The organism is Eubacterium sp. SB2, assembly GCF_001244405.1.
GTDB classification, from domain to species: domain Bacteria; phylum Bacillota; class Clostridia; order Lachnospirales; family Lachnospiraceae; genus Faecalicatena; species Faecalicatena contortus_B.
The window spans coordinates 402,237-495,161 of sequence record NZ_LN865153.1; the positions used below are offsets into that span (position 1 = coordinate 402,237).

General features: G+C 45.7%; 97 protein-coding genes (1 of these 97 cut by a window edge). 16 read left to right on the top strand and 81 right to left on the bottom strand.

The window, feature by feature from the left end:
• The 17 genes from BN1938_RS14230 to BN1938_RS14305 all read right to left on the bottom strand — a co-directional run.
• Positions 1-107: the beginning of a DUF551 domain-containing protein gene (locus BN1938_RS14230; RefSeq protein WP_050641239.1), read on the bottom strand. 295 nt of this gene lie to the left of the window's left edge; the window shows 107 of its 402 coding nt (coding positions 1-107); its start codon is at positions 105-107; its stop codon lies off the left edge, out of view.
• 26 nt (positions 108-133) lie between these two features.
• The gene (locus BN1938_RS14235; protein ID WP_050638854.1) at positions 134-910 is read right to left on the bottom strand and encodes a phosphoadenosine phosphosulfate reductase domain-containing protein; all 777 of its coding nucleotides are present in this window, start codon (positions 908-910) and stop codon (positions 134-136) included.
• A 75-nt stretch (positions 911-985) separates the two neighbouring features.
• Complete coding sequence (locus BN1938_RS14240) at positions 986-1,198, bottom strand: hypothetical protein (RefSeq protein WP_240285518.1); 213 nt, start codon at positions 1,196-1,198, stop codon at positions 986-988.
• A gap of 43 nt (positions 1,199-1,241) precedes the next feature.
• Positions 1,242-1,529 carry a hypothetical protein gene (locus tag BN1938_RS14245; RefSeq protein WP_050641240.1) on the bottom strand — a complete coding sequence of 96 codons (288 nt, stop codon included), beginning with the start codon at positions 1,527-1,529 and terminating at the stop codon, positions 1,242-1,244.
• A 23-nt stretch (positions 1,530-1,552) separates the two neighbouring features.
• Positions 1,553-1,873 carry a hypothetical protein gene (locus BN1938_RS14250; protein WP_050641241.1) on the bottom strand — a complete coding sequence of 107 codons (321 nt, stop codon included), beginning with the start codon at positions 1,871-1,873 and terminating at the stop codon, positions 1,553-1,555.
• 101 nt (positions 1,874-1,974) lie between these two features.
• Positions 1,975-2,685, bottom strand: a complete 711-nt coding sequence (locus BN1938_RS14255) for a Rha family transcriptional regulator (protein WP_050641242.1) — start codon at positions 2,683-2,685, stop codon at positions 1,975-1,977.
• The gene (locus BN1938_RS14260) at positions 2,678-3,541 is read right to left on the bottom strand and encodes a DUF4373 domain-containing protein (protein WP_050641243.1); all 864 of its coding nucleotides are present in this window, start codon (positions 3,539-3,541) and stop codon (positions 2,678-2,680) included. Before BN1938_RS14260 ends, BN1938_RS14255 begins: the two co-directional genes overlap by 8 nt.
• Before the next feature lie 7 nt (positions 3,542-3,548).
• A complete protein-coding gene (locus BN1938_RS14265; protein WP_050641244.1) occupies positions 3,549-3,887 on the bottom strand; it encodes a putative PDDEXK endonuclease in 339 nt (112 codons plus the stop codon).
• Positions 3,888-3,987: 100 nt separating this feature from the next.
• Positions 3,988-4,731, bottom strand: a complete 744-nt coding sequence (locus BN1938_RS14270) for a hypothetical protein (RefSeq protein ID WP_050641245.1) — start codon at positions 4,729-4,731, stop codon at positions 3,988-3,990.
• Between the two features lie 12 nt (positions 4,732-4,743).
• On the bottom strand, positions 4,744-5,193 hold the full coding sequence (locus BN1938_RS14275; RefSeq protein ID WP_050641246.1) for a hypothetical protein: 450 nt from the start codon (positions 5,191-5,193) through the stop codon (positions 4,744-4,746).
• A gap of 33 nt (positions 5,194-5,226) precedes the next feature.
• The gene (locus BN1938_RS14280) at positions 5,227-6,165 is read right to left on the bottom strand and encodes a recombinase RecT (protein WP_050641247.1); all 939 of its coding nucleotides are present in this window, start codon (positions 6,163-6,165) and stop codon (positions 5,227-5,229) included.
• A 4-nt stretch (positions 6,166-6,169) separates the two neighbouring features.
• Positions 6,170-7,045 carry a DUF1351 domain-containing protein gene (locus BN1938_RS14285; protein WP_050641248.1) on the bottom strand — a complete coding sequence of 292 codons (876 nt, stop codon included), beginning with the start codon at positions 7,043-7,045 and terminating at the stop codon, positions 6,170-6,172.
• 9 nt (positions 7,046-7,054) lie between these two features.
• A complete protein-coding gene (locus tag BN1938_RS14290) occupies positions 7,055-7,720 on the bottom strand; it encodes a YqaJ viral recombinase family protein (RefSeq protein WP_255350419.1) in 666 nt (221 codons plus the stop codon).
• Entirely contained in the window at positions 7,704-7,847 is a 144-nt protein-coding gene (locus BN1938_RS23455) for a hypothetical protein (RefSeq protein WP_156320707.1), read from the bottom strand. Before BN1938_RS23455 ends, BN1938_RS14290 begins: the two co-directional genes overlap by 17 nt.
• A complete protein-coding gene (locus BN1938_RS23460) occupies positions 7,847-8,011 on the bottom strand; it encodes a hypothetical protein (RefSeq protein ID WP_156320708.1) in 165 nt (54 codons plus the stop codon). The genes BN1938_RS23455 and BN1938_RS23460 overlap by 1 nt, the downstream gene beginning before the upstream one ends.
• A 391-nt stretch (positions 8,012-8,402) precedes the next feature.
• Positions 8,403-8,624, bottom strand: a complete 222-nt coding sequence (locus BN1938_RS14300) for a hypothetical protein (protein WP_050641251.1) — start codon at positions 8,622-8,624, stop codon at positions 8,403-8,405.
• A 92-nt stretch (positions 8,625-8,716) separates the two neighbouring features.
• Positions 8,717-8,881 (bottom strand): helix-turn-helix domain-containing protein, encoded by a 165-nt coding sequence (locus BN1938_RS14305; RefSeq protein WP_242843910.1) that lies wholly within the window; start codon positions 8,879-8,881, stop codon positions 8,717-8,719.
• 227 nt (positions 8,882-9,108) lie between these two features.
• Here BN1938_RS14305 and BN1938_RS14310 point away from each other — a divergent pair, with 227 nt between their 5' ends.
• The 4 genes from BN1938_RS14310 (at position 9,109) to BN1938_RS14325 (ending at position 12,894) form a co-directional block, all read left to right on the top strand.
• On the top strand, positions 9,109-9,534 hold the full coding sequence (locus BN1938_RS14310; protein ID WP_050641253.1) for a helix-turn-helix domain-containing protein: 426 nt from the start codon (positions 9,109-9,111) through the stop codon (positions 9,532-9,534).
• 10 nt (positions 9,535-9,544) lie between these two features.
• On the top strand, positions 9,545-9,976 hold the full coding sequence (locus BN1938_RS14315; protein WP_050641254.1) for an ImmA/IrrE family metallo-endopeptidase: 432 nt from the start codon (positions 9,545-9,547) through the stop codon (positions 9,974-9,976).
• Positions 9,977-10,048: 72 nt separating this feature from the next.
• Positions 10,049-11,590, top strand: coding sequence for a GIY-YIG nuclease family protein (locus BN1938_RS23715; protein ID WP_050641255.1), 1,542 nt, complete (start codon positions 10,049-10,051; stop codon positions 11,588-11,590).
• 158 nt (positions 11,591-11,748) lie between these two features.
• Positions 11,749-12,894, top strand: coding sequence for a tyrosine-type recombinase/integrase (locus BN1938_RS14325; RefSeq protein WP_050641256.1), 1,146 nt, complete (start codon positions 11,749-11,751; stop codon positions 12,892-12,894).
• Positions 12,895-13,313: 419 nt separating this feature from the next.
• Here BN1938_RS14325 and BN1938_RS14330 read toward each other — a convergent pair whose 3' ends face one another.
• Positions 13,314-14,048, bottom strand: a complete 735-nt coding sequence (locus tag BN1938_RS14330; RefSeq protein ID WP_050641257.1) for a phosphatase — start codon at positions 14,046-14,048, stop codon at positions 13,314-13,316.
• Positions 14,049-14,160: 112 nt separating this feature from the next.
• Between BN1938_RS14330 and BN1938_RS14335 the strand changes: the two genes are divergently transcribed.
• Complete coding sequence (locus tag BN1938_RS14335) at positions 14,161-14,385, top strand: hypothetical protein (RefSeq protein WP_025655400.1); 225 nt, start codon at positions 14,161-14,163, stop codon at positions 14,383-14,385.
• A 188-nt stretch (positions 14,386-14,573) separates the two neighbouring features.
• Positions 14,574-16,202, top strand: a complete 1,629-nt coding sequence (locus tag BN1938_RS14340) for a tripartite tricarboxylate transporter TctB family protein (protein WP_050641258.1) — start codon at positions 14,574-14,576, stop codon at positions 16,200-16,202.
• Between the two features lie 173 nt (positions 16,203-16,375).
• Here BN1938_RS14340 and BN1938_RS14345 read toward each other — a convergent pair whose 3' ends face one another.
• Positions 16,376-17,389, bottom strand: a complete 1,014-nt coding sequence (locus tag BN1938_RS14345) for a DUF7309 domain-containing protein (protein WP_050641259.1) — start codon at positions 17,387-17,389, stop codon at positions 16,376-16,378.
• A 189-nt stretch (positions 17,390-17,578) separates the two neighbouring features.
• Between BN1938_RS14345 and BN1938_RS14350 the strand changes: the two genes are divergently transcribed.
• Together BN1938_RS14350 and BN1938_RS14355 are read left to right on the top strand one after the other, a co-directional pair.
• Complete coding sequence (locus BN1938_RS14350; RefSeq protein ID WP_050641260.1) at positions 17,579-18,631, top strand: ABC transporter substrate-binding protein; 1,053 nt, start codon at positions 17,579-17,581, stop codon at positions 18,629-18,631.
• A 226-nt stretch (positions 18,632-18,857) separates the two neighbouring features.
• The gene (locus BN1938_RS14355) at positions 18,858-19,070 is read left to right on the top strand and encodes a helix-turn-helix domain-containing protein (protein ID WP_050641261.1); all 213 of its coding nucleotides are present in this window, start codon (positions 18,858-18,860) and stop codon (positions 19,068-19,070) included.
• A gap of 6 nt (positions 19,071-19,076) precedes the next feature.
• On the opposite strand, the gene BN1938_RS14360 is transcribed toward BN1938_RS14355, so the two are convergent.
• The 9 genes from BN1938_RS14360 to BN1938_RS14400 form a co-directional block, all read right to left on the bottom strand.
• Positions 19,077-19,850 carry a DUF5677 domain-containing protein gene (locus BN1938_RS14360; RefSeq protein WP_050641262.1) on the bottom strand — a complete coding sequence of 258 codons (774 nt, stop codon included), beginning with the start codon at positions 19,848-19,850 and terminating at the stop codon, positions 19,077-19,079.
• Positions 19,851-20,009: 159 nt separating this feature from the next.
• Complete coding sequence (locus BN1938_RS14365; RefSeq protein ID WP_050641263.1) at positions 20,010-20,414, bottom strand: NifB/NifX family molybdenum-iron cluster-binding protein; 405 nt, start codon at positions 20,412-20,414, stop codon at positions 20,010-20,012.
• Positions 20,415-20,505: 91 nt separating this feature from the next.
• Positions 20,506-20,859 (bottom strand): DUF134 domain-containing protein, encoded by a 354-nt coding sequence (locus tag BN1938_RS14370; protein WP_050641264.1) that lies wholly within the window; start codon positions 20,857-20,859, stop codon positions 20,506-20,508.
• A 52-nt stretch (positions 20,860-20,911) separates the two neighbouring features.
• Positions 20,912-22,468 (bottom strand): response regulator transcription factor, encoded by a 1,557-nt coding sequence (locus BN1938_RS14375; RefSeq protein ID WP_187376317.1) that lies wholly within the window; start codon positions 22,466-22,468, stop codon positions 20,912-20,914.
• 10 nt (positions 22,469-22,478) lie between these two features.
• On the bottom strand, positions 22,479-24,275 hold the full coding sequence (locus BN1938_RS14380) for a sensor histidine kinase (RefSeq protein WP_050641266.1): 1,797 nt from the start codon (positions 24,273-24,275) through the stop codon (positions 22,479-22,481).
• A 213-nt stretch (positions 24,276-24,488) separates the two neighbouring features.
• Complete coding sequence (locus BN1938_RS14385) at positions 24,489-25,574, bottom strand: substrate-binding domain-containing protein (RefSeq protein ID WP_050641267.1); 1,086 nt, start codon at positions 25,572-25,574, stop codon at positions 24,489-24,491.
• Positions 25,575-25,602: 28 nt separating this feature from the next.
• Positions 25,603-26,592, bottom strand: a complete 990-nt coding sequence (locus BN1938_RS14390) for an ABC transporter permease (RefSeq protein ID WP_050641268.1) — start codon at positions 26,590-26,592, stop codon at positions 25,603-25,605.
• Positions 26,570-28,105 (bottom strand): sugar ABC transporter ATP-binding protein, encoded by a 1,536-nt coding sequence (locus BN1938_RS14395; RefSeq protein ID WP_242843864.1) that lies wholly within the window; start codon positions 28,103-28,105, stop codon positions 26,570-26,572. The genes BN1938_RS14390 and BN1938_RS14395 overlap by 23 nt, the downstream gene beginning before the upstream one ends.
• 15 nt (positions 28,106-28,120) lie before the next feature.
• Positions 28,121-29,149, bottom strand: coding sequence for a uroporphyrinogen decarboxylase family protein (locus BN1938_RS14400; protein ID WP_050641269.1), 1,029 nt, complete (start codon positions 29,147-29,149; stop codon positions 28,121-28,123).
• Between the two features lie 251 nt (positions 29,150-29,400).
• Here BN1938_RS14400 and BN1938_RS14405 point away from each other — a divergent pair, with 251 nt between their 5' ends.
• From BN1938_RS14405 to BN1938_RS14420, 4 genes are all read left to right on the top strand, one after another.
• Positions 29,401-30,075, top strand: a complete 675-nt coding sequence (locus tag BN1938_RS14405; RefSeq protein ID WP_050641270.1) for a response regulator transcription factor — start codon at positions 29,401-29,403, stop codon at positions 30,073-30,075.
• A gap of 77 nt (positions 30,076-30,152) precedes the next feature.
• Positions 30,153-31,070: an ABC transporter ATP-binding protein gene (locus BN1938_RS14410; protein WP_050641271.1), complete on the top strand. Its 918-nt coding sequence runs from the start codon at positions 30,153-30,155 to the stop codon at positions 31,068-31,070.
• The gene (locus BN1938_RS14415) at positions 31,063-31,869 is read left to right on the top strand and encodes an ABC-2 transporter permease (protein WP_050641272.1); all 807 of its coding nucleotides are present in this window, start codon (positions 31,063-31,065) and stop codon (positions 31,867-31,869) included. The genes BN1938_RS14410 and BN1938_RS14415 overlap by 8 nt, the downstream gene beginning before the upstream one ends.
• Positions 31,870-31,927: 58 nt before the next feature.
• Positions 31,928-32,833 carry a sensor histidine kinase gene (locus tag BN1938_RS14420; protein ID WP_050641273.1) on the top strand — a complete coding sequence of 302 codons (906 nt, stop codon included), beginning with the start codon at positions 31,928-31,930 and terminating at the stop codon, positions 32,831-32,833.
• On the opposite strand, the gene BN1938_RS14425 is transcribed toward BN1938_RS14420, so the two are convergent.
• From BN1938_RS14425 to BN1938_RS23465, 17 genes are all read right to left on the bottom strand, one after another.
• Positions 32,817-34,166 carry an MATE family efflux transporter gene (locus tag BN1938_RS14425; protein ID WP_050641274.1) on the bottom strand — a complete coding sequence of 450 codons (1,350 nt, stop codon included), beginning with the start codon at positions 34,164-34,166 and terminating at the stop codon, positions 32,817-32,819. The two genes, BN1938_RS14420 and BN1938_RS14425, sit on opposite strands and share 17 nt — an antisense overlap.
• 362 nt (positions 34,167-34,528) lie before the next feature.
• Positions 34,529-35,530: a phosphatidylserine decarboxylase gene (locus BN1938_RS14430; RefSeq protein WP_082203018.1), complete on the bottom strand. Its 1,002-nt coding sequence runs from the start codon at positions 35,528-35,530 to the stop codon at positions 34,529-34,531.
• Between the two features lie 109 nt (positions 35,531-35,639).
• Positions 35,640-36,308 carry a CDP-alcohol phosphatidyltransferase family protein gene (locus BN1938_RS14435; RefSeq protein ID WP_050641275.1) on the bottom strand — a complete coding sequence of 223 codons (669 nt, stop codon included), beginning with the start codon at positions 36,306-36,308 and terminating at the stop codon, positions 35,640-35,642.
• Positions 36,309-36,329: 21 nt separating this feature from the next.
• Positions 36,330-37,364 carry a lysylphosphatidylglycerol synthase transmembrane domain-containing protein gene (locus tag BN1938_RS14440; protein ID WP_050641276.1) on the bottom strand — a complete coding sequence of 345 codons (1,035 nt, stop codon included), beginning with the start codon at positions 37,362-37,364 and terminating at the stop codon, positions 36,330-36,332.
• Complete coding sequence (locus tag BN1938_RS14445) at positions 37,354-38,076, bottom strand: phosphatase PAP2 family protein (RefSeq protein ID WP_050641277.1); 723 nt, start codon at positions 38,074-38,076, stop codon at positions 37,354-37,356. Before BN1938_RS14445 ends, BN1938_RS14440 begins: the two co-directional genes overlap by 11 nt.
• Before the next feature lie 303 nt (positions 38,077-38,379).
• The gene (locus tag BN1938_RS14450; RefSeq protein WP_025655387.1) at positions 38,380-38,643 is read right to left on the bottom strand and encodes a hypothetical protein; all 264 of its coding nucleotides are present in this window, start codon (positions 38,641-38,643) and stop codon (positions 38,380-38,382) included.
• A 22-nt stretch (positions 38,644-38,665) separates the two neighbouring features.
• Complete coding sequence (locus BN1938_RS14455) at positions 38,666-39,049, bottom strand: SHOCT-like domain-containing protein (RefSeq protein WP_050641278.1); 384 nt, start codon at positions 39,047-39,049, stop codon at positions 38,666-38,668.
• An 83-nt stretch (positions 39,050-39,132) separates the two neighbouring features.
• On the bottom strand, positions 39,133-39,498 hold the full coding sequence (locus BN1938_RS14460; protein ID WP_050641279.1) for a DUF2089 domain-containing protein: 366 nt from the start codon (positions 39,496-39,498) through the stop codon (positions 39,133-39,135).
• 334 nt (positions 39,499-39,832) lie between these two features.
• Positions 39,833-41,446: a BCCT family transporter gene (locus tag BN1938_RS14465; protein ID WP_050641280.1), complete on the bottom strand. Its 1,614-nt coding sequence runs from the start codon at positions 41,444-41,446 to the stop codon at positions 39,833-39,835.
• A 17-nt stretch (positions 41,447-41,463) separates the two neighbouring features.
• Positions 41,464-42,909 carry a trimethylamine methyltransferase family protein gene (locus tag BN1938_RS14470; RefSeq protein ID WP_050641281.1) on the bottom strand — a complete coding sequence of 482 codons (1,446 nt, stop codon included), beginning with the start codon at positions 42,907-42,909 and terminating at the stop codon, positions 41,464-41,466.
• A gap of 74 nt (positions 42,910-42,983) precedes the next feature.
• Positions 42,984-43,361: a RidA family protein gene (locus BN1938_RS14475; RefSeq protein WP_050641282.1), complete on the bottom strand. Its 378-nt coding sequence runs from the start codon at positions 43,359-43,361 to the stop codon at positions 42,984-42,986.
• A gap of 4 nt (positions 43,362-43,365) precedes the next feature.
• Positions 43,366-44,208 carry a YitT family protein gene (locus tag BN1938_RS14480; RefSeq protein WP_050641283.1) on the bottom strand — a complete coding sequence of 281 codons (843 nt, stop codon included), beginning with the start codon at positions 44,206-44,208 and terminating at the stop codon, positions 43,366-43,368.
• Between the two features lie 6 nt (positions 44,209-44,214).
• A complete protein-coding gene (locus BN1938_RS14485; RefSeq protein ID WP_050641284.1) occupies positions 44,215-46,305 on the bottom strand; it encodes an acetate--CoA ligase family protein in 2,091 nt (696 codons plus the stop codon).
• Positions 46,306-46,318: 13 nt separating this feature from the next.
• Positions 46,319-46,864: a 2-oxoacid:acceptor oxidoreductase family protein gene (locus tag BN1938_RS14490; RefSeq protein WP_242843865.1), complete on the bottom strand. Its 546-nt coding sequence runs from the start codon at positions 46,862-46,864 to the stop codon at positions 46,319-46,321.
• On the bottom strand, positions 46,848-47,597 hold the full coding sequence (locus BN1938_RS14495; protein ID WP_050641286.1) for a thiamine pyrophosphate-dependent enzyme: 750 nt from the start codon (positions 47,595-47,597) through the stop codon (positions 46,848-46,850). Before BN1938_RS14495 ends, BN1938_RS14490 begins: the two co-directional genes overlap by 17 nt.
• On the bottom strand, positions 47,598-48,683 hold the full coding sequence (gene vorB / locus BN1938_RS14500; protein ID WP_050641287.1) for a 3-methyl-2-oxobutanoate dehydrogenase subunit VorB: 1,086 nt from the start codon (positions 48,681-48,683) through the stop codon (positions 47,598-47,600).
• A gap of 15 nt (positions 48,684-48,698) precedes the next feature.
• Complete coding sequence (locus tag BN1938_RS23465) at positions 48,699-48,896, bottom strand: 4Fe-4S binding protein (protein ID WP_050641288.1); 198 nt, start codon at positions 48,894-48,896, stop codon at positions 48,699-48,701.
• A 311-nt stretch (positions 48,897-49,207) separates the two neighbouring features.
• Here BN1938_RS23465 and BN1938_RS14510 point away from each other — a divergent pair, with 311 nt between their 5' ends.
• Complete coding sequence (locus BN1938_RS14510; protein ID WP_082203019.1) at positions 49,208-49,981, top strand: IclR family transcriptional regulator; 774 nt, start codon at positions 49,208-49,210, stop codon at positions 49,979-49,981.
• Positions 49,982-50,208: 227 nt separating this feature from the next.
• Here the strand turns inward: BN1938_RS14510 and BN1938_RS14515 are convergent, their stop codons facing one another.
• The 14 genes from BN1938_RS14515 to BN1938_RS14580 form a co-directional block, all read right to left on the bottom strand.
• Entirely contained in the window at positions 50,209-51,414 is a 1,206-nt protein-coding gene (locus BN1938_RS14515; protein ID WP_050641290.1) for a GGDEF domain-containing protein, read from the bottom strand.
• Between the two features lies 1 nt (position 51,415).
• Positions 51,416-52,630: a GGDEF domain-containing protein gene (locus BN1938_RS14520; RefSeq protein ID WP_050641291.1), complete on the bottom strand. Its 1,215-nt coding sequence runs from the start codon at positions 52,628-52,630 to the stop codon at positions 51,416-51,418.
• A 194-nt stretch (positions 52,631-52,824) separates the two neighbouring features.
• Positions 52,825-53,112, bottom strand: a complete 288-nt coding sequence (locus BN1938_RS14525; RefSeq protein ID WP_050641292.1) for a DUF2325 domain-containing protein — start codon at positions 53,110-53,112, stop codon at positions 52,825-52,827.
• A gap of 216 nt (positions 53,113-53,328) precedes the next feature.
• The gene (gene cydC / locus BN1938_RS14530; protein ID WP_050641293.1) at positions 53,329-54,990 is read right to left on the bottom strand and encodes a thiol reductant ABC exporter subunit CydC; all 1,662 of its coding nucleotides are present in this window, start codon (positions 54,988-54,990) and stop codon (positions 53,329-53,331) included.
• Positions 54,990-56,723, bottom strand: a complete 1,734-nt coding sequence (locus BN1938_RS14535) for an ABC transporter ATP-binding protein/permease (protein ID WP_050641294.1) — start codon at positions 56,721-56,723, stop codon at positions 54,990-54,992. Before BN1938_RS14535 ends, cydC begins: the two co-directional genes overlap by 1 nt.
• Positions 56,713-56,916: a cytochrome b/b6 domain-containing protein gene (locus tag BN1938_RS14540; protein WP_050641295.1), complete on the bottom strand. Its 204-nt coding sequence runs from the start codon at positions 56,914-56,916 to the stop codon at positions 56,713-56,715. The genes BN1938_RS14535 and BN1938_RS14540 overlap by 11 nt, the downstream gene beginning before the upstream one ends.
• A complete protein-coding gene (locus tag BN1938_RS14545; protein WP_050641296.1) occupies positions 56,913-57,263 on the bottom strand; it encodes a nitrous oxide-stimulated promoter family protein in 351 nt (116 codons plus the stop codon). The genes BN1938_RS14540 and BN1938_RS14545 overlap by 4 nt, the downstream gene beginning before the upstream one ends.
• Positions 57,256-57,657 (bottom strand): YbaN family protein, encoded by a 402-nt coding sequence (locus tag BN1938_RS14550; RefSeq protein ID WP_050641297.1) that lies wholly within the window; start codon positions 57,655-57,657, stop codon positions 57,256-57,258. Before BN1938_RS14550 ends, BN1938_RS14545 begins: the two co-directional genes overlap by 8 nt.
• A gap of 150 nt (positions 57,658-57,807) precedes the next feature.
• A complete protein-coding gene (locus BN1938_RS14555; RefSeq protein ID WP_082203020.1) occupies positions 57,808-58,041 on the bottom strand; it encodes a transcriptional repressor in 234 nt (77 codons plus the stop codon).
• The gene (locus BN1938_RS14560) at positions 58,031-58,171 is read right to left on the bottom strand and encodes a FeoB-associated Cys-rich membrane protein (RefSeq protein WP_035312429.1); all 141 of its coding nucleotides are present in this window, start codon (positions 58,169-58,171) and stop codon (positions 58,031-58,033) included. Before BN1938_RS14560 ends, BN1938_RS14555 begins: the two co-directional genes overlap by 11 nt.
• Positions 58,172-58,227: 56 nt before the next feature.
• Positions 58,228-60,411 carry a ferrous iron transport protein B gene (gene feoB, locus BN1938_RS14565; RefSeq protein WP_050641299.1) on the bottom strand — a complete coding sequence of 728 codons (2,184 nt, stop codon included), beginning with the start codon at positions 60,409-60,411 and terminating at the stop codon, positions 58,228-58,230.
• Between the two features lie 131 nt (positions 60,412-60,542).
• Complete coding sequence (locus BN1938_RS14570) at positions 60,543-60,764, bottom strand: FeoA family protein (RefSeq protein WP_050641300.1); 222 nt, start codon at positions 60,762-60,764, stop codon at positions 60,543-60,545.
• 20 nt (positions 60,765-60,784) lie between these two features.
• Positions 60,785-60,997 carry a FeoA family protein gene (locus BN1938_RS14575; RefSeq protein WP_153917169.1) on the bottom strand — a complete coding sequence of 71 codons (213 nt, stop codon included), beginning with the start codon at positions 60,995-60,997 and terminating at the stop codon, positions 60,785-60,787.
• Between the two features lie 596 nt (positions 60,998-61,593).
• Entirely contained in the window at positions 61,594-62,481 is an 888-nt protein-coding gene (locus tag BN1938_RS14580) for an RpnC/YadD family protein (protein ID WP_050641301.1), read from the bottom strand.
• Positions 62,482-62,901: 420 nt separating this feature from the next.
• Here BN1938_RS14580 and BN1938_RS14585 point away from each other — a divergent pair, with 420 nt between their 5' ends.
• Positions 62,902-63,261, top strand: a complete 360-nt coding sequence (locus tag BN1938_RS14585) for a metal-dependent transcriptional regulator (RefSeq protein ID WP_050642706.1) — start codon at positions 62,902-62,904, stop codon at positions 63,259-63,261.
• 221 nt (positions 63,262-63,482) lie between these two features.
• Here BN1938_RS14585 and BN1938_RS14590 read toward each other — a convergent pair whose 3' ends face one another.
• The 9 genes from BN1938_RS14590 to BN1938_RS14630 form a co-directional block, all read right to left on the bottom strand.
• Positions 63,483-64,166, bottom strand: a complete 684-nt coding sequence (locus BN1938_RS14590; RefSeq protein ID WP_242843866.1) for an ROK family protein — start codon at positions 64,164-64,166, stop codon at positions 63,483-63,485.
• Positions 64,167-64,227: 61 nt separating this feature from the next.
• Positions 64,228-65,745: an FGGY-family carbohydrate kinase gene (locus tag BN1938_RS14595; protein ID WP_050641302.1), complete on the bottom strand. Its 1,518-nt coding sequence runs from the start codon at positions 65,743-65,745 to the stop codon at positions 64,228-64,230.
• Positions 65,746-65,778: 33 nt separating this feature from the next.
• Positions 65,779-67,098, bottom strand: coding sequence for an NAD(P)H-dependent oxidoreductase (locus tag BN1938_RS14600; protein ID WP_050641303.1), 1,320 nt, complete (start codon positions 67,096-67,098; stop codon positions 65,779-65,781).
• 13 nt (positions 67,099-67,111) lie between these two features.
• Positions 67,112-68,227 carry an alcohol dehydrogenase catalytic domain-containing protein gene (locus BN1938_RS14605; protein WP_050641304.1) on the bottom strand — a complete coding sequence of 372 codons (1,116 nt, stop codon included), beginning with the start codon at positions 68,225-68,227 and terminating at the stop codon, positions 67,112-67,114.
• Positions 68,224-68,841: a KpsF/GutQ family sugar-phosphate isomerase gene (locus tag BN1938_RS14610; RefSeq protein WP_050641305.1), complete on the bottom strand. Its 618-nt coding sequence runs from the start codon at positions 68,839-68,841 to the stop codon at positions 68,224-68,226. Before BN1938_RS14610 ends, BN1938_RS14605 begins: the two co-directional genes overlap by 4 nt.
• A complete protein-coding gene (locus tag BN1938_RS14615; protein ID WP_050641306.1) occupies positions 68,811-69,884 on the bottom strand; it encodes an ABC transporter permease in 1,074 nt (357 codons plus the stop codon). Before BN1938_RS14615 ends, BN1938_RS14610 begins: the two co-directional genes overlap by 31 nt.
• Positions 69,885-69,898: 14 nt before the next feature.
• Positions 69,899-71,401 carry a sugar ABC transporter ATP-binding protein gene (locus tag BN1938_RS14620; protein ID WP_050641307.1) on the bottom strand — a complete coding sequence of 501 codons (1,503 nt, stop codon included), beginning with the start codon at positions 71,399-71,401 and terminating at the stop codon, positions 69,899-69,901.
• An 83-nt stretch (positions 71,402-71,484) separates the two neighbouring features.
• The gene (locus BN1938_RS14625; protein WP_050641308.1) at positions 71,485-72,519 is read right to left on the bottom strand and encodes a sugar ABC transporter substrate-binding protein; all 1,035 of its coding nucleotides are present in this window, start codon (positions 72,517-72,519) and stop codon (positions 71,485-71,487) included.
• A gap of 39 nt (positions 72,520-72,558) precedes the next feature.
• On the bottom strand, positions 72,559-73,242 hold the full coding sequence (locus BN1938_RS14630; protein WP_050641309.1) for a cyclase family protein: 684 nt from the start codon (positions 73,240-73,242) through the stop codon (positions 72,559-72,561).
• A gap of 339 nt (positions 73,243-73,581) precedes the next feature.
• Here BN1938_RS14630 and BN1938_RS14635 point away from each other — a divergent pair, with 339 nt between their 5' ends.
• Positions 73,582-74,466 carry a MurR/RpiR family transcriptional regulator gene (locus BN1938_RS14635; RefSeq protein WP_050641310.1) on the top strand — a complete coding sequence of 295 codons (885 nt, stop codon included), beginning with the start codon at positions 73,582-73,584 and terminating at the stop codon, positions 74,464-74,466.
• A gap of 174 nt (positions 74,467-74,640) precedes the next feature.
• On the opposite strand, the gene BN1938_RS14640 is transcribed toward BN1938_RS14635, so the two are convergent.
• From BN1938_RS14640 to BN1938_RS14675, 8 genes are all read right to left on the bottom strand, one after another.
• Positions 74,641-77,907 carry an nSTAND3 domain-containing NTPase gene (locus BN1938_RS14640; protein ID WP_050641311.1) on the bottom strand — a complete coding sequence of 1,089 codons (3,267 nt, stop codon included), beginning with the start codon at positions 77,905-77,907 and terminating at the stop codon, positions 74,641-74,643.
• A 109-nt stretch (positions 77,908-78,016) separates the two neighbouring features.
• The gene (locus tag BN1938_RS14645) at positions 78,017-78,910 is read right to left on the bottom strand and encodes a hypothetical protein (protein ID WP_050641312.1); all 894 of its coding nucleotides are present in this window, start codon (positions 78,908-78,910) and stop codon (positions 78,017-78,019) included.
• 149 nt (positions 78,911-79,059) lie between these two features.
• Positions 79,060-79,938, bottom strand: coding sequence for a DMT family transporter (locus BN1938_RS14650; protein WP_050641313.1), 879 nt, complete (start codon positions 79,936-79,938; stop codon positions 79,060-79,062).
• A 278-nt stretch (positions 79,939-80,216) separates the two neighbouring features.
• Positions 80,217-81,086: a LysR family transcriptional regulator gene (locus tag BN1938_RS14655; RefSeq protein ID WP_050641314.1), complete on the bottom strand. Its 870-nt coding sequence runs from the start codon at positions 81,084-81,086 to the stop codon at positions 80,217-80,219.
• Between the two features lie 59 nt (positions 81,087-81,145).
• Positions 81,146-81,703: a C-GCAxxG-C-C family protein gene (locus tag BN1938_RS14660; RefSeq protein ID WP_082203022.1), complete on the bottom strand. Its 558-nt coding sequence runs from the start codon at positions 81,701-81,703 to the stop codon at positions 81,146-81,148.
• Between the two features lie 96 nt (positions 81,704-81,799).
• Positions 81,800-82,342 carry a C-GCAxxG-C-C family protein gene (locus BN1938_RS14665; protein ID WP_207642677.1) on the bottom strand — a complete coding sequence of 181 codons (543 nt, stop codon included), beginning with the start codon at positions 82,340-82,342 and terminating at the stop codon, positions 81,800-81,802.
• A gap of 135 nt (positions 82,343-82,477) precedes the next feature.
• Positions 82,478-83,467, bottom strand: coding sequence for an alpha/beta hydrolase (locus tag BN1938_RS14670; protein ID WP_050641317.1), 990 nt, complete (start codon positions 83,465-83,467; stop codon positions 82,478-82,480).
• Positions 83,468-83,637: 170 nt separating this feature from the next.
• A complete protein-coding gene (locus tag BN1938_RS14675) occupies positions 83,638-86,649 on the bottom strand; it encodes an EAL domain-containing protein (RefSeq protein WP_050641318.1) in 3,012 nt (1,003 codons plus the stop codon).
• Between the two features lie 237 nt (positions 86,650-86,886).
• On the opposite strand from BN1938_RS14675, the gene BN1938_RS14680 reads away from it, so the two are divergent.
• Positions 86,887-87,195 (top strand): hypothetical protein, encoded by a 309-nt coding sequence (locus BN1938_RS14680; RefSeq protein WP_050641319.1) that lies wholly within the window; start codon positions 86,887-86,889, stop codon positions 87,193-87,195.
• 48 nt (positions 87,196-87,243) lie between these two features.
• Here BN1938_RS14680 and BN1938_RS14685 read toward each other — a convergent pair whose 3' ends face one another.
• From BN1938_RS14685 to modA, 5 genes are all read right to left on the bottom strand, one after another.
• Positions 87,244-87,924, bottom strand: coding sequence for a YczE/YyaS/YitT family protein (locus tag BN1938_RS14685; RefSeq protein WP_173020127.1), 681 nt, complete (start codon positions 87,922-87,924; stop codon positions 87,244-87,246).
• Positions 87,925-89,067: 1,143 nt separating this feature from the next.
• Positions 89,068-89,778, bottom strand: a complete 711-nt coding sequence (locus BN1938_RS14690; protein WP_050641320.1) for a DUF975 family protein — start codon at positions 89,776-89,778, stop codon at positions 89,068-89,070.
• Positions 89,779-90,333: 555 nt separating this feature from the next.
• Entirely contained in the window at positions 90,334-90,684 is a 351-nt protein-coding gene (locus BN1938_RS14700) for a winged helix-turn-helix domain-containing protein (protein ID WP_050641322.1), read from the bottom strand.
• A 51-nt stretch (positions 90,685-90,735) separates the two neighbouring features.
• Positions 90,736-91,410, bottom strand: coding sequence for a molybdate ABC transporter permease subunit (modB, locus tag BN1938_RS14705; RefSeq protein ID WP_050641323.1), 675 nt, complete (start codon positions 91,408-91,410; stop codon positions 90,736-90,738).
• A 29-nt stretch (positions 91,411-91,439) separates the two neighbouring features.
• Positions 91,440-92,294: a molybdate ABC transporter substrate-binding protein gene (modA, locus tag BN1938_RS14710; protein ID WP_050641324.1), complete on the bottom strand. Its 855-nt coding sequence runs from the start codon at positions 92,292-92,294 to the stop codon at positions 91,440-91,442.
• Positions 92,295-92,925: the final 631 nt, after the last annotated feature.

Here is a 92,925-nt window from a genome sequence, read left to right on the forward strand (position 1 = left end):
TACGCCAAGCTCTTGCTATTATGACTAAAATATGTCAGCCCTTTATGATACTTATTACAGTTATGCCTACGAGTGAGGTATTCACAACCTTCATCACAATATCCCATTTAATTCTCCTTTACTAAATGCCAGTTTAGCTTTCTTCTACATCGTCTATATCCCGGCACTGCTCCCATAGCTCAACCAGCCCTCTGTTCTTCTTCCATGTGTGCGCCAGCTTTATTTCCGCCTGTATGAATGGCCTTATCTGGTCTGGATACCGTTTCATATTCTCAATGGCATGCTGGTCATTCATGAACATGCAAGCCATACAACTACAGCGCCCCAGATATTCATAACAAAAATGCGGTTCCAGCCCTAATTCTTTTCCCTGCTCAAACATTTTACCTTTCTCGAAATCGAGGCAAGGTCGGTACCAGTGACAGGTAAAATCTGCAACCCTTTTTGTTTTGAGAGTTGTACTATGATATTCTATTTCTGGCAGCTTCGCCCGGCCCCTGCTCTCGTCCCGGCGTTCTCCGCTGATAAACAGACACTTGGTGCCCAACATATCCCTGTGCGTCCGTATCCAATGGTCGGTTACACCTGTTTTTAGATACGCCGTGCACCAGCGGTTTTTCATGTCGGGCCATTTTAGCCGTTCCTCCAACAGAAGATTCAAAAACCCCTTTTGGTGCTGTAGTAATACCGGCTTAACTCCGATAAATGCAGCTGTCCGATAAAACATTTTGATATTTTCTGGATACTCAAATCCAGTATCGCAATACAGGAGAAATATCTTCTCTTTTGGAAATTCCTGTAAGGCCCAGTACAGTGCCCCTGTACTGTCTATTCCATTGCTGTAGCTTACGATCACACTTGTATAATCCGTCTGTACCCCTTCCGGTACAATTATGTTTGTTTTTGCCATTTTTAAAAAGGTTCCGTGTACACTCTCCCGGCCGGGGAACGGCTCCTTTCTGTTATTCACTAAATGTTAAAATTGTTAATTGGATACTATCGGCAAAAATTGAAACGTCCATGCCTCATCCATAATGGATACCAGATTCCCATCTTCATTGATTGCCAACACATCAATTGTTTTTGGTTTAATAATGGTATCCCTATCTTCCCAGTCCATTCCTTCCGGCATCCTTATTTCTGCTATAGCTACCGCATTGAGCACCTTGCCTCCATGTATCACCTTAAATCTACTCAAATCAGTCCACATAATATATTCCTTTCTAGATTTTGCCTAAATGTTAAATTAAATGTGATACTCCACAGTCTCTACCTTCGTTACCGAAATACGATTCTCCTTCAGGAAGAATCATATATCCGGTATCATAATTCAGTAATGGGTTTGGACGTGGCTTATTGATTCTGTGCAATCCGCTTATATCACTTGCAAATCCTCCACACTTGCACTGAATGACAAATGGTGACGGCTTCTCACCATCTTCAATTCCTTTTTCACACCACATCCTGAACTCTTTTCCGCATTCTTTGCATCTGTATACCATGTAGGCATGTACTAATACTTTACTCATTCTTTTCACCTCTAAATGTTAATTTACTTGATTGTATTCTTCAGAATATTAATCCCTGTTTCCTCTTCCAATGCCTCATTCAGTAGTTTAAAATAGTCCGTATCGTCCGGGATATATTTTATCTGGTCTGCCACGAATCCCATGTATTTTAGGAGACGCTTCTTTCCGTATCCACAATGACGATGTAAATAATCAATACTGATCAGTAAGAAACAATCAAAAGCTTTCACCCTGGCTTCGTCAATCTGCTTTTTCTGCGCTTCCTGTATCTGTGGATCTCTCAGGGCTTGGTTTAACAGATTATGTACTTTATTTTCTCGGTGTGCTTTACTTACCCAGTTCAATTTATTCCCTCCTTCCGATGCAATAACCAGAGGAGAATCCCGCCAGAAAACTAATTATGGCTATTGCCAAAACAGCAACTACTATCTCCATATATATTCTCCTAAGAAGAAAACGGCAGGAACTGGTCTATTTCCATCCGCAGGTTCATGTCTGGCTGCCATCCGCGCAGATACTCCATAGCCTCTCCAAACCTGGCTGCAGGCGTATCCTTATAGGATGAGATTCCAAAATAACTCTTATAGTCCCGCCAGATGCTCCGGAATACCTTCTCCTTCAGTGCCTTGTCTCCATATTCTTGTGATTCCATCCCTTTAAGCACCCGGATAGCTGTTGTGTGGTGCTGATCGTTCAGTTTCTTCTGCTGACCGTAATCGACAGTCATGGTATTTTCCAGATTGTCGATCCGGCTCTCATGATCGTCCATGTGGTTCATGACAAGCTGAATCTTCTTGTCGTGTGCGAATATGGCCTGCAACTCCGGTGACAGGTCTGACAGGTCAAATCCCTGCTTTATGGTATCTTCCATGGCATGGAACCGCTCTATGTATTTTGCAGTGAATTCCGTCCCCTTTACCCCGGTCAGCTTATGGGCTATCAGTTCGCATCCCTTTTTAGTAACCAAATAACATGGCATTGTTTTACACTGGCTGTTTATATATGTGCTTTCTGTAAAGAATTCGGACTGTCCAATCTTGGCTTGTCCTAATTGGGAAATATACTCACGTATATCTCTCAACAACTTGTTATGCTCTTTTCCTACCATCTCAGCCACTTCCCGGCTGTCTATATGTTTTTCTTCTATATTATTCAATACTCGCTTCTCCTTCCTGACTTTCAAGGAGCTGCTGCTCCAATGAATCCATGTCATACTTTCGGCGTTCAAAATTGTTCAGGTCTTTCTTCTGTTTCGATGCTTTCCTATTATTGATGGGATAAAAACCTTTCCAGCTGGAATTGAATGCTTTTTTAGCAATCGCTATTCTCTCGGAGTCTTTATCTGATACCTCTAACAATTCAGTTCTAAGGCCTTCTATCTGTTCATCAGACAATTTAGCATCACGGCTTTTTCGCATTGCAATGAATAATCGGAAATAATGGTCCAATTCAGGGTTTTCAAAATATCCGCCTTCTATGTTTTTGTTTTCTATACTTTTATTTTCTTTTCTTTCCTTTTGTTGTTTATCTGACTCATTTATCGGTATTTCTGTTGCAGAAATAGTTTTTTCTGATGCAGAAATACCTTTTTTGGGTGCATTTAATAAAGGCTGACCGTCTTCATCAATCAACCAATATTTGTCTTTCTGAACTTTGTTCCTCGCAGTCACTTCGGAGTAGCGATTCTGGATTCCAACAGAGGTGATAACATTCTGTGACAAGAGGTCTTTATTGAAAAGTCCTATGTCTGCACAGTACTGAATCACTTGTAGCACAAAGTCTTTGTTCTTCACCCACCTATTCCCGATAATCCGAATGATCTTCGCCGCCAGCTTATCTAAAGGAATTTCCAGGTAATACCCCTTGTCCCTATACACTTCGCAAAGGATAATGTCGTAAATGGTCTGCCCTAACGGTCCATACTCATTCAGCAGTTCCATTACCTTAAAATCGTCATAATAATCAACATCTTTTCGAAAGAAGCTCAACCCTTGTTTTGGGTGTCTTCCCATTTCGCCATCACCTGCCTTTTCCAGGCAGTAATTCTGTGGATGCCTTATACATCTTCATCCACTCTTCCATGGTCATTGTAACAAGCCATGGTTTATTATTTTTGCGATGGAAAACTGCAGGTGCCTCTCCATCTTTACCGTCATTTTGTGACTGCTTCATTGCATCATAGATATTCAGCTTTTCCACCCGTTTACACTCTATATGTATCCCGGGAAGACCAACGACATCAGCGTCGCCATTGCTACCACAGAACTGCTGTCCACGCCGACTCTTTTCGTATCCATATTCTCTCAGGATCTTAGCAAGTTCACGTTCTCCTGCGGCGCCTTTATTCCTGCTGTTCAAGTGCCTGCTCCTTCCTCCCCTGTCAGTATTGATCTGGCAGGGGGAATCTCCCGTTTGCAAGTTACTTTCGTGACGTTTATCAATAATTAAGGAAGTGTCATTATGCAATGATTGTGATATGGTGCATTTCAGGTTCACCATGAAGCTGATCCTCCAAATACTTTTTAATATTTGCCATTGCTTCATTTCTCCACAATCCGCCTTCCGCTTCAACAATTTTAAATACCGGTTCTCCGCCATTGTCCTTAATCCTGAATACAAACTGGCTTTCAGGCTGAACTACTTCCAAAAATGTTCGATATGGAACTAATGTAACCGGATTCGGTACCAGTACATCCGCTTTTGATGCAATCCCCTGTTTAATGGTTGTCTTCTGTGTAACTCCGTCATCTCCGTAGTTTGCTGTTGTTTTAGCTTCTACATTCCCAGAAACCATCTGGATAGCAAGCAGATCCTCATTTACCGCAAAATCAGCCTGCAGCTCTATGAGAAAGCGCTCCTGATCGTACCATTCATCAAACCTGAATCTCGGAACAATTGCCGATGATTCGAAGAGATATTCACGGGTTCTTTCTTTCGTCAGCCCAGAAAACAATTGTACACGGGTGGGACTCTTAACCTGAATGATCATGCTGTCCCTCAGTTCCTTCCCGCTGTTCTTTATGTAATCCACCAGGGCTGTTAATGTGGTAGCTTCAATCTCGGAGGCCATAGGTTCCTGACCGTATTCCACCAGCTTTTTATTACAATAGGTCTTTCCTGCAATTTCTGTCACCTTAACATCCATGCTTTCTTCTTTTAATCCGGTTACATACTCAAACGCTTCTCTTAATCCTTCAAACATTATTTTATCCTCCTATGCTTCTTTTGCTGATCTCAAATTAACTACTTTGCTTGGCTGCAGCTGTACAGGTCTCTCAAATATTTCTCCGGTTGATGGATCAACTACCTTGTCCATAACTTCCACTGTTTCAACTTCCGCCTCTTCAATTTCTTCCATAGACATTTGTCCTGGGATCTGATTACCAATCTCCTGTGCCTCCACTTCTCCTGTCTTTAAATTTTTACCCATGCTTATCGCTGTCACCGCCCCAAGCGCTGGTGCAAGAGTTGTTTTTGTCACAACACCTGTAGCCACAAAGTTTCTTTGCTCATTTGGCTTTAGTTCAATAGATACCGTAATTTTTCTCTTTGCAGTAGCATCCGTATTTGGATCCTGAATATTATTTGTTACTTCCTCCAGCGCCCGATTAACTTGAGTTGTAAATGCACCACTTGCAAATGTTTCAAGATTGATGTGTTTCATAGTTTCTCCTTTCTTACTTTTGATTTTTTATGATTAATTGAAGAATTCTTCTTCAATGCTCATCTGCTCACTGTTTATTGATATATTTTTCTGTGATATTTCTGCCTCACCCTCATTCAGTTCCTGATCATATACAACATTTTCATCCGTTGGATGCTCATTCTCCACATATTCCGGAATCCCATCCTCATGAATTACAGCCATGTCCTTGTCAATGGCGGTTTGCAGCTCGATGGACATAATCCCCCATTTAGATATCAACTGGCGAAGCATAGTCTTTAGCGCCATCCCGTCAAAGTCTTTAAACCAGAATGACGAATACTTCCACAACTCATTATCAGGAATCTTTCCCTGTTCCAAAAGCTCCAGAGACTTACCTCCACCATTTCTGTTAAAAGCAAAGGAATACTTCTCTGCATGGGCCAACATTTTCTTTTTTGACCAGTACATCGCCTTACGGAATCCGTTTTCATACTCAAACATGGCATAATAACCAGAAGTCGGTGTTTCTTCACGGACCATATCATCCTCAATCAGATTCACTTCAATCTCTTCATTTAACTGATCGTAATGTACAAGTTCACCTTCCTTAATCGGTATAACATTCAGCTTCTTATAATAGCCGCTTCGAATAGCAAGCTGAATATACCCCTTATATCCAAGCTGAAACTGCGCTTCCTTACAGCCTTTCTTTTTATTATCGAATGGGACCATATAAAATTGTCCCAGCTGAGGAGATGGGGAAAGGTTTAATGCCTCACCCAAGAGGGCCGCTGACAAGATACTGGAGTTTGTGCACTCCTGCAGAGCTGGTGTTGTCTGTACTGCAGAGACAATGCTTGAAATGAAGCGTGTGCCATTCTTACCGCCTACAACGCTATTAATCTGTTTCTTTACTGCGTCTTGGGTAAGATATGCTGTAAGCCCTACACTCTGCCCTTTGGATACACTCAACGAATTCTTCACTGCCATGTTATTATTCCACCTTTCCAAACTTAATCTTATTATTTACAAGGTATTGACGCAGAGACAACAGCTGATCCTTTGTACACCACACCCGAAAATCCATCTGTATTAAAGACTCCCTTTGTTCTGCTGGATCCGTTTGAATTTTTGCTTCTTCATGAACCGGCGGTTGTACTGTCTGTAGTTCCTGTATTTCAGCATTCTTCTTTTCTTCTGCTTTTGCGGCCTCTTCTTCCACCACTTTCTTCTGCTGTTCTTCCTCATAAGCATTTTTTCGCTTCTGAATTTCTGCCAGCCTCTGCCCTTCCTTTATAGCCTTTGCGATGTCCAATGTTTTCACATAGACTTCTCTTGCCTCAAAACTGAACTCAGGCAGGTTGTTAATGGTAGCTATTTCGTTTCCAATCCGATACATGGTGCTTTTCATGGACTCTTCTATTTTGGATAAAGAGACGCTTGCATTAAGCCATTTATCATCAAAAATCTTGTCCAAGGTCACGAACTTCTGAAACCCTATTGTCTTAAAAAGTTCTTCTATATCTCGCCGTTTCTGAATCCGTTTTTGCTCCTCTACTTCTTTAATTTGACTGTCGATTAGACCTATAGGTTCATCTATGAGGGCAATAAGTTCCTTCACTTGCTTTTCGAATTTATCGTAAGGCTCCATACATAACTTTTTAATTCTCTTTCTCTCATCATCAAAAGCCGCCTTCAACTTATTGAGCTTTGCCCGGTCTGACTTGGCATCTTTGATTGTATCTTCTGTAAAGACCAGTGTTTTATATTCCTGCATCTTCTCTGCAATATCCTTTTTTAGCTCTTCGTTATTCCATTGGATCTCTTTGATGAATCCGTTTTCCTGTGGGCTCATAATCTTTAATTCCATATGTACCTCCTACACAACTGGTAGTATAAGCGGCGGCTTCCTTCCGATTTCCGCATATCCCCAGAATTTAATCTCTTCTTTTAACAAATACTCTAAATCCTCTTTGACGTCTTCCCTTTCGATAAAGTAATGTCTTGCCTGCGTCCTGACATCCATTCCCCAGTAGCTGTTCAGATGGGCCCTGAGTACGACAAACTGATACCCAGTCACCAGAAGATAATGTAACACCTGTATATAGTAGTTATCTGGGATCCGGTCCTTCCATTTCTCCCGCTGCATACTCTGCAGGATGTTCGTGGTCTTAATCTCCAGAATCCCCCGTCTGCCATCTGGGTCTGTAAGTTCCCCGTCAAGAGATGCCTGCATAAACGGATATTCTAGGCTCTGTAGGATCCGGTATTCATGGTGTGCCACTTCATATTGTGGGTAATCCAGCTTGAACAGCTCACGGATTGGTGCCTCGGCTTGCTTTCCATAGATCACACAGGACTTATCCGAGATATCTTCCGGAATACACCGTCCCGTCTTTTCTTCAAAAAGCTGGATATTTGTCTTATATGGGTTCATTCCTACGATAGCACTGGCATCACTGCCACCAATACCATTCATACGCCCGTTTAACCAGGCATTCTCATCAGGAAAGTCATAAATTTTAAAATTATCCAGCTGAATCACCTCCCATATGTGCTTGTGCTTCCTCCTTCTTCATTTCGCGGATTTCTTCCAGATCCTGCCGGACCAGCCGCTCCTGATCCGCCCACTCCATGTAATTGCCGTCGTCCCAGTCTGGCTCCTTCCACACTACTTGTCCTCCTTCTTAACGTACAGGTCATAGCCTTTGCATCCTGACAGCCGCAGTTCCAAACTTTCCGCGATGCTCCCGGCAGTAGCCATGTCTTCCGCTTCGATTTCGCACTCGAACTGCCCGCCGCCGGAGAAATAAAATACAAGATTAAATTTTCTCATTTGACGTATCCTTTCTTTTGGTTTACAATAAAATTGATTATTTGCGTGAGTGCTTACGCCACTGCAATGGCTTATGTAAGCGCTCTTTTTTATGCCATGGCTATGTACGCTAATACCATGGCTCCCCATACTACTACCAGCCCCACCAGCACTCTCACCAGCTGCCGGTCCGTCATCGGGCGGTCACGCGGTCTGTGTCTCATCATTTATCCATCCCTCCCAATATCGAAGATCAAATATCTGCTGCAGTTGATCTTCAGTGTAAGTTGATGCGTACTCAGTGCCCGCGTTGGCCGTGACGCATATAATCAGGCGCCTCGTTACTGTGTCATCGTCAGCACCTTCCCGGCGCCATTCTTTGACTTGTCCTCTCAGGTATTGATATTTGAGCTTAAACTGCTTCCTTGTCATGGGCTTGTCCCTCCTCTATTCCGAGATGCTTATACAGTTTCCGCCGGTAAATGATAAAGCTGTCGTTCTCATTCCCGGTTTTTTCTTTCGGGATCACTTCACCGAATGTCCATATCTTTTTGCGGATGCGCTCTCTAACCGCTTGCTGGCCGCACCCCAGCAGCCGGGCGGCCTCCGGAACGCGCATTGTTTCTTTTTGCATTCATCTCACACCTCCTTCTATCTGTCTGGCAATGATTTTCACAATAGATTAGTCCGTTTTATAGGACACATCCTGTGTTACACTGTATTTGACTACTTGGTTGTCCTATGGATTTCTTCAAAGTTTTTTATGTCTTCTTCAGAAACTCTATAGTCGCGGCCAATTTTGATAGCAGAAAGTTTCCCTTTACGAATCCAATCCCATACAGTAATGATTTTTACGCCATACCTCTCTGCAACATCAGCGCAAGTGTACATTTTAGACAAAATTATCCCTCCTTTTTCTTATATTTTTATACTTGTGTTTACCTCGGTTTAGTGATATATTATGTTTATCAGACGAACTATATCATTTAACCGAATTATTTCTTGATTGAGAGCTATTGACTCGTTTAACCAAGCTATATGCATACTATAGCACGTTATACCGAGTCAGTCAATAGTTTTTATCTCGTTTTGCAGAAATAATTTTAGAAGGGAGTATTATGTACGAAATATTTGAAAAATTGCTTAACGACATGGGAATAACTGCATACAGATTTTGTAAAGACACTGGGGTAAGTTCTTCTACTATCAGTACTTGGAAAAAGAAAAATTCTATTTGTGGAACAGAGCTTGCAGGTATTATAGCTAACTATTTTGATGTAACCATTGATTACATTTTGACAGGCCAAAAGAAACCTGAAAAGAATAGTGATAACTTAACATCAAAAGATGAACGTGACATTGCAAAAACCGTTTCCGAACTAATGAGTAAGTTAAACTCGCAGGATGGTGCGCCTTTATTTTTTGATGGTGAAGAGATTACACCTGAAACTAAGATACTTTTTGAACAACAGTTAAAATCATTAGTCACCACAGTTAAGGAAATCAATAAGGTAAAATACCATCCTGGAAAAAATAAAAAGTAGGTGATAGGCATTGCGCCAAGATATAAAGGATATAGTAAATCAAATAGTTAAAAAATATAAAACTCATGATCCTTACGAACTTTGTGACTATATGAATGTATTATTGCAGATTGGGGATCTAGGGGAAGCATTGGGCTGTTATTTATTAATTAAAAGACAAAAATGCATATTGCTGAATGAAAAAATACTTAGAACGCCACTAGAAAAAGTGGTGCTTTCACATGAATTGGGACATTCTAAAATGCATTGGAAAAACGACTGCTATTTTTATGGAAGTACGCTTTTTTCAAAAAGTAAAGAAGAAAATGAAGCCAATTCTTTTGCTGCAGAATTGCTTGTACCTGATGATTTAATATACGAACATCCGGGCATGACCAAAAATCAAATAGCAAGAATTCTGGGATATGATGAAAGGATTATGGAATTCAAAAAATTAAATTGATGTTACGCGCACAAGCGCTGACATAAGAGAAAATGTGGTGTTTTCTCGGTGCAGTGTACGAGGGAGAAAAAAATGGGATTTACGGATATCTTTAAAATCAAGGAGTTCAAAGCTGAGATTGAACAATTGCGTCAGGAAAATCAAAGTCTGCTTTCCAAGAACGAAACGGCGCATAAACAACTGTCAGATTTAGGTGCATTGGATTACTACGAAATCAAAGAAAAAACAATGCGACTTGAAAATGATTTCATCGAAAAGGAAAAGCAACTAAAAAGTGATTATAGTTCAAAAACTCAGCGTGCCGAAGATGAGTTCAAGAAAACTATTTCTGATTTCGAACGAATGACATCTGATAGAAGTGCTAAATGCCAGCAAATTTTGGAACAGCTTAATGAGCTTCGATTACAAGAGGCAAAAATAAATAAATCTGTCAAAACCCAAACAAATAAATTAAACCGCTCAAAGGAACTTGTAAAAGCAATTAATTATACTTTTGATAAATATCTCAACTACGAACCATCGCAAAGCATTCTTCGTTTTCCGGACGACAAGCTGCAGGAGCTTGAAGAAATCAGTCCCTCTGTAATTCTCAAATTACATTGCATGGATGTTAAAGATCTGCGAAAGGCATATAGGGATAATGATAAGCAGATAGATACTATTTTAAAAAAATACTCAGCAAGATATACTACTAAAGCAAATCAAGCTATTTACAAGCTAATGGTTATAGCATTAAGGGCTGAACTGCAAAATGTTCTATATAATTTAAAATATGAGAAACTTGACAAGTCTGTAGAAGACATTAAGTCTGTAACGCGTAAATATCTCAAAATTGCTGGTGAGGGAAATCAGAGCATAGCGGGAACACTTGCAAAATTTATAGGCGAAATAGAATATCTCTTTATCAATGCCGTTAAAATCGAATACAATTATTATGTAAAAAAGGAACAAGCGCGTCAGGAGCAATTGGCAATTCGAGAACAAATGCGGCAAGAAGCCGAAGAACGGAAAGCGCTTGAAGCTGAACGAAAAAAAGTCGAACAAGAGGAATCTAAATATACTGCTGAAATTGAAAAACTAAAAGAACAATTGACAGTAGTAAAGGATAATGAACTTGAAATGCTGAATGCTCGAATACTTGAACTGCAAGCCCAATTAGCCGATGTCGTAATTAAAAAAGAGGAAATCTCCAATCTGGCAAATGGGAAAGCAGGTAATGTATATGTGATCAGCAATCTTGGCTCATTCGGAAACAATGTATTCAAAATAGGAATGACTCGTCGGCTTAATCCGCAAGATCGTGTAAACGAATTAGGCGATGCTTCTGTTCCTTTTAAATTTGATGTACACAGTTTTATCTTTTCCGAAGATGCGGTTAGCCTTGAAAACAAATTACATAGTATATTAAATGATAAACGTGTCAACAAAGTAAATATGAGAAAAGAATTTTTCCACACTTCCGTAGATGAATTAGAAGAACTTGTAACTCAGATCGAGCCTACTGCTGAATTTAATAAAACTATGTTAGCAGAAGAATTTAGGCAGTCACAATCTTCTGAATCGCTATATACCTCAGACTACACGCTTGATGACGAAGAAGACGAAGAAGAATAAAACTGAAAACCGCCCCTGCTACCAACAGGAACGGCTTAATAGATGCTATACAGGTCAGAGACCGATATAACTATCCGACACATAGATTATATCACAAAATCTCTGCACCTGCATAGGGTGTATTTTTTATACCCATTTTACAGAGAGGAGATGGTATTGTGGCGAAGAAGAAAAGGAAAAAGCATCAGAAGCTGCCGAACGGATACGGCAGCATAAAGTATCTTGGGGACGGCAGACGGAACCCTTACGCTGTACACCCGCCCACAAAACAGTTTGACTTGGACGGAATACCGCAGACGCCCAAGGCCCTGTGTTATGTCGACGACTGGTACAAGGCCTTTACGGTATTGACATGGTATAGAAATGGAGAATACTACCCGGGCCGGGAAGCTGAGTTATCGTCAGATCAGAAGGAGCTGGAGAAGCAGGTTGCTGAAATCCTCTCTCAGTATTCCCAAAAGTCCAAGGCCAACAAAGGCACGAAAACGTTCAAGGAAGTATTCGAGGAATATTACAAAGATAAGTTTAAACAGAATTATGGTCACAAAGGGAGAAAAATAAGTATGGAAAACAGTATGAGCGCTGCCTATAAAAATTCTGCTGCGCTTTACGATAAGCCGTTTATAGAGATTACACAAAAGGATATGCAAAAAGTAATTGATAAATGTGAGTTAAAACACTCATCGCTGGAGCTCATCCAGACTCTCTTTAGACAAATGTACCAGTATGCCGAGGCCAATAACCTGTGCGATAAAAACTATGCTCAGTTTGTCCGAATCGATCAAGAGGATGACGATGAGCACGGAGTACCTTTTACTAACGTCGAGTTAAAGAAATTATGGGATAACAAAGATAATGAAGTCGTAGAAATGATACTGATTATGTGCTATTCTGGCTTCAGAATTGCGGCATATAAGAAGATGAAGGTTGACCTTAAAGGAAGGTATTTTCAGGGCGGAGTAAAAAACAAATATAGCCGGGAAAGAATTGTGCCTATACACAGCGGTATATACGGCCTCGTAAAGCGACGTATAAAGAGAGATGGTACATTGATGACCGAAAGTCCAGATAGCTTTAGAAGCTCTATGTATGCGGCGCTGGAAGCTATAGGAATTGAGAAACACACGCCACACGACTGCCGCCATACATTCTCAAAGCTCTGTGAGGATTTTCATGTTGCGGAAAATGACCGAAAACGCATGCTGGGACATAGTTTTGGCAAGGATATCACAAATAAGGTCTATGGGCATCGATCATTGGAGGATCTGCGCGAAGAGATCGAAAAAATTAAAATATGTTACTAACCTGTTACTAACCGATCCGTTTTTATCAATTTTTATTAGTACTTATTTATACTCATTAGAACCGTCAAAAGTGCCGTAAAATAAGGGTTTCACGGCACTTTTTCTTTTGTTTTCTAGGCTATGATAAAATAGCCACAAGTTTAATACAGTTTTAAGATTACACTCGGTAAAAGTTAAGACAGGTCTGTGCATTTACTGCGCAGACCGTACGAAAACATAGTGGTTGCAGGCATACAGGTCTTTGCTCCGCTTCGGTCCGTGCTAAACGTGCGCCACCGGCGCACAGCGCCCTTCGCCGCAGGCGAATTTAAATGGGCTGTATGCGTAACAGTTCAGGCATGCCTGAACTGTTACTATGCGCGGCCCCAGGGCCGTGAATAGTAACTTACGCTCTGGTCTGACTGAACTGTCACAACCGTTTAAAGGCTTCCCTGAGAGCTATAACGGTTTAAGTAAGGCTTCAGCTTTTCAAAATCCGTGGTTACAATCAAATCTTCCGGGAAGTCACAGTATTTCAGGATGTCCAGTATATTTCGAAAATTTCCGGCATCCACATCTACATGTGCATCGCTTCCTGTTGTGACAGGAACATCGTACTGTTTACAAAGTTCCAGCAGCGTAAGCGTATTTTCCCGGGTTCCCTGGCGGAAACTCTGGGGGCGCAGAGATGCGTTGTTCAGCTCCAGCAGCGTCTTAGTCTCACCGGCCGCCTTCACCAGGGCCTCATAATCTACGGGAAAACGCCCGTCATCCGGGTGCCCGATAATATTGATATAGGGTTTCTTCATCACTTCAATGTACGCCCTTGTATTTTCTTCTATACTGCGGCCCTTCCCATAGCAGGGCGGATGGATACTTGCTATTACAATATCCAGGTCCCGGCAGATGCTTTCCGGCAGATCCACGGTTCCATCAGGATCCATGATATTCAGCTCAGCTCCAAAGAGCATCTGCATCCCATTCATTTTCCTCGGGACAACATCCAGATTCTGAAAATAAATGAAATTGCAGGTGCCCGGCATCTCGGGTGCATGTTCTGTTATTGCCAGCGCCTGAAGGCCCTTAGCAGCTCCTGCCGCCGCCATTTCCCGGATCGTGCTGTATGCATGGCCGCTGGCCAGCGTATGTGCGTGCGTATCTGCTACAAATTTCATATTCGTCCCCCTTTTCTTTTCACATTAATTTTTCCATACGTTTCTAAGTATACCATATTTCTTCCAGAATACAATTTTTACTTTCGTACATACTATCAATGAGGTGAATTTCATGTTAAATAATAAAGAAAATGAAAAAATCATTGATGATTATGATTATCTGTCAAATGCGGCATCAACTATGGATTGTACGGGCCTGATCCCCTCTCTCCCGATGTCTGACGCAGAACTGGAAGCCTATAATGATCTGTACCAGTATCAGCCCCCTGTTATCAAGGCCAAGTCATCCACACATGCCAATGCTTCAGAACAACCGCCTCACGATAACAATTACTAAATAGTATTTCCCGAAAAAACACCGCCATTCATACAATGGTGGTGTTTTCGTTACAGCCCAAATCATGTGTCCTGTAACGTGTTTTCGACATAAAACAGCAAGATATAGCATTTTTCCTTGTTCTTCCCCTGACAAAATGCTATAATAAAACCATTGTTAATCTACCTATGAAAGAGAGGAATGCATAAATGAGATGTCCGAAATGTGGTAAAGACGTTGAACTTCAGAACAAGCAAGTAGGCGTTGATGAGAATGGTAAACCTATCTTTAACGAATACGCAATCTGCAGAGACTGCAGAAAGCAATGGAATCTGGACAAACAAAGAGAAAAAAAAGCGGTGAATACCAGCGCTTCTGATCATACAAAAAATGCAACTGTTCCATCTGAATCCGGGAAAGCTTCTGTGAAAAAAGCAGCGCCCCAGGCAGCCGATAATAAAGTTCCGCAAAAGGCAAGACCGGCCAATGCACAGACAGCCGACGCTAAACCGTCCCAGGCCAAAAAGGCAGCGGTTCCGAATTCAAACCCGGCTGCACCGAAAAAAGACGGCACTCTTCAGGGTACAGCCGCAGCACCTTCAAAAAGGGCATCTTCTGACGGCGGACCGGTTTCCCAGACAAAGAGGCCTGCTTCTCCGGACGGGAAGACAACTGCTCCGGCCAGAAAACCCGCCTCTCCCGACGGGAAACCAGTCTCACCGGCAAAAAGGCCTGTTTCGCCCGACGGGAAACCTGCCGCTCCGACAAAAAGGCCCGCTTCTTCTGACGGAGCCACTGCTGCTCCTGCGAAAAAACCTGTTTCGCCTGACGGAAAACCTTCTGCCTCAGCGAAAAAACCTGCTTCTCCCGATGGGAAGCCTGTGCCTACATCAAAGAGGCCCGCAGCTCCTGATGACAAACCCGCTCCAGGGGGAAAGAAACCTGCTGCTGCGGACGGCAGACCAGCTGCTCCGGCAAAAAGACCTGTTTCGCCCGACGGCAGACCCGCTGCTCCGGCAAAGAGACCAGCTGCTCCCGACGGCAGACCCGGCGGCGCCGCAAAGAGACCTGCTGCTTCCGACGGCTCTCCCGCTGCTCCCGTGAGAAAGCAGTCCCCTGCTGGAGCCAGACCAGCGCAGAGAAGGCCTGCAGCTGCAGGCAGCACTGCTTCGTCCGGAAACAGCTCTCAGAAATACGGCAATATTCCTCCTGAAAAAATAAGAGCGAAAAAAGAACAGACAGTAAAACAGAGTTATGAAGATATGCTTTCCACAGATCCAAATCGGAAACCGGTGAAGAAAAAGAGGCCGGATTCTGATTTAGAGAGGCAGCCTGCTAAGAGACCCGCTGCAGCTTCTGCTGCCCGAACAGCGGTTTCGCAGCCGGAAAGAACCCCTGTGAATCAGGAAGAGCCTAAGCCCAAATTCAGAACACTGCGCATCATCTTTGGAATTATATCCATTGTGGCATTTGGATTTTTCGCATATAAAGGCTTCATGGCAGGATTGAATAATATATCGGCGGGCAGTAATGCTACCACCGGAACCATATATATTGTGCTTGCACTTTGCATGCTTGTATCCGGACTGCTTCTTCTGATTATGCAGAAAAAGCGCACGATATTCGCATTTGTGCTTCCTTTGATCTTCTATATCGGAAGCGCCGTTTTTGCCTTCCTGATGCGCGGAAACGATAAATGGCTTCTGTATGGCGCCATTGCCGGCGCTGTGCTGGCAGTTATCTTCCTTGTACTGACGATTACTTCCAGAAGAGGCGATGAAGAAGATTATGAGGATGAATACGATGATCCCTTTGAGGAGGATCACGATAATTATTAAAAAATCCTAGAAATGCTCCCATCCGGGCTGACAGACGGTATTCAACCGCACTCTGTTCTGTCCGGATGGGAGCATTTTATTTTAAGACCGCATAGCTTCTTTGCCTGCCGTTAATCTTGATTTTAGTGATTCCTATCTCTGCCTATGAAGATGGGAGAACCTTACTTATTTTCTTAAAGATGATCCTTCAGATCCTGGATGGCTTCGTCGATCTCAGCCATATCTCCGTTCGTCAGTTCGATACTGCATCTTTGGCAGATATCTGCAAGCGCAGAGTAGATTAAAGGATTTCTCGCCTTTATTGTCTTTATCCTGCCGTATTGCTGCGTGAAATCAATGAAGAAACTCAGGATAAAATCTATTTCCTCATCTTCCGGATCCAGCAGTTCCACGTTCAGGATCATTCCGCTTTCGCCGTCTACTACGAGAAACAGCAGCGGGTTAATCGGCCGGTCATATTCATTTTCTATGGTGCTGTTGTTCAGATAGAGAAAATCCATCTGTAACTCACCTTCCACGGAGGGACACTTCTGCAGCTTTTTTTTCAATATCTCATCGCTGAGTTCGATAATGCCAATCGCACTCTCCGGTTCATAGGGAAGGGCATGTATCTCGCTTTTCCATCTTTTCTCTTTTTTGTTGTAGATACTCCAGAGATATTCTCCCTGCTCGTAATCCACCGGTATGTGGTTCTGCCGGTAATCCTCTAGGATAGCCAAAAGACCCTCATAGACTCCAGTCAGTTCCTCAACCTCCTCTGCATCAGGAAGATATGGGGTATATCTCTTTTTAAAAGAGAGGAAAAAGAGCCATTGTCCTCTTCCGCGGAATTTCAGGCCCAGTTCTTTGATTATTTTTTTCTGCTTTGTCCCCACTTCCTCCCGGTCTCCCCAGTAGCAGGTCAGATTGTTCTGTTCATACATTGCATAATCCAGAGGAATCCCCCCTACATCAGCCATCGTGAGCATATCAAAATCCCGGAGTCCTTCTTCGCCTTTATAAACGCTTATCCCGCAGCAGACACCGCCGTGTCCCATGATACTGCAAAAGTAAGGAACTTTCTTCCCCTTTGGGCACACGATGATTAAATCCATGTCCCAAAAATCCTTCCAGGGCTCCAGAGCCTTTATTTTCCCTGCGGTTTCATACAGTTTTCCCCATGCAGTTAAATCAGCTTCTCTTCTCATATGTTTTCCTCTTTTTTGAATCATGCCTCTATTGCATCTGTTACTTTTATCATAGCAGAGGTTGCTGAAAATTGCTATCCTTCCGGCTAATATAAACCAATTTGCGGCTGTTGATGTTTCTGATCAGATACACCAATTTTGGTTTTTTTCATATAGTATAAGAGACCGAATTGTTACAGGAGGAATTTTATGAAAAAGCGGATACTTGCCGCAATGCTCGCAGCCGTTATGGTAATGGCGCTGCTGGCCGGCTGCGGTTCACAGAAAGAGGAAAAAGAAACATCCGGTAAAGCCACATCAGAAACACAAAAAGAGAATACCGAAACTGAAATGACCGATGTCACTTTGAATGAGGTAGCGCATTCGATTTTCTATGCGCCAATGTATGTAGCTATCGAAGAAGGGTATTTTGAGGAGGAAGGGATCAATCTGGATCTGGTGTGTGGTTTTGGTGCTGATAAAACCATGACCGCTGTCCTGTCGGGGGAAGCCGATATCGGCTTTATGGGATCCGAGGCCTCAATCTACACCTACAACGAAGGTGCCAATGACTACGTTGTCAATTTCGCACAGCTGACACAACGCGCAGGAAATTTCCTGGTTGCCAGGGAAGAAATGCCTGATTTTTCATGGGATGACATCAAGGACAGTACCGTACTTGGCGGAAGAAAAGGCGGAATGCCGGAAATGGTGTTTGAGTATATACTGAAGCAGAACGGCATCGACCCGTCCGCTGACCTGGAGATCAACCAGAGTATTGACTTTGGTTCCACAGCAGCTGCCTTTGCCGAGGGACAGGGAGACTTTACCGTTGAATTTGAACCCGGGGCAACCACACTGGAATCAGAGAGCAAGGGTTACGTTGTCGCTTCCCTTGGCGAAGACAGCGGGTATGTGCCTTATACGGCCTACAGTGCAAAGAAGAGCTTTATAGAAAAGAACCCGGACGTCATCCAGGGCTTTGTAAATGCTCTGCAGAAAGGCATGGATTACGTACAGTCACACACACCGGAAGAGATTGCAGCAGTCATTGAACCCCAATTCCCGGAAACAGATTTGGAGACGATCACAAAAATTGTAACCAGATATTACGATCAGGATACATGGAAAGATAATCTTGTATTCGAGGAAAGCAGCCTGGATCTGCTGCAGGATATCCTGGAAAGTGCAGGCGAACTCGATACACGTGCGCCTTATAAAGACCTTGTTACCACAGAATTTGCAGAAAATGCAAGTAAATAATACAGTCTGAATGGGTGAATAGGGAGCCGTTGCAAAAGCAGATGAATCTTCTGCTGGCGCAATGGCTCCTCAGTTTCATTGCGTCCTATTCCCGCAAAACATTACTTGTATTTATAGTTAAGAACTGATATCATATACTTATAAGTATACATTATTTATATAATACATTATAGCTTATAAGCTTATGAAACCTATCTCAAAAAATTGTTTAAAGGATTGATCATATATGTCACATAATACAATTGGCAATAATATAAAGACGTTGCGCAAAAAAAACCGGATGACCCAGGAACAGATGGCAAAAAAGTTATATTTGAAGCGGCAGACGCTTTCCAATTATGAGATTGGCAAACGCGTTCCTGATATATACGAACTTGTAAAAATTGCAGATCTGTTCGATATTTCTTTAGACGAGCTTGTAGGACACAGCAGGGAATAGCTCGGGTTATTTAATTTCCAGCCCTTTCCTGATTTTTTCGAGAATATCGAAGTGTCCCTTTATAAAATCTTTGGTCAGAGAGTCTGTATAAAGTGAGCCCACTTTGAAAATGTAATCTTCTAATATAGACGCCATATGAAAAAAGGACTCTTCAAAAGTGAACTTTCCGATCTTTTCAAAAATACTTACCCCATGTACACTTTCTGATAATTTTGAAAAATCCTCATATATCTCCTCATCTACATTCTCACAAAGCATCTTGAATGATATTTTTTTCTTCTTAGGAACATTCAATACGCTCTCTATCCATCCATAATCTCTGGCGTATTCTCTTCCCTCTGTATCTTCAATATTCTGTTCTCTACAAATCTCTTCGAACTGACGGCAGGCCTCTTTGGTCCCATCATATTCCGGGGCCAGTTTCTTTAGTTTCTGTACCGACTGGTTCAGTGAATTATAATACCACTTTTTCCATAATTCTTCCTTCTTATATTTCTTTATAAGATAAAAGCACACATAGTTCTCAATAATCGTTCGACCTATCATTGTATAAGAATAAAAATTTCCTATCACCAGATTATTATAGGCCTCTTTTATCAACTCCAGTAAACTGCCAAACCAAACATTACATGCACCTTCATATTCCTCAACCGTAAAGTATCCCTCTTTTTTCATCTTCTCCAGCTCTTCAATATACAGCCTGAACAAAAACAGAATATCACGGTTCCCTTCTACCAGTTCCATATTCTCACAATTATAGAACAGTAACTCTTTTTTCATACACTTCCATCCCCTTTCCACTTCCATATAAAGTAATATTTAACTTTCACTATCTTGCGGCTGTTCATTCCTGTCCTCTTTATCTTCCCGGGGAAACGAAAAAATCTCCATGGAAATGATCCTCTCAGTTCTGGTCTTTTCCATGAAGATTTGCCTGTTTTAGTGATTTCCGGCACACCCGTGTTTGTCTTCTCCGCAGCTGTGGCTTCCGCAGTCATGTCCTTCACCGTGATGATGGCTGCACATAGTGTCCGGATTGTATGCCAGATTGCCCTGCAGCAATGCTTCTACACATGCATCCGCATTCCCCTCTGCTCCCGGGTACAATTCGATGCCTGCCTCTGCCAGTGCCATCCTTGCACCTCCGCCGATTCCTCCGCAGATCAGGGACTGTACTTCGTGCGCCTTCAAAAAGCCAGCCAGTGCTCCATGCCCGCTTCCGACCGCACTTACAAGCTCTGAGGATACAATACGGTTCCCTTCTGTCTCATACATCTTAAACTGCTCACAATGGCCAAAATGCTGGAATATCTCTCCGTCTTTATAGGTAACTGCTACTTTCATCTCTATACCTCCCAATGATTTTGTAACCAAATTGTACACCCATTTCCGGCATATGTCAATAACTATTATGTGTTCCATATCCTAACATATCTTATTCCTGCACAGAGCTTTTACATTTTGCATGTTCGCACTGCCTGCGGCAGCAGCCGGACGCTTTCGGGCATACTTCATAAGATCCGCCCCCGATCTTCAGCTTTTTGCCCTCCACCAGCACATCCGCCAGTTTCTTTCTGGCCGAGTCGTAGACCGCCTGGATCGTAGTCCTGGCTACGTTCATCTGCTTTGCGCACTGTTCCTGTGAATATCCCATATGATCAATCAGTCGGATCGTCTCGTATTCATCCACAGTCATTTCTATGAATTCATCGCATTTTTTCCCTGAAGGAACAAACTCATCCACTTTCGGCATCTGGCATATCCGCCTGCACTTCACTGGTCTTCCCATATTTATCCCCTTTCATGCTGTACTCCCGCAGTAGCTGTCCTGCGGAATCTGCCTACGTCAGAATGTAATTATTTTTATTTTCCCGGTACTCTTTCGGTGTCATCCCGGTAACCTGCCGGAACGCATGATAATAATTCTGGGCACTGTTGTAACCAACCGCATACACGATATCCATTGTTTTATACTCTCTTTTCTCCATGAGAAGAATCGCCTTTGATATCCGCAGTTCGTTTAAATAAACACTGATATTCCTTCCCACCTCCGCTTTGAAAACTCTGCTGAGATAGGATTTATTCACTCCTATCATGTCCGCCGTATTCTCAATGGAGATATCATTGCTGTAGTTTTCTTCCAGGTATGAGATCGCCTCTTTTATAATCGGGCTGTAGTTTGCCTCATACTCCAGATGTTCCAGAATAAATACTGTTTTCTTATAGATCCATTCTTCCATCTCCATACAGGAATCCATTTCATTAAGCCCTGTAATAGAAAAAGTACCCTCTTCATAAAACTGCTCCAAAGAAATATTATACTTTGTTACCAGATATGTCAAATATCCGAACAGCAGGGAATTGGTGTAGTACAGATAATTGCACTGCATCATTCCCTGGATATCCTTTTCATAAATCTGTCTCAAAATTGCCCGTATCTCTTCCGCTTTTTTTCTCTCCATTGCATCCTGCAGTTTTTTAAAGTTTTCGCTTAGCTTTTCCAGAATTCCTACTTCTCTTTTTTTATCAATGTTTTCAAAAAATACAATCTTTTCCCTGCCCTTAAATACCATGTAATCCAGCGCCTTGTTTGCGTCCTGATAATGCCTGCAGAGTTCTTCCGGGTTCTGGAACATCTGGCTGACCCCCATGGACATTCTGTACCAGGTCCGGCTCTCCAGCAGGTTCTTCAGCTTCACAACCGAATCGAACCTGGCCTGGTAGCTCTGCAGAAAACTGGCGCTGCTGCATAACCTCCCCACATAGCAGATTCTATTCTCCCCGATTCTGCATGCTGCAATATCATCCACCGTTCCCAATATCTGCATGGAATCCTGTTTCCCGCCGCCTTCCGCATCGATCAGCTCCTCCAGCAGGACCGCAATATAATAGCTGTACCCTTGTTTAAAGAAATACTCTTTCAGCTCTCCCGGCATTTCCCCTACTTCTATGGTTCTTTTCAGAAGGCTTCCCATGTGTTCTGATAATTTTCTTCCTGTAAGATCCGGCCGCTCGAGTGTGCGCTCTTTCTCCTTTGCCATACTTCGGAGCAGCAGATACAGTTCTTCCGATGTATAGGAATCCTTCAAAAGATAATCACTCACTCCCAGTTTAATAGCCATCTGCGCATACTGAAAACTTTCATGACAGCTCAGAATAACAAAGCGTTGTTCCGGATCTTCCTCTTTTATTTTCCGGATCAGTTCAATACCATCCATAACGGGCATCTGAATATCCGTAATAATCAGATCCGGCTTCTCCTCCTGATAACAGCGGTAAGCCTCCTGCCCGTTTTTTGCCTCCCCCGTGATCTCATAGCCGGCCTTTTCCCAGTCAACCGCCATCTTCAATAGCTCTCTTGCCGGAAACTCGTCATCTACAATTAAAACTTTATTCATGTTCACCGCCTCACTCATCCCCAAATTCCTTATATGGAATCATAAATGAAATAAACGTTCCAAACTCTTTTGAGCTTAAAATTGTCAGTCTGCTCTCTTCCCCATAATACAGATGCAGGCGCTCATTGACATTGGCAAGCCCGATATTCGTATAGCCCCGCTTGCTGTTCTTTTTCTCCTTCAGTATATTCCCCTGTATTTCCTGAGGGATTCCTACCCCGTCATCGCTGACAGATACCTTTACCCATCCGCCCTCTCGCGCCGTCGTGATAATGACCGTCCCGCCGCCCTTCGGTATAATACCGTGAAACAGAGAGTTTTCAACCAGGGGCTGCATGATCAGCTTCGGAATCATGGCGTTGTCCGTGTCATCCAGTATGATAAACCGTATCTTTACGTCCGCATCATATCTCTGCTTTTGAATCTTCATATAATTGAAGATATTATCCACCTCCTCTGAGACGGAGATATAATCTTTATCCGTTGTCATGCTCGTCCTTAGAAGCATGTTAAAAGCCGTGATCGTATCGGCCAGCTCGCCGTTTTCCTCTTTCTGAGCCATATATTTTAATGTGTTCAGCGTATTATGGATAAAATGCGGATTAATCTGGCTCTGCAGCAGATTCAGGCGGGATTTCATAACCGCCACCTCATAATCCTTCTTTTCCTCCTCATCGCGTATGATCTGTTTTTTCAGATTCTGGATATCCGATGACATGGTATTGAACCCATTTACCAGCACCTGGATCTCATCCTTTGTAGATGCTTCCAGCGGTTTAGGCTCTCCTCCTTTTCCCAGCTGCTCCATAGCTCCCAGCACATCCTGTATCGGCCTGGTAATTCCTTTGGATATACGGAAGCTGACCATAACAACTATTAGGAACATAACGACGGCTATGCAGAACATCACAAGGTAGATCTGCCACAGATTGCGGTTGATTCCTTTATAAGAAATCAGACCTGTAAACTTCCATTCCGGATAAGCGCTGATACTCTGTTGGTATACCAGATAACGTTCTCCGTCTATCGTAACCTTCCCATTCTGGAGCTTTCCTTCCATCTGCTGGTACAGCGTCTCCTGCTGCCCTGCCTCTTTCTGTTCATATATGCATGCGCCGTTCTGATCCGCAATAAAAGATTCCTGGAACGTATTCTCACAAATGATACCGGAATCACCGAACAAACTGGACTTTTTCCAGTTTACCAGAATATATCCCAGAGTCTCATATGTCTCGTTATCATAATACCTGCCATAATAAGTAACCGTTCCCTTTTCCTGCAGGGATGGGTTCTGGATCTCGAGTGGAAATGTATTCGGTTCGGACAGGTGTCTGAGCTTCTGGGTATTCTTGAATTGAGAGAATTCCCTGCTCCCCGTCAGACTGCCATACATCGTATTCGTACTTCTATTGTCCATAATATCCCCATCCACGTTTGCAGGCAGCGCAGATATGATGTCCGCATGGCTCTGCTTCACCTTCTGGAATTCCCTCGTCAGCGCTTCCTGCTCCTCTTCATTCAGTCCGCCGCCGGATAGCTCTTTTTTCATGTAGTCCTGTATGACGGTGTTATTTACCATGCTGAAATGCACCTTTTCCAGCCGCTTTATCTCCTGGCTGATCTGGTTATTGATCAGATCCACCTTCTGGTCCACCACCTTGCTCATCTCATCTTTCCATTTACTGACCAGGATAGTGCTTATCGCTGCAGTGAGGCAGATGGTAAATAATGCGATTACCAGCGAATAATACACTGTCATGCGCACATTAATATGTCTGGATGCCTTCCCCGGCATTTTCGCCTTCATACCAAGTTCCCCCTGTCATACAACTTCTATATCCATCATAATATCAATCTGGTTTTGATGCAACCATATTCCCCGAATCCCAAAGGCCTTTTATACGCCAGAATGTGCATGCAAACGGGATTCCGCCGCAAAGCTGCAGCTTCTTCCCGCAGGGTATGCGCCAAGCCCGGAAAAGCCGCATTCTGCTGCTCCTCCGGGTTTTGGTATGAACGCCTATTTTGCATCTTCACCCATGATTTCCTCATAGTCATCCTTTGTCACCATTACAGCTCCCAGAGGATATACACCATAATCTTCTCCGTCTTCCTTATACTCTTCAAAAGGAACCTTGCTGTCATCCTTTGCCCAGTTTACTGCCGCCTCAGCAATTGCCTTTCCATCCTCTGAAGCCATGAAGTAACCGGAAGCTTTGAAGCAGGAGGCATCTTTCTTAAACTCATCTTTTGCAAGATATCCGCCTAAACCTGTAACAACCGCGTCTTTATCCACACCAATGGACTCCATTGCCCTCGCCGCTCCCTGTGCCCCCTCTTCATTAGGAGCTGTCACAATCCAATATTTCACTTCCGGATGCGCGGTTACCGTTGCCGCTACCACTTCATATCCCATCTCCGAAGTTCCGTCATAATCGGCCTTTACGACTCTGTTTTCCGGAAATCCGGTTACATTTTCCATAATAGAGTCATACGCACCGTCTGCTCTTGGCACACAGGATGAGACCGTATCCATTGTCATGCAGAGATACATTGCATCTTCAGCCTTATCCAGCTTGTTTTCCTTGATGTAATCCGCAACCCATTCTCCCTGTGCCGTTCCTACTTTGTACGCATCCAGTTCCAGGGCCGGTGCTATATGCACACCATTCTCATCAATCAGACCATCCGCATCCGCAAAGACCTTAATGCCCGCCTCTTCACATTTTGCTACCGTTGTCTGGCTCAGATCCTGGTCAGGCGGGCACACGATCAGCACATCCACACCCTGGGCAATCATATTATCAACCGCTGTAAGATATGTCTCCGGGTTCATTGCCGTATCCGCCAGAATGACTTCTGCTCCCAGTTTCTCTGCTTCCGCCTTCAATACATCTGTTACCTGGATGAACCATGTCTGTGATAAATCCTTGCAGACATAGCCGATCTTTATGTCATCATCATCCTTTTTCTCCGACTTTGCTTCCGTCTTTGCACTGCCTTTGTCCCCGGCATCCGCAGAAGAATCACTGCTGCCGCATCCGGTCATAAGCCCTGCTGTCATGGCCATCGCCATCAAAAATACCATCATTTTCTTTTTCATCATAATAATGTCTCCTTTTTTTATGTAATTTTTATTTTTCTTTTCTGTTTCTTAAATAATCAAATGTCAACGCTACAATCAGCAGCAGGCCGCGGGCTACTATCTGCCAGAAGGACTGCACATTCAGCATAAGAAGTCCATTATTAAATCCCTGCAGAATAATCAGTCCCAACAGCGCTCCGGTAAGACTGCCCTTGCCGCCGGTCATTGCAATGCCGCCGAGTACCGCAGCCGTTACCGCGTCGAATTCAAGTCCGTCACTTGCCGTAGGCTGTCCTGAACTCATTCTGGATGCAAGGATAACCCCGCCGAAAGCCGCCAGTGCAGAAGTCAGCATAAACAACTTTGTCTTTACTGCTTTTGCATTGATACCGGCAAGTCTGGAAGCCGCCGCGTTCCCTCCGACCATGTACACGCTCCGACCGAATTTTGTCTTATCCAGTATGATTATAAAGACAATAAAGAGAAGGATAAATATAATAACCGGAATCGGAATATTAAACACCCTGCCTACGCCCAGCTTAAGGAATGCCTGGTTTTTGATAAATACCGCTTTCCCGCCGCATATAATATAGGCAAATCCACGGGCTATGGACATGGTCGCAAGCGTTGCGATAAATGCCTCCAGCTTCAGCCCGTTTACAAGGCTCGCATTGATGAAACCAATCAAAGCCCCAGCAGCAATTACGATGATAACTGCCAGCCACATATTGACGCCCTTTCCGATCAGTATAGATGCCAGTACACCGGAAAATGCCGCCACTGACCCGGGGGAAAGATCCACCTGCCCGCATATCAGAAGATAACTCTCCCCAATCGTTACCAGTCCCACAATAGCACAGGAGACCAGAATATTAATAATATTGACCTGAAGCAGATACTTCCCGCCCGTCAGCACATTGAATATAATCAGCATAATAATAAATGCGATTACTAATCCCAGTTTATCTGACTTAATCATTCTTTGAAATACTTTTTTGAAAATATTGTGGTCTGTCTTACTGCATTGCTGCTGATTCATTCCCACTACCTCCTAACATATCTTTCATGGCAAGAGTCAGAACCTTTTCATCGGTAGCTTCCTCTCCGGACAATTCTCCTGCAATATGCCCCTGGCACATTACTACAATACGGTCGCTTAAGCCCAGCACTTCCGGAAGTTCTGACGATATCAGGATCACTGCCATCCCCCGTTTTGCAAGGTTGCAGGCCATCTGATAGATCTCTTGTTTAGCCCCTACATCAATTCCCTTCGTGGGTTCATCTAAAATCAGCACTTTCGGGCTGGCTGCCAGCCATCTGGCCAATATTACTTTCTGCTGGTTGCCTCCGGACAGTTCGCCGATTTTCTTAAATCTGTCCGGCGTTTTTACATTGAATTCACGGATTCCGTTTTCTGCAATTTCAGCTTCCCTGCGCCTATTCAAAAATCCAAACCTGCTTAGTTTAGAAAGAATCGAAATACTGATATTCTCTTCAATGGAACGGTATGGCACAATTCCCTGGTCTTTTCTGTCCTCAGGACATAGGGCAATTCCTTTTTTGATTGCATCTGCGGGTGTTCGGCATACCAGTTTTTCGCCTTCCATCCAGACTGCCCCTTCAAGCACCGGATCTGCCCCGAAAACGGAACGCATGATTTCCGTCCGGCCTGCTCCCACCAGCCCTGCAAATCCCAGAATCTCTCCCTCATGAACCTCAAAGCTTACATTTTTCACGTATTCGTTTGATACATTGTCCACTTTCAAAATGGTTCTGCCGATTTCTTTATTGCGGTCCAGACTATCGAAAATATCTCCCAGATCCCGTCCTACCATAAGGCCTATGATTTCGCTTTCCACCGTATCCTTTGTCGTCAGTGTATCCACATATTTCCCATCCTTCATAACAATCAGCCTGTCCGTAATCTGGAAAATCTCCTTCATTCTGTGCGAAACGTAAAGGATAATCATGCCTTCCTTCTTCAGTTTCATGATAATCTCAAACAGCGTTTCTATCTCGGTATCGGAAAGGCTGGCCGTAGGCTCATCAAAAGCGATAATCTTAGGATGCCGCCTGTAGGACTTCATAATCTCCACCATCTGCTGGTAAGCAACCGACAGGTCTTTTACCTTGTCTTCCGGACGAATGGGCAGTTTAAACTCATTAATAATACTTGCAGCATCCTCATGCAGCTTTTTAAAATCTACAAGCCCAAGGCTGTTGGCCGGCGTGTCTTCCATAAAAATGTTCTCCGCCACTGACAAATAAGGAATGATCTGCCTTTCCTGATAAATGATGCTCACTCCTGCCCTGATCGCCTCATGCGGGCTTGAAAAATGACACTCCGAGCCATCAATCAGATACTGGCCTGAGGTAGGGATATAGTCCCCGTTCAGGATCTTAAGCAGTGTACTTTTTCCGGCTCCGTTTTCACCTACCATGGCAACAACTTCCCCGCCGTGTACCTGGAAGCTGATATCGTCAAGAGCCCTCACGCCGGGAAATTCCATCACGATATTTTTAAATTCCAGTGTTCCCTGTTTCTCTTTCACCTCCTGCACTCCTTTCTATTTGAAAAACTTCTCCTGGTTCTGAAATACCTCTGCCATGGCCATGATATTTTCAGGCGGTACATCGAATGCAAGCGCATGTGTGGGTGCAATGATCAGCCCGCCGCCGTTATGCAGCGCTTCATAGACACGGATACATTCTGTTTTTACTTCCTCAGGTGTCACAAACGGCAGACATTGCTGTGTTGAGATGCCTCCCCAGAAGCTAAGCCGGTTTCCGTATACTTCCTTCATTTTATATATGTCATATACCTCGGGCTGGAAGGTCTGGTAACAATTCAGCCCCATCTCAATCAGATCCGGGAACAGCTCATGGCAGTCTCCGCAGGAATGCTGCATCACATACAGGCCTTTATCCCGTACCTTTTTATACAGGCGGCCCATCTGCGGTTTGATGTAGTGCCTCCAGTGATCCAGTCCCATGATCAGCCCCTGCTGCTGGCCCCAGTCGTCACCAAAATAGATGCCGTCAAAGTCATACTCCAGAGCTATGTCTACCAGGCGGCAGAAGTAGTCACCAATCTTTCCGAAAAGCTCCTCCGTTTCATCCGGACATGTAATCATGCTGCACAGTACATTTTCAATTCCCATCAGCGACCACGCCCGTTCAAACATGGAAAATCCAAACCCATACATGATGAACCTGTCATCCTTCTCCTTGTCCGCGGTCATCTCCTCGAATTCTTTCCTCAGCCTGGCCTCATCGCATTTTGGAAATTCATAATCATAATCTTCCAGATCCTCAATCAGGTAATCTTCCGGCAGCCCGATGTCCTTGTCGGCCCCGTTCCGGTTCCATACTACCCCAAATTCGTCCTTGTAGTACCCTGGTTTGCCAGGGATCTCGGTAGGCCACCCCCAGTATTGTTTGTAATACAGATAGGTTCCAAGCTTACTCTCGATATCAGGATCGCCTGTGTATGCAATCAGGTTTTCCAGTGCCTGCTCGGTAAAATCCATGTGAAATGGTATCGGCTGTGTCTCTTTATGCTCCAATGCCCGAATAACAATCTCTCTTCTCGTCATTTCCCATCATTTCCTTCCCTTTGATTTAATGATATCTTAGCAGATTTCAAAAATGGATCATTCAAAAGAAATGACTTGTTATACAAAAAATTTGACTTTTAACGGTATTCACAAAACCCGGAGGCTCTGGAGGCTGGCAAGCATCCGTTTCGGTTCTAATGACTTTCCCGAAGATTTATGGTATGATTGTCGTGTATATATTTTGCCGAAAGGATTGCCATGTGCACCGGCAGGTTAAGGAGTGTAACAGTATGTATCGTATTCTTATTGTTGAGGATGATTCTGATATTAATCAGATGATTTGTGAATATCTAAACGGAGAGGGATTTTGCTGCTCCCAGGCCTTCTCGGGGAGCGAAGGGAAGCTGCTTTTTTCTATGTCGGAGTTTGATCTGGTTATTCTGGATCTGATGCTGCCGGGGATCCCGGGGGAGGAGCTGATCGAAGTTTTTGCAGACCGGGTTCCGGTGATTGTGCTTTCGGCTAAAAATGGGCTGGATAGTAAGATTGAGCTGTTAAAGGCGGGGGCAGATGATTATATGTGCAAGCCTTTTGAACTGCCGGAGCTGCTGGTCCGAATCCAGGTTCAGCTCCGCAAACGCGGACGGCAGCCTGAGACAGGAACGGATGAGACGATTCTGTCTTATCGGGAATGGACGATGAATCCCGCGAATCATGAGATGACGGCGGGCGGAGTTCCCATCGAGCTTACGAGCCATGAGTTTTTGATCATGGAATTGTTCCTGCGGAATCCGAAACGGGTGTTTTCTAAGCAAATGATCTATGAATATGCCTGGGGTGAGGGGTATCTGGCAGAGGATAAGACGATTAATGTCCATATCAGCAATATCCGCTCCAAGCTGAAAGACAGCGGAACGGATTCTTATATCCAGACGGTCTGGGGATTAGGCTTTAAACTTTCTTAAACATTTTTGAGCACTTTATGAAACTTTGCGTTTTATAATAATGCCATAATCAAAAACTTGAAAAGGGAGTTAAGCTTATGAAGGAAGAATACGCTGTAGAGACAAAAGGGCTCTGCAAGACATACGGAAACACAGACGCGGTCAGCCAGCTGGATATGCGGGTAAAGACAGGGGCAGTATATGGACTGATAGGACCGAACGGTTCCGGTAAGTCCACCACATTGAAAATGCTCTGCGGACTGGTGCGCCCAACACATGGGGAGGCCAGACTATTCGGCAGGAATGTAAATGAACCAATGGTCCGCAGAAGAATGGGCGTGCTGATTGAGGAAGCCGGACTGCACCACGACCTGACGGCACGGGATAATGTGCGGATGAAGGCGGAATGCATGGGGCTGGCCGACCCAAAGAATATCGATTCAGTACTGGAAATAACCGGACTTGCCAATGCAGGTAAGAAGAAGGTAAAACATTTTTCCATGGGAATGAAGCAGAGACTGGGAGTCGCCCTTGCGCTCCTTGGGAATCCCGATCTTTTGATTCTGGACGAGCCGATCAACGGACTGGACCCGGAAGGAATCCGGGAACTGCGGGAACTGATGAATACCTTGAATGAGGAAGGCAAAACGATACTTTTAAGCTCCCATATTCTCGGCGAACTGAGTAAAATCGCATCCCACTATGGGATCATTCGTGAAGGAAGGATGATTGAACAGATCAGCAGGGAAAAACTGGAGGAAAAGTGCCGCGATTATTTCCAGCTTGAAGTGGATAATGTGGACCGTGCACTTCCCGTTATTTCCGAGAATCTAAGCGATGCCGGCGTGGAAGTTTATGATAACCAGACCCTGCGCATCTACGGTTTCACGGACAGCGCATGGCTGATCCAGCTGCTGGTCACCAATCAGGTCCAGGTGTATTCCTCGGGCTTCCACCACATGAATCTGGAAGAATACTTTCTGGATAAGATGGAAGGGGGTGCCCGCAATGCTTAATTTACTGCGTATGGATCTATACCGGATGAGAAAAGGCAAGGCTGCTTATATCTGCCTGGGCATAATTTTGGCGACAATCGCACTTGTTTATTTTCTTCTCTTTCTGATGCTCACACCCACAGGACAGGCGGCCGCAAGCAGACTTGGCATGATGGATTTTGTAGAGGTGGAGGAAGCAAAAGCCCTGTTCAGGGAGATTAATCTTCTTCTGGTATTCAGACAGTCCAACATGGACGGCGGATTTTTCGCCCTTGTACTCACGATATATTTTACTATATTTGTGTGTGCTGATTTTAAAAATGGATTTATTAAAAACATTATGTCCGTGCATGTAAACCGCTGGAAATATGTTGGGAGTAAGTTACTTTCCTTCGCAATCTTAAATATTATCTATCTTGCTGCGGCTTATTTGTTTACCTTTTTAGTAAATCTGTTAATGGGCGGGAATATTCCTGTTACCAGATTCAGCTCTGTGCTGTTTTTCCTGGCTCAGGCATGGGTTCTGACTATGGCAATGCTGGCGCTGGTTCTCCTGGTATGTATGCTCACCCGCAGTATTGCAGCCGGAATTCTTGCAGCCGTATTGGTGGCAAGCGGAGTAATCGTCACCATGCTGAATGCGCTCCTTGGGCTCTTTCACGCGAATGGCTGGCTGAAATATACGTTATACTTCAGCCTGCGGGACGCGCCGGAGGTGTACCAAAGTCCTGCAGACCTGGCAGGATTTGCCGTGGGAGTTGTGTTCCTGATTGTGTATATGGTAATTGCAGGAACCGCCTTAAGTAAGAAAGATATTTGACCGGCATCCGGAGTAAGTCTGCCCAGATTGTGAGATAAGTAACAGGAGGTATGTTCATATGATAATCTTCACATTGGCCTTTGGTGCCGCCGCAGTGATTCTGCTGATACGCTGCATCCGTTACCGCCTGGAAATCCGGTCCGTCTGCCGGCAGCTGGATGAACTGGCCCAGGGCAGCCACATGGAACTGTTTGTAAATCGTAAGGATAAAGCTTTCGTGGAACTGTGCCGCAGACTGAATCTGGTGATGAAACTGAGCCGCCAGAAAGAGATGCAGTACGACAAGGCTCAAAAACGGCTGAAGCAGAACATTTCCGCCCTGGCACATGATATCCGCACCCCGCTGACAAGTGCAGCGGGGTATCTTCAGATGGGAATGGAGTGCATGGATGGTGAAAAAAGAGACCGGTATCTGACCGTCAGCCAGGACCGGCTGGAAGAGCTGAAAGACATGCTGGAGGAATTGTTCCTGTACACGAAGCTATCCAGCAGTGAGTTTGAACTTTCTATCCAGCCAGTACAGATACTTCCTCTGCTGGGTGAGTGCCTGGTGGGTATGTACCGGCAGTTTGAAGAAAAGGGAGTTGAACCAGTCGTGGAATTCGAAGATGAAGGAGTCCGGGGTATGGCGGATGAAGAATGCCTGACGCGCATTTTCCGCAATCTGATTCAAAATGCTCTTCTGCACGGCACCGGCGGGATTACAGTGAAGCAGGCCGGCAGCGTGCTGTCTTTTGAAAATCCTGTCGCCGAAGATACTCAGATGGATGTGGAACAGATATTTGACCGGTTCTATAAGGCAGACGGGGCACGCCGCAAGGGTTCCTCCGGACTGGGGCTTGCAATCGTCAGGGAAATGACGGAGAAGATGGGCGGAACGGCCGATGCAGTTCTGGAACAAAATGTATTAAAAATCCGGATCACACTGCTGCAGGAAAATACGCTCTTTAAGCGTCCCGAGTAAGCTTGCGTATCCAATTTCCATAATGTGATTCCAGAAAAGCCGGCACACATTTGAAAATCTGGTCGGCATTCAGACAGCATACAACCACAGCCGGGGATGCTTTTACGACGAATGCCATAATAAAGGAAAGCGGAATTACAATCATCCAGATACTGACCAGATCCATTTTCACAACAAACATTGCATTGCCGCCGCCCCGGATAATTCCGTTATTCGTGGGCATCTGATAAGACATGCCCACGATCACCACGCTCAGGATAAGCAGGAATGTATTCGCCATCTCCTTCGTGGAAGCGGAAAGTTCATACAGATTCAGGATGGGGATTCTAATAAAGAACAGAATAATCCCGGAAACAATCCCAATTCCCAGAAACAATTTCTGCAGCCGGATGGAATATTGTTTCACCACTTTGATATCTCCCATCCCGATGGTCTTGCCAATAATAATAGAAGCGGTGGATGCCGCGCCCACTGCCATGGATTTGACCATCATAAAGAGGGTCGATGCCACACTGTTAGCGGCAATCGCTGCAGCAGTCATATGTCCCAGTATTACGGTCTGCAGAGCCGTATTCAGGCCCCAAAGCCCCTGCACCACCAGCATGGGCGCTGTAATCCTGAAGTAATCCCTGCAGAGAACCCGGTCAAACTGCAGGTAATCTTGCAATTTCAGGTTCAGCCTCTTCTCCTTTTTCACTACAAAGACGATCAAAACCGCACATTCTATGATTCTGGCAATCAAAGTCCCAATTGCCGCCCCTCTGGCTCCCAGCTCCGGCGCTCCGAAGCGTCCGTAGATAAGAACATAATTAATCCCGCAGTTCACAAAAAATGTCACTGCAGAAAGGCACATAGCGATCCGCACCACCTCCACACTGCGCAGAGCCGCCAAAAGCAGCTGAGTAACCGCAAAAAGCAAGTATGTAAACCGAATAATCCCCAGATACTTCACGCCTTCACCAATAATCGCCTGATCCGTCGTAAACATCCCCAATGCCCGGTAAGGAAACAGACTGACCAAAACAAAAAGCAGCACCCCGACAGCAAGCGCCGCATGCATGGCAGAAGCCGCAATCTTCTTCATCGGCCCCACCTGCTTCTTTCCCCAGTACTGGCTGCAGAAAATAACAAGCCCGTCCCCCAGCGCCATCAACAGCTGCTGATAAATAAACTGAATCTGATTCACCGCCGCAACCCCGGCCAACGAAGTCTCACTATAAGCCCCCAGCATCAGATTATCTGCCAGATTCACGCTCAAAGTAATCACATTCTGCAGCACCAGCGCACTATATATCTTAAAAAAATTCACATAAAACGCTCGATCCTTAACCATTCCCACCACCTCATAAACAAAAAATATTGCTAAACGCTATTCATTATACGCCTGAACCAAATATTTTTCTATCATAAATTCCCTTCTCTTCCTTATACAAAGAAAACTCGTAAAAACTCAGGCAAATCTAAACGATTACGAAAACTCCCCATATCCCCTCCAGCCCTTCCTGCTCTACCGCCCGGAAGCGCCCAGCTCCGCCAAAGGAGAGGCAGGATGCATCTGTAAAAGAAGACAGGGGGGCTGGAAGCGTCTTTACGGCAGTTAGCTGGAGTTGAGTAAAAAGGAAGAAAAACCAGGGTGAGATATGTGATCACAAATCACATATCTCCCTGGCCCCAGGGCCTGAAGCCATCAAGGCTTCAGGTACTGTGCCCAGGTCTGCCCTGGTTTTCCTTCCTTTTTGCTCTACTCCAGCTTGCTGCCGTATTCCGTTTCCAGCCCCCCTGTCTTCTTTTACAGACGCATCCTGTCTCTCCTTTGGCGGAGCGTCCCCCCATTCCAATCCGTTCACCCATTTTTACGATTGTTTCGCATCCTGCCCGGGTATTGAGAATCAGCCGTTCCTCCAGTTCTACCGCATCTTTCTGAAAAAGCAGAACCACGGTGGACCCTCCGAACTCGAACCGCCCCTTAGGTTCACCTCTCTTGACCCGACATGCCTCATGGTAGTTCGTAATACGTCCCACCATCAGCGCGCCGACCTCCATCATCAGCACAGTCTTAAAATGCCTGCTCTTTAGAAGTGAATATTCCCTCGTATTTTCTTTATAAATTGGATACACATCCCCTGCCGCTGGATTTACTGTATGATAAATGCCGCTGATGCGGTAATTTTTTGACTTCTCCCCGTCATCCACATAGCAGTATCTGTGATAATCATCCACCGTCAGACGGAACACGCAGGCCCAGCCGCCCTCATAGCGCTTAGCCAGACTCGCACAGCGCAGCAGTGATTCCACCGTATACCCGGTATCTTTGATGCAGAATCTGCTCTTCTTCCCTTCTTCTACAGTAATCGGATATACACTCAGCTTCCCGTCACAGGGACTGATCAGCGTCCCTTCCCCGCCTTCCAGCGGACGTGCTCCCGGTTTGATCTCCCGCGTAAAAAATTCATTGTAGGACTTATATCTCTGATCCACATAACAGGACAGATCGATACCGTTTTTTTTCACAAAAGGATCAATCAGGCATGTGGACCATCTTCTGTCCAGCAGCCATCCTCCTGCTCTTGAAATCCCCGGCCTCACCAGCAGGCCGACGAGCATCCTTCCGCTCCTGTGGGTATAAAGCCACTCAAGCAGACTGTCCTGCCCGTTCTTTTCTTCGGTCATATTGCCGTCTCTGTCGATATATTTCATATGTAATCACTGCATCCCCGCCTGTTATATCCATATCAGCTTCCCGGGGATTTCCTTTCTGCCGTATTCCTGTAAGCTTCTCGTTTAAGCTACGCGTTTTGTTTCTCCATTACCGCCTTACAATCCAGGGCCAGCCCGGGTGAAAACTGATTCTGTAACGTGTAAAGAACAGCATAATCACAACCGCTGCGGCAACAACGCCCACGATAACCGCCAATGTCATGTTTTTCGGCTTTTTCAGTTTAAAATTCACGATAAACAGGATGCCCACGACCAAAAGCGCCAGATGCAGGCAGATCCGAAACACAAAGTCCGGTACGAAAAACTGAATCATAAATACCAGCGGCAGAACAATGGCCATGGATGTAATCGGAAGCCCCCGGTAAAACTTTTCCCCGTCCTCCGATACCAGGGCATTCTTAGCCTCCATTACATTAAAAAACGCAAGCCGGACCACGGAATTGATACAATATAAGATAATAATTGCCAGACCGATCGGCCCCCGTACGCCCAGCAGATAACAGATCAATGCCGGAAATGCCCCAAAACAGACAACATCACACAGGGAATCGATCTGAATCCCAAATGCTTTCTCGTCCTCGGTCCTGTCCTTTTTTGCCCGGGCAATCTTCCCGTCAAACATATCGCAGAGTCCGGATAAAGCCAGGCAGATAATAGCCGTTTTAAATCTTCCGTGAATCGCCTGCGTCATCCCGAATACGGATATGCCAAGGCTTGTATAGGTTAATACCACCGTATAATTATAAAATCCAATCATGTTTTCTCTCTTTTCCTTTGTTTATATTTTATCTGCTGCCTTCTGGCCAATCGTCAAATGCGCGAACAGCGTCATTCCCGCGCTGAGCAACAGTTGTACATAGTACGCAATTCCGCGGCTTAGTACCATCCCGGGCAGAAGAAGACCCGCTGCAAATACCCCTTTGAAGATAATCAAAAATAGATTCTCACTGATTCCCATGCCTCCCGGAAGCGGCAGCATATCGACCGATACTGATACCACTGCCTGGAGCATAACGACATCATATATATGAGCCCCGTGAAGTCCAAAAGACCTGTACACAAACCATGTTACAAAAAACAGGGCGAATCGCTGAAAAAATGTAATCAGAAGGACATTGACCATGACTCTGGCATGGCTGCGCAGATAGGCTGCCGTCGCGTTATACTGATCCATGGAATTCTCCAGCTTCTGAGTTCTCTCCGGCTTGTGCTTCATGATATGGATACGCTCCAGTATTCTCAGGCACCGCATCATAATTCCCTTCGCCAGAGCCGGATGGAATGCCAGAATTGACATAGCTATGCAGCACGCCACATTCAACCCTACCCCCAGGTAGAATACCGGCAGAATTCCTTCCAGGTATTTATGTACAAATCCCCTTTGGAAAAAGGCGACAAACAATCCAACAGCTACTAATACTGACTTATATGTAATTGTAACAATCATCAGCACCAATGTCGAGACAGGAACCGGAATTTTATTCTTCCGCATGTAATATATCTGCATCGGCTGCCCGCCGCTGGCCGACGGGGTAATGGCACTGAAGAAGAACCCAACGCAGGAATATAAAAAGCAGGTCCGCTTCTTCTCCCTGATCCCCAGCGTTCCGAACATATAATGGATGATGATGGACTCTCCCCAGATAAATACAAGCACTCCCAATATTCCCGGAAGAAGATACCATGGATTTACCTGCAGGATGGCCTTAATCACGGCCCGGAGGTCCTCCCCTTTAAATACACTATAGATCGTCAATGCAAATACGACCAGGAGAAAGACGATATTTACAATCTTTTTCTTTTTACTCGTCACAGCCCACCTGCTTTCCCGCAGACATCTCCCGCCTGCGAAAACATTTTCTGTCCATCATGTCAAATACCCGTTTTGGAAAACGGTACAGCTGTGTGTGGAATGCCACCCGGTACATGCCTTCAGCCAGCAGGATCCCTCCGATCACATCTACTATGTAATGCTGTTTTGTAAACTGCGTGGATGCACAGACCAGCAGCGCAAACAGGCAGGAAAAGGCTCGGTATGCCTTCGGCACATTCTTCTGCCCCCGGATACCGATATAGCAGAACCAGCTCACAAGGCAGTGGATGGAGGGGAACAGCCTGGTCGGGTCATCCACCCCGTACACCATTCCCAGAAGCGTCTCCCAGATCCCGCCGCCGGACAGCACCGGCCTGACATTGGTGGTGGGAAGCACGAGATAGAAAAATGCGCATACCAGCCTGGACAGCATATCCGCTGTCACAAACCGGATGCAGTGATCTTCCCCCTGCCGTGCAATTAATATATAGTTCACAATCCAGAACACATAGCACCCCAGATAGACGGCAACAAATCCCGGAATAACAGGAACCGCCCGGTCTATGGGAAGCGTTAAGTCATAATGTTTCCATGATCCCGCCAGCAAATCCGTGCCGGTATAAACTATAAAGTTCAGGATCACACAGGATAGCAGCGGGAACACCGCATATTGTGGTACAACCGGTTTTCTTTTTCCGGATATTTTCCCCATAACAGTCTCCCTTTCTCTTCAGTCTATTGCTATTATAACAGACTTTTGGAAAGTTGCACCTCTTCTATCCGTTTCTTTCATAAATCCTAATAAATTTTTAAGAATTCTGGAAAATCTTCCATATTAAAGGTGTGGTTTAACCAGAGACATTTTTATAATAATCTTCAACCGAAAAATACCGCCCGGAGTGTACAATCCCCGCAGGATCATATACTTCGGGCGGTAAAACGTTACGATGCACGGCCTATGGGCTATACATAGTAACGGTAAAACGTCTCTGTTTCACTTCATATCTACAAAATCCTACAGCTTAATAGAAACAAAGGTTCCGTCTGCTGCCTCCACATGTACTACTTCGAGTCCCTTATTTTCCTTCAGTATATCCATGCATTCGTCCAGCAGCATCACAAGGACCTGTCTGGTAATCAACACATCATAGGGCGGGGGCACATCCCTGCGCATCTGCCGGAAAGCAGCTTCCGGTATAACTTTTACCGCAAGTGACGCCATCCCCATGGGAACCGGAATTCTAAGATTTACATCTTTTGATCTGACTACTACCATCATGATACATATCCTCGCTTACCTGCTATTTGTCCACATAGATTCTGACTGTAGTACCGTCTGCCGCACTGACATTCACAAAATCGCCTTCAACCTCTTCATCCAGGCACTCGGATACGGCATCCATAATGGAAGATAAATCCATCCCCTGCAGTTCCTGTTCCGGCAGCGGAAGCTTTCCGGTTGCCTTGAGCACCTTTTTCACTGCGCCAACCGGGAACTGGATGTTTACTTTATCTCCCGCAGTACTGTCCACAATGATGCGGAACATCTTCTTGTCATAGCTTCTGTGCGCAACAGCTGTCGTCTGCTCCGCCTCAACTCCCATCGCTTTCATAAGCTCTGCCGCCTGCTCCGCGGTTATCGTACGATCTTCCACCATTTTTAAAATTCTTAATCTCTCGTCCATAATGACCTCCAATTTTTCGTCTATTATCATGAATTCTTTCTGCAGAGTTTGTATTACCGCTCCCCCTGCCTCCTTATTATTACTTACTTCAGCTTGCGGATCGCCTCCTCCGCGGTGATCTCGCCCTGCTCCAATGCTTTAAGGACAGCCTCCCGCAGGAGCATCTCTTCGTCCTGAGCCGCATCCTTCTCATACCCAAGCCTTTGAATGACGCCGTCCAGCTTCGCCCTCACAGTGGGATAAGAGATTCCCAGTTCCTTTTCCACTTCTTTGATGTTTCCCCGGCACTTGATAAATGTCTCGGTAAAATGCAGCTCCTCGGCCGACAGGTAGTCAAACTTGCTGAGTGTAAAATCATTTTCTATCACTGTCCCGCACTTGGCACACTTCAAACGCACAACACTGAGTTCCCCGTCACAGACCGGGCACTGGCTAATGACTTTTTTCATATATCCACTTCCTTTCTGTTAATAATATAGCACTTATGTTTAGATTATTCAATACAAATATTAATTATTTTAATTTTTATATTTAATATATTAACTTTTTATTATTTTTTATTGTTTATTCTATACATACTGTAACGTTTTTTCCAGAACAGCTTTTCACTTCCGCCAGTTCGGCGGCCTCCATATTCAGATCCCGCAGACACAGACAGGCCGGCTGCGACGGGACTGCAGCAAAACTTCCAAATAATGTATACAAAGAAGGTGGAGATGCTCATGCATCTCCACCCAAATATATATAATCCAGATCTCCTGTATCAATAACGATACTGCCGCTCTAAGCCTGCGCATTTAAAACAGGTTCTTCTTCTTCCTCTTCCTTATCGTCATAGTCCTCCCCGGGCTTCAGCGTTGTATCATATTTTTTATAATTCTTCAATCCCTTTACCGTACCCACGCATAAGAAACACATCATAACCAGGACAGGCAGTCCAAAGATGATACTCGCAGTCTGGATTGCCATCAGACCTCCCGACCGCCAGCAGGCATATGCCAGCAGGCTCATCAGCAGTCCCCAGAAGATCTTCAGAGGTGCCGGTGCGTGTTTATCCGAAACCGCTTCTTCATCCTTCTCTGATACACACAGGTCGGCAATGGTCAGAACCTGGGACTCAATCATCGTGACTACGGAGAAGATGACCGCTGCAATCGCCAGAACCAACAGGATCGGGGTCAGCGGCAGGTTCTTCAGATAAGCAAAGAATGCTACGGAACTTCCATATTGAGCAATCGCCTCTGAGATGCTGTGGTTTCCTGCCAGTTCCATCTGAATCGTTGAACTTCCGAATATTCCCATCCAGAAGATCAGGAAAATACACGGAGCCAGCATATTGACCAGCACATACTGGCGGACAGTACGTCCCTTGGCACACTTCACTTGGAACAGACCGATCAGAGGTGCAAATGCAAGCCACCACGCCCAGTAGAAAATCGTCCACCCATTTACCCATCCGCTCTGATAAGCAGGTTCCATATATAAGGATTGTGAAGGTAAATTCTGTATAAACTTTCCAACACCTGTCAGTGTATTATTCAGGATAAATAATGTACCGCCTGTACAGAGGGCAAATACCATTAATATGATAAAGATATACATGTTTGCGGAACTGATAAACTGAATCCCCTTATGTAATCCTGTACAGGCCGCGATAATTGCTATTGCAGCAAATCCAAGACAGACAATCAGGGCAATCAAATCACCGCTGATCTTCAGGTCTGCGATGTAGAAACCTGCGCCAACCATCTGGTCGATAACAAGGCCGACTGTAGTGCCGCATCCACCCACCAGGCAGACAATACAGATTGCATTAATCCAATAGCGGAACTTACCGGTTGATTTTTCGCCGATAAGCGGATAGAATCCGGTTGCAACACTGAACGGCTTCTTACAGTTCCAGAAAAGGAATCCGATGCCAAGTCCGACTGCAGTGTAGACAGCATAGGGATGAAGTGTCCAATGCAGGAGCACATAGCGCAGAGACTCTTCTGCCGCCGCTGCCGAGCCGCCTTCCATGCCGGAAAAGGCGGGTGGGCTCTGAAAAAAGCTCAGGGGTTCAGCCACACACCAGTAGCAGATACCGGAACCCATTCCGGAAGTCAGAACCAATGCAAACCATTTGGCAAATGACATTTCCGGTTTTGCATGTTTTCCCCCGAAACGGATTTTTCCATATTTACTGAAGCAGATCCAGATACAGAATACAACCAGCAATGTAGTTCCAAGTCCGTAGAACCAGCCGAAATGAGTTGTCACCCAGCCCAGTGCAACATCCATAGCAGCACCAAATTGTTTCGGTATTGCGACACCAAGGACAACGATCAGGCCGCATATAATTGCCGGCGGTATGAACGTCTGCGGTACAAAACGTTTTTTTCCAGGTTTTTTATCCATGATTACCCTCCTCCTGATTAACCATGTGAATGCTGTCTGATATAAGCATCTAACGCTTCCTCTGCTGCCTTATCAAGCATTGACTCGGGTGCTTCAGCCAGACGGCGTTTCCATTCCTCATTCGCGCGGCGGAGCACATACTCATAATCCTCTGCCTGACGTGTTTCATAGGTACTGTTCCAGTCCGTATATTTTGGATACCATGCGTCATACATATAATCCAGTGTATCGTCTGACGTAAGGAACTCTCCATTGCTGCCAACTTCCATGATCACTTCAAGGGAAGCTGCGTCCTCAGATGTATCGATCCCATCTCTGATCGAAAGCAGCCTGCTGACCATTTCTTCATCCAGTATTGTCTTTTCGAATGATGTGGTCATAAGGCCGTCAACCGTGCCGATCTCGGAAAGCATATAATCCGCACCGCCTAATGTATTGCCGATTGTTCCCTCGTATGACTCAAGGCCGCATTGGTAATCGTTGTTCAGTGAATCTGTGCTGAACGGAATGGATCGGGTCGGCAAGTTATAGAATCTCTTTCCCATCTCTATGAATCCCAGCTGAAGAGCGACTCTTCCGGGAGATCCGCAGCAGTACTTTGCGCCGCGCATGTTCCCCGGCACAGCGCCGGTTCCATAACCTACCGGATTCCCCGGGTTCACGAGCTGAGCCAGTACGATTCCCGTCAGAACCTCCGCGTTCTGCAGAACCAACGTGCCAAAAAGGCGGATCGGTCCTGTAACACCGGCGCTTGTGGCAGTTCCTGTCGTTACGACCTGCCCCCGCTCCGCCAGCGCGATGATATTGCCCAGACAGTCCTTAGACCAGGCTAACGGACTTAAGCTTGGGCATGAACCAGGCGCCAGATAGATATTTCCACCCGGTTCAAGTTTTTCTCCCATAACAATCTCAATCATGTCCATGGCTTCATTCATTTTTTTGTAATCAAAAAGCTCTGTATAAAAAGGCTTGTCGGTGTGCTTCAGAACTGCCTTCATGATCTCAAGATGGCGGATATGTACCGGCACGTCATTTGCTTCCGCTCCGTTGTTCGTATTCATCGTTATGACATCGCTTGCCTGGTAAATCTTACAGAGATTTTCCACATCCTTCAGCGTCCCTTTCCTGATGCCTTCGTCCAGTGTCATGATATTTACCGGTCCGATCGGCCCCGGCACGCCGTAACCGCCATTGCCAAGATCCAGATTACGCGCACTGTTCCTGCCGCGGATTACAAAATGAGACGGTGCTGTTTCCAGTGCATTTCTCACCTGTGATTCGGTGAAATATACCTGTTCCCCGTCTACGCGAAAACCATGGTCTTTGAAGATCTTCAGTGCTGTTTCATCTGGAAAACGGATGCCGTTTTCTGCGAGAATCTTCATAGAATAGTCATGGATCCGCTGTAAGTCACTGTCTTCTAACATCGACAGCTTAATGCCGCGCATAAAATTATCGCTCATAGTTTTTCCTCCTCATATCGGCAAGCGTTTTCACTCCCTGCCATATATATCCGGAAAGCCCCGGGGCTTTCCTATTATCCGACAAAAGCGGTCATCGCTGCCTCCAGCGGAACATTCCCCGGAAGCGCCTCTACCTGTACACATACTCTGGCCGGTTTATGTTCTCCGAAAAACTCTGCATATGCTTCATTGACTGTGGCAAAATCATCCAGATTATTCACATACACATCCACTTTTGCGACCGATTCCTTGCAGCCGCCCCCTGCTTCCACGATGCTCAGCAGGTTATTTAATACCAGCGTTGTTGCCGCTTTTATCTCATACACATATTCCCCATCCTTTGTCAGAGGTATCTGCCCGGACGTTATAATCATATTACCATATTTTCTTCCATGACAGTAAGGTCCCAATGCGGGTGACGCCTCACTGCTGATCAACTCTTTTAATTCCATAACACTATTTTCCTTTCGCATATTCTCCATAAACCCTGCCGAAAGAATAGTCCGCATCGAATGCCGTGCAGGCGGCATCCCCATCTGTATCTTCCACAATATGCTGGATCTTGCTCACGTCCTGCTTCCGGCTGGCTGCTACAATTTTGTCTTCAGAGTGTAGTATCACTCTGCACCCCTTAAATTTCTGAAGCTGTTCTCCTACCTGGATTCCTTTCTTCGTCAATATAACGGAAAGACTGCTTATTTTAAAGCCATACATCACTTTATTGATTACTACAACACAAACATATAAATCTACGATGGAATACAACAGCAGATCCCAGTCTTTCAACAGCAGTGATCCCACCGTAATAATAATAAAGTCGCCCACTAAAAGGATATTTCCCATTGGGATATGGGGAAACTTCTTCAGCACCAGCCGTCCTACTACGGTCGTCCCCCCCGTGGTTCCTCCTGCATCCAGGATCATTCCCAGTCCAACGCCCATAACAACTCCCCCGAAAACGGATGCTAAAAATACATCCTGGGTAAATGGCTTTAAAAACGCCAGCATATCAATCATGGATGATGACAGCAGTACCGTCAGGCCCGTATAAATCAAAAGCCTCTTTCCCAATACTATCGTTCCCCATATGACAAGAGGCACATTGATAATAATACTGAGTATTCCGATCGGAAAACCGGTCAGGGCCTTAACTACGACCCCGATCCCGGTTACTGACCCGGGAATGATCTTTGCCGGGTCAATGAAGAGAACGACAGAAAGTGCATATAAGAAACAGCCTGCCACGATTTTACAGATTGCGATTGATTCACTTTTTATCAGACTTTTTCTTTTTTCCATGGATTGTCATTCCTTTTCTTTATCATATAAAATCAGCAGCGCATCTGCAATAGAGACATCCTCTTCTGTCACAAATACCGGATTAATATCCAATTCTTTGATGTCATCCCTGCCTTCTGCCGCCATGATACTGATCTTGACCAGCAGCTCTGCCAGTGCTTTCTGGTTGCATACGGGGTTTCCCCTGTATCCGTTCAGTAAGGGGTAGGACTGAAGCTGCCTGAGCATGTTCTCTGCCTGGTTCAGGGTCAGCGGTGCAGGTGCAAGCTGCACATCTTTAAAGAGTTCCACAAATACACCGCCCATTCCAGCCATGATCATAGGCCCAAAATCTTTATCATTATTCACACCGATAATCATTTCCACGCCGGGTTTTAGCATAGGCTTTATCAGCACGCCTGAGAGCTCGGCATCCGGTGCGTTTCTGGCACAGTTTTCCATGATCTCATCAAACGCGGCATATAACTCTAATGCATTTTTTATGTTCAGCCGGACTCCCCCCACATCTGATTTGTGCTGGATATCTTTCGAATGAATCTTTACCGACAGCGGATAACCCAGCTTTTCTGCGGCTTCTGCGGCTTCCTCCTTGGTTACTGCAACTGCCTGGGGTGGAATCGGCACTCCATGGCTCTCCAGATAATTCAGACTGTCGTATTCGCTAAGCCCAATACCGCTGATGTGTTTCTCTTCCGGAATTGCAGCTTCCATATCCTCGAATCTGAAATACGCAAAATCCAGAACTTTCTTTATAATATCACAGCCATAGCGTCCTGACGGAAGGAGGGCAACGCCTGCCTCCTGCAATGTATCCGCACTCTCCTGATGCCTGGTGTGTTCGATAAACGGCAGCCAGAATACCGGCTTCATCCCCGGAATCTGACGGGCAAGCGAAGCGGCCTCGACCATATGGGCGATGGTATCATCCCATATTTCCCTGGTGATCGTATAGGCGATACAGATTGCATCTACATTCTCATCTTTAGAAATCGCCTCCATTGCACTGCGCATCGCTTCGGTATTATATCCTATCCCTGCAGTCATATCAAAGGGGTTGTTCACAGAACCGTAATCCGGCACCAGCGTCTGGAGATAGGCTTTCGTCTCCGGTTTGTACTCTGCAAGCTCAATCCCATATTCATCTGCCAGATCGGCCATCACGCCTGCCTCTCCGCCGGATACGTTCATAAACACCATGCGTTTTCCTTTTGGAAGCTCTGCCAGCCATGAGAACGCATTGGTGATGCCCATCAGCTCCTCCAGATCCGTTGCCTCAATCACGCCATAACGTCTAAATACTGCCCTTAACACCTTATCGGCTCCCGAGAGAGAGCCCGTATGAGAAGCTGCAAGCTCCTGGGCCTTACCGGAGCGCCCTGTCTTCAGAATAACGACAGGCTTTTTCTTGAGTGCAGCCTTGCGGAATGTCTCAGCCAGTTGTTTCGGCTTTGTAATCCCCTCCATATATGCTGATACAACTTTTGTGTCCTCGTCATCCACCAAAAAGTCCAGATAGTCCTCTACCTTAACATTGCAGGAATTACCGGATGATATTGCGTAGCTGAATCCCATGGTGGGACTGTCAAGTCCGCCCAGTACAATCTGCCCGCTCTGCGAAACCATACCTATATTGCCTGCTCGCTCCCTCTCCTCCACGAGAAATGCATATGCAAAGATCCCGTCGATAAAGTTGGCAAAGCCCGCACAGTTTGGGCCCATAACAGCAATCCCAAGCCGGTCTGCTTCTTCCACCAGTTCCTTCTGATCCTCCCTGCCATCATCGCCGATCTCGCTGTAACCGCTTGCGTATACTACCGCGCCGCCGCAGTTTTTCTGTGCCGCTTCCCGTAATAGCGGTACAATTGTTTTTTTAGGCGTACAGAGAATGACCAGATCCACATCTTCCTCGATTTCCAGTACGGAATGATAAGCGCGCCGTCCAAAGATTTCATCTCTTCCCGGATTTACAAAATACACGTGATCCAGATTCTTAGAAAACTTCAGGTAATTTCTGGTTGTGTCGCCGCCGAATCCCGCTTTTTCACTGGCGCCGATGATTGCCACACTTTTTGGCTTTAATAACTTATTTAAATCCATGACCGCACCCTCTCTACACTCTTTCTGTTCTCTCGAACCCAAGTTCAAAGCATTTTAAATTAGACGGATCCGCCTTTCCCTTTTTCGCAAAATATTCTTCCAGGGTTCTCGCAAACTGCTTTGCATCAATCATCTTGGTTGCCTTGATCATAGCCCCCAGGATGACCAGGTTCGCACCCCTTGGATTCCCCGCTTCTACGGCAATCCCCGAAGCATCAACCCCATATACTTCCACATCCTTTGGAAATGTCTTTTCCCCGAATAAGGAACGGTTTATAACTACCTTGCCGCCCGGACGCATTTCCTTTTCGTATTTATCATAGGCGCCTTCCGTCATGCAGCATAACACATCCAGGTAATCCGGATACGGGCTTCCGATCTCCTCATCGGAAACAACCACGCGGCACAGGGCAATACCTCCCCGCATTTCCGCTGAGTACTCGCTGGTCCAGCTTACATTTTTCCCGTTTTCCGCTGCAATCTGTATTAAAATCTTACCGGCGGTCAGGACTCCCTGCCCTCCGATTCCTGCAAACATAATATCAGCCAATCTGCTCACCCCCATTATCAACATATACTTTCACTGGAAAGATTTTTTCATTTTCTTCTTTCAGCTTGACCATTGCATCTACCGGAGACATTTTCCAGTTCGTGGGACACGGAGAAAGAATCTCTATAATGGAAAATCCTTTGTTGTCTCTTTGATATTCAAATCCCCTTTTAAGCATTTTCTTGGTTTCATCAATATGCTTCGAATCATACAGCGCTCCGCGTGCCGCATAAGCTATCGGGTAGTTCTGAATAATATTCAGCATATCAAAAGGCTCGCCTGCCACGGTATCGTCCCGTCCCTTTTTACTGCTGACCGTCTTATCTCCCACCAGTGTCGTTGCCGGACACATCTGGCCTCCGGTCATGCCGAAGATTCCGTTATTGACTACGATCATTGTGACCGGCACGTTCCGCTGCGCCGCATAGCATGTTTCCGCCAGTCCGATCACATAAGAACATCCGTCGCCGGCATGGATATACACATTGGAATCCGGCAGCACCTTTTTGATGCCCGTTGCTACTGCCGCACAGCGGCCATGCGGGCCGGCGATTCCATCACAGTTTAATGTGTCAATTGACCAATAGGCACAGGCAATATCTACTACCTGTATTGTCTTTTCTACTAAATCCAGTTCCTCACAGCACTCGGCAACCAGACGCTGTACGATGCCATGCCCGCAGCCTCCGCACCAGCCTACCTGCTGATTAATCATTTCTGGTTTTTTCAATATTACTGCCATTTAATACACCTCCAGTTCCTTTGCATTTCCCTCCAGTATACTCTTACAATAATCCACGATTCCCTGTGTTGTAGGAACATATTTGGAGGTAAGATATCCATAGAGCGGAACACTGTATTTTGTTGCAAGACGCACGTCCTGTCCCATCTGGGCAGAAATGCTCATCTCCACTGTGACAAGCCCCTTTAATCCATCCGGAAGAGATTCAAATGCTTTTTCCGGATAAGGCCAAACTGAAATCGGACGAATCAGCCCCAGTTTCATGCCCTGTTCTCTTGCACGGCGAACTGCGGATTTGCAGACTCTGGAGGAGATTCCATATGCAACCAGTATGAGTTCTGCATCCTCTGTCATAAAGTTCTCCCAGCGCTGCTCATTCTCGTGCATCGCTGTGAATTTATCGCGCAACATCTGGTCATATTCCGCATAATCCATGGAACGGTCCAGATTCGTGACTTTCACTTTCGGCTCATCTTTTTCCTTATACCCCTTGATTGCCCAGTCAAATTTTGTTCGGTCATGCTCCTTTGCCTCAGGGAAAGTTACCTTTTCAATCATCTGGCTGATTCCGCCGTCGCTTAAAACGATGACGACAGTGCGGTATTTTTCTGCAAGGTCAAATGCCTCATATGTAAGCTGTGCACATTCCTGCACAGAGGCCGGGGTCAATACTATCTGCCTGGAATCTCCATGTCCGCCTCCCCTGGTAGCCTCCCAGTAGGAATCCTGCCCTTCTGTAATCTCGCCGTCACCGACGCCGTACCTCATTACATCGATCAGTACTGCCGGCAGATTATAAGAAGCCAGATAAGAGATTCCCTCCTGCTTCAGATCGTATCCCGGTCCCGATGAGCTTGACATCACTCTTTCCCCGCAGGCTGCTGCGCCCCAGAGCATGCTCATACTTGCAATCTCACTCTCGCCCTGGATGAATACTCCGCCTCTGTCTGCCATATGAGCTGACATATATTCCAGTATCTCGCTCTGCGGCGTAATCGGATAACCGGCATAAAAACGGCAGCCTGCACGAAGAGCAGCTTCAGCGATTGCCTCGTTGCCTTTCATAAGTTCAAATTCTTTGTTCATGTTTTCTCAGCCTCCCTATTCTATTGTAAATACATAATCCGGACAGATTTTATAGCAGCGCCCGCATCCAATACAGGCCTCCTCATCAACACGGATAATCTCATAGCCTTTTTTATTTAATTCCTTAAGCGGCTCGATCGCCTTTACCGGACATACGCCTACACACAGGCGGCATCCTTTACAAAGGCTGGTTTCTGTTTTTGCTTTCGACATATCTTTTCACCCTCTGTTTCCTGAAATTGTTTTTACTGTTCCGAAATATTGTTTATTGATTTGCCTGTTACATTTGATCTCCTTTCCTTTGTTTCAAAATACGTGTTATTTGTTTCATATTTTCTATCTTTAATTTCATAATATCACCAATTATTTTTATTTTCAACTTATTTATTTCAAAATAACTCCCAAAAAACACGATAAGTTTTTATGCAATTTGTTACTTGAAATAATTATTTCACCTATGTATAATTAAAAAGTAACAGTCTAAATAGTTAAAATAAGATCGTTTCATAAAAGGAGGGATTGATTTGGCTCAGCCAATAACCAAGATGGAAACCATCCAGTCTGTAGACAGAGCATTCCAGATATTAGAGACAGTCTCACGTCTTGGCAGCATCAGCCTGGCAGACCTGCAGAAGAAACTGCAATACAACAAAGCATCCCTGTCCCGCCTTGTTTACACATTGGTAGAGAATGGATATCTCGTGAAAAATGAAAAATCAGGGGAATATGTTCTCACACTAAAAGCGTATGAAATTGGAATCAATGCGGTTCAGAACCTGGACAAAATATCCCTTATCAACTCCACCTTAGCGGATTTAAGCAGGGAAACCGGACGGATAGCACAATTTTCCATAGAAGACAATAACCAGCTGTTATGCATACAGAGCATCGGCCAGCAATCTTCTTCATTTTCCGTCTACACCAATGTGGGCCGGCGTTCTCCGCTTTACTGTACCAGTGCAGGCAAGGCGCTGCTGTCAGCCTATACGAACACCAGGATCATGGAATTATGGGATACCATGGATGTAAAACCCCTGACAGAGCACACGATTACGGATGTCCATGAATTTCTCCACGATATCAGCGAGATCCGAAGACAGCAGTATGCATTGGACAGGGAAGAGAACGAGTATAATGTCTTTTGCATCGGCGCTGTCGTACTGGATCACACCAGCACCCCGATAGGCGCTGTAAGCATCAGCGGTGACAGTCTGACACCGGAAGAAGAACAGCAGATCAGCACCTTACTGATATCCTCAGTGAAGCGGCTTTCCAATCTGCTGGGGTATATGATGTAGCATTACAAAACAAAACCGGCAGGTCCGCTTTGGCACCGCCGCGATGCCGCCTTGCGGCTATTTACCTTATCGCAGCGTGTGCATCCCTCCGGGAGGACTTTTTTATCTTATAGTCGAACTTTCCTATAAGAAAATCAGGGCTGAAATCTACAAAAGTAGATTTCAGCCCTGATTTTATACGCAATTACAAAGACTTATAACCAAAAATCTTTTGATACAAAAGTCCATTAGTCCCGCGCCATACGTTTTTTCCGTTTTTGCACATACATCTTTTTATCTGCTTCTCGAATCAACCCCTCGCAATCGGAGATCTCTGTACTCTCAACAATACCATAACTAAAAGAAAGCGGGTAGGGAAATCCACTTTCTGCCGCAAGATTTCGCAGCCTGTCATTGATCGCTTCCGCTTTCTTTTCAGCCTCTTCTGTACTCTTCCCCGCAAAAAGAAGCAGAAACTCATCGCCTCCATAGCGGAACATGGAGTCTCCGTTTCGACAGACACTTCGGATCTCCCTGACTGCTGTCAGAATATAGCGGTCCCCCTCCTCATGCCCATGTTGGTCATTGACGTTTTTGAGACCGTCCAGGTCCAGAAAGCATAAGGTAAAGCAGGCGCCCTCTGCCATCATTGCATTGACCGTTTCCTCCGCATACTGCCTGTTATAAAGCCCGGTCAGAGAATCGACAGCCGCCTGCCGTCTCAGATAGTGTGCTTCCCACTCCTGCTCCCTCAGTTCCTGTTCTATGCGCAGGTTTTCCTCCCGGTAATCTTCCAGCTCACAGATCCGGACCGTATAGCGTACGGCAATATAAAACCCAATCACGCTGAACAGACAGGATTTGATGCTCCATACCTTCAATAGCAGATCGTTTAGTGGTGTAGAGTACAGGAGCAGATTCAGGAACAGATAAAAAAAGAGGCCTGCCATCATTTCCAGCAAAAATGCATGATGCTGGGGATGGCTTAATATTAGGCGAAGCCGCTCAATAAAAACTGTGCTGAATACATGCATGATGGCGCCCGCCAATAGAAATCCCAACAGCACGGGTAACCCCTTCAGATTATCAGCATTCGTTATATGGTTATCAAAGCGCTGCAGAGGCAGATTCAACATAACCGCAATGATACTCCGGCAGAAAATATTGGCTGCAAGTCCATAGATAATCCCCGTAAGTGTACTGAACAGCGCACATTTTCCATCTCCTTTACCGAAGATAAGCGTTTCAAAAAACAAAAGAAACGCGAACAGAAACCAGTTTACAATTAATGGGAATTCTAACACGCTGCAGGCAACGAAGAACAGGTAATTGAGGATAAAACTGAGCAGGACGAACCGGACGCGTCTTTCCTGCATTTGACGAAGCTTTCCGGCCATCGAAAAATACTGCCAGTTAAAATAGTAATAAGCCGCAGCCGTGATCAGCAAAAGCATCTCATTCCCTCCTCTCTGATCCGTTCCTCTTTTGTTTATCCAGATACATCGCCTGATCAGCCCGGTGTAAGATTTGTTCTACGCTGCCGTTATAATTGTCTGTAACAAAAGCGATTCCGTAACTGAAAGAAAATGAGGGCCTGCATTGCTCCTCCATATGTATACGTATGGATTTCATCCGTTTTTCCGCTGCTTCCAGAGAACAACCGGGCAGCATGACAATAAACTCATCCCCGCCTACCCGTGCAAATACATCCGCCTTTCTCAGACAGGAACTAAGCTCTTTTGCAAAGCGTATAAGGTAGAGATCCCCTGCATGATGGCCCTCCCGGTCATTAATCTGTTTGAGGAGGTCCAGATCTATAAATACAAGAGAAAACGGTTCCTTCTCCTGCAGAAGAAATCCTATTCGTTCCGTGGCGTAGCGCCGTGTAAAGATTCCGGTCATTGAGTCCAGTACGATCTTACTGCGGAGTTCAGCAGCCGTCCGATTCTGCTCTTCCAGTCTTTCCATCAGATGATGGTGCTCCTCCTCCAGATAATGTACCTTCAGAATCCGGTAGAAATGACTGAGGAACCTGATCAGATAAAACTCCAGCAGCAGCGTGCTTCCGACTAAAAAAAGCGGCAGCAGCCCCCAGCTGATATCTGCAATGCACAGCACGCTGTCCAGCAGCAGGAAAATATTACAGAACCAGAGAAATATCATAAATGGCCGGACTTCCTCGCTCTCCGACTGCGTGCGGAGTACCTCCAGTATCATACCCCAGCGCGGGATCAGCCAGGCAGTCAAACTATTCGCAGCCAATACAACGCCGGCTGTGGCAATCCGCCAGGAGGGCTGCTGCAAAAGCTCGTTCATCTGTATCCCTGTCGCCAGTGAAATGGTACCAATCAGAATCATATGCAGCGCCATAGTTGTCAAATGGGTAAGATTAATCAGAAAAAGTTCTTGGGAGCGATACCGGCTGTTGCGGAGCAGCCGGGAGAGTTTCCCTCCATATGCCAAAATATAAAACAAGGGCAGAGGAATATTGACCATTCCCCAAAAGAAAAACAAAAGAAAAGCGGGGAGATAGTTCAAAATCCGCTTCAGTACCGTATTCTTTTGCTTGTATCCCAAAGTACTCATAGCGTGTTCTGATAAACAGGCAAAAAGAAGGGATAAAACGACGGGCACCAGAAGCCCCCAGCCAAGGTAGATCGGAAATGGCAATGTAATCCCTCCTTCTTCTGCGTTTCTCTCAGCTCTTTTCTCTATACATTGTTCATATTAACAGGATTTATTATATCAGACCTAAATGGAAAACACAATCTTATCTCCCTTTGGCCGCCGAATATCACTGCAACGTAAAAGCGTCCGGACTTCAATAATCCGAACGCCATCTTCATATAAACTATTCTTGGTGATTATGCGTTGCCACAGACGCCCCCTAATATTTCTTCGAGTGCATTCTTACTGCTTGTGTGGCATCTGATTACATCTGCATTGCATCTTCCTGCCTCATCCACAGCGCATTTCACCATTTTATGGGATACAGTATTCGTGAAGAGCACGATCAGATCCGGACTGCCAATCTGTTTTCCCAGCGCCGCAGACATCTGGGTAAATACCTTTGCTTTACAGTGGAACTGTTTACAGATTTTTTTATACTGACCTACCATACGGTCATGTCCTCCAATTATTACTATACTCATAAAATCCTCCTTATTGACTTTCTGCATAATTCTTCCATGTTATGATTCATATTCTAACGCTTTGCATTTTTAGTTAGTTTAAACTAACTCATATATATCATAACCGGTTTTATCCAAAAAATCAATAACATATACGGAAACTTTTTCTCAATTAGATGTCATTCTCTTCATTCAAATGCAAGGCTGACTTTCGTTGTCGGGAAATTTTATCGTTTCCTACATCTGCACTACTTTGTCAGCAATCCCCATTGTAGATTTTCTGTGAGAGACAAGCAGAATCAATTTCCCTTCTTTCTCTTTTTTCAGGCTCTTCAGTATGATGCCTTCGTTCAGGCTGTCAATGTTGCTGGTAGGTTCATCCAGCAGTATCATCCGGCTTTTGTGCAGAAAGGCCCTGGCAATCCCGATCCGCTGCTTCTCCCCGCCGGATATACAGTCTCCAAGCTCTGTCAGCCTGCTTTCATACCCTTTGGGCAGCGACATGATAAATTCATGGATGGACGCTTTCTTTGCCGCCTCCTCCACTTCCTGCCTGGTGGCATTCTCATCCGCAATCTTGATATTATTTTCGATCGTATCATGGAACAGAAATGTTTCTTGTGTCACATAGGACATGCCGCGGCGCAGGGAATTCGTCCGGATGTTGTTCACGTTTTCAGTTCCATAGGTAATCTTCCCCTGATCCGTCTCGTAAAAGCGCATCATCAGCTTCAGCAGAGTAGACTTCCCGCAGCCGCTTTTTCCGAATATCCCATGGATTTTACCAGGTTCAAAATCAGCGTTAAAGTTCTCCAGAACGCCATCCTGCTCCTCCTGATACCGGAAACTGATATCACGGCAGCAGGCGGCGCCTTCGCCCAGCGCTGCGCCGGCTATCACATCTTCTACAGCAGGCTTCTCCTCCAGGATATTAAGAACGCGGTTTCCGCTTGCAAGTGTATGATTCAGGTTGTTTGACAGTGCAGATAATGCCGCCGTAGGGCCAAAGGAACTCATCATAGCAATGACCGCTGTTACACCCTGGTAAAACTCCATTTTGCCCCCGCGGATAAGAAGACCGCAGAGAACCAGCATGAGAATCCCGGCGGCAAGAATCACCGTGTCTGTGGAAATCCGCTGCACGTTTTCATCTTTTTTCAGCCCTTTACTGGTCTTTTCCAGTTCTTCTGTCTGCTCCGCCATCTTCTCCATGCGCTTCTTGGTCTGTCCATACTGCAGCAGCTCTTCCAGCCCGTAAAGATTATCCAGCACGGCAGTGTTCAGCTCACCAAAAGAATCCCGGTACTTCTGTCCGCTGTCTTTTCCTTTTTTCCCGTTTAACAGGGGGATTACCACACCCACTGCCGCATAGGACACAAGAGCAAGCGCGCCTGCCCCAGGATGCTGAAGCCCGATGAATATGGTCATAAAGACCGATGTAATCACCGCAATGGCAGCCGGTGAAATGGTATGGGCATAAAACACCTCCAGCAGTTCAATATCACTGGTAATAATCGATATCAAGTTTCCCTTCCCGCTGCCGTCCAGTTTCGCCGGCGCCAGCTTTCTAAGGGATGCAAAAACTTTATGGCGGATTCTAGCCAGCAGTTTAAATGCGATGTAATGATTGCATGACTGCTCCGCATAGCGCAGAATCCCTCTGAATACAGCGAATATAATCAAAACGGCTGCGATCATATAAAATGGTTTTCCATCGTAAAGCCCCGCCGCGGACAGCAGGCCATATCCCCCAAAAACGGTCAGGAATGTGGCGGCAAGATTCCCTATACATCCCATAAGGACCGCCAGCGCCATAAGACCCAAAAGCGGTTTAACCATACCAATCAGCCCGGCCATCACCTGGAATGAACTCCTTGTTTTTTCTTCTTTATGTCCCATTATGCCGCCCCCTCTCCTGTATATTTTTCCAGTTCTTTCTGGCCTGTATAAAGCCTTGCGTAGTCTCCCTGCATCTTCATCAGCTCCGCATGGGTGCCCTGCTCCGCAATCCGGCCCTCCCTGATCATCAGAATCTGGTCTGCGCCAGTCACATTTGCCAGCCTGTGGGAAATCAAAAATACTGTTTTCGTGCCCGCAAGCCCGTGAATGACCTTCATGATCTGGTTCTCGCTTTCTGCATCAATGTTGGACGTCGCTTCGTCAAAGATATAGATATCGCTGTCGTGCAGTATGGCGCGTGCCAGGGCGAGGCGCTGTTTCTGGCCGCCGGACAGGTTCGATGCCTTCTCATCCAGCTGCATAGAAAGTCCTCCTTTTTCCATCACAGTTTCATACAGGCTGACCTGTCTGAGCACATCCAGCATCTCTGCCTCCGATGCGTCTTCCCTGCCCATCCGCAGGTTCTCCATGACCGTGCCCTTGAACAGGTAACTGTCATGACGGATCCTGGTAATCTTGCTGTAAAGCGTCTCCTCAGCCAGATCACGGATGCTGACGCCGCCGACGGTGACGTCTCCCTTATATGACACGTGATCCTGCATCAGAAGAGATGCGATGGTGCTCTTTCCGCATCCGGATTCGCCTACCAGCGCTGTGAATCCCTTCTGGGGCACTTCAAAACTGACGCCCTTTAGCACCTGCTTTTCCTCATCGTAGCCAAAGGATACATCCTGAAAGCGGACCTCATTGCCTTCCGTCCGACAGACCGTCCCCTTCTGCGGCACAGGTGCATCCAGAAGCAGGAAGATCTTATCCGCCGCTGCGTTACCGTTCATGGCTATGTGAAAGAAAGATCCAAGCAGGCGCAGGGGCAGGAAAAACTCGGCCGATATCATGATCATGAAGAAACACTCCTCCAGGCTAATCCTTCCTTTTCCAAATTCCAGGATACCCAGAATGATTCCCGCTGCGGCGCCCCCGTATGCGACCAGATCCATGACACTGATCGAATTCAGCTGCATAATCAGCACACGCATAGTGATCTTCCTGAACTTTTCTGCTTCCTCATCCATTTTCCTGGCATATCTGTCATCCGCCTGATAGATTTTCAGAGTGGTCAGCCCCTGGAGGTTCTCTAAAAAAGAATCCCCCAGTTCCGTGTACGTCCCCCAGTAGCGGTTCAGCATTTTCTTTGCAAATTTCTGTACTGCCACGATGGAAAGTGGAATCAGCGGCACACACAGAAGCAGGACAACTGCTGCCTTCATGTTCATGGTTCCCACGATCACAAACAGGGTCAGCGGGGCCAGCAGGCTGTAAAAGAACTGCGGTACATACTTCCCGAAATAGATCTCCAGCTGATCCACGCCTTCCGTACTGATCTGGACTGCCTCGGAGGTTGCAATCGTATCTCTGTACCTGCCGCCCAGTTCCATCAGCTTTGCATAGACTTTCTCCCGAAGGCGGCGTTTGACTTCCGTGGACGCCCGAAATGAGAACCTGCTGTTCAGAGAATTCATGATCCCCCTGACCAGAAGCACTGCTGCCAGAATCAATAGCATCCGCCAGATGCCGGCTGTCTCCAGGCTGCCCGTCCTCATATCACCTATAAAATCAGCTGCTGCCAGCATAAGAATTACATTCGCAAGCAGGATGCCCCACTGTGCGGCTACCATGCCGGCGACATATTTTTGATTATCCCGAAACTCTTTTAATAACCGTTTATGAAACATGTGCTTTTTTCCCCTTTCTGATTCTTCTCCCATAACGCGTGATATGACCGATCAGGAAGATACAGAATACGAGTCCTGACATCTTATGTAGGATTTTCACCGCCATCACGCCTCCCAGGGGGTGGATTAAAAATCCGGAAAGAACCATAATCACTGTTACAATATAAAACAAAACCTCACCATACTTTTTCATTGATGTGCCGCTCCCTTTCGCTTTTCTTTCAGTGTAACCATCACATGGCGGACCGCCAGTACCGGGTGTACCAGCAGCATTCTGGGTCCCGCATACCGCATAACCAGCCTGATCTGCTCCTGCATCTTTGGTGCATAACAGTGTACTGTGCAAGCGCTGCAGAACGTTTTAGTCTCCATAAACGGGCATTTTTCTGTCCGTTTCAGTGCGTATTCCCTCAGGCTTTCGCATGAGGGGCACAGTTCTTCTTTTGTATGATGATTTCCCCTGCAGTAAATGGAGATCATGGCATCCAGCATCTCCATCTCCTGCCTGCGCTTTTTCCCGGCATCTGTCTTATTATTCATTTACTGCGATCTCCCTGTTCTCGCTCTTTGCCGTCTTGATTTTAAAAGTAAAATAATAGATGTGGAACAGAGCAACCGCAAGAATCACCGCTTTTGCCTGCCATACAGGCACGATCAGAAAACTGATTGTAAAGATCAGGCACAGTGTACCGAGCGCTTTTTTCTTTGCAGCCTTCTCCATCTCTTTCTTGTTCACGGCTGGCTCTACATATTTCTGGTACATTATGGTTGACAAAAACCATGTGTGAAACTTTTCTGAACCCCTGGCAAAGCAGACCGCCGCCAGTATCAGAAACGGAGTTGCCGGAAGAAGCGGAAGGATAATCCCCACGACCCCCAGTCCGACAAAAAAAAATCCCAGCGCAATAAATATACCATTGATAATCTTTTTCATATTCACCTCTTTTTGATCATACATTTCCTTTTTATCCCAATTTAAAAGCGCTTAGTGGGAGTGTCTCTCATTAAGCGCTATAATTGTTTTATAATGCCACAGAGGCAGAAGCGTCCTGTTCATACAGGCAGCCGTACCTTTTCTCCTGTCTCAGAGAATGAGTACCAGCTTCCGGTTCATTGCCCCGATTTCTTCCAGGGTGTTCACCATTCTGTATACCGTTGCCATGCCGATCTTATGGTCGATCTGGGCTGCTTTATAATAAATTTCCTTGCAGCTCTGACATTCATCTTCCAGAATGATATCGATTAACACGAGACGCTGCTTCGTAATCCTGCATCCGTTCTCTTTTAGTTTCTCAATGATCAACTCTTTACTTTCCACAATGACCTCCGCAATGTTTACAGTCCCCGCCGCACTGAATTGATTTACCGTTCTTTTTATCCCGTATCATGCCGCGGATTACAAGTGCAACCGCACCCACTACGATAGCTCCCGCCAGAAGTGTTCCCATAGAAGCTGCCTCCTTTCATACAGGAACCGGCTGAATATCGGTTCCTGAATTCTTTGTTACTTGGCTCTTGCCAGATTCTTTGTGTTAACTTTTAACGTTTTACTCTCTTTATATGGCCTTACTAACAGATAAACAAATCCAATCACAAGAATAATTGCCGCAACAACTCCAACGCCAAAGGTTCCCGCCGTAATAAATGTTCCGATCTGATATACACAGAGTGCAACTACATATGCGAGCAGTGTCTGATATCCTACTGCAAACCAGAACCATTTTGCGTTGTTCATCTCTCTCTTAATCGCGCCCATTGCTGCAAAGCATGGTGCACACAGGAGGTTGAATACAAGGAAGGAATATGCTGCAACTGCGGTCATGCTTCCTGCAAGTGATCCCCAGATTTCGTTGCCTTCCTCTGCCACTTCCGCGAAGCCATAGAGGATACCGAATGTACCGACTACATTTTCCTTTGCTACCAGGCCAGTGATTGCCGCAACCGCTGATCTCCAGTCTCCCCATCCAAGCGGAGTGAATATCCAAGCGATTCCGTTGCCAACTGCCGCCAGGATGCTGTGATCTAATTCCATATCTTCAAGCATTCTGAACTGACCGTCGATCCATCCGAAGTAGGAAGTAAACCATACCAGGATCGTGGAGAGCAGGATGATGGTTCCGGCTTTTTTGATAAAGGACCAGCCGCGTTCCCACATGCTGCGAAGTACATTTCCCACAGTTGGAAGGTGATATGCCGGAAGTTCCATAACAAACGGAGCCGGATCGCCTGCAAACATTTTTGTTTTCTTTAAAATAATCCCGGAGCAGATGATCGCAGCAATTCCTACGAAGTAAGCGCTTGGCGCCACCCACCAGGCTCCGCCGAACAAAGCGCCTGCGATCAGTGCCACGATCGGCAGTTTCGCACCGCACGGAATGAAGGTTGTCGTCATGATCGTCATCTTGCGGTCTCTGTCATTCTCAATCGTACGGGATGCCATAATTCCCGGTACGCCGCACCCGCTGCCAATAAGCATTGGGATAAAAGATTTTCCGGAAAGTCCAAATTTACGGAAGATTCTATCCATGATAAATGCAACTCTGGCCATATATCCGCATGCCTCCAGGAAAGCAAGGAAGATAAACAGTACAAGCATCTGCGGTACAAACCCGAGCACCGCACCGACACCGGCTACAATACCATTCAGGATCAGTCCCTGCAGCCATGCCGCACAGCCGATCGCATTCAGTCCGGATTCAATCAGAACCGGGATGCCGGGGACCTCCAGCCCGAACAGGCTCCAGCCGTCGCCGAACAATCCGTCATTTGCCCAGTCCGTAGCCCAGGTGCCCACCGTTGTGACCGACACATAGTAGACAATAAACATGACAACCGCAAAAATCGGAAGCGCCAAAAACCGGTTTGTAACAATTCTGTCGATCTTGTCGGAAACCGTCATCTTTCCTCGGCTGCTCTTAGTATAGCACTCATCTATAATAGAAGAAATATAAACATACCTTTCATTTGTAATAATGCTCTCGGTATCATCATCCATCTCTTTTTCTATGGCATTGATCTCTTCCTTAACATCGGGTACAAACTTCATCTGGGAAGAAATCTTGTCATCCTTCTCGAGAAGCTTGATCGCGAAAAACCTCTTCTGGTCCTCCGGTACGCCGCTGCCGATTTTGTTCTCCACCAGATTCAGTATATCTTCTACCTCCGGTGCAAATTTGTGAACCGGAGGCGCTGCATTTCTGCTCTTTGCAATCTTCACAGCCCTCTCTGCAGCCTTTGTAACTCCATTTCCCTTCAGCGCTGAGATTTCAACAACTTCGCAGCCCAGTTTTTTGCTCAGCTTATCAATATGAATCTTGTCTCCGCTCTTCTCGACCACATCCATCATATTTACTGCCATGACAACCGGTATTCCCAGTTCCATGAGCTGTGTGGACAGATAGAGATTTCTTTCAATATTCGTTCCGTCTACAATGTTCAGTATCGCATCCGGCTTTTCATTGATAAGATAATTTCTTGCAACTACTTCCTCCAGTGTGTACGGTGAGAGGGAGTAGATACCCGGAAGGTCCATGATGATAACATCCTTATTCCCTTTCAGTTTTCCTTCTTTTTTCTCAACCGTAACCCCCGGCCAGTTCCCTACAAACTGATTGGAACCGGTCAGAGCGTTAAACAATGTCGTTTTTCCGCAGTTCGGATTTCCTGCCAAAGCAATTTTAATAGCCATTTTACCCTTTCCTCCTGACAACAATTCAAGCTAATCAACTTATTGTGTTCTATATTCTTTCAAGTCTGCCCTTGAATTAGTCACCGCTAACCAGCAGGTGAAAAATTAGATGCAGAAATGTCCGCTATGATCTATTCAACCAGAATCATCTCCGCATCTGCTTTGCGCACAGACAGCTCATACCCTCTGACTGTGATCTCCAAAGGATCGCCCAGGGGCGCTACCTTTCTCACGAAAACATCCACACCTTTTGTGATTCCCATATCCATAATACGTCTCTTTACCGGGCCTTCACCAGTCAGTTTCGTCACCCTGGCCGTCTCACCGCACGGTATCTCCTTTAATGTCTTCATTATCTTGTTTCTCCTTCCCTTTAGCCAACCATGATTTTATTTGCCATATCCCTGCCAATGGCAACCCTGGATTCTTTTACGTTAACAATCATATTTCCTCCGATTACTGAGACAACCGTAACTGTCCCACCGGCAACAAAACCAAGGTTCTCCAGAAATCTCCTGGTCTCTTCCTTACCTCCGACTTTGCGGATAACATTGGGCTCGCCTTCTCTCATCATTGTCAATGGCATCACTTTTCATCTTCTTTCTTTGGAATAGTTGATAATACTTTTCATTTACAAGGTTAGTATAATCTAACTTCCAGTATTTGTCAAGCACTTTTATGAATCGGGATTCAGCGACTAGCTTCAGTCTCGGCGCGGATGGGGGGACGCCAAGCAAACTGTAAGCCGCAAGTCCTCCGGCCTGTATGGTCGGTTTAAAATCCTGACCGCTTAACGAAGAAGCTCTAAGAGATCCAGAGGCACCCGGAAGGGCACATCCGGCATGCGCTGAAAAAATTGATATTTTTTCAGCACAGGCCGGATTGACAATTGATTTCGGAGAATCAATTGTCATCCCTTCCGGATGCCTCTGGCTCTCTAAGAGCTTCTAATCGTCCGCTATAAGGCGTTTTAAACCGACCATACAGGCCGGAGGACTTGCGGCTTACAGCTCGCTTGGCTGGTTCATCCGACCGGCAGTAAAGAACTCGTTTCCAGGTTGGGAGCCCGAGACGGGGGAGGCGGATGAAGTTGGGTATGCGTATCATGCATCCTGCTTAACTACCGTTTGGACTCACCCCGTCATTCGCGTCCCCCATCCGCGCCGAGGCTAAAGCTCGTCGCTAAACCCCGAATATTTGAAATTCTTTAAATAAACTTTCACAAAATTCTTTGTCTGCAGTCGCACGTTTTAAATCCTCAAATCTCCCAGCCTCTATAAGCAGCCTTGTCAGTTCAAGTACACTTTCAGCACCTTCTATTTTACCTTCGATTCTTCCCTCTTCTCTGCTGGCTTCTCTTTCCTGGCGCATATGTTTTTCTTCATCGTATTCATAAATACTCACGCTTTTCGCCTCCGCTCTGTTCTTACTAAGAAATTCTTTCAAAATTCCTTTAGAAATACATTCCGTAATCGCCTTTTCTACAGCCTCTTCCAGGTTCATTGTTCTTGCGTAAGTTCGCACCATAGAGGTATAGACCGAATAATCGTGCAACGTCCTGCAGCTTTCCAGCAACTCCTGGTTATAACCTGGATTTATATTCAGCATCAGGGCCTCCAGTTCAAGCGATGGAGCCTCTTCCGGAATTGTATACATATTAGATAACTTTAGGGTCTGTGAACCCGGCTGCTCCGCTTCGCCATTATAGAAGATAACAAAACGCGGAGCCGGTATCCGGATAACTCGCGTTCCGTATAAATTGGCTTCTCTTGTTTCGGCAGAATACAAATCCGACACATAAAAGAGATAACGAAGCGGAAGATTGGGGCTGTAGGTTGACTGGTGTTCATAGAGTGCAAGCCTTGAGTCAATGATAAAAGATACATCGTTATGCATGGACAAATAAATTGCATTCTCCAAGGTATTGATCTCTAATAATTCCGGGTCTCCATAGTCTGTTGTGTTCATCGCATTATACAACTTCAGCAGCTCATTCCTGTCACTGAATACCAGTTCAAATAATCTGGACTTATAATTACGGTTTGGTTTTGTTTGTTCGGTTCTACTCATAGTACCTCCTTTGTTTTTGGCGCAGGAGGTTTGAAAACCTTATCCAGTCTTATGAAACCTCGCTGCTGTTCTTGTGGGTTTGCAAGCATTGAGATTTCCATGGTTGATTTCCTAATATTAGGAAGATTTGCTTCAGATGTGACGGATGCCACTTAGAATAATTAGAAATATAATGCTGTATATTAATTTTAGCATAAGGTATTTCATTTAACTAGTGTATTTGTAACATAAAAAAGTTACTGTTTACAGGCCTGCCTGGGAACAGTAACACATAATAAATATATGGTTTTTATAATGTGATTGCCCTGTACAGTAAAATATGTTAACATATATCCAATATCCAAAGATTATTTGTAACACTTTAGGCAGACCTGAACTGTTACGATTATTTACAAAAATACGGAGGTAAATTAAATGCCTATGAAAACAAATGAATCCGCTGAAAACTATCTGGAAACCATCCTGATCCTGAGCAAAGCACAACCAGCGGTGCGTTCTATAGATATTGCAGAAAAACTGGGGTTTAAGAAGTCCAGTGTCAGCGTTGCAATGAAGCATCTTCGGGAAAATGAGCATATCACGGTGTCAAAAGAGGGGTTTATTACTCTGACGGAAACTGGCAGGGAAATTGCCGAAATGATCTATGAAAGACACGAACTTCTGACCGCATGGCTTGTACGCCTGGGAGTAGACCAGGATACAGCGGCCGACGATGCATGCAAGATCGAGCATGTGATAAGTAAAGAAAGCTTTGATGCGATTAAACAACACATCCATTGATGAAAACAGACAGGGCACATATTCCTATGAAACATATGTGCCCTGTCTGTTTTTATATAATAGGAAAGTGCTCTGCCCTTTCCTAAAAAGCCCTCCGGGCGGGATGCACACGCCGCGATAAGGTATATAGCCGCAAAGCGGCATCGCGGCGGCGCCAAAGTGTGCAAGCCCCTCATGAGTGAGGGGTTGGGAAGCCCCTGTGGGCTTGCCCACTTTGTTCTTTATTGTATGGAATCTGCCGTCTCTTCTATCCATGCATTTCTTGTCATGTAGAAACATCCGCGCATCATATGATATTCGTCATACTTTGCCGCCCTGATCTCTGCATGTATCGGAATTGCGTCATTTTTCATATCTTCCAGAAACGTCTGAAAATGTTCTGTTATCAGTTTGCTGTATCCATCCCGGCTGCTGTCTACCACGATCCTGGTCGGATTATATACCCACAGCAGATTGTAAAGCACCTTGGAAATTGTCTTTAGTACCGGCGTCATAATCTCAACTGCCAGCGCATCCTGTTCCTGATGCAGCACGAGCAGTTCCGTAAAAGAAATATCGAGTCCATATTCCTTCATCCTTTTTTTCACGGCTGAAATCGAGACAATCTCTTCCAGAGTAACATAGTTATCCCCATATCCATCCATGGATACAAGCATTTTCCCCACTTCTCCCGCCATATTCCCCGCTCCTTCAACAGCCTCGTTTTTGTGGATAAAGAATCCGCCCACACCATAGCCGCAGTAGAAATAAAACTGGCTTTCCATTTCCGGGTTCAGGCTGTCATATTCGGATCTGGCCGCTGCAAAAACGTCGTGAAGAATTTGTATATTCTTGATTGCAAACTCGTTTTCGAAGAGTTCCCTGATATGCAGTTGTTTAAATGCCGGTATCAGGTCATAGTTCACCTGATCCGCCTCACTGTTTGTTTTTCACAGACCGTCACGGCTCACGGTAAGCGCCCCCCCTTCATACTCCCAAATGATACACCCCACTTAGCCTCTCATAAAGCATTTGATACTGCATGTATTGTTCGTTGTATTTTTTGGCCTGTTCCGGACAGGGAGAATAACTTTTGTCTGTTCTTACCATCTTCTTTGCAGCCTGTCTTACTGTATCGTAAAGCCCTGCCCCTGCAGCCGCCAGTACGGCTCCACCCAGGCATCCGGCTTCTTTGCATTCCAGTGTCTCAATCATCTGCCCCGTCACATCTGCCTTTGTCTGGAGCCACAGAGGTGAACGTGCGCCCCCGCCTGCTGCCCTCAGCCTCCTGATCCGGATCCCGGCTTTTTCCATCGTATCCATGTTAAACCTTAATTCGTAGCATAAGCTGTCCAGAATTCCCTTCAGGATGTCATGCCTGGTACTCGAAAGCGTCAAGCCCACTATTGCCCCTTTACTTTCCATATCACATAAAGGGGTGCCGCTACCGTTAAAATGCGGCAGGACCAGAACCGGGGACGGGCCTGCGGGACATTTGCTCTGCGCATAGTCGTAGTAGTCAAGATTCTGCCTTTTCGCTTCCTCCAACTCCCGGTATCCGAACTGATCCCTGTACCATTGCTGCAATATACCGCCAACCTGCATATGCGCGAAGGTAAAATACTGTCCCGGAACTGCATGATCATAGCAGGAGTAATAACTATCATGCATATTTGGAGTCAAGATCTTTTCGGGATAGGTAACTGATAATACTTCTGCCGTTCCGGTTGTGTCTAACCCCATCCAGTCTTCGGTTACCCCTGCCCCGACAGCGCAGACCGGCTGATCATGCCCGCCCGCCACCAGCAGCGGGCAGTTCTTCAGGCCAATCTGTCCGGCCAGGCCCCGGGATAGTCTTCCAATGCTGTCTCCCGATTTACAGACCGGAGATAGTAATTCTTCCGAAATCCCCATGTTCTGCAATAGCCGCTGGGACCATTTTTCTTCGGCTAAGCTGTATCCCATTGAGCGGCTGGCCATCGTATGATCCAGCACAGGCTCTCCGCCCAGTCTCTGAAAGATAAACTCTTCATAAGTGATAAACCGCCATGCCTTTTCCGCGATTTGCGGCCTTTCATCCAGAAACCACATGATTTTTGCCATCATATTGATAGGATGAAGCGGCTGGCCCGTCTCCTGATACAGCTGCCATGCATCATAATTTTCCTGATACCATTTACATTGTTTCCGCGGCCTGTAGTCCATTCCTAAAACCGCCGGATGCAGGACTTGAAAAGACCTGTCCACAGGAATGACCGCATCCCCCTGCACGCTCAGGCTCATTGCTTCTGCGCGGCTGATTCCTGCACGCTCTACCGCCTCCTGCATACACTCCGTCAGAAGAGAAAATACCTGATCCGGATCCTGCTCGGCCTGGAGCGGTTCTTTAGAAATCACAGCATATTCTCTGTAACCGCGCCCGTATTGCCTGCCGTCCTGGTCAAAGACCATAGCCTTGCATCCCGTTGTCCCAACATCCAGTCCTATTAGATATGCTTCGCCCACAACATTTCCTCCTAATATGCCCGTATAAGATTTCTATTGTGCCTGCATGGCGGCGCCGCACAGAAGCTGATCCTGCATCCGCCGAAGCTGAAGCAGTACCGAATCTTCGTTCAGTTCAACCATATCATAGGTAATCACTTCATCCTTACGCACATCCACTTTCATCCGCGCCCCTTTTGCCAGACCTACGGGAAGCATGTTTCCTTTTCTTGCCACGTCTGCCAGTTCAATGCTGGCGCGATAGCAGTACTCTCCAATCGCATCCAGAACGACTCCCGCCTTCAGATCTTTCTTTGCAATGGTAATACATTCACTGGTCAGGTGGTCCATAGGCTGACCGGTGGACTCTCCATATACCGCCTCCTGCACCGCTGTGATCGGTGTTTCGATCGAACATAAATGATAGGGACGGTACAGCAGATAGTTTGGTCCGTTCCCCATGTCTCTCTGAACAAGCCCATCAATAATCCTTTGGTTATCTGTCGTAACGACAACAAAAATTCCGGGTGCGATGTCTCCTATTGCAAAGTCTACCACGCCTTCTTTTTCCAAAATCCCGCCCTGGCTTTTCAGGCTGTAAACCTGCGTAAGATCTTTGACATTACATTTTGCACCGTGCATGCCCCGCACGTCGGGCACCAACCCCGTTGCATTGGAAACCGCACACATTTCAATCATCGTCTTAGAACCATCCACAAATTCTATGAGCATCCGAGGCGCCATCTGCCGGGCAGCCGCTTTGTCTGCCCACTCTTTCATTCCAGGATTTGCATAAATATCCAGTGGGTTGTTCTTCCCTTTCCCAGCCGCAACGACTTGAAACCCCAGAGCTTTCGCAAACCGGTATACTTCACAGATAGACCCTGGTTCATCACCAGCCGTCAGCGAATAAACAATGCCTGCCTGATCACAGAGTTTTCTTAGGATCGGACCAACCGTTACATCACATTCTACGTTCATCATCACAATATGCCTTTTATGGAAAATGCATTCCATCGTCACTCTTGCTCCCATTTCAGGAGACCCGGTGGCATCAATCACTACCTGCGTCCGGCTTGCCGCAACTGCCAGCCGGTAATTAGAAGATGCAACTTTTTTCCCCGCCGAAACTGCCTCCTCGGCAGTCTCCAGGCTGTCTGTTACGACAATATCCCCTGCCTGATATCCCGCCTGCCGATATCCGTCCACGGCAATCGCAGGATCGACGTCTACCACAATGTCACACTCGATCCCCTTCATTTTGCTGATCTGTGCCACAATATCCTTCCCCATCTGGCCGCAGCCAATCAGGCTTACACGGATAGGAGTCCCTTTCGCTTCCAGTTCCAGAAGCTTGCTGTCTATTTCGTACATATTCCTCTCCTTTCTACTCTACCGGGTCTGTGTATTCTGCCGGTTCTGTCTGTCCGGCTGGTTCAGTTCCTGTTTCCAGCCACGGATCTATCATCACCTTCAGCGCTTTTCCCTGGCTGATCATCTCCATTCCTTTCACCACATCATCCAGCGGAACCCTTGCGGTAATATACCGTTTTGCATGGATATGCCCGTCTGCCAGTGCAGACAGCGCGTCAGCCAGACCTGTGGCCGGATAGGAAAAAGCCCCGGTTACTGTGATTTCCCCGTAGTGAATTAAGTTGGAATTCAGGCTGCTCATCTCCCCGGTTTTCGATACGCCTCCATAGATGACAATCCTGCCCCTCTTACGCACCATTTCAAGCGCTTCCTGCTGCACCGCAGCCGTAGGCACTGCACAGATTACAATATCCGCTCCGATTCCATCTGTACACGCACGCACTTCATGAACCAGTTCTTTCACCGGCCTTGACCCATCTAAAAGCAGGTCCGGCCCAAAGGCCGCCGCCATCTCCAGTTTATCTCTGCCTACCATGATGATCCTGGACACGCCTCTGGAACGTGCCACTTCACAGTGCAGGCAGCCCACGGGGCCATCCCCTATAATGACCACCGTTTCCCCCAACGACACCTGATTCCGCTCCTGGCATGCAAGAACCGCAGAGCAGGTCTCAGCAAAGGCTGCATGTTCATAACTCATATTTTCGGGTATCCGTTCTACAAATCCCCTTTGAAGCACTTCGCCCGGAAGGGCTATATATTGGGCATAGCCGCCCGGATAGTGGGTTCCAAGCATCTTATGGTGTTCACAGAGATTCACTAGTCCTCTTTTACAATACCAGCAGTGTCCGCAGCTCACATCCGGGGCCAAAGCCACACGCTCTCCCGGTTGGAATAATATAGCCTTCTCTCCGGCTTCCACGATCTCTCCCGCAATCTCATGCCCCATGATTTGATTTCGGATACCGTCTTTCAGCCCATTATGGTAATTCCGCACATCGCTCCCGCATATTCCGCAGGCGTGGATTCGAATCAGAATGCCATCCGGCGGACAGCTGGGAATCGGCATGGACTCAAGCTCTATCCGTTCCACATCCTTAAATACTGCCGCTTTCATGTTTCCTCTCATATCACATCCTCTGCCTTTCCCAGCAGCCTCTCCCCCACGGCGCCGCCGGGGTGGATGACCGCAAACTGTTCTTTTGTGTAACCTGTCAGCTGCATCATTGTGATGCAGATCGCGTCAAACATTGAGATTACCGCCAGTGTGCTTGCCGTTGCCAGCATATTGAAACGGCATGGTTCCCGTTCAACTTTAATCTGCATATAGATATCTGCTTCACGCGCTAATATTGATTCAGGATTTTCCGATACACTGATAAGCGCAGCTCCTTTTTTCTTACAGGCCGGTATCAGCCGGACCAGTTCCTGGGTATTCCCCCCTTTGCTGATCAGGATCACCAGATCTTCTTTCTGCACAGCCCCAAGTCCTCCGTGCACCGCATCCGAGGGCGTCAAAAACAAAGCCGACCGCTCCACACAGTTTAAAGAGTGGACAATTTTCTTTGCTGCCATGGCCGATGTCCCGCAGCCTGACAGAATAATCTTACCTTTGCACTCCCGAATTGCCTGTACTGTCAATAAAATCCCCTCGCGATCAGGAATCTCGCATAATTTCCGCAATGCATCCGCTTCCATACCGATACTCCTGTCTATTTCCTTAAGAATCTCCTGTTCATCCATACCATCCGCCTCCCTCTAATTTTGTAACAGTTCAGACAGGCCTGAACTGTTACCAAATTTTTACTTCTGGTCGCAAGGCTCATCCGCAAGATGTCTATATATACGGATAAAACAATAATGACGCCTTTTACAATCAGCTGTATATAAGAATTCACACCTGCCAGATTCAAAATGTTGCTTATAACCCCCATCATCAGACAGCCGACCAATGTGCCGAACAGAGTGCCGCTTCCGCCGGTCATGGAGACACCGCCGACTACGCAGGACGCGATTGCATCCAGTTCGGCGCCCTCCCCAATTGTAGGCTGCCCGGAACCAAGCCTTGAGATTAAAAGGATTCCGGAGCACGCTGACATAAATCCCGAAATCATGTATACAACAATGATTGTGCGGTCCGTATTGACACCCGAATACCGTGCCGCAACCAGATTCCCCCCGACCGCATAAATGCGCCTCCCGAATTTGGTCTGATTGAGCACGACCCAGAGTACCGCAAATGCAATCACCATGTAAACAGCCGGCAGGGGAAAGATCCCTATGTAGCCCCCTCCAATACTTGTAAACAATCCCTTAGAAAAAACCACCGGCTTCCCGTTTGTCATCACATAACATGCACCCCGCAGCACATTCATCGTAGCCAGCGTTGCAATAAAAGCCGGTATCCTCATCTTCGTAATCAGAGCCCCGTTCAGCGCTCCAAACAGCAGTGCCGCCACCAGGGCCAGTCCGATTGCGGCGAATGTATGCATTCCCTTCTGTGCGATCAGAATGCTGGTGAGGCATCCGCATAAAGTCATAAATGAACCTACGGATAAATCAATATTCCCTGTAAGGATGACATAGGTCATCCCAAAAGCACACAGTGCAGTGCAGGCATTTGTCCGCAAAATAGTCATCATATTGCTGACGGTGCAGAATCGGGGATTTACAACCGAGCTTATCACAAAAATCAGTACAAAAGCAGCCAGCACTCCGCCATTCACCTTCAAGACATCCACCACGTTCACCTTCCGGCTGCCGGGTGATTTTTCAATTTCTTTCATGACATTCCCTCCCTTTACTGCAGACCCAGCATATAGCTTAAGATCTCCTTCTGGTCAAAACTGTTCCGGTCCCGGTACACCTTACAGACACACCCTTCCCGCATGACATAGATCTGGTCACTCATATTGATCACCTCGGGCAGTTCAGATGAGACCATAATGATGCTCTTTCCCTGGCTTGTAAGTTCATCCATCAGCGCATATATCTCCGCCTTTGCCCCCACGTCAATCCCTCTCGTAGGTTCATCCAAAATAAGGATATCCTTCGATGCAGCCAGCCATTTCCCGAGCACGATTTTCTGTTGGTTTCCGCCTGAAAGGTTGATGGCAAGCTGCTGCTGTCCCGAAACTTTGATTGCCAGTTTCTCTATATATTTCTGCGCAATCTCTTCCTCCTTCTTCCGGTTTACTCCCAGATATCCCCACCTGATAAACTGCGGCAGAATTCCGATACTCAGATTAAACCGTACATGATTGCGCAGTATCAGCCCTTCATGCTTTCTGTCCTCCGGCACCAGGCAGATCCCCGCATCCAGCGCCTGCCTGGTATTTTTAAACGACACCCGCCGGCCGGACAGTTCCAGCGTCCCCCTGCCGATCGGATCAATCCCTGCAAGCATCTTCGCCAGCTCCGTCCTACCCGAGCCTACAAGCCCCGCAAACCCAATAATCTCGCCTTTTCGCAGTTCAAAGCTGACATCCTTTACTTTGCCGTCTCTCCGGGTGATTCCTTCCCCTTTCATGACCACGTCTCCGATGTCGCGGCGGCTTCTGGCGAAATACTGCTCCAGGCTGTACCCCACCATCATCTGTACAAGCTCATCCTGTGTAATATCCTTTGCCTCTGCCGTTGCCACATTGCTGCCGTCCCTGAGTACCGTAATCCGGTCGGCAATCTGAAAGATTTCATCCATGCGGTGGGAAATATAAACAATCGTAATCCCCCGCCCTTTCAGTTCTCTGATCAGGCCGAAGATTTTATCGACCTCTTTTTGAGACACCGAGGCAGTTGGTTCGTCCATGACCAAAATACGTGCCTGCTTATGGACCGCCTTGGCAATCTCCAGCATCTGTTTTTGGGCTGTACTCAGTGTAAATACCCGGTTATACGCATGAAAGCTTGCATTCAGTGAACGTAAAATCTCTTCGCATTGACCGTATATTTTTTTCTTATCGATAAATCCTGCTCTGTTTGCAGGTTCCATTCCCATGAACACGTTATCGGCCACCGTAAGCTGTTCCGCCAGCACCAATTCCTGATGGATCACGCTGATTCCCAGCTTCATCGATTCCCCCGGCGTCCTGATATCTACTTTCCTTCCGTCAAGTTCAATACTTCCGCTGTCTATGGGGTAAATTCCCCCCAGGCACTTAATCAAAGTAGACTTGCCCGCTCCATTCTCTCCCAGCAGCGCGTGGATTTCGCCCTTTCGGAGTTCCATGCTGACTCCTTTCAGCGCTTTTACCCCGGGAAAGGATTTGGTAATATCCTTCATTCTTAAAATGAGTTCTTCCATAAGTCCCTTCCTTCACCTTCTTTCCGATTGCAAAGGAAAAGCGCACGAAGTACATGCATACCTGTGCGCTCTTCGTCTACTTCCTATTTTTCGTAGTATTCATCTACATTAGAAGCATCTACATAAATTACATCTACGTAGGTCAGCCAGTCATGTTCAATCTCACCGCCGCCTAAAACCGTATAAACATCCTCCGTGGCAATTCTGGCCAGTTCATCCGGCTGCTGACGCGCGGTTCCGGTGTAGTCGCCGTCAACAATACAAGCATACTCATCCTGAGAGCCGTCCACACCATAAATCAGGCAGCCCCCGTCCGGACCGCAGTCGACTCCTGCCGATTCAAGCCCCCGCATAAATGCAATTGAGATCGGTCCGCCGCCGCCAAATACGCAGGAAATCTCATCATATTTCGCAGCCCAGGACTCTGCAACCGCCATCTCGGCTTCCTGTGTGACAGGTGTGGGCTGCGTTCCTTCCAGCACCGTAATATTATCATGCTCAGCAATCGTATCAAGGAATCCCTGCACACGAGTCGTAACAGCCTCATTCTCCTCATAGATCATGTGGCAGACTGTACCCTCTTTGCCGTCCAGCCTCTTGATAAAGTCTTCTGCACAGAGTACGCCCGCCCCATAATTATCAGACACGGTCTGCGAAACAAGAACGCCCTCGCTCTCCTCAATATCAAGCAATACATCCGCCGCAGATATCACAACGCCTTTTTCAGCCGCTTCCCTCAATGCCTCTACCGGCGCCGTTGCGTTCGGTGACTCCATAACAATCCCGTCTACACCTGCTGCCATGAGATCGTCAATACATTGAAGCAGCGTTTCGGAATCATCATTTGCAGCCAGTACAATAGCAGTATCCCCTTTGGACTCCACAACCTCCTTAAACTTGTCCGCAAAAGCTATACAGTGTGTATTGGCGTCATTAATGATGACACAGCCAATTGTATAACCGTTCTTTTTTTCACCGGCATCCGTTTTTTCTGCTGATTGCTCCTCTTCGGTTGACTGCTCTGCTTCTTTTGGATCCCCGGATTCCTGACTGCCGCATGCTGCCATTGATAAAACCATGAAACCTGATAATACGAGTGCTATTATTCTTTTCTTCATACCTTTTCTCCTCCATCCTTATAAGATCTCTGCTTTGTTTTAGATGCCCCTGATTGCGATGACTCTGACGGCACACGAATCGACCCGTTTCATCCGCAGCGGCAGAACAAATAACGTGACACGTTCCTCTTTGACCGCTTCCAGATTCGTAAGCGATTCTATAATTGCCGTATTATTCTCAAAACAATTCGTGTGGTTCGGCTGGCGGTCATCGTCAGGCACTTCGATTCCGGATGCGTCCGTCCCGATTACCGGCGGGTCGAACTTTTCGATCAGCCAAAGAATTGCTTCCTTTTCTACATGTGGAAAGGGTTCCCAGTCCGGGTCATGGAACTTTTTATCAAACCCTGTGTAGAAAAGTATCATGTCTCCCTTCTGAAGCCTGTCTTCATATCTTTGGATCTCTTCCAGCGTAATAAATTCTCCGGCTTTCTTTCCCGTGCAGTCCATGATGAATGCTTCGCCGATCAGGCGCTCCACAGGGTATTGTGCACAGTCGGGACCGTCAAATTTGTGGTGGAAAGGAACCTCTATGTGAGTCCCTACATGGGAATGCATCTTCACCTCACTCTCTATGTACCAGACATCCTCTGCATGGGCACGGGCATTTCCGTTCGGATCCAGTTCTACTACGTCACGAAACGAAGACTCAAAGGGAAAATTTTCTTTTCCGGATTCTAAAACATGATTGAGTTCTACAATATCCGCTTTCTTTACTTTCATAACATCCTCCTTTTCCTTTCTTATGACTTTGAATAATTTTTGGTTTCTTTTCGCTGCCTAGGTCTTTTTTCTGTTGACTAAATCATATCACAGGTTTTTTTACTTTTCAACAAATATTTTCATTTTTAATTATAAAAAGTGAAAATGAAAGCATTTTCTGCATATTTCACAAAACAGGGCATTCCATTCTGTACATTATGCCGGACTGCATTCATCAGCGTGTTATTTTCCGCGGTTTTCTCGCAATACTGCATTGTCAATTCCCGTATTATATGGTAAAATACACATAACCCTTTAAATAAGATTCAAAAATAAATATGACTGCGGAGGCAAAGAGATTTGATCACCAAAAACAGGCCAATCAATAAAGAAAGTAACGAAATATCACATGCATGTCTAATTAAATTTCATTTTATTTATGACAATCTGAAATCAGCCGAGAGAAAAGCCGCTGATTTCTGTCTGAGCAATCCTTCCGATGTTGCTACTTTGACGATCAGTGAAGTAGCCGAGAGAAGCGGCTGCAGCGAAGCGACCCTGGTACGCCTGGCACGCAGGCTGGGATACGGCGGCTATCCGGAATTGCGCGCAAATATCCTGCCGAAAGAATACGAAGATATATTTAATTATATTGGTATATCAGAATCGGACAGCCTTCAGACGATCACTTCCAGCGTGTTCAATTCCTGCATATTGTATTTACAGGATTCCCTGCAGTCCATTGACTACGGCGCTCTGTCTCAGGCAATCGATCTGCTCGCCGAATCGAAACGGTTTATTTTTGCCGCTTCGGGAGACGCACATTTTATAGCTGCCTCGGCCGCCCAAAAGTTCATGCGCATCGGCTATCAGACCACGGCATCCTCAGACTTCGATTCACAGCTGATCGCTTTGTCACAGATGACGCCTGAAGATGCTCTCATCTGTATCTCGCATTCCGGTAAGACCCGCAATATCTGCAGCCTGGCTAAGGTGGCAAGGGAGCACGGCATTAAAGTCATCACCATCACCAATTTTCCCGGAGCGCCGCTGGCAAAGCACTCGGATATTCTTTTATTGACCGCTTCTTTTTCTTACGATGTAATGGACGAAGTGCTGGCCAAGCGTGTGCCTGCGCTGTGTCTGCTGGATACGCTGTATCTATCCGTTCTGATGAAAAAAAAGAGCAGCCTGCAGCCGCTGATCGACAATGTAAACGAGTATCTTTCGCTCAATAAGCATTAGACGGAAAAGTCCGGGGGCACTTAATACTGATTTTAAGTCCTTTACAAAAAAATATCCCGTGGAACTCGATGCTTTTCATCACAGAGTTCTCCGCGGGATATTCTAATTATAACTATTTGCCAAAGATAAATGTACCTTTTTTAAAGCACGCGTCCCTATCTCCAGGTGGCATGTTTAGTCCAAATATGCTTTCATCGTATCCAGTATCTTTTCCATTGCTTCAAAACATCCGTATTCTTTCAGAAGTTTTTGCCCCTTTTTGGAATGAAGTAAACTTTGAATTGTAATCTTACTATGTCCTCCGTCAGGTATTTTAAACTCTTTTACATGTTCGATCTGTTCATATATCATTTCTTCAAACAAATCGTATACATCAGATATTATCACATCATTTACTTTCTCCAAAATCATGATGGGAAAAGGACAATAAAATATCATATGTACCTCTTCACTTTTATTTACTTCAAAAACAAGCCATTCGAACTTTAATTCCTCTATCAGCCATTTTTCCGGAGCCTTCTGACCTTCAAGTTCTGCTGTATTGAGAAATTCAGAGAAGCCTGGAACTACTAAATAATCATTAAAGTTCTCCCAGTCATTTTCTTTCAAAAAAGAAATCCAGTCTTCTGTACCTTCCTCATCCCAAAGCACCGGCAAGTCTTCCTGATAATATAATTGTTTCCTCTCCTCACTCATCTCCTGAATGCTTTTTAAAGATAAATACCACAGCATATCATGATTCCAGAAATGATACCATTTACCGCTTTTATGTATGAACCCGGACTCCAGTAGTGCCCGGAGCATCTCATTACCATCTTCACAGCCGCAGTACCTTTCTAATTCACGCTCTGTGAAATAAATAACTGCATTTTCAGATAGTTTCCTGGCAGCCTTGCATAGCACGCTTCTTTTTTCAACTGTCAATTCCCCAAGCATATAATCCAACAGGCCATTATAAAATTCCTTTTTATCGGGCGGCAGTTTCGATAGATGTTCCAGATATTCCATTACAATCATAAAATCATCTTTCGTGAATTTATCATTGGTCAGATACCCTTTGCGATAGTCTTTCCCAACCATGCGTTCCGCGGCCTTAATCTCTTTCGGCGACAAATACTTTGTCTCCGGCACCAGCCAGCTTTCTGCGCGGGTAGTCACTTCTTCGTAATTTGCCTGATCTATCTGATATTCTGACGGTTCGTCATCTTTCCGACCTATAACTGCTTTTTTCATTTTCTTAGGCAGCGGAAGCTCTGCAGCTTCATATAACTCCCTCTCATACTTCCTTGTGTAGTCAATCCCAAATGTTTCGAACAGGTCGGGCACCTGCATTATTAAATTTTCTATTTTTGCATCATAGTCAAGCTCATCAAACAAATATTCTATATCCTGAAAAACCAACCATGGCAGTTTCTGCCTGATCTCTTGCACATGATCTTCCATAAATGCATCATAACAGTCTAAACAACAGGATTTCAAAAATTTCAACCAACCAAATTCCGTTGACCACCATATATTTTTATAATAAGCCTCCAGAAACTTTTTACAATCAATACGATACCCATTTTCACACATCCTCGGGATTAGATTTATGATATTTTCCATATCTTCATGATCCGCTCTTCCCTCATACAGATCCGTTATTAAAGCATCTGTATAAGTTGTAAGAAAATGGGATAGCTCTGCATTATGTGTGATTTCATATACCCGGTTCAACTGCCACACCTTATGGCTGTCATAACTATCCGAAGTGGCATCTACTGAATAATACGGATCCACATCCATAGAATACACATATGAATATTTTAATTTTCTCCGTTCATTCATCATTCTGTCTACCAGATATGCCAGGCATGTATCTGAAACCTTCATCTCAGTTGCAAGATAGAAAAGCTGATTAAAGCAATTGCATTTCTCTGCAAGTATCATTTCATAAGCCTCTATATGCTGGCTTAAATACTCAATCATAAAATCGCGTATGGAGTAATTCAGAAAATCCAAAACAATTACTGTTTCTTCAAACATAGATTCCTGTATGGTTGTAAAGACACCTTCCAGTTCCCGAAGATAATTATCAAACTGTTCCTTTTCTGTTTTTCCGCCGCAGGCATCTGCCACTCCCATAAATCCCTGTCTCAATTCGTGATGAACCCGGATTTCCTCTTCTGATACTGCCAGCAGCATACAAATTATTTTTGCCCCATACGAAAGCTGGCTGAATACTTTATCATAATATTCCTTCGGTGATTTTACATACGCCGCCAACGCTTCTGCATATTCTTCGGAGCCCTCACCATCGCCCGGCAGGACATGTTCCAGATAATATGCTACCGACCGGGGACTGTACGCTCCACTGTGCAGAATATTTTCCCGCGCATTAAAAACTGCCTTTACATAACGGTACTCTAACCAGGACTCATCCAGATGCCGGTACAATATTTCCGCCTTCTGGGCCAGTGTATAAGAACGTAACCGCAGATTGATTTTTCTTATCTCGCAAAAGTCTTCCAGCTCCGGGAAACACAGAAATCCCTGTTGAAGAACAAATTCTCTGGTCGTAAAGATCAGACGTATATTGGGATAAGAAGAAAGCACATGGAATAAATCCAGCATCTTTTTGTCTGCGTTTAACTCCAGCCTGCTTTCAGAAAAATGACTGTGTCCCCAGAAATCATCGAATACTATAACCGACTTTTCTTCCGAGTCTTCTCCCATGATCCGTTCAATTTCTTCCAGTGAGTTTACGAAATAGAAAGCCTCATATTTCTCCGTACAGAGATAGTAATCGGCGAGGCAAAGCGCATGCGCCGTCTTTCCGACACCCGGGTCTCCTGAAATAACGACCCGTTGATATGCTTCCAAAATCCGGATGGCCTCCTGGAACGCTTTTGTCTCTACAAAAGTTCTCTTCTCCTTTTCCATCAATTTGAACTTTGGATTCGAGCGCTTTTTTAATTCCCGGAGTGCAGAAGACGACAGCATCTCTTCCAGGTAGTTCCCGCTGTGAAGCCACAGCTCTCTATACTCTTTTTCAATATGGGCGTACTCCGGCCTCTCCAGATAACCATTCAAATCTATCCCGGTCACGATATCACCGGTATCCCGTATTTCCGGAATCATCTTCCTTATTTCTTCTTTCAGTTCATCCCGAAGCGTTCTGGAAGCAATCACCAGGATATATCTGTCGCAGGTCCCGGGTCTGATCCGTTTCTGCTCCTGTCTCATCATTCCGATCAGCGCCTTACCTTTGGCTTCTGTCCTTTTTACCTGCAGAACAGTTCTGCCATTTTCCGCGACAAACAGTCCGTCGATTGCCCCGTCCCGGCCCTCGCCAAACCGCTGAAATGTACAGCCTTCCCTGACACTGATCACGGCACAGGCGAACTGTTGGAAACGTATGGGCGAATCCGAAAACACATCGTAAAAATTATAATTTGGCATAGCGGTCTCCAATCTTATGGCTCCATAAATCACCTTCAAATATCGGGGTTCTCTGTAGTTTTCTTCTTATTAATAAAACTCTGTCATCATGAGCATATGAAATGTACATTTAGAGCTCAGCATCCGCCAGTCCTTTCAGGATAGTTCTCAACTCTGCCGGAGTCCCCCTCATGTTCTGCAGGTTTTTCAGTACGTCTTTTTCACTATGTGCTGCTCTCAATATTTCCTTTCTTTTTTCGATATATCCATTACTAATATAATAATTGCAGGTCACGAAAGTCCGCCCATTCTCAAAGATGATCTGAAGGACATGCAAAACCTTTTCAAAGTTTCTCGATAATATTTTAAACGAATCTACAAAAAACACTTCCGTATATCCTGAAATTAGATTTACGAGCGATTCCTCCAAATATTCATCAAACTCCAGGCTATATCCATCACAAATCACTTTATCATATTTTCTGCATTCCAGTTTTTGGTCTTCATATTCTGAAACTGTTTGATCAGTACCTGCAAATTCTAATATTTCTTCCGTCATTAATGCCGTCTTTTTCAAGATCTCCCATGCCAGTGGATATTTCTTTATAGCTTGTCCGTAAACATCTTTGAATTCCATACTCTGTGCTTCTTCCTGTAAAGATGCGAAACTGCACTGCCTGAAATATACAATCGCATCCGATGTCAACTGTCTTATTTTTTCATTTGACAGGGGATCCTGCATTTTAAATTGGGTACAATTAACACTTGCTGCTACCTCAAGCATACTATCTCTTAACGTTGCAACGACAAATTCCTTTACCTCGGCTGCTGCATAAGGTTCATAAAACAATGCCTCTTCATCCGTTACAAACAAGATTGTCCGCCTGTATTCCTCATCGTCCCATTTGGATAACAGGGAACACATTCTGTTCTTTATATCGGCCGCAATCTGTTGTCTATATCGATATTTCATTTCTCTCAACTGGTTTCCTAATAAATCGTCTAAATATTCTTGAATTCCCATATCACACCTGCTTTCACGTATCATGTAAATAGTTGACCCTGTATTTTCCTAAGTATATAATGTTCTGCTGCAGGCCCGCCCGCAAGGGCATGGATTACGGGATGCCCTCTGGGGATACCTTTATATTGACAAATTCTGCAGCCCCCTGCCTACTCCTTGTCCGCGGCGTCACGTTGGCCTCTGTCAAGCTGGTAAGCACAGGTAAATCCCAGAATTAACACGGCGCCAATTCCCTGAAGCACCCGTATAGGCTCCCGAAAAAACAACGTTGAGACAAGAATTGCCACAAAGGGATCAAGATAGCTGAGGATGGCCGTCTGCTGCCCAGCCAAATCTTTTATCGATGAAAAATACAGCCAATAGCACAGCCCTGTATAAATCACTCCTACTATCAGTAGATTTCCAATACTTCCGGGGGAAGCAGTCTGAATCCGGAACCCGCCCTGCACCATCAGAATCACAAACAACAAGGCCACTGCCCCGAAAAATTGGATTATCGTACGTTCCAGCCCGCTCCCTTCACGGATCCATTTATTCATCAGCACTACAGCAGCATAGAACACAGCGGCTCCCAGTCCAAAGCCAATGCCCGCCCTGCTCCCGCCTGACATACTGTTACCGGCACTCACCACAAGTACAAGCCCTGCAGTTGCCATTACGAAACACAAAAGCTGAAACAGCGTCATCCGCTCTTTAAACAAAAGGGGCGACACTATCATCACAATCACCGGGGCAAAATAATAGGCCAACGTAGCCACCGCGATAGTCGTATGTTCATAAGCCATAAACAGCAGCGCCCAATTTAAGCCAACCGCCATCCCTGATAAAAACAGGAGAACTTTTTGTTTCCTGCTGATATGTACTTTATTTTCCCTATAAAAGGCCTTTTTAATGAACCACAATACCACCAGCGCAATACTCCCGCGCCAGAAGGCTATCTCCATGGAACTAAGGGCAATCCCCCGTACAAAAATGGAGATGGTCCCAAAGGCCGTCATGGCCAATGCATTTTTTATCTGCGCTGTCATAGCTTCCTCCATTTTTCAGTGTATTATAATTTATCTTATCATATAAACGCTCCGGCTTCAAACGCTATCACCCATTGTTTTGCTGAAGATATTCATACCAGGTAACAGTTCAGACAGGCCTGAACTGTTACCATACCTGTACATTTTTCTGCACTAAAAGAACGTCCGCCATTTTGGATCTTCCAAAAGGTGAACGTTCCGTGGCCATTGCATACGGTCTGCCGGCCAGACTTATTTGACCGCCCGCTGATGCAGTCAGGGCAATATTCTAATTGATTTTAAATGTCTAGTCCCAGATGTTTTAACATTTCCCTGGTCAACGGATTTACATCTTTTCGTGTAATTGCAATCCATTCACATAAAAATTCTTCTTCGAAGAAAACGGGCTTCAGATTATCATACATGCTGCTGTCTGTCTCTGTTTCAATTGTAATTGCAATCCCTTTTTGTAAATGAGCCAGCTTATGCGCCATGCGGATCTCAGTTGTCTCAAAGTAAATATTGGGATCAAATTTATATTGTCTGCAGAGATCTTTGAATTTGTGGTATACTTTAAACTCTTTATTCATAATTATGATTTTTTCTTTTTCCAAATCCCTGACAGAAATCTTATCCTTCTCATATAGCGGATGTCCTCTGTAGACCAACGCACAATGTCTCTTCTTGTCGATGGGGTAAACATTTAACCGATTATGATCCACGGGCTCTTTAGCCAGTCCTAAATCGGCCTTTTCAGATTCTACATCCATCTCTACATAGGCATCTGCCTTTTCCATAATCATTACCTTGACATTTGGAAACAGATTATTAAACGATAAAAGATATTCTGGCGTTACCTGCGCCAAAATTCCCAACGCCGAAGAAATTCTAAGCTTTCCGCATGTAGAATCGATATCTCCTACAAATAAATCCTCCAGTTTTTTTAATTCTACATATAGCTTTTCGGCCATGCTTAAAAAGACTTTTCCCCGCTCTGTAAGCCTTATGCCTTTGGAAGTTCTAATCAATAGCGGAACGCCAATCTCTTCTTCCAGACTCTTAATGCTTTTTCCTAAACCTTGGGGAGTAATATACAGCTGCTGCGCTGCCTTAGACATGCTCCCAGCTTTTGTCACCACAATAAAATTATGAATATCTTTTGTGTTCATAACCAATTTCTCCAATATTTACAATAGCATTTATTGAAAATATACCAGGCAGTGTTCTTTTATTCCCAATCAAATATATTAACTGCATATGGAAGCTTGTCGGCTTCTTCCTGCTCCATTTCCAGATATTTTAAAGCAACCTCGACGCCGAATTTAATGCAATACTCACATTCCGCCTGACGGGCATCATTCCAGTAACCTCCATTACGGTCAATAATCTCCTGGCACTGTGTTGTACCCATTTCTTTTGCAAAATCACCGACTACATTGTTGAATCTTCTCATCATATAATAGCGATAATCTTCCTTGGGATCTTTTACCTCATGCTTTTTCCCAGGATCCTTCAGCATGTTTACCGCATTATGAATCGGATCAGGTCTTCCATATACCGCACTTACAGCCATAACAGCACCTGCAAGAGCGCCGCAGGTATGCCCGGTTCCTGCTGCACCGCCATTAATCCCTGATGCCAATGCTGTTGCTTCGCCGGGCAGACCAAGCAGTTCCGCACGTATCAACGCATTAAATACAGATTCTGAGCAGTTTAATCCAGCTTTAATATTCTCATCAGTATATTGCCTTGCCAATCCTTTTTGTTCTTCTGAAATATACATCATTTTCCTCCTTAGTAAGCACTATTCCGCAGTTTACTGCGGATCCTCCCGCAGAGTATGCGTTACGGGGCGCCCTTTTGGTATATTTATCTCCTGATCTTATTGAAACCCTAAAATGTTATAACCGAACTCCAGATTTTTGTTCTCTTCTTCACTTAATTCCAGATATTTCATGACTGTTTCGACTGCTGTAACAATGATATCCGGACATTTCATCACTCTCTTGTCATCAAAATAATCACCGCTGCCTTTTACCACATCCCAGCATCTGGTTGTCCCTACTTTCTCTTCCATTTCATGGACAAAACCATTGAACCTGCGCAGCATGTTAAAGCGATAATCCTTTTCGAATTCCTCCTGCTTAGATGGATCCGGTGCCTGCGGCTGTTTAAAGGGGTCCTTTCTTCCATACACCCACCCCAATGCCATGAGTCCTCCATAAATTGCACCACATGTATTTCCTGATGCTGCTACTCCGCCTGACAGACCGGTTGCGATTCTGGTGTAGTCTTCCGGCAAGTCGATAATACCGCTTCGAATCAATGCATTAAAAACAGATTCTGAACAGCTCATGCCATAATTCATTTGATTTTCCCGTGCCATTTTTACGGCATTTTCTTTTTGTTCCTTTGTAATTTTCACTTTTTTCATCCTCTCCGTAACATACTATTATAAGTAATATTTTAACAAACTCTGATTGCTTTTTATATCAACTTATTGTTTTCTCTGCTCCAATAAAAAGTTTAGGATCGCATATTTCTTCGGAATCTGCAGAACTCAGGAAACCACCTCTCCATTTTCAAATGTTTCTTTGTCAGCGAACATTTTTATAACCGCCTTCGTATAACCTTCCCGGTCTTTTATAAAGCTCATACAGTGCTTCGCCCCGTCCACCAGCAGCAGCTTCTTTTCTGCCGTACAGGCCTCGTAATTGCGAAGCGTCATCTCACAGGGCACAAATGTGTCCGCCTTGCCGTGGATAAAAAGAACCGGCACGCTGCAGTGTTTCATCGCCTCAAGCGTACTATATTCCTTCAGGTCATAACCGGCGCGCTTCCTGCACAGCCAGTTCAGCTGATCCATAACCGGATGTTCCCGCAGTTTAAAGTTCGTTCGTCCAAAACGGTATACCATCTCATAAGGGGAGGTAAAGCCGCAGTCGGCAATTACCCCTTTTATCTCTGCCGGCAGCTTCTCCCCTGCCGCCATCAGTACGGTTGCCGCACCCATGGATACGCCGTAAAGATAGACAGGAAGGCGGCTGGCATTCCTTTCTGCCAGCCAATTTAACCATTTCCGGCAGTCCATGCGCTCCAGCAGCCCGAATCCCATATATTTTCCTTCACTTTCCCCCTGCGCCCTCTGTTCTACGAGCAGAAGGCTGCTGTTTTCTTCGTAAAGCCATTTGAGGCACGCCCCAAAATCATGCCGCCAGGATCCACGCCAGCCATGGAACATCACAACAATTCGCTCAGCCTGCTCTGCCTCCAGATAATATCCCTTTAGCCTCAGCCCGTCTTCGCTTTTTATGTGCACACTTTCACAGTGCATCCCCTCGATCCATTGGATTCCCTCACTACGTTCTTTAAGTTCTTCCGCCTCTTTCTGTACTGTCCTCCTGCACATTTTTTTCCTTTTGTCTCTCTTTTTTCGAAAGAAGACACAGGAGCGCCCCACCGCCATACTAAAAAATGTACCTACTGCCACACAATCCAAAGCGCACATGATACCCGCAGCCAGAAAGATTCTTTTCCATACTCGTTTCATTCTTTATATCGCCGTTCTTCATAATTTATTTTATATCTGTTTACAATTCATTCAAAAATGTATCACAATTTTTCCACAAGTAAAAGGTATACTATAATTGTTCAAAAGAAAAGAACACTTTTTCATAAACTTTTTCCCCCTTGAGTCACAGTTACTGTGACTCTTTCCTTTTATTCCGAAGTCTTTTCCGGATCTGCCAGCTCCGGACGAACCTCCTTCATACCGGAATCGTATTGAGCGAATGTACTTTTTCCATTCATTTTTGCTGTGAACAGTGCAGTATCCGCTTTCCTGTACAGCTCGTCAAATGTATTTCCCTGCCGTGGAATCATCGCATACCCAGCCGATATCGAAAATTTGATCGCCTTTTTTCCTGTATGGTAAGTAACCTCCATATCGGAAAGGATCTGCCTCAGTTTCTCATTCACTGCTTCTTCCCTGATATTCCTGCATAGAACAAGGAATTCATCTCCGCCCATACGGCATACAATATCATTCTCCCTGAAATAACTGTTCAGCTTCTCCGCATTCTTACGGATCATGGAATCACCGTACGCATGCCCGAACACATCATTTGCCGTCTTAAAATTATCCATGTCAAACATAATCACTGCCGACTCCTCATCCGGATATTCTTTCATATAATCCTCAATTTTCTTCTTGGCAGTGCAGCGGTTATACAGGCCTGTCATAGCATCCGTCTCGGCCATCCTGGCCAGCTGAAGCTCCTGCTTCTTCTGCGCGTCGATATCTGTCACAAATATATAGGCATAGACCTCACCGTTTTCCTCTGACCGGGTATAGTGCATGAGCATCCGCATCCAGCTCGGAGCCCCCTTGTACATCCGCTGATAATCCATGCTTTCCATAACCTTGCCGTTTTGATATGCCTGATACATTCTTTCTTTATCCGTAAATGTCCGGAACAGATCCTGATAACGAGGCAGAATCAGTTCGCTGCACATGTAATCCGATGCACCTTCTAACAGCATAATCTGACTGCATCCGGTCTCACCCACCCAGCTGTCAATACTTCCGCCGCACACGCTATCCCTTGTGAGGCAGACTTTAAAATCATACAGCGCCTGACTGCGGAATATCTCCAGTGTTTTCATATTCTCCGTGATGATCTGCTCCCGCCGTCTCTGTTCCGTAACGTCTGAAACGGCTCCATAATAGATTCTGCCGTCCTCCTGTGCCTTCAGGAAAAAGGCGTGCAGCCGTATCCAGATGACAGAACCATCGGCCAGGATATGACGGATCTGTCCGCTGCCGCCGTTCAGCCTGTTTTTATCCGCCCGTTGAAAGATGTCCAGAAGTTCTTTCCGGTCCGCCTCATATATTCCGCTCTGGAACTGCATACGCTGCGCTTCCAGATCAATCGGACTGCTTCCCGTAACTTTATAATAGTGTTCATTTACCTGCAGCAATTCTACATGGTCACCGGATACTTTATAAATCCCGATCCCGCCCAGTATATTATGGATCATTGTCTCACTGAATATGTCCGCATTCAGAAGATCCTTAATACTGAGACTTTTTACATCCCTTGCCTTTATCCCTCTGTAATCAAAGTTTTCCGGCGTCTCCAGCAGTCTTTCATAACTCTCAATGGCAAGCGGCTGAAAAAAATAATACCCCTGTCCGTACAGGCACCCCATTTCCAGGAGCACCTTAACCTGTTCTTCGGTTTCCACCCCCTCTGCTATAATACGCAATCCCATGAGCGTAGCCATCCGGATAATGGCTTCGAGTATTCCCAGCCCCTTATCCGCGCTCTTTTCATCCATATCCAAAAATTTCATATCAATTTTCAGGATATCCACATTAATATCTTTCAGCATATTCAGTGAAGAATAGCCGCTTCCGAAGTCATCCATCAGAACCGTAAATCCTGCGCCGCGCAGCTGCTCCGCCACACCTGTAATCTTCTGGTACTCCTCCGCATAAGCACTCTCGGTAATCTCGATCTCCAGAAGATTTGCCGGAAGGCAGTACTCCTCTGCCATACTTTTCAGGCACTCTGCCACGTCCAGCGTGTAAATATCCACCCTGGATACATTGATTGAAATCGGAAGAAGCGTCTTCCCTTCATTCAGCCATTTTCTAAGATATCTGCAGACCTCTTTCCAGATATAAAGATCCAGTTTGGCAATAAATCCGCTTTGCTCCAAAAGCGGTATAAACGCTCCCGGCGTGACCAGCCCCCGTTCCGGATGCTGCCATCTTACCAGGGACTCCACTCCCACAATGCGCCCGGTACTCATATTGCATTTTGGCTGCAGATAGAATGTGAATTCGCCATTCTCCAGCCCTCTCTGCACCTCCGAAAGCATCAAATGTTTCTCTTCCATTCTCTGTATCATAACCGCATCATACCGGCACATCCGGTTTGCATAATTTCCCTTTACCATAGACATCGCAATAGCAGCCCTGTCATATATCATGCTGGCGGGCACGGATCTGTCCGTAATCTCATACACACCAAAGGCCGGCAGAAATCCGGCATTCCCTCTGTACTGTCTGACAAACCTCAGAATGCGGTTCTGCAGACAGTCCAGATGTCCCTCATCACAGGGAATCAGGAGACCAAAATCATCCTCACCCAAATAACCGGCCAGCCCGCCGTATTCATTCCTGATCTCCCTCAGACACTTTGCGAAATTTACCAGAAATTCATCCCCCGCTTTTTTCCCATACCATTCGTTAAACAGCTTAAAATGTTCAATATCCACGGCCACGAGGCAATACCTTTCCTCCCCCGCGTCCCGCAGAAAGGCCTCCATTGCCTGAAAGAATTTCCCTTTTTTATAGAGACCGGTGAGAGAATTGATGCCTTCTGCGCAAGCCCCGCCTTCTTTTGCCTCCGGCAGTTTATGTTCCGGAATATTTCTGGAAATAATAATGCTGCATGCTCCTTTCCCGGGCCATTCGATCTTCCCTGTACTCTGTTCCACCCAGCACTTTAATTTTTCATTATACATATCCATCGTAGAAGCATTCCCCTCTGCAAGCGGGCATTTCCGGCACGGAGAGCTGTCCCCGCAGAGCACCTCGTAACAAATATCCCCGTTATGTATTTCCGGGAACACTTCCTGCAGCACATCATTAAAATGAACTATGTGATATGTTTCATCGATTACATAGACTAAACTGTCGGCACTGCTCATCATATCATTCATATCTGCCCTCCTGAGACTGAATTAATCACACCTTATTCTGCTGCTTTGCTGCAGACCCGCCCGCAGGGCATGTGTTACGGGATGCCCTTCGATTATTCTATTATATTACTTTTTTAATATCACCGTTAATTTTTTCCACGTTTTAACTTAAATTGCCCTATTCTCCTGAAATATGCTATAATCTTCTGCAGAACGGATTCCCGTTACTAATAGCATTCAGAAAGGTATGTGACGTTTATGATCGATAAAAAACTAATCCCCGTAGGGGGACTAAAAAGGGAGCCCTTTTCCGGATCCCATGGCGGAATGCGTTATATATTCAGGGTAGATGACAGCAAAGAGACATTCACAGCCACTGTTTACCCGGAACCATGGTCTTTTGAAAAAACCCCCGAAGAAAAGAAAGAGCATGAATCCTTTCCCATGTCAGACGAGGGCATGGACTCAGCCATAGAATGGCTGTACAGTATGTATGAGCAGAAGAAAGAACTTTGGCAGGAATCCTCCAAAAATGCCATGCACATTGTCCATAAAGGAACCGTCTGATGGCCATGCCCCGTCTGACGATCCATGAAAGGTTTAACCCCCAGGGGCTTACCGCCCCTTTTCGATCCCTGCCACCAGTTTTTTCGTTTTCGGAAGCCAGAATTGAACCAGCGGTCCCGTTAGGCAAACAGCCACAATTGTACCGATACCAACTGTTCCTCCAAGGAAAAATCCAAGCACAACAAAGAATAAGTCGCATCCGACTCTGACCCATCTGAACTCTATTTTTTCCAATTTATCCGATAATATGATGGCAACCAGATCATTCGGCCCGGTGCCCGCATTACTGTTGATTACAATCGACATTCCTGCAGACAGAATCACACATCCCGCCAGCATACTGACGATCCTAAGAATCAAGGAAGCACTTCCGTTAATATATCCCTGAAACATCCACGTAAACAAATCAATAATAGGGCCGCCGCAGAATGCACACACTACGGTTCCCGGTTTTATGTACCCCTTTGTGGTCAACAGCATAATAACCATCAAGATGCAAAGTATAATCACGTGTACCGTCCCCACAGTCAAATGCACCGTCCTCGCAAGCCCCTGAATGAAGACCGTAAATGTATCTGTTCCCAGCTCAGACAACAGAAAAAGAGTGACCCCCAAATGCGCCACGATCAATCCCCCCAACAGGACTGCCAGCGCCCTCACCCAATCTTTTGCGCTCCGTTTTGAAGTATCAGACGCAAACTTTTCTTTTTTCATTTCATTCTTCTCCATAACCAATCCCCCAGAATCTTCTTTCAAGATAAATATAAAATTATTATATCCTGACAGCCGTTAATATTCAATTGAAAATATAACTGCAGGGCCCTAGTACATCGTAAAATAATTAACTGCCACATAAACCGACCTAAATTTCCGATAGCACTGCTCCACAAGCCTCAGCGTAGCCCAACGCCTACGTTTGTGGAGCAGCACTCTCGAAAATTTATCTCAGCTTAGGAGTCAGTTACTTATTTTACGATGTACTAGAAACTGTCCAGGGCAAATGAGCCTGCTGCCTCAGCTTCGACGTTACCGCAAGCTGATACGGTAAATACACGATCCGATGCCCTCTCTTCTATTATACAGTTTATGAATATCTTATATTTAATTAATAAAATTTTCCAAATGTTGTCACAATGCATTCACAATTACCTGATATTCTATAAACATGAAAAACAGAAGACAATGGCTGCACTTGCAGCACTGCATCTGCGGCCATTGGACTTCGCCTAATAAAACAATTCAAAACAACAGATAGATTTTCCCTTTTCTCAGAGCTGCTGCACATACAAACTGCAACAGCTCTTTCCTTTTATCAGCCTTCCCCCGTCTCGCCTCAACCGTATAGCGTCCCCTATGTTACACTCCCAACCATATCCTCACCTCCGCCAGGATGCACCCAGCCTGCCTGTGACGGTTTATGCTGCACCGGAGGAGATCTCTGTGGGTGCTTTGGGATGCCTCTAAGTGTGCCGTGTTTTCGTTAGGATAAAATTGAAAAATCTGATGGACAGACTTTGCCTCACCAGGCAAAGTCTGAGGCGACTAAGGCCTCAAATCATCAGATTTGAGGCTGCATGTCGCTGGTTCCATCAGATTTTTCAATTTTATCCTTACGAAAACGAGTACTGCGTTGCGCAAATAACTGTGATATAGTACTCGCTATCTACGCCAGGTGCACGCCCGCGAAGCTAGCCGTAGGATCCACTACGCCGTCGCTTCGCGGGCGCACACCTGACGCAGATATCAAGCACTATATCACTGTTATTTGCGCAATGCAGTACTAGGCTAAACGGCCGGTATCCCAAAGCACCCACAGAGATCCCCTCCAGTACAGCATAAACCGTCACAGGCAGGCGTCCCCCTCCCATCTCCCTACCGAATATACCCATTCTGGTAAGCCAATGTTCTGTTTACGCTATATAATTCCGCCATTGTTCCCTGATAATAAGGCTCTACATAGAATATTCCAACTATTCCAAATGTTATATATTCAAGTATCCTCCATCCCAGGAAGGATAAATCAAGAACGAATACTTCCCATTTCTGTCCCATCATCATCTTCTTACTGATCAGAAATGCTTCCTCTCTTCCCATTCCGGGATTCTCGGCCAGAATATACGGCACCATGAGGTATTCGTAATGCTTTATGATTCCCGGCACGACAAACAGCAAAGTCCATAAAAAGGTAAACAAATCCCGCAGGAACATGACCAGGACTATGTTGCCATAATGACCGGTTTTGAAACCGTATCCAAGATATCCGACTGTCGGCATCTCTGTCTGGTTCAGTACAAAATAACGGCAGCCGCCGACGATAAGTACATTACCGACAAAAATGGCCAGCAGAAGTAAACCTATGCCCAGTATTGCAGCGATTCCTGCAAGCGCAGCCCAAAGCAGGGAATACTCTGAAAAATAACCCCACCCACTATAATTTCCACGGAATCCCCTGGAACCATGAGAACTTGTGGCGCTGAAAACCGCTGCTACAACGGACATCACCAGTGCAACAACAACCGAAGCCCAGTAATTTCTCAGGAATGCCTCCCGTCCTCTCATCTTTAAATCATATCTCGTCCACATAATCTCAACCTCCTGTATAATCAGCTTTTTCACAAGCCTTGTTTATTATACTCCAATTGACTGTGGAAATCTACCGAAACGATGATTATTAAGCCAAAATTAAGTATTGGAGGAGGGACGCGAATACCAAGGCGAGTCCGGCGGCTGGCGGGGCAATGTCTGTTGGTGAAAAGTCCGGACACTTCGCTAAGAAGCTGTAGAAGAAAACGGAACGGAAAGGGAGGTACGTGCCGCATTTGGCCCGAATGCCGATGCATTCGCGCCGCAGGCGGCACCAGAATTTTCCTGGTAAGGAAAATTCTGCCCTCCCTTTCCGCTCCGTTTTCTTCAACAGCTTCTAACGCTTGCTTTATGGACTTTTCACCAACAGACATTGCCCCGCCAGCCGCCGGACTCGCCTTGGCATTCGCTGGTGCATCCAATTGGTAGTTAAGGGCTTAGTAACCGGGTGGGCATCGACGTGCTGAGACGGATGGGGACTGGAGTACGGATGTAATTATTAGATCGCTTTATTTTGATATGTCAAAAGAGATTCTTTATTTTTTGTACTGTCAGTCATTGTGTTTCAACTGTATACTCTGGAAAGTATTCTTTAAATGCCTGCTGAGTTTTTTGGTTTACCATCTTTTCCATATTTCTGTACCGCGTGACTAAAGAGTCCCCTTTTTCCGTCAATTCGCATTTTCCTCCCATACTGCCGCCGTGCCGGCGCAGTAAAAGCTCGTATCCCAGTTCTTTTTCCGCCCGGTTCACGATCTTCCAGCCTTTGCTGTAGGACATTCCCATGGCGGCGCATGCTTCTTTCATGGAACCGGTCTGCCTGAGGTATTCCAGTAAAGTTATCAGCCCCGGACCAAATACCAGATCTTCATTGTAGACTTTCAGTTTTATAACCGGATGAAACATAGCGGCACCTTCTCTCTTTTCCTTTTTCTTTTATTCTTCCGGAGGCAGCGCTTATCTCCGGCCATATTTTCCAAACACGTAGGTTACATAATTCATTCCTGTTACTACAAAGAACGAGATTACAACCAGAATCAGCACATACTGATATGCCCCATGCATGTCCCCTGCCGCCACGTTGGAGTAGACCGCAAGGGGAAGGGTGCGCGTTTTTCCTGCGATGTTGCCCGCAATCATGGCAGTGGCCCCGAACTCTCCCAGCCCTCTTGCGAAGGCCAGAATTCCCCCGGATAAGATGCCTGAAAGGGCGTTTGGGATCAGAATCCTCCAAAAAATACTCCACTCGGACATTCCCAGCGTCCTTCCCGCATATAGCAGATTAAAGTCTACTTGTTCAAAAGCCCCGCGCGCAGAGCGGTACATCAATGGAAATGATATGACCACTGCCGCGAGGACAGTTGCCCACCAGGAAAATGCAATTTTTACTCCGAAAAAATCCAGGAGCAGTTTACCGACCGGACGCTTAATCCCGAAAATATACAACAGGAAAAAGCCGGCCACAGTGGGGGGGAGCACAAGCGGCAGGGTCAGGATTCCGTCACAAACCATTTTGATCTTTTCATGCTTCATGTTTACAACCCAGTATGCGACTGCTATCCCTGCAAAAAAGGTAATCACAATCGCCGTCATTGCTGTCTTCATCGATATCAGTATCGGTGATAAATCCATCCTGAGCCCTCCGCTTTCATTTTCTTATACTATTTATTCTGTATAAATCCATATTTTTCAAATACTGCAATTGCTTTGTCACTCTGCAGGAAATCCACGAATTTCTCCGCTGCTTCTTTCTGTGCTGAAGCAGAGACAACACCTACCGGATAGATTGCCTTTTCTGCAAGGCTGCCTTCCGGCGCCTCTGCTACCACTTTCACTTTATCCGTTGTTGCTGCATCGGTAGCATAAACAATCCCTGCCTCCGCACTTCCCTCTGCAACCCAGTTCAACACTTCTGTTACATTCGTACCAAGACTCGCTTTTGCTGACACTTCGTCCCAGATACCAAGAGATGTCAGCGCTTCCTGTGAGTACTGCCCTACCGGAACACTTGCCGGGTCGCCAATAGCAATTGATCCGGCTTTCGTAATATCCGTAAATTCCTGCAGATCCAGGACAGAATCTGCAGAGGCAATGAGCACAATTTTATTCTCCAGAAGCTTCACTACGGAATCCTTATCCACCAGATCTTCGTCAACCAATGCATTCATCTGCTTCATAGCTGCCGACATAAATACATCAGCCTCAATCCCTTCCTCGATCTGCGTCTGCAATTTCCCCGAACTATCGTATGTCCCCTCTACGGTAATATTTGGATTCTCCTCCTCAAACATCGGAATCAGTTCGTCCTCATAAGAATACTCCAGACTGGCTGCCGCTGCAACAAGTAATTTTGCAGGTTCTTCCGCCCCCTCATCCTCGGCATCCTGTACCTCTGTTTTTGCACCGTCTTTCGCGTCAGCCCTTTTCTCATCCTCGTTAGAAGAACACCCAAAAACCAAAACCCCCATCATCACTGCCATAAGAAACACACTTCCTGCTCTTTTAAACTTTTTCATATTCTTTCTCCTTTTTTCTATTAAACCTCATATCATCAAATATAAAGTCCACTGTACATATTATACAGCAAGTTATTTATAAAAACAACTTGCTTCTCCGGTAAGTTTCGAGGTAAGTTTACGGGTAAATTTCCGGGTAAGTTTTCAGTTAAGTTTAAAACTGTTTTTATACAGTTCATTTTAAACTGTTCAGCACACTGTTTTAATCCTTTTTTCATTTCCCCTGTCTTCTAACACCTCCCAAAGCCATAAAATTCCCGCCAGTCCAATCCCATACGACGCCCCCGTTTTAGGTCCCACCTTAGTAATGAGTCTTGTCCTGCCGGCCGGATGCGCCAGCTCCATGAAGGGATAGCCGAAAACCTCCCGGAGAACATCCATGTCCTTTCAAAAACGCTCAAAGCGAACCTTAGAAATTCTTGGTGGGAAACAGCCCTGAAAATGGAGAGATTTTTGGATTCCGAATCCAAAAATCAGCTGACCCAGCGCGAGAAATCATCGGATTTCTCGTGATGTGTCAGTGGTGCTCCATTTTCAGGGCTGTTTCCCGCCTAGAATTTCTTAGGTCCGCGGCCGCGTTTTTGAAAGGACATGGATGTTCTCCGGGAGGTTTTCGGCTATCCCTTTATGG

Excerpts from the sequence above, each read along its gene's own strand:
- BN1938_RS23465 (WP_050641288.1), bottom strand. The coding sequence starts at position 48,896 with ATGTCGAAAGCAAAAACAGAAACCAGCCTTTGTAAAGGATGCCGCCTG.
- BN1938_RS14345 (WP_050641259.1), bottom strand. The coding sequence starts at position 17,389 with ATGAGAAGAGAAGCTGATTTAACTGCATGGGGAAAACTGTATGAAACC.
- BN1938_RS14420 (WP_050641273.1), top strand. The coding sequence starts at position 31,928 with ATGATAATCTTCACATTGGCCTTTGGTGCCGCCGCAGTGATTCTGCTG.
- BN1938_RS14270 (WP_050641245.1), bottom strand. The coding sequence starts at position 4,731 with ATGTTTGAAGGATTAAGAGAAGCGTTTGAGTATGTAACCGGATTAAAA.
- BN1938_RS14280 (WP_050641247.1), bottom strand. The coding sequence starts at position 6,165 with ATGGCAGTGAAGAATTCGTTGAGTGTATCCAAAGGGCAGAGTGTAGGG.
- BN1938_RS14615 (WP_050641306.1), bottom strand. The coding sequence starts at position 69,884 with ATGAAAGAAATTGAAAAATCACCCGGCAGCCGGAAGGTGAACGTGGTG.
- modA (WP_050641324.1), bottom strand. The coding sequence starts at position 92,294 with ATGAAAAAGTTTAAAAGAGCAGGAAGTGTGTTTCTTATGGCAGTGATG.
- BN1938_RS14385 (WP_050641267.1), bottom strand. The coding sequence starts at position 25,574 with ATGATGAAAAAGAAAATGATGGTATTTTTGATGGCGATGGCCATGACA.
- BN1938_RS14480 (WP_050641283.1), bottom strand. The coding sequence starts at position 44,208 with ATGGAAAAAAGAAAAAGTCTGATAAAAAGTGAATCAATCGCAATCTGT.
- BN1938_RS14365 (WP_050641263.1), bottom strand. The coding sequence starts at position 20,414 with ATGAAAGTAGCAGTTACCTATAAAGACGGAGAGATATTCCAGCATTTT.
- BN1938_RS14465 (WP_050641280.1), bottom strand. The coding sequence starts at position 41,446 with ATGGATAAAAAACCTGGAAAAAAACGTTTTGTACCGCAGACGTTCATA.
- BN1938_RS14535 (WP_050641294.1), bottom strand. The coding sequence starts at position 56,723 with ATGTTTCATAAACGGTTATTAAAAGAGTTTCGGGATAATCAAAAATAT.
- BN1938_RS14450 (WP_025655387.1), bottom strand. The coding sequence starts at position 38,643 with ATGATGGTAGTAGTCAGATCAAAAGATGTAAATCTTAGAATTCCGGTT.
- BN1938_RS14630 (WP_050641309.1), bottom strand. The coding sequence starts at position 73,242 with ATGAAAGTAAAGAAAGCGGATATTGTAGAACTCAATCATGTTTTAGAA.
- BN1938_RS14545 (WP_050641296.1), bottom strand. The coding sequence starts at position 57,263 with ATGAATAATAAGACAGATGCCGGGAAAAAGCGCAGGCAGGAGATGGAG.
- BN1938_RS14690 (WP_050641320.1), bottom strand. The coding sequence starts at position 89,778 with ATGTGGACGAGATATGATTTAAAGATGAGAGGACGGGAGGCATTCCTG.
- BN1938_RS14275 (WP_050641246.1), bottom strand. The coding sequence starts at position 5,193 with ATGAAACACATCAATCTTGAAACATTTGCAAGTGGTGCATTTACAACT.
- BN1938_RS14310 (WP_050641253.1), top strand. The coding sequence starts at position 9,109 with ATGTACGAAATATTTGAAAAATTGCTTAACGACATGGGAATAACTGCA.
- BN1938_RS14610 (WP_050641305.1), bottom strand. The coding sequence starts at position 68,841 with ATGGATGAACAGGAGATTCTTAAGGAAATAGACAGGAGTATCGGTATG.
- BN1938_RS14540 (WP_050641295.1), bottom strand. The coding sequence starts at position 56,916 with ATGAAAAAGTATGGTGAGGTTTTGTTTTATATTGTAACAGTGATTATG.
- BN1938_RS14350 (WP_050641260.1), top strand. The coding sequence starts at position 17,579 with ATGAAAAAGCGGATACTTGCCGCAATGCTCGCAGCCGTTATGGTAATG.
- BN1938_RS14570 (WP_050641300.1), bottom strand. The coding sequence starts at position 60,764 with ATGAAGACATTAAAGGAGATACCGTGCGGTGAGACGGCCAGGGTGACG.
- BN1938_RS14410 (WP_050641271.1), top strand. The coding sequence starts at position 30,153 with ATGAAGGAAGAATACGCTGTAGAGACAAAAGGGCTCTGCAAGACATAC.
- BN1938_RS14405 (WP_050641270.1), top strand. The coding sequence starts at position 29,401 with ATGTATCGTATTCTTATTGTTGAGGATGATTCTGATATTAATCAGATG.
- BN1938_RS14430 (WP_082203018.1), bottom strand. The coding sequence starts at position 35,530 with ATGAAATATATCGACAGAGACGGCAATATGACCGAAGAAAAGAACGGG.
- BN1938_RS23715 (WP_050641255.1), top strand. The coding sequence starts at position 10,049 with ATGGGATTTACGGATATCTTTAAAATCAAGGAGTTCAAAGCTGAGATT.
- BN1938_RS14375 (WP_187376317.1), bottom strand. The coding sequence starts at position 22,468 with ATGAATAAAGTTTTAATTGTAGATGACGAGTTTCCGGCAAGAGAGCTA.
- BN1938_RS14340 (WP_050641258.1), top strand. The coding sequence starts at position 14,574 with ATGAGATGTCCGAAATGTGGTAAAGACGTTGAACTTCAGAACAAGCAA.
- BN1938_RS14675 (WP_050641318.1), bottom strand. The coding sequence starts at position 86,649 with ATGAATGATATGATGAGCAGTGCCGACAGTTTAGTCTATGTAATCGAT.
- BN1938_RS14585 (WP_050642706.1), top strand. The coding sequence starts at position 62,902 with ATGAAAACAAATGAATCCGCTGAAAACTATCTGGAAACCATCCTGATC.
- BN1938_RS14360 (WP_050641262.1), bottom strand. The coding sequence starts at position 19,850 with ATGAAAAAAGAGTTACTGTTCTATAATTGTGAGAATATGGAACTGGTA.
- BN1938_RS14370 (WP_050641264.1), bottom strand. The coding sequence starts at position 20,859 with ATGGGAAGACCAGTGAAGTGCAGGCGGATATGCCAGATGCCGAAAGTG.
- BN1938_RS14495 (WP_050641286.1), bottom strand. The coding sequence starts at position 47,597 with ATGGCAGTAATATTGAAAAAACCAGAAATGATTAATCAGCAGGTAGGC.
- BN1938_RS14550 (WP_050641297.1), bottom strand. The coding sequence starts at position 57,657 with ATGAAAAAGATTATCAATGGTATATTTATTGCGCTGGGATTTTTTTTT.
- BN1938_RS14435 (WP_050641275.1), bottom strand. The coding sequence starts at position 36,308 with ATGATTGGATTTTATAATTATACGGTGGTATTAACCTATACAAGCCTT.
- BN1938_RS14235 (WP_050638854.1), bottom strand. The coding sequence starts at position 910 with ATGGCAAAAACAAACATAATTGTACCGGAAGGGGTACAGACGGATTAT.
- BN1938_RS23460 (WP_156320708.1), bottom strand. The coding sequence starts at position 8,011 with ATGAGAAAATTTAATCTTGTATTTTATTTCTCCGGCGGCGGGCAGTTC.
- BN1938_RS14655 (WP_050641314.1), bottom strand. The coding sequence starts at position 81,086 with ATGAACACAAAAGATATTCATAATTTTATTGTGGTGACAAAAGCTGGG.
- BN1938_RS14305 (WP_242843910.1), bottom strand. The coding sequence starts at position 8,881 with ATGTACACTTGCGCTGATGTTGCAGAGAGGTATGGCGTAAAAATCATT.
- BN1938_RS14415 (WP_050641272.1), top strand. The coding sequence starts at position 31,063 with ATGCTTAATTTACTGCGTATGGATCTATACCGGATGAGAAAAGGCAAG.
- BN1938_RS14355 (WP_050641261.1), top strand. The coding sequence starts at position 18,858 with ATGTCACATAATACAATTGGCAATAATATAAAGACGTTGCGCAAAAAA.
- BN1938_RS14300 (WP_050641251.1), bottom strand. The coding sequence starts at position 8,624 with ATGCAAAAAGAAACAATGCGCGTTCCGGAGGCCGCCCGGCTGCTGGGG.
- BN1938_RS14475 (WP_050641282.1), bottom strand. The coding sequence starts at position 43,361 with ATGGAATTAAAAGAGTTGATCAGCAGTGAGGCGTCACCCGCATTGGGA.
- BN1938_RS14620 (WP_050641307.1), bottom strand. The coding sequence starts at position 71,401 with ATGGAAGAACTCATTTTAAGAATGAAGGATATTACCAAATCCTTTCCC.
- BN1938_RS14560 (WP_035312429.1), bottom strand. The coding sequence starts at position 58,171 with ATGGGAACACTTCTGGCGGGAGCTATCGTAGTGGGTGCGGTTGCACTT.
- BN1938_RS14245 (WP_050641240.1), bottom strand. The coding sequence starts at position 1,529 with ATGAGTAAAGTATTAGTACATGCCTACATGGTATACAGATGCAAAGAA.
- BN1938_RS14425 (WP_050641274.1), bottom strand. The coding sequence starts at position 34,166 with ATGGTTAAGGATCGAGCGTTTTATGTGAATTTTTTTAAGATATATAGT.
- BN1938_RS14400 (WP_050641269.1), bottom strand. The coding sequence starts at position 29,149 with ATGACGAGAAGAGAGATTGTTATTCGGGCATTGGAGCATAAAGAGACA.
- BN1938_RS14685 (WP_173020127.1), bottom strand. The coding sequence starts at position 87,924 with ATGGAGAAGAATGAAATGAAAAAAGAAAAGTTTGCGTCTGATACTTCA.
- BN1938_RS14525 (WP_050641292.1), bottom strand. The coding sequence starts at position 53,112 with ATGAGTATAGTAATAATTGGAGGACATGACCGTATGGTAGGTCAGTAT.
- vorB (WP_050641287.1), bottom strand. The coding sequence starts at position 48,683 with ATGAACAAAGAATTTGAACTTATGAAAGGCAACGAGGCAATCGCTGAA.
- BN1938_RS14485 (WP_050641284.1), bottom strand. The coding sequence starts at position 46,305 with ATGGATTTAAATAAGTTATTAAAGCCAAAAAGTGTGGCAATCATCGGC.
- BN1938_RS14670 (WP_050641317.1), bottom strand. The coding sequence starts at position 83,467 with ATGAAACGAGTATGGAAAAGAATCTTTCTGGCTGCGGGTATCATGTGC.
- BN1938_RS14445 (WP_050641277.1), bottom strand. The coding sequence starts at position 38,076 with ATGGGGAAAATATCCGGAAAAAGAAAACCGGTTGTACCACAATATGCG.
- BN1938_RS14700 (WP_050641322.1), bottom strand. The coding sequence starts at position 90,684 with ATGTTTCATCCGGTTATAAAACTGAAAGTCTACAATGAAGATCTGGTA.
- modB (WP_050641323.1), bottom strand. The coding sequence starts at position 91,410 with ATGGATTTATCACCGATACTGATATCGATGAAGACAGCAATGACGGCG.
- BN1938_RS14605 (WP_050641304.1), bottom strand. The coding sequence starts at position 68,227 with ATGAGAGGAAACATGAAAGCGGCAGTATTTAAGGATGTGGAACGGATA.
- BN1938_RS14680 (WP_050641319.1), top strand. The coding sequence starts at position 86,887 with ATGATCGATAAAAAACTAATCCCCGTAGGGGGACTAAAAAGGGAGCCC.
- BN1938_RS14285 (WP_050641248.1), bottom strand. The coding sequence starts at position 7,045 with ATGGAATTAAAGATTATGAGCCCACAGGAAAACGGATTCATCAAAGAG.
- BN1938_RS14650 (WP_050641313.1), bottom strand. The coding sequence starts at position 79,938 with ATGACAGCGCAGATAAAAAATGCATTGGCCATGACGGCCTTTGGGACC.
- BN1938_RS14660 (WP_082203022.1), bottom strand. The coding sequence starts at position 81,703 with ATGATGTATATTTCAGAAGAACAAAAAGGATTGGCAAGGCAATATACT.
- BN1938_RS14645 (WP_050641312.1), bottom strand. The coding sequence starts at position 78,910 with ATGGGAATTCAAGAATATTTAGACGATTTATTAGGAAACCAGTTGAGA.
- BN1938_RS14455 (WP_050641278.1), bottom strand. The coding sequence starts at position 39,049 with ATGGACGAGAGATTAAGAATTTTAAAAATGGTGGAAGATCGTACGATA.
- BN1938_RS14470 (WP_050641281.1), bottom strand. The coding sequence starts at position 42,909 with ATGAGCGATAATTTTATGCGCGGCATTAAGCTGTCGATGTTAGAAGAC.
- BN1938_RS14380 (WP_050641266.1), bottom strand. The coding sequence starts at position 24,275 with ATGAAGGCGAAAATGCCGGGGAAGGCATCCAGACATATTAATGTGCGC.
- BN1938_RS14600 (WP_050641303.1), bottom strand. The coding sequence starts at position 67,098 with ATGTACGAAATAGACAGCAAGCTTCTGGAACTGGAAGCGAAAGGGACT.
- BN1938_RS14640 (WP_050641311.1), bottom strand. The coding sequence starts at position 77,907 with ATGCCAAATTATAATTTTTACGATGTGTTTTCGGATTCGCCCATACGT.
- BN1938_RS14460 (WP_050641279.1), bottom strand. The coding sequence starts at position 39,498 with ATGAAAAAAGTCATTAGCCAGTGCCCGGTCTGTGACGGGGAACTCAGT.
- BN1938_RS14515 (WP_050641290.1), bottom strand. The coding sequence starts at position 51,414 with ATGCTTTTGCTGATCACGGCTGCGGCTTATTACTATTTTAACTGGCAG.
- feoB (WP_050641299.1), bottom strand. The coding sequence starts at position 60,411 with ATGGCTATTAAAATTGCTTTGGCAGGAAATCCGAACTGCGGAAAAACG.
- BN1938_RS14335 (WP_025655400.1), top strand. The coding sequence starts at position 14,161 with ATGTTAAATAATAAAGAAAATGAAAAAATCATTGATGATTATGATTAT.
- cydC (WP_050641293.1), bottom strand. The coding sequence starts at position 54,990 with ATGGGACATAAAGAAGAAAAAACAAGGAGTTCATTCCAGGTGATGGCC.
- BN1938_RS14575 (WP_153917169.1), bottom strand. The coding sequence starts at position 60,997 with ATGCCATTGACAATGATGAGAGAAGGCGAGCCCAATGTTATCCGCAAA.
- BN1938_RS14260 (WP_050641243.1), bottom strand. The coding sequence starts at position 3,541 with ATGGGAAGACACCCAAAACAAGGGTTGAGCTTCTTTCGAAAAGATGTT.
- BN1938_RS14330 (WP_050641257.1), bottom strand. The coding sequence starts at position 14,048 with ATGAAATTTGTAGCAGATACGCACGCACATACGCTGGCCAGCGGCCAT.
- BN1938_RS14625 (WP_050641308.1), bottom strand. The coding sequence starts at position 72,519 with ATGAAGAAAAGAATAATAGCACTCGTATTATCAGGTTTCATGGTTTTA.
- BN1938_RS14390 (WP_050641268.1), bottom strand. The coding sequence starts at position 26,592 with ATGAATCAGCAGCAATGCAGTAAGACAGACCACAATATTTTCAAAAAA.
- BN1938_RS14580 (WP_050641301.1), bottom strand. The coding sequence starts at position 62,481 with ATGAGTAGAACCGAACAAACAAAACCAAACCGTAATTATAAGTCCAGA.